The following is a 111,128-nucleotide window of genomic DNA, read 5'->3' as shown; positions in this document are numbered from 1 at the left end:
GGGTGGAGCCGCGGGTGCCCGGGAAGGTGGCCGTGCCGTCGTGGCTGTTCGGCGTGAACTCGCCACTGTCGAGCTTGGTGACACCGGCGTGGGTGACGACCTTGTACGAGAAGCCGGCGGGCAGCGCGACCAGCCCGTCCGGGTCGTCGATCAGGGGGCCGTACCCCGTCCTGCTGCCGAGCGCCTGGGAGGAGCGGGCCTCGTGCTCCCGCTCCGCGCCCGCCGGGGCGGCGTCCGCGTTCTCGTCCGCGTAGGCGTACGCGCTGGCGGTGGCGAGGACCCCGGCGGTACCGACGAGGGTGAGTCCCGCGGCTGAGGTCTTGGAGAAGTCTCTACGGGTGATGGGCACGTTCATCTCCTGGGGGTGCGCGGTCGGACGGCCGAGGTGACCCGAGCCCGGGCTACGGTTCCCCTCATCCGCGAACGGCGGGTGAACGGGACACCATCAACGCATGCTGTCTCATCGGCCGTGGGGGCGGGCTCCCACCCGTTCCCGCTCGCGCGCCGCGGCCACCAGCGCCGCCATCACCCGCACGTCGTGGCCCATCTCCGGATGCCACTGCACTCCCAGCACCCACCGCTCGTCCGTCAGCTCCACCGCCTCCACCGTTCCGTCGCCGGCGTACGCCGACACGATGAGGCCCTCGCCCAGCCGGTCCACGGCCTGGTGGTGCGAGGACGGTACGTCCGACTCCTCCGGTACGAGGGTCCCGTACCGCGTCCCGGGCACCGGCTTCACGGGGTGCTCGCCGAACACGCCGAGGGCCGCGGCCGTATGGCCGTCCAGATGCTGGACGAGCGTGCCGCCGAGGGCGATGTTGAGCAGCTGCATCCCCCGGCAGATCGCCAGCAGCGGTGTGCCGGACGCCAACGCGGCCTCGATCAGGGCCAGTTCCCACTCGTCCCGCTCCCTCGCGGGCGGGCCGGTACGGGGGTCGGGCTCGGCCCCGTACCGTACGGGCTCCACGTCCGGACCACCCGCGATCACCACCCCGTCGAGCCGGGCGACCACCGAGGCGGCGGTGGCCGCCCGGTCCGGGGGGAGCATGACGGCCACGCCGCCCGCGCGCTGGACGAGCCGGGGATACCCCATGGGCAGCAGTGCCGCGGGCAGATCCCAGACACCCCACTTGGCCGACGTCTCCAGATAGGTGCTGACGCCGATGAGCGGCTTCACTGAACGTTCCTCCGATGTCGTGCTGTGCTGTGGCGCTGTTCCGCGGTGTGTTCCGTCGGACGGGATCCCCCGCGATCCCCTTCGGCGGGAGTCTCAGTCCCGTTCCAGTTCGGCCTCGGCCGCCGCGAGCGCGGCGAACTCCTCCTCGGGCGCCGCGGCGACCAGCCGGTGCCGACTGTAGAAGGCGAAGTAGGCGAGTGCCACGACATAGACGCCGAGCGCGATGAACGCGGCGTCCTTGTCCACCAGGAACGTCGCCACCAGCGCCGACAGGGCCAGCACGAACGCCGCGCCGGAGGTCAGCGTGCCGCCCGGTGTCCGGTAGGGCCGGTGCAGACCGGGCTCGCGGCGGCGCAGCACCAGATGGGAGAGGGCCATCAGAGCGTAGGAGATGGTGGCGCCGAAGACCGCGACGTTCAGCATCCGCCCGCCGTTGCCGCTGCCCGCGGCGAGGGCGAAGCCGATCGCGCCCGGGATCAGCAGGCCGAGGTACGGCGCCTTGCGGCTGCTCGTCAGCGAGAGGAAACGGGGCAGATAACCGGCCCGGGAGAGCGCGAACAGCTGCCGGGATCCCGCGTAGATGAGGGAGAAGAACGACGCGACGAGACCGGCGAGGCCCGCGTAGTTCACGAACCGGCTGAGCGCCGTCGGATCGCCGTCGCCCTGGAGCGCGACGACCAGCGGGTTGCCCGCTTCCTGGATCGCGGCGGAGCCGCGCGCGCCGGTGGCCGCGAAGAACGTGATCAGGGCGAGCAGGGCGAGGATGCCCATGGAGATCGACAGCGCCCTCGGCATCGAGCGCACCGGGTCCTTGGCCTCCTCGGCGGCCAGCGGCACACCCTCGACGCCCAGGAAGAACCACATGCCGAACGGGAACGCGGCCCAGATGCCCAGCAGACCGTACGGCAGCCAGGAGTTGGAGCCGAAGGCGTCCTCCTGGACGGGGATGTCGTTGAGGTTGGCGCTGTCGAAGTCGGTGAAGGCCCCCACGGCGAAGATCAGCAGCGCGGCGACGGCGATGCCCGTCACGACCAGACTGAAGCGCAGCGCCTCGCCGACTCCCCACAGATGGATGCCGATGAAGAGGGCGAAGCAGACGAGATAGACCGGCCAGCCCGCGTCGAGGCCGAAGAGATTCAGCGACTCGACGTAGTCACCGATGAAGATGGAGATCGCGGCCGGCGCCAGGATGTACTCGATGAGGATGGCCGTGCCGGTCAGGAAGCCGCCCCAGGTGCCGAGCGCGCGGCGGGCGAAGCCGTAACCGCCGCCCGCGGTGGGCAGGATGGCGGACAGCTCGGCGAGCGAGAAGACGAGACAGGCGTACATCACGCCCATCAGGAGGGTCGCGATGGCGAGTCCGCCGAAGCCGCCCTCGGAGAGTCCGATGTTCCAGCCCGAGAAGTCCCCGGAGACGACGTAGGCGACGCCGAGGCCGGTCAGCAGCAGCCAGCCGGCGCTGCCGCGCCTGAGGGTGCGCCGTCGCAGATAGGCCGCGTCGGCGGCGGAGCCGGCCGGTACGGAGGTCTCGGCCGCCGAGGATTCGGCCGCGGGGCGGGCCGGACGTGACGGATCGGCTGGTGGGATACGGGAGTCCGTGCCTTCGGCCATGAGCCGCTCCTGCCTCGGGGTCCTGCCTCGGGTCAAAGGTGTGAGGCCATACCATTGCGGCCCCGATGCCCCGACGCAAGCCCTCTGCGTAAAGCTGCTGTAACGGCCCTGCGGCGGAAGCGGCCGGGGGCCGTGCGGTCCATCCCCCTCGCTACCCGCTCTCAGGTCAGAAAACCCCGCAGCAGGGCCGCCGTCCCGCCGCAGTGCTCACGCATCACCTCGCGCGCCGACCCCGCGTCGCCGTCCAGGACCGCCTCCACCAGCGCGGTGTGCTGCCGCTGCGAGTGCTCCAAGTTCCGTACCAGCAGCGGAATGCAGTCCAGCAGCTCGTTCACCGTCGCGCGGACGGAGGCGTAGCTCTCGGTCAGCCGCGCGGAGCCGGACAGCTCCGCGAGCGTCAGATGCAGCAGGGTGTCGCGGCGGCGGTACTCGGCCAGCGGGGCGTCGTGCGTGCCCGCGAGCGCCGTACGCAGCCGGGCCGCGCCGTCCTCGTCGAGTCCCCGCGCCGCGCACAGCTCGGCGGCGCCGACCTCCAGCACCTCGCGGAAGCGCAGCACGTCCTCGATGTCGACCCCGGAGACCCGGCGGCGCAGCTCCTCCTCGGCCCCCTGCGGCGGGGTGTCGGGCCGGCGCAGGACGAACGTCCCGCCGTAGCGCCCGCGCCGGCTCTCCACCAGACCCTCGTCGGCCAGCACCTTCAGCACCTCGCGCAGCGTGACCCGGCTGATCCGCAGCCGCTCCGCCAGGTCCCGCTCCGCGGGCAGCCGTTCACCGCCGGCGACCAGACCGAGGCGCAGCACCTGCATGATCTGCTCCAGCGCCTCCTCGAACCCGTTGCCCGCGCGTACGGGGCGCAGGACGGGCGTCAGCCGGTCCGCCGGCTCACTCCTCCTCGCCGCATCCCTCTCCGCCACGTCGCCGTTTCCCCTTCCCAACCAAAGGTCTCACCGAATACCTTAAGGTCCCCGGCTGGCCTATGGAGGAGTTGCCCCGTGGCAGACCGCACCCCCCCACTCTCCGTCGAGGAGCTGCGCGCCCTTGTGGCGGGCGGCGAGATCGACACCGTCGTCCTGGCCTTCCCCGACATGCAGGGCAGACTCCAGGGCAAGCGGTTCGCCGCTCCGTTCTTCCTCGAAGAGGTACTGGAACACGGCACCGAGGGCTGCAACTACCTGCTCGCCGTCGACGTCGAGCTCAACACCGTCGACGGCTACGCGATGGCGTCCTGGGACCGCGGCTACGGCGACTTCGCCATGCACCCCGACCTGGCGACACTGCGCCGCGTCCCCTGGAACGAGGGCACGGCGATGCTCATCGCCGACCTCGCCTGGAACGACGGCTCACCGGTCGTCGCGGCGCCCCGCCAGATCCTGCGCCGGCAGCTGGAGCGGCTGGCCGGGCGCGGCTACACCGCGCACGTCGGCACCGAACTCGAGTTCATCGTGTTCAAGGACACCTTCGAGCAGGCCTGGGACAGCGGCTACCGCGGGCTCACCCCCGCCAACCAGTACAACATCGACTACTCCGTCCTCGGCACCGGCCGTATCGAGCCGCTGCTGCGCCGGATCCGCAACGACATGACCGCCGCCGGACTGACCGTCGAGTCCGCCAAGGGCGAGTGCAATCCGGGCCAGCACGAGATCGTCTTCCGTTACGACGAGGCCCTGCTCACCTGCGACCAGCACGCCATCTACAAGACCGGCGCCAAGGAGATCGCCTCGCAGGAGGGGGTCTCGCTCACGTTCATGGCCAAGTACAACGAACGCGAGGGCAACTCCTGCCACATCCATCTCTCGCTCCAGTCCGCCGACGAGCCCGGCACGAACGTCATGGCCGGCGACGACGCCCACGGCATGTCGCCCGTGATGCGCCACTTCCTCGCGGGCCAGCTCGCCGCGCTGCGCGACTTCTCCCTGCTGTACGCGCCGAACATCAACTCCTACAAACGCTTCGCGCCCGGCTCCTTCGCCCCCACGGCCGTCGCGTGGGGCGCCGACAACCGCACCTGCGCCCTGAGGGTCGTCGGCCACGGCCGCTCCACCCGCTTCGAGAACCGGCTGCCAGGCGGCGACGTCAACCCGCACCTGGCCGTGGCCGGACTGGTCGCCGCGGGCCTCCACGGCATCGAGCAGCAGCTCGAACTCCCCGAGCCGTGCACCGGGAACGCGTACACCTCCGGGTACGAGCAGGTCCCCACCACCCTGCGCGAGGCCGCCGAGCTCTGGGAGCACAGCCCCATCGCCAAGGCCGCCTTCGGGGACGAGGTCGTCGCCCACTACCTCAATCTGGCCCGTGTCGAACTGGCCGCCTACGACGCCGCCGTGACCGACTGGGAGCTCCGCCGCTCCTTCGAACGCATGTGAGGAGACGACCCGTGCCCGACCAGCCGCCCCACGCCCACCAGATCCTCGACCCGGCGACCGAGGAGGTCATCGCCACCGTCCCGGCGACCGGCGTCGCCGACGTCGACGCGGCGGTCGTACGGGCCGCCGCCGCCCAGCGCGGATGGGCCGGAGCCGCCCCCGCCGACCGCGCGCGCCTGCTGCGCCGGTTCGCCGCCGTGGTCGACGGCCACCTCGAGGAACTCGCCCGGCTGGAGGTCCGGGAGGCCGGCCACACCCTCGGCAACGCGCGCTGGGAGGCGGGCAACGTCCGCGATCTCCTCGACTACGCCGCCGGGGGAGTGGAGCGTCTGACGGGACGTCAGATCCCGGTCGCCGGCGGGCTCGACATCACCCTTCTCGAACCGCTCGGCGTCGTCGGCGTCATCGCGCCCTGGAACTTCCCGATGCCCATCGCCGCCTGGGCCGCCGCACCCGCTCTGGCGGCGGGCAACGCCGTACTCCTCAAGCCGGCCGAGACCACCCCGCTGACCGCGCTGCGCCTGGCCGAACTCGCCCTGGAGGCGGGCCTGCCGGAGCAGCTGTTCCAGGTCCTGCCGGGCGCGGGGGACGTCGCGGGCCGGGCGCTGGTCGAGCACCCGGGCGTCGCGAAGATCGTCTTCACCGGCTCGACCCGGGTCGGCAAGGAGATCATGGCAAGCGGCGCGCGGCTCGTGAAGCGCGTGACCCTCGAACTCGGCGGCAAGAGCCCCAACATCGTCTTCGCGGACGCCGATGTCGAGCGGGCGGCGGCGCAGGCGCCCATGGCCTTCCTGGACAACGCCGGACAGGACTGCTGCGCCCGCACCCGCATCCTCGTCCAGCGCACCGCGTACGACCGGTTCCTCGAACTCCTCGCCCCCGCCGTGCGGTCCGTCGTCGTCGGCGACCCGTCGGACGAGAAGACCCAGATGGGCCCGCTGATCTCGCGCACCCAGCTGGAGCGGGTACGCGGTTACGTCCCCGAGGACCGGGCGGCCCTGCGGGGCAGCGCGCCCGACGGGCCCGGCTTCTGGTTCCCGCCGACCGTCCTCACCGACGTACCCGCCGACGACCCCGCCCTCACCGAGGAGATCTTCGGCCCCGTCGCCGTCGTGATCCCGTTCGACGACGAGGAGGACGCGATCCGCCTCGCCAACGACACCGAGTACGGGCTCTCCGGCTCCCTCTGGACCCGCGACATCGGCCGCGCGCTGCGCGTCTCGCGCGCCGTCGCCGCCGGCAACCTGTCCGTCAACTCCCACAGCAGTGTGCGGTACTCGACACCCTTCGGCGGCTACAAACAGTCCGGCGTCGGCCGGGAGCTGGGCCCCGACGCCCTCACCGCGTTCACCGAGACCAAGAACATCTTCATCAGTACGGAGGCCTGACCCATGCCCGACGAGACCAACCGCAGCGCCGAGGCGCCCGTCTGCCGCCGACTGGTCGGCCGCACCGCCGTCGTCACCGGCGCGGGCAGCGGCATCGGTCTGGCCACCGCGCGCCGGCTCGCCTCCGAAGGCGCGCACGTCGTCTGCGGCGACATCGACGCCCCCGCGGGCAAGGCGGTCGCCGACGAGGTGGGCGGCATCTTCGTACAGGTCGACGTCACCGACGCGGAAGCGGTCGACGCCCTCTTCAAGAAGGCGTTCGACACCTACGGCAGCGTGGACGTCGCGTTCAACAACGCGGGCATCTCGCCACCCGAGGACGACTCCATCCTCACCACCGGCATCGACGCCTGGCGCCGGGTCCAAGAGGTCAACCTCACCTCCGTGTACCTGTGCTGCAAGGCCGTCATCCCCTACATGCGGCAGCAGCGGCGCGGATCGATCATCAACACCGCGTCGTTCGTGGCGACCATGGGAGCGGCCACCAGCCAGATCTCGTACACCGCCTCCAAAGGAGGTGTGCTCGCCATGTCGCGCGAGCTGGGCGTGCAGTTCGCCCGGGAGGGCATCCGGGTCAACGCGCTCTGCCCGGGGCCGGTCAACACCCCTTTGCTGCGCGAGCTGTTCGCGAGCGACCCCGAGCGGGCGGCACGGCGGCTGGTGCACATCCCGGGCGGGAGGTTCGCCGAGGCGGAGGAGATCGCGGCGGCGGTGGCGTTCCTGGCGAGCGACGACGCGTCGTTCGTCAACGCCACGGATTTCATGGTCGACGGCGGCATCGGCGGGGCGTACGTGACGCCCCTGTAGGCCCCCTGCGGGGTGCGCCGGGCACGCCCTAAGGTGGCGGGATGAGCATGACGACGCCGCCCGGCTGGTACGCGGACCACGGCGTGCCCGGCACGGAGCGCTGGTGGGACGGGACCGGCTGGACCGCGCACACCCGGCCGCTCGGCGGGGCCGCCGCTCCCGCCCCGTACCAGCAGGGTCACCAACCGCCGTACCAGCAGCCGCGGACGATGCCCCTCACGCCCAGCGGCCCCACGGGCGGCGGCCCGGGCGGTCGTGGCCGGCTCGTCGCCGCCGTGGCCGCCGGGCTCGTGCTCGTCGTCGCGATCGTCGCCGGCGTCACGCTGCTCGGCGACGACGGGACGAAGGCCGAGCCCGTGTCCGCCGAGAGCGATGACGAACCCGCGCCCGGGCCGACAGGCGGCGGCGAGAGCCCCACCCCCACCCCCGAGGAGAGCGCCGACCCCGACGTCCTCGTCGACCAGCTCAACGGCATCACACTGCCCATCCCCGACGACTGGGAGAAGTCGGACAGCCTCGTGGACCGCTCGGTCACCATGACGACCGTGGACGACTACGAGTGCCCCGGGCAGACCAACCGGTACTGCCACTACGCCAGGGTCATGTCCTTCACCGCCACCCAGACCGACGCGGACAGCCCCGAGGCCCTCGCCAAGGAGGACATCCAGGACGCCTCCGACGCCCTGTACGACGAGGACTCCATCGGCAACGCCCCCTACGGCAACGTCACCTCGCACACCGTCGTGAAGTCCGAGGCCGTCTCCGTCACCGGACGCCCCGGCTATCTGGTGCGCTGGAAGGTCACGACCGGCAAGGGAGCGGGGGGTTACGTCCAGTCGCTGGCCTTCCCCTCCGCCATCGGCGCCGGATCACTCGTCATCGTCCGCTTCGCCTTCGACGCGGGCCCCAAGGCCCCGCCCGTCGGCGGGATGGACACGATCACCAAGGGCATCCGCACGATCGGGGACGGCACGGGCGGCGTCGGCAGCTCCATCGGCCCGTCCTGAGCCCTCGCGGACGCCTCAGAGGTACGTACGCCCCTCGCCCCGGTACGTCGGCACCGTCGCCGTCACCCGGTCGCCCTCGATCAGTCGCAGCTCGTCGAAGCGCTCGCACAGCTCCCCGGCCTTGGCGTGCCGGAACCACACCCGGTCGCCGATCAGCAGGTCGTCGGCGGCCGAGCCCAGCAGCGGGGTCTGCACCTCGCCCGCGCCCTCCTGGGCGTCGTACCGCAAACCCTCCGGCAGATACGGCTCCGGCAGCCGGTCCCGGCCGGGCGCGCCGGACGCCGGATAGCCGCCGCCGAGCACCGTCACCACACCGACAGCCGGCCTGCGCACCACCGGCTGCGCGAAGAGCGCGGCCGGACGGCCCCTGAACGAGGTGTAGTTGTCGAACAGCCTCGGCACGTACAGGCCCGACCCGGCGGCGATCTCCGTCACCGAGTCCTCGGCCGCCGTGTGCTGCACACTGCCCGTGCCGCCGCCGTTGACGAACTCCAGCTCCGGCGCCACCAGCCGCACCGCCCGCACCACGGCCCGCCGCCGCTCGGCCAGCTCCTTGCGCGCCGCGGACTGCATCAGCCGCACCGCGCGCGAGCGCAGCGGCCGGCCCACGACCGCGTCACCGACACCGGCGACATGACCCTCGTACGCCATCAGCCCCACCAGCCGGAAACCGGGCCTGCGGGCGATCGACCTGGCCAGCTCCGCCAGTTGCCCCGGCTCCCGCAGAGGTGAGCGCCGGGCCCCGATCCTGACCCGGCCGCCGAGGAGACGGAGCGCCGTGTCCAGCTCCAGACAGACCCTGATCTCCTCGGTGCCACCCGCCCGGGAGAGGTCCACGAGGTCGAGCTGCGCCGGATCGTCGATCATCACGGTCACGGCCGCGGCCAGCTTCGGATCGGCCGCGAGCTCGGCGAACGCGCCCCGGTCGACGGACGGATAGGCGAGCAGCACGTCCTCGAAACCGGCGCGCGCCAGCCACAGCGACTCCGCCAGCGTGAACGACATGATGCCCGCGAAGCCGTCGCGCGCTAGGACCCGCTCCAACAGCGCCCGGCACCGCACCGATTTGCTGGCCACCCGGATCGGTTTGCCTCCCGCCCTGCGGACGAGATCGTCCGCGTTGGCGTCGAAGGCCTCAAGGTCGACCACGGCGAGCGGGGCGTCCAGATGTGCGGTGGCCCGGTCGAACCGGGCCCGGTCGGCGGCGCGGGGAGTCATCTTCCGAGCTTGCCAGACGGGCTTACCCGACGGTAGGGGGATGTTCTGGTCAGATCCGCCCCCGACCTGCGGACCTGTTCCCGCGCGGTGCTCCCCAGCCCGTAGAGTGACGCCCACGCGGCGACGAACGGGCCTGCCCCGTCCGGCGATCCGCGGTGGACAAGGCCGTGATCACAGGGGGGCGGATGAGTACCGAAGCGCGGCGCGCGCCCTTGCCGCCCCGCCCCGCCGGCCCACCGCCACCGTCGGGACCCCCGCTCGCCCGGCCCGTCGCGGGCCGCGACGAACCCACCGGTTCCGACCGCGCCGACACATCCCGCGCCGATACGTCCCGCGCGGAGAACCCCGGCACCGGAACGCCGCCGCCCGTACCGGCGAGGCCCGCTTTCCCCGCCCCCGCCGCACCACCGCCACCGTCGGGGCCCCCGGCCCCGCGATCCGCCGCGAGCCCCGGCACCAGGCCCCCCGAAGCGCCGGGCGCGACGCCCGCCGGGGCAACCGGAACACCCGGCAGGTCCTCCGGCGGGAAGCCCGGCATACCCCCGCGCCCGGCCGGACCGCCCCCGCAGCGCCCCTCGGCGGAACGCCCGCCCGCACCCCGCCCGTCGGCCCGGCGAACGGCCCCCCGGACCACCCTGCCGCCCGACGACGACACGGCCCGGCTGCGCCCCGTACCCCCGGCCCCGCCCACAGGCGCCCTCCCGCCCCGCCCCGGTCGGCCCCCCGCGACACCACCCCCCTCGGCGTCGGCCTTCGCCCCCGCGGGCACGTCCACCCCGCTCCCGCCACCGCCCCCCGGCTACCGGATCTCGCCGGACACCCCGCGCCGTCCGGCCGCGCCGCCCGCACCGTCCCACCGCAGGCCCGTCGACCTCACCCGCCCCCCGGCCGCCCGTCGGCCGCTCCCGCCGCCGCCCTACCGCTGGCCGGTCGAGCCACCCCTGCCCCCCGCCGACAGCACCGCCCCACTGCGTCCCGTACCGGCCCGCCGCCCCGCCAGGACGGCCACCGCGATCGCCTGCGTCGTCCTCGGACTCGGTCTGATCGGCGGCGCCGTCACCGGCAGCTGGCTGACCGGCGACTCGTCCGCCGATCCCGCCACCGCCGCCGGCTACGCACCTCTCCGTACGCTCTGGCACAGCACCCCCGTCGACACCTTCTTCCCGCGCGTCCTCAAGGGCCCCGGCGCGGGGCCCGGCGGCGCGGACCGGACCTGGACCAGGGTCGCCGTGGCACCCGACGGCGGCTGTACCAGGGCCCTCGATCCGCTCCTCGTCAAGGCGCTGCGCCCGGTGGGCTGCGAGCGGGTCCTGCGGGCGACCTATGTGGACGCCACCCAGAGCACCCTCACCACCGTCGGCATGGTCTTCACGGAGGCCGAGCCGGCCGGCATGGAGGCGCTGGACACCCGGTTCACCGACGAGAAGCTCGGCGAGCGCGGCGACCTGATGCCCCGCACCTATCCGGTGAAGGGCACGGTGGCGGCGGGCTTCGGGGACGGGCAGCGCGGGAGCTGGACGGTCAACGTCCTCACCGAGGCCCCCGTCGTCGTGTACGCCGTCTCCGGCTTCGCCGACGGCCGGGCCGTCCCCGACCCGCAGCCCGTCGCCAGGGCGACCGCCGACGGCGCGAAGACGGCGGCGGCGCAGGCGGGGCTCGGCCACGACGCCAAGGGCATTGCCGACCGGGTCGAGCGCGGTCTGCGGACGACAGCGAGCAAGGCGACGGAGCTCCCCGAATGACGAAGCCACCGACACCGGCGACCGGACCGGCTCCCGCGACAGGACCGGCTCCGACCGCACGACCGGTTCCGACGGCACGACCGGCTCCCGGAGCGCGTCCGCCGCGACTGTTCCGATCCTGCCGCCACCCTCTCGCGGTCACCCTCGCCGCCGCGTCCTTCGTGCTCGCCGTCCCGGCCGCACCCGCCCACGCGGACGTCATACGGGCCCAGCAGTGGGCCCTCGAAGCCATGCACACGGACGACGCCTGGCGCACCACCAAGGGCGAGGGCATCACCGTGGCCGTGCTCGACACCGGCGTCGACCCCACCCACCCCGACCTCGCCGGACAGGTGCTGACCGGCAAGGACCTCATCGGCTTCGGCGCGGGGAGCGGCGACCGGGCCTGGGCCCGCCACGGCACGGCCATGGCGGGCATCATCGCGGGCCGCGGACACGGCCCCGGCCGTGAGGAGGGCGTCCTCGGGATCGCCCCGGAGGCGAAGATCCTGCCGGTCCGCGTGATCCTCGAAGGCACCGACCCGGACCGGGCCAAGGCCCGCAAGTCACGCGGCGGTTCACTCGCCGACGGCATCCGCTGGGCCGCCGACAACGGCGCCGACGTCATCAATCTCTCCCTCGGCGACGACAGCGAGTCGGCCCACCCGGAGCCGGCCGAGGACGCCGCCGTCCAGTACGCGCTCTCCAAGGGCGCCGCGGTCGTCGCCTCGGCGGGCAACGGTGGCGAGAAGGGCGACCGCGTCTCGTACCCGGCCGCCTACCCCGGCGTCATCGCCGTGACGGCGGTCGACCGCTACGGCACCCACGCCGCGTTCTCCACCCGCCGCTGGTACGCCACCGTCAGCGCCCCCGGTGTCGACGTCGTCATAGCGGACCCCGACCGGCGCTACTACGAAGGCTGGGGCACCAGCGCCGCCGCCGCCTTCGTCTCCGGCGCCGTCGCCCTCGTACGCGCGGCCCACCCCGAGCTCGAACCCGCCCAGATCAAGAAGCTCCTCGCCGACACCGCCCGGGACGCGCCGGACAACGGCCGCGACGACTCCACCGGTTACGGCATCGTCGACCCGGCAGCGGCGATCGAGGCGGCCGGCAGGGCGACCACCACGAGCGCCGACTCGAAGAGCGGGGCGGCCGGCTACACGAAGCGGTACTTCGGCCGGGGCCCCGACAACGCCTCGGAGGAGTCCGAGCCCGCCGCCTGGCTCGCCCCGCTCGCGGGCGGCCTCGGTGCCCTGCTGCTGGCGGGCGCGGTGGTCCTCTGGCGCGGCGGACCGATCAGCGGGCTGCGCCGGCCGCGCTGACGGCGGCCCGTGCCGCCTCCTCCACCAGGGCGATACCCGCCTCCTTCGTGGGATGACCGCCCGACAGGACGGCGACGAGGAGGTCGCGGCCCCCGGCGGTGACCCGGCCGACCGAGTTGACGACCCACAGCCCGGTGGCGCTCAGCGGCATCCAGCCGTTCTTCAGCGCCGGCGCGCCGCCCGCCGCCGAGACGCCCCACGCCTGGTCCGGCACCACCCGGGTCATCAGCCCCGCCACCAAGGCGCGTGAGCGCTCCGAGAGCGGTGTCGTGTTTCCGCCGAACACGGCCTCCAGCAGCGCCAGTTGATCCGTCGCGGTCGTACGGGTGAGACCCCAGGACTCCGCCGCCGCCGACTCGCGCAGCCCGAGGCGCCGATGGGCCGCGTCCAGCCCGGCCGGGCCGCCGACCACCTTCAACAGCCCGGTGGCGGCGTCGTTGTCGCTGCGCACGATCATGTCGGCGGCCGACGCGTGCTCGTGGGGCGCCGGCTCGCGGCCCGTGTCCTGCGCGCGCAGCAGCAGCGCGGCGAGAATGCCGAGCTTGACCACACTGGCGGTCGGATGGGTGGGACCCGGGGCGTGGCGGTAGGCCATGGTCGGGCCACCGGTCGTCCCCCGGACGGCGACGTCGTAGGTGACATGCGGGTCGGTGGTGCCGACGAGCGGTTCGCCAGGAGCGCGCACAGATCCCCCCTCGGTCCGCCGAGGATTCTGCCGGGTGCCCGCGCCGGGCGTCGAGAGCGCGCCCACTAGGCTCGACGCGTGGCTCTCAAGAACATTCCCGATTCCGGTTTCTCCGACGACGACGGCACCGCCGACCCCGTCCTCACGGAGGCACTCGCCGCCTGGTCCGGCGACCGGACCGCGGAGCCACGCGTGCTCGCCGCCCTCAGGGGCGCCCGCCTGCTCGTCCCCGTCGTCGCCGTCCTCGGCGGGACCGAGACGGACGAGAACGGGCTGCGGCGCGAGAAGAACAGTGACATGGCCGTCCCCACCCTCCGGGCCGGCGGCCGGCGCGCGCTGCCCGCCTTCACCTCGACGGCCTCGCTGGCCCGCTGGGACCCGGCGGCGCGTCCCGTCGCCGTACCCCTGCACCAGGCGCTGAGCGCGGCCGCGCACGAGAAGGCGGACACCGTCGTCATCGACCTGGCGGGGCCCGTGCCCTACGAACTGGCCGGGCCGGCCCTGTTCGCGCTCGCCGAGGGCCGCACCAGCACCGACCCGCTCGACGATCCGGCCGTCGTCACCGCGGTCCGGGAGGTGGCCGCCGCCGAGCCCTCCGTACTGAGGGCCCATCTCGGCCCCGGCGAGGCCGACGGCACCCTCGCCCTCGTCCTGCTGCCCGGCGCCGCCCCGGCGGACGCGGTCCGCCGTGTCGCCTCCGCGCTCGCGGCGCACGACGTGCTGAGGGCCCGCCTGGTGCGCGGTCTCGACCTGGCACTGCTGCCGGCCGCCGCCTCACCTCCGGGCGAGCCCCTCTTCGTACGCGAGGTTCCGCGCGCTCAGCCGTAGACCGGTCCCGTGTACTTCTCGCCCGGGCCCTGGCCCGGCTCGTCCGGGACCAGCGACGCCTCGCGGAACGCCAGCTGGAGCGATTTGAGCCCGTCCCGCAGCGGCGCCGCGTGGAAGGAGCTGATCTCCGTCGCGCTCGCGTCCATCAGCCCCGCCAGCGCGTGCACCAGCTTGCGCGCCTCGTCCAGGTCCTTGTGCTCCCCGCCGTCCTCGGTGAGACCGAGCTTCACCGCCGCCGCGCTCATCAGATTGACGGCGACGGTCACGATCACCTCGACGGCCGGTACCTCCGCGATGTCGCGGGTCATCTCGTCGTAGCTCGCGGGCGACGGAGACTGGGGTGTGTCGGTCATCGGGGCATCATCTCTCTGGGGGTGCGGAAGGCCCTCAGCGTAGTTGACGGGGGGCGCGCGGCGCCGGGGAGCCGGTCCCCGTCCGGGCCCGCCCCGCACCGGCCGGTGAGCATTCGTGCCAAGTGCTGATATCCTGTAGTTGACCGGTCGGCCACGTGTGCCGACCCACAAGTGGAGGCTCCGTTCTCCCACCTGGCCGCCCTCACGGGTGGCGGGTCACCGGTCAGGTGGTCACCATCGTTCCGTACGGACGATGGAACCACCCGATTCGCCCCGCGGTTTCGACGCGGCGGTGTTCCGGTATTCATGGAGCTCCCGCCTGTGTCCCGTCCGGGGCATTTTTCGTTTCCCCCCACGGTTGGTCTGAGTAAACAGACGTTACGTGGCTGTCTGCCAGGCAGTCGCGTGGTGCTACCGAGGAGGATCCATCAGCGCTGAGCCCCGCATTAACGACCGGATTCGTGTTCCCGAGGTCCGCCTTGTCGGCCCCAGCGGCGAGCAGGTCGGCATCGTGCCGCTTGCGAAGGCCCTGGAGCTCGCGCAGGAGTACGACCTGGACCTGGTCGAGGTCGCGGCGACCGCCCGTCCGCCCGTGTGCAAGCTCATGGATTACGGGAAGTTCAAGTACGAGTCGGCCATGAAGGCCCGTGAGGCGCGCAAGAACCAGGCGCACACGGTCATCAAGGAGATGAAGCTCCGGCCGAAGATCGACCCGCACGACTACGACACCAAGAAGGGTCACGTCGTCCGGTTCCTCAAGCAGGGTGACAAGGTCAAGATCACGATCATGTTCCGTGGTCGTGAGCAGTCCCGCCCCGAACTGGGCTTCAGGCTGCTCCAGCGTCTCGCCTCGGATGTCGAGGAGCTCGGCTTCATCGAGTCGAACCCGAAGCAGGACGGCCGGAACATGATCATGGTTCTGGGCCCGCACAAGAAGAAGACCGAAGCCATGGCCGAGGCCCGCGAGGCCCAGGCGGCCCGCAAGGCGGAGCGCCAGGGTTACGCGTCCGACGACCACGTGGACGAGTCTCCGGACGCCGCGAAGGCCCGTGCGGAGGCCAACGCCGAGGCTCCGGCCGAGTCGTCGTCCGACGCGTGACAACAGGGGCCGCCGGCCAGGCGACCCGGAGTCCCGCCCGGATTCCATTCACAGCAATCTGACGCTCCCGCCCGCCGGTTCCCGCCGGCGGGGAGTGCCACTGATGAGGAGAACGGCGTTATGCCGAAGAACAAGACGCACAGCGGTGCGAAGAAGCGCTTTCGCGTGACCGGCTCCGGCAAGATCCTTCGCCAGCGTGCGGGCCGTCGCCACTACCTGGAGCACAAGCCGTCCACCCTGACGCGCCGTCTCGCCGGCACGGTGGAGCTGGCCCCGGGTGACGCAGCGAAGGCCAAGAAGCTTCTCGGCCTGTAGGCACGGGCCCCGCCGAGGCGCGGGGTCCGGGCCGCATACCGACCACGCCGTTCTCGGGTCACGTCAACGCCAGTGACCCAGCTACAAGGAGTTAACAAGTGGCACGCGTCAAGCGGGCAGTCAATGCCCACAAGAAGCGCCGGGCGATTCTCGAGCAGGCCAAGGGTTACCGCGGCCAGCGTTCGCGCCTGTACCGCAAGGCCAAGGAGCAGGTAACCCACTCCCTGGTCTACAACTACAACGACCGCAAGAAGCGCAAGGGCGACTTCCGTCGGCTGTGGATCCAGCGGATCAACGCCGCCGCCCGCCAGAACGGGATGACGTACAACCGCCTCATCCAGGGTCTCAACGCCGCCAACATCGAGGTGGACCGCAAGATCCTGGCCGAGCTCGCGGTCAACGACGCCCCCGCGTTCGCCGCGCTCGTCGAGGTCGCCCAGAAGGCCCTCCCGAGCGACGTCAACGCCCCGAAGGCCGCCGCCTGATCCTCGACGGATCACGGAGCAGAGCACTTCCCCGCCGGACCCGCAGGCACACCGCCTGCGGGTCCGGCGCGTTCCACCCCCGTACCCGGACCACGTACGCCCCCCGCCAGCCACGCGCGCGTACGTCCGCAACCGAAGCGAGCCGCCGCACATGGGCACCCCCGAGCTGATCTCTCCGCGTTCCCCGCGTGTCACCGCCGCCCGGCGGCTGGCCAGACGCGCCTTCCGGGGCAAGGAACGCCGGTTCATCGCCGAGGGCCCCCAGGCCGTACGTGAAGCGGCCGGGCACCGGGGGGACGACGGCGTCCCGACCCTGATCGAGCTGTTCACCACGGTCGAGGCCGCCGAGCGGTACGCCGACATCGTCGAGGCCGCCCGCGCCGCCGGGGCCCGGGTGCACCTCGCCGACCCGGCCGTCCTCGCCGACGTCTCCCAGACCGTCACCCCGCAGGGGCTGCTCGGCGTCTGCCGTTTCCTGGACTCGCCGTTCGAGGCCGTCCTGCGGGTGCGCCCCCGGCTCGTCGCCGTCCTCGCGCACGTACGCGACCCCGGCAACGCGGGCACCGTGCTGCGCTGCGCCGACGCCGCGGGCGCCGACGCCGTCGTCCTCACCGACGCGTCCGTCGACCTCTACAACCCCAAGTCGGTCCGGGCGTCGGTCGGTTCGCTCTTCCATCTGCCGGTCGCCGTCGGCGTCCCCGTCGAGGAGGCCGTGGCGGGCCTGCGGGGCGCGGGCGTACGGATTCTGGCCGCCGACGGGGCGGGCGAGGACGACCTGGACGACGAGCTCGACGCGGGGACCATGGGCGGTCCGACCGCCTGGATCTTCGGCAACGAGGCATGGGGGCTGCCGGCCGGGACGAGGGCGCTGGCGGACGCCGTCGTACGGGTCCCGATCCACGGCAGGGCCGAGAGTCTGAACCTGGCGACGGCCGCGGCCGTATGTCTCTACGCCTCGGCCCGGGCACAACGTGTCCGCACTGTGAGCTGAGGGGGTCCGCGCAGTCACCTTGAGCGATGAGAGCGAGTAGGGTGACCGGAAACTCGGGGGCCCACTGTGCTCTTCGGAAGAGGTGGGATGCGGGCATGACGGTCGGGGCGAGCGGGTCGGCCATCACACGGGGACCCGTCAGGCCTGGTCCCGGCGGCACCGGCCCCCCGGGCCTCGGCCGGGACACCGCACGGGGCGTCGGCAAGGGCGGGGCCCTCGGCCGGGAGCCCGGTGAGGACCCCGGCCACGACCTCTCCCAGGACTTCGGGATCGATCCCGACGACCTCCCCGACGGTCTCGTCGTCGCCGACGAGACGGGCCGCGTGATCTGCTTCAACGCCGCCGCCGCCCGGATCACCGCCGTCGTCGCCGCCGAGGCCGTCGGCAGCCCGCTGGAGCGGGCCCTGCCCCTCGAAGACCTCGAAGGCCGCCGCTGGTGGGCCCTCACCGATCCGTACGGCGGTCTCCTCACCCGCTACGGCCAGCCCGAGCGCAATCTGCTGCTGCCCGGCGGCCGCGAGGTCCTGGTCTCCGCCCGCTACGTCCGCGAGTACCCGCAGGGGCCCGTCCGCAGGCTCGTCGTCACCATCCGCGGCACCGAGGCCCGCCGCCGTACCGAACGCAGCCATGCCGAGCTGATCGCGACCGTCGCCCACGAGCTGCGCTCCCCGCTCACCTCGGTGAAGGGGTTCACCGCGACGCTGCTCGCCAAGTGGGAACGGTTCACCGACGACCAGAAGCGGCTGATGCTGGAGACCGTCGACGCCGACGCGAACCGTGTCACCCGGCTCATCGCCGAACTGCTCGACATCTCGCGCATCGACTCCGGACGGCTGGAGGTGCGCCGCCAGCCGGTCGACATCGCCACCGCCGTCGGCCGCCACATCCAGTCCATCACCGCCTCGGGACAGTCCCCCGAGCGGTTCCTCGTCCGTATCCAGCAGCCGCTGCCCGCGCTGTGGGCGGATCCCGACAAGATCGACCAGATACTCGGCAATCTGCTGGAAAACGCGGTGCGCCACGGCGCGGGAACCGTCACCATCGAGGTGGCACCCGCCCAGGTCAAACATGTCGAGTACGAGCACGCCGAACACGCGAACGCGGAGCACACCCACGCCGACGGCGGCGCGAAAGGAACAGCGGTCACCGTGAGCGACGAAGGCGCCGGCATCCCCGAGGAGTCGATGAGCCGCGTCTTCACCCGCTTCTGGCGGGGGAGCAAGCGCGGGGGCACGGGCCTGGGCCTCTACATCGTCAAGGGCATCGTCGAGGCCCACGGCGGGACGATCACCGTCGGCCGGGGGCCCGGCGGCGGTGCCCAGTTCCGATTTATCCTGCCCGTCGGCGCCCCGGCCTACCTGGTCTGACGCCCACGGGCCTGTTCACTCCGTACGGCCTTTAGACTCGACCCTTGGCACCTTTGCGTCCTCGGGCAAATCGAGCGGGGTCGTTTTCGCCTGGGCCCTGTCCGGTCGGTCTCCGCGGGCCGATCCGCGAAGGCCGACCGGTCGGGACCCAGCTATCCGGAAGTACGGGAAGAGATGTCGGCACCCAACAAGTCGTACGACCCAGTCGAGGTCGAGGCGCTGAAACCGGAAGAGATCGAGCGCATGCGGGACGAGGCGCTCGCCGCCTTCGCCGCCGCGGGCGACCTCGACGCGCTCGCTCACGCGAAGACGGCGCACGCCGGTGGTACCTCGCCCCTGTCGCTCGCCAACCGTGAGATCGGGGCGCTGCCCCCGCAGGCCAAGGCCGAGGCGGGCAAGCGCGTCGGCCAGGCCCGCGCCGCCGTGAACAAGGCCCTCGCCGCCCGGCAGGTGGAGCTGGAGGCCGAGCGTGACGCGCGGGTGCTGGTCGAGGAGGCGGTGGACGTCACGCTGCCGTACGACCGCGTCCCGGCCGGCGCCCGGCACCCCCTCACCACGCTGATGGAGCGCATCGCCGACATCTTCACGGCCATGGGCTACGCGGTGGCGGACGGTCCCGAGGTCGAGGCGGAGTGGTACAACTTCGACGCCCTGAACTTCGTGCCCGACCACCCGGCGCGCCAGATGCAGGACACCTTCTTCGTCCAGGACCGGGACGGCACGGCCGGCGACGAGTCCGGGGTGGTGCTGCGTACGCACACCTCGCCGGTCCAGGCCCGGGCGATGCTCGACCGCGAGCCGCCCGTCTATGTCATCTGCCCGGGGCGCGTCTACCGCACGGACGAACTGGACGCCACCCACACCCCGGTCTTCCACCAGGTCGAACTGCTCGCCGTGGACGAGGGCCTCACCATGGCCGACCTCAAGGGCACCCTCGACCACATGGTCCAGGAGCTCTTCGGCGGCGAGGGCATGAAGACCCGGCTGCGGCCGAACTTCTTCCCCTTCACCGAGCCGTCCGCCGAGATGGACATGGTCTGCTACGTCTGCCGCGGCGAGTCCGTCGGCAACCCGGACCGGCCCTGCCGCACCTGTGGCAGCGAGGGCTGGATCGAGCTGGGCGGCTGCGGCATGGTCAACCCGAAGGTGCTCGTCGCCTGCGGTGTGGACCCCGAGAAGTACAGCGGATTCGCCTTCGGGTTCGGCATCGAGCGGATGCTGATGTTCCGCCACAACGTCGAAGACATGCGAGACATGGTCGAGGGTGACGTCCGGTTCACCCGGCCGTTCGGGATGGAGATCTGATGCGCGTCCCGCTTTCCTGGCTGCGGGAGTACGTGGACCTGCCGGCCACCGAGACCGGCCGCGACGTGCAGGCCAAGCTCGTCCCCGCCGGTCTCGAGGTCGAGACGGTCGAGCAGCTCGGCGCCGGCCTCAAGGGCCCGCTCGTCGTGGGCAAGGTCCTCACCGTCGAGGAGCTGACGGAGTTCAAGAAGCCCATCCGCTTCTGCACGCTCGACGTCGGCGACGCCAACGGCACGGGCGAGCCGCAGGAAGTCATCTGCGGCGCGCGGAACTTCGCCGTCGGCGACAAGGTCGTCGTCGTCCTGCCCGGCGCCGTGCTGGCCGGCGGGTTCGAGATCTCCGCCCGTAAGACGTACGGCCGTACCTCGCACGGCATGATCTGCTCCAGCGAGGAGCTGGGCATGGGTGACGACGGCAGCGGCGGCATCGTCGTCCTGCCGCCGGAGTACGAGGTGGGCACCGACGCGATCGAGCTGCTCCAGCTCGTCGACGAGGTCCTCGACATCGCCGTCACACCCGACCGCGGCTACTGCCTGTCGATGCGCGGCATCGCCCGCGAGACCGCCATCGCGTACGGGCTGCCGCTGAGCGACCCGGCGCTGCTCGACGTACCCGCCCCGAACTCCTACGGCCACCGCGTGGAGATCGCCGACGCCGTCGGCTGCGACCACTTCACCGCCCGTACGGTCACCGGCCTCGACCCCGAGGCGCGCTCGCCGATCTGGCTCAGGCGCAGGCTCCAGAAGGCCGGGATGCGGCCGATCTCGCTGGCCGTCGACATCACCAACTACGTGATGCTGGAGATCGGCCAGCCGCTGCACGCGTACGACCGCCACCGGGTGGAGGGCGCGATCGGCGTCCGCCGTGCCGAGCAGGGTGAGGCACTGACCACGCTCGACGGTGTCAAGCGCGTCCTGGACGCGGCCGATCTCGTCATCACCGACGACCGGGGTCCCATCGGACTCGCCGGCGTGATGGGCGGCGCCGACACCGAGATCGCCGACGGCGAGATCGCGCCGAGCCCGCTCTCCTCGTCCGCTGCCGAGCGCGCGGCGCGCGGCACCACCGAGGTCGTCATCGAGGCGGCGCACTTCGACCCGATCTCGATCGCCCGCACCGCGCGCCGGCACAAGCTGGCCTCCGAGGCGTCCAAGCGCTTCGAGCGCGGTGTCGACCCGCACGCCGCGTCGGCGGCGGCGCAGCGGACCGTCGATCTGCTGGTGCTGCTCGCGGGCGGCTCGGCGGAGGCCGGGGTCACCGAGGTCGTCGCGCCGTCCGGGCCGCACACCATCACGATGGCCGCCGACCACCCCGACCGGGTGGCGGGTCTCGCGTACGGCAGGGAGACCGTCGTACGCAGGCTCCAGCAGGTCGGCTGCGACGTGCGGGGACAGGACGAGCTGATCGTCACCGTCCCGAGCTGGCGCCCCGACCTGCGCGAGATCAACGACCTCGCCGAGGAGGTCATCCGGCTGGAGGGGTACGAGAACCTGCCCTCCACGCTGCCCCGGCCGCCGGCCGGGCGCGGGCTCACCGAGACACAGCGGCTCCACCGCAGGGCCGGCCGCGCGCTGGCCGGCGCGGGCTATGTCGAGGTGCTGAACTACCCGTTCATCGGTACGGCGCAGCTCGACCAGCTCGGACTGGACGCCGACGACGACCGTCGCCGTACGGTCGACCTCGTCAACCCGCTCGTCGACACCGAGCCCGCCATGCGCACGACCCTGCTGCCGGGTCTCTTCGGCGCGCTGCGCCGTAACGACGGCCGTGGCTCGCACGATCTGGCGCTGTACGAGTCGGGCCTGGTCTTCCGGCCCACGGGCGAGGAGAAGGTACCGGCCAGACTGCCCGTCGACCGGCGCCCCACGGACGAGCAGCTCGCGTCGCTCGACGCCGCGCTGCCCCGGCAGCCGCGCCATGTGGCCGTGGTGCTCGCCGGTGCGCGCGAGCAGGGCGGCTGGTGGGGCGCGGGCCGTCCCGGCGACTGGGCCGACGCGGTCGAGGCGGCCCGTACGGTCGCGGCCGAGGCGGGCGTGGAGCTGACGGTGGAGTCCGCGCAGTACGCGCCGTGGCACCCGGGCCGCTGCGCGGCGCTGTACGCCACGGTGGACGGCGAGCGGACCCTGGTCGGCCACGCCGGTGAGGTGCACCCGCGCGTCATCAAGGCATACAACCTGCCGGAGCGCACGTGCGCCATGGAGCTCGAACTGGATCTGGTGGAGCGGGCGGGCACCGGCCCGCTGCGGGCACCGCGGATCTCGACCTTCCCGGTCGCCACGCAGGACGTGGCGCTGGTCGTCGCCGAGGACGTGCCGGCCGCCGAGGTGGAGCGGGCGCTCCGCGAGGGCGCGGGTGAACTGCTCGAATCCCTCCGACTGTTCGACGTGTTCACCGGTGAGCAGCTGGGCGAGGGGCGCAAGTCCCTGGCGTACGCGCTCCGGTTCCGCGCCGCCGACCGGACGCTGACCGTGGACGAGGCGTCCGCCGCGCGCGACACGGCGGTCGCGCTGGCCGCCGAGCGCACGGGGGCGGTGCTGCGGGGAGCGTGAGCCCGTACGGCGCCTGAACTCGTACGGCGGGTGAACCCGTACGGCTGATGGCGGCTGACCGGCCTTGACGGCTGAACGACCGAGGGGCGTGTCCGGATTCAGGTCCGGACACGCCCCGTTCTTCGGTGAGGTGGGACTCTCGCGGATACCGGCGCAGGCCGGGGGGACGAACACTGCGCCGATCCGCCTCGCAACCGCTGTCGCGGCCGGTGGGCCGTCCGCCCCGCCGCGGAGTAGGGCAGGTTGGCGGGGCGGACGACACGGGGTGGGCCGCCGAACCGCACGAGGGGGAGTGCGGCGGCCCGGCCGCTCCTTGCGAGGCGACCAGTCAACAGCCGCGGTCGCCCGGCAGGGCAGGGCGCACAACGGCCTGATCCGGGCATTAGGTTCACACCCCGTGCGATGTCCCACTCCATTACGCTGTCTGCCCTAGTCTCCGGAGGGGCAGATGCAGCCCAACACCCTGCTGGACGCCCTGATCGACGAGGCGGGCATGTCCCACGCCGGGTTCGCCGCCCGGGTCAACAAGGCCGGACAGGAGTGCGGGCTGGGCCTGCGGTACGAACACACGTCCGTGCTGCGGTGGTTGAGGGGACAGCGGCCACGTGGCCAGGTGCCCGAGCTGATCTGTCAGGTGCTGGGTGAGCGCGTCGGACGTACCCTCACGCTCGACGACATCGGCCTGGGCATGGCCCCCGGGACGCCCGGCCGCGACGCCACGCTCTCGGTCTTCGTGGAGCGGGCCACCGCGCTGTGGCGCTCCGACCAGCAGCGGCGCGGCCATGTGGTGGGCGCGCCCGCCGTGACCGGTACGCATGCCGTGATGCCGGTCTGGGAGTGGGAGAACCCGCCGAAGGACGCCGATGTCTCGCGCACCGGCCCGAGCCGCGTCGGCCCGGCCGACATCGAACTGCTGCGGACGGCCAGGGCGCACTACGAGCTGATGTACCGCAGGGCGGGCGGTCTCGCGACCCACGGGCGGATCGTGGGCTTCCTCAACTCCGAGACCGCGCCCCTGCTGCGCGGCGGCTACAGCGACGCCACGGGCCGTCAACTGCACCGTGCGACGGGCGGTCTGGTGGCGGTGGCCGGTATCTGCGCGTACGACTCCGACGCCCAGGGGCTCGCTCAGCGCTACTTCCACCAGGCGCTGCGGCTCGCGAAGGCCAGCGGGGACGCGGGCCTGGGGGCGTACGCCGTCGCGCTGCTGGTCAACCAGTCCCTGTTCATGGGGGAGTACCGGCAGGCGGTGGCCTTCGCCGAGGCGGCGCTGCGGACGGCGGGACCGGAGATCACCCCGGCGCTGGCCGCCGATCTGTACGCGATGCAGGCCAAGTCGTACGCTCTGCTCGGCGACGGGAGCGCGGCGCGGGCGTGCATCGGGCGCGCGGAGTCGGAGGCGGGCCGGATCACTCCGGGGCAGGAGCCGGAGGAGACCGGCTATGTCGAGCCGGGGCTGGTCAACGTGAAGGTGGCCGAGGCCCTGCTGAGCCTCGGCGAGCTGACGGCCGCGCGGACGCACGCCGCCGAGGCGGTGGGTGCGCCGGCGCACGACCGGGGGCGGGTGCACCGGCTCGCGATGCTCAGCCAGATCGAGTTGCGGCAGGGCGAGCCGGACCGGGCGGCCCGTACGGCGCGCGAGATGGCCGAGCGCGCCGGGGGAATGGAGTCGCTGCGGCTCAGGGACCGGATGGACCTGGTGCGGCTGGGACTGATGGAGAGCGGCTCCGCGGACGCGACGGAAGCGGCCGGATTCATCGCACGAGCCCTGCGCGTTCCCCTGTGAGGAGGCCGCTGCTGCGATATTGCCAACCCCCAACCGGAAGGTGGCATTACCGTGCAGTGGGCGAACTTAAGCGAACAGACTGTGTATGAGAATCGCTGGTTCCAGGTCAATCTGGCGGATGTCGAACTCCCCGACGGCCGGCATCTGGACCACTTCCTCATCCGGCTCCGTCCGGTGGCCGTGGCGACGGCCGTCAACGAGGCCGACGAGGTGCTGATGCTGTGGAGGCACCGCTTCATCACCGACAGCTGGGGCTGGGAACTCGCGGCGGGCGTCGTCGAGGACGGCGAGTCCGTCGAGCGGGCGGCGGCCCGGGAGATGGAGGAGGAGACGGGATGGCGGCCGGGCCCCCTCCGTCCGCTGCTCACGGTGGAGCCCTCCAACGGACTGACCGACGCCCGGCACCATCTCTACTGGTCGGACTCGGCGACGTACATCGGCCACCCCCAGGACGACTTCGAGTCCTCGCGCCGGGCGTGGGTACCGCTCACGCTCGTGCCCGACATGATCGCGCGCGGCGAGGTGCCGGCCGCCAACATGGCGGCCGGACTGCTGATGCTCCATCATCTGCGCCTCGGAGGCGGCGGCCCGCGGCCGCCGGAGGCCGGGCCCGGAGCCTGACGACCGGTTTCCGCCGCGGGTCGACCGGCGGCCGGGTCGGCCGAGGGGCAGACAGGCCGACGGCCGCAGTGGCTGACAGCCGGGTCCGCTGATGCCCGCGGGCCCGGTGGCGGGGTGGCTCAGCCGTACGGGTAGAAGCCCGAGCCCGACTTACGGCCGAGGCGCCCCGCGTCCACCATGCGCTGAAGCAGCGGGGGAGCGGCGTACAGCGGCTCCTTGTACTCGGCGTACATCGAGTCGGCGACCGACGCCACGGTGTCCAGACCGATCAGATCGGCGAGCTTGAGCGGGCCCATCGGGTGCGCGCAGCCCATCTCCATGCCGTTGTCGATGTCCTCACGGCTCGCGATGCCGGACTCGAACATCCGGATCGCCGAGAGGAGATACGGGATGAGAAGCGCGTTCACCACGAAACCGGACCGGTCCTGGGCGCGGATCGCGTGCTTGCCCAGCACGTCCTGGACGACGGACTCGGCGCGCTTGACCGTGTCGTCGGACGTCGTCAGCGCCGGGATTAGCTCGACCAGCTGCTGGACCGGCGCCGGGTTGAAGAAGTGTATGCCGATCACCTGGTCGGGACGCGACGTCGCGACGGCCAGCTTGACCAGCGGTATGGAGGAGGTGTTGGAGGCCAGGATCGCGTCCGTGCGCGTCACGACCTGGTCCAGGACCTGGAAGATCTCGGTCTTGACCTGCTCGTTCTCGACGACCGCCTCGATCACCAGATCGCGGTCGGCGAACGCGCCGAGATCCGTGGTGAAGCTGAGCCTGCCGAGCGTCGCGTCGCGCTCCTCCTCGCTGATCTTGCCGCGCTCGGCGGCCTTCGAGAGGGAGTTGTGGAGGCGGGTACGCCCTATCTCCAGCGCCTCGCCGGTGGTCTCGGCGACCATCACCCCGAGCCCGCTGCGGGCGCACACCTCCGCGATGCCTGCGCCCATCTGGCCGCAGCCCACCACTCCGACGCGTTCGATGTCGGTCACACCGTGCCCTTTCGCTGGTCCCTGTCCTGCCGGGCCCCGTGTGATTCCGGTGCCCGCCCCGGCCCCCGACGTTACTCCGCGCAGGTGTGTGCAGGGCGGGCCGGGGCGGGCATGCTGTGCGGCAACGTCCGACCGAGACAACCGACGAGGGGTCAGTAGATGCGGCAAATCGGCAGAAGAGGCTTTGTGACGGCGACGGCCGGCGCGCTCACGTCGCTGGCGGTGGCGGGCGACGCGGTCGCCGCGGCAGGGCCGACCGGAGCGGCGAGCCGCGGAACGGGAGCGGCGGCGGGCGCGGAGGGCGCCGCCGTACCCGATGGCCGGCACAGCACGCGCACGGAATTCCGTGGGATGTGGCTCGCCACGGTCGTCAACCGCGACTGGCCGTCGAAGCCCGGCCTCCCGGCGGCCGAGCAGCGCGCCGAACTCCTGAGGTTCCTGGACACCGCCGTCGACCGGAAGCTGAACGCCGTCGTCTTCCAGGTACGGCCGACCGCCGACGCCCTGTGGCCGTCGCCGTTCGAGCCGTGGGCCGAGTGTCTGACCGGCGTACAGGGCAAGGACCCGGGCTGGGACCCGCTGGGTACGGCCGTGAAGGAGGCCCACAAGCGCGGCCTGGAACTGCACGCCTGGTTCAACCCGTACCGCGTGGCCAACCACACTGACCCGTCCCGGCTCATCCCGAGCCACCCGGCCCGCAAGCACCCGGAGTGGATCCTTCCGTACGGCGGGAAGCTCTACTACAACCCGGGCATCCCGGAGGTCAGGAAGTTCGTCCAGGACGCGATGCTCGACGCCGTACGGCGCTACGACATCGACGCCGTGCACTGGGACGACTACTTCTATCCGTACCCGGTCGCGGGACAGGTCTTCGAGGACGACGCCCAGTACGCGAAGTACGGCGCCGCCTTCCCGGACAAGGCCTCCTGGCGGCGCGACAACACGGACCGGCTGGTGCGCGAGACGGCGGCCCGGATCAAGAAGATCAAGAAGGACGTCGCCTTCGGTATCAGCCCGTTCGGGGTGTGGCGCAACATCGCCACCGACCCGACCGGCTCCGACACCAGGGCCGGTGTGCAGACGTACGACGACCTGTACGCCGACACCCGGAAGTGGGTCAAGGAGGGCTGGATCGACTACATCACCCCCCAGGTCTACTGGAACATCGGCTTCGCCGCGGCCGACTACGCGAAGCTCGTGCCCTGGTGGAGCGAGGTGGTCAGGGGCACGGGCGTCGACCTCTACATCGGCGAGGCCCTCTACAAGGCGGGCGACCCCGCCCAGCCCGCGCCGTGGCAGGACGTGGCGGAGGTCTCCCGCCATCTGACGTTCGCGAAGCAGTACCGCGAGGTCCGGGGACACTGCTACTTCTCCGCGCTGGAGTGCGTCAACGACAAGAACGGCGCGTTCGCGAGGGCGGTGGCCGACCACTACACGTCACGGGTGCGCCCGCCGCGGCAGGGCTGACGGGCGAACACCGGACCGTCGGCGCCGGGCCGACGAAGGTCCGGCCAACGCGCCCTAGGCGCGGGCGCGTTGGGTGATCGCGATGCACAGCAGTACGGCGACGGCCGCCAGCGGCGCGGCCGTCGCCGGACGCTCCCCGAGCAGCAGCACCGCCCAGACCAGGGTCAGCAGCGGCTGGGCGAGCTGGAGCTGGCTGGCCCTCTCGATCCCGATCGAGGCCATGCCCCGGTACCAGACATAGAGGCCGAAGAAGGTCGACCCCGCCGCCACCCACACGAGGCCCGTCACGCCCTGTGCCGTCAGCCGTACCGGCTCGAAGGACAGGGACACGGCCGCGACCAGCAGATTGAGCGGCAGACAGGCGACCAGCGCCCAGTCGATCACCTGCCAGCCGGGCATCAGCCGCGCCAGTCTCCCGCCCTCCGTGTAGCCCGCCGCACAGACCAGCAGCGCGCCGAACAGATACAGATCACCGGCCGAGACCGCCCCGCCGCTCTGCTGGAGGGTGAAGGCGATCACCACGGCCGCGCCCGCGACGGCCGCGCCCCAGAACGTGGCCGAGGGGCGCCTGCCCGTACGCAGGGCCGAGAGCGCGGCGGTGCTCAGCGGCAGCAGCCCCACCACGACGGCGGCGTGCGCGGTGGTCGAGGTCCGCAGCGCCAGCGTCGTCAGCATCGGGAAGCCGACCACCACACCGGAGGCCACCACGGCGAGCGCTCCCCAGTGCCGCCGCTCCGGGACGGGCACGCGGAGCGCCAGCAGGAAGCAGCCCGCGGTCAGGGCGGCAAGCACGCCGCGTATCGCGACCAGGGACCAGGGGCCGAAGCTCTCCAGCCCCCAGACGGTCGCCGGGAAGGTGAGGGAGAAGGCGAGGACGCCCGCCGCCGCGAGAAGTGTGCCGCCGGTGACCGCTACCGGCACCGGACGAGTAGCGCTATCCTGTGCTGTCATGCAAGAGCGTAGCAGTGTGGCCGAGTTGGCAAAATCTCTGCGAGAAGAGGTCAACCGCTACTCGGCGGGTGGAAAGCTGCCGTCCAGCCGGGAGCTGGTTGAGCGGTACCGGGTCTCGCCGGTGACCGTCTCCCGGGCGCTCGCCCAGCTCTCCGCCGAGGGGCTGGTCGTCACTCGCCCCGGCGCCGGGTCCTTCCGCGCGCCCGCCCGCCCCGGCACACCCCGGCCCGGTGACACCTCCTGGCAGGAGGTCGCGCTCAGCGCCGACGCCACCAGCGAACTCGTCCCGCGCAGCGTCGACTCCTCCGCCGTGCTGAGCACCCTCGCGGTGCCCCCGCCCGGAGTGATCGAGTTCAACGGCGGCTATCTGCACTCCTCCCTCCAGCCCGAACAGGCCATGGCCGCCGCCCTGGCCCGCGCCGGCCGTCGCCCCGGCGCCTGGAGCCGTCCGCCCACCGACGGACTGCCCGAACTCCGCCAGTGGTTCGCCCGCGACATCGGCGACGCCTGGACCTCCGCCGAACTCCTCGTCACCTCAGGCGGCCAGAGCGCCCTGACCACCGCGCTGCGCGCCCTCGCCCCGCCCGGTGCGCCCGTCCTCGTCGAATCACCCACCTACCCCGGCATGCTCGCCATCGCCCGGGCCGCCGGACTGCGGCCCGTCCCGGTCCCCCTGGACCGCGACGGCGTACGCCCCGAACTCCTCGCCGCCGCCTTCCGGGCCACCGGCGCACGCGTCTTCGTCTGCCAGCCCCTCTTCCAGAACCCCACCGGAGCGGTCCTCTCCGCGGCGCGCCGGCCCGAGGTGCTGCGGATCGCCCGGGAGGTGGGCGCCTTCGTCGTCGAGGACGACTTCGTGCGCCTCCTCGCCCACGAGGACGCCGGGCCGCTGCCCCGTACGCTCGCCGCCGACGACCACGACGGAGTCGTCGTCCACGTCTGCTCCCTCACGAAGGCGACCTCGCCCAGCTTCCGCGTCGGCGTGCTCGCCGCCCGGGGCCCGGTGCTCGAACGCCTGCGCGCCATCCATGTCGTCGACTGCTTCTTCGTCGCCCGCCCCCTCCAGGAGGCCGCACTCGAACTCGTCGGCTCACCCGCCTGGAACCGCCATCTGCGCTTTCTCGCGGGGGAGTTGCGCGACCGCAGGAACACCCTGGCCGGCGCCGTCGGCCGGCAGCTGCCCGAACTCGCCCTGCCGCACATCCCCTCCGGCGGCTACCACCTGTGGCTGCGCCTGCCCGACGGCACCGACGAGCAGGCCCTCGTCTCCGCCGCCCTGCGCGCGGGCGTCGCCGTCACCCCCGGCCGCCCGTACTTCTGCGCGGAACCCTCCGCCGCCCATCTGCGGCTCGGCTACGCGGCCGTCGCGGGACCCCAGGAGATCGCCGAGGGCGTGCGGCGGCTCCGTACCGCCTGTGACGAGGTGCTGGGCTGACCCCCCGCCTCGATCGTGGCATCCGCCACTGACAACGCCGCCGCCACCTGGCAGCCTTCCGCCATGAGTGAGACGACGACCTCCGCCGCGTACGAGATCTCGACCGACCCCGCGCGCCTCGACGCGGACCGGATCCACCGCTGGCTGTCCACGGACGCGTACTGGGCGCTCGGCCGTGAGCGCGACGTCCAGGACAGGGCGATCGCGGGGTCGCTCAACTTCGGTGTCTACGACAGGGTCTCGGGCGAACAGGTCGCGTACGCCCGTGTCGTCACCGACCACGCCACCTTCGCCTGGCTCTGCGACGTGTACGTCGACCCGGTCGCCCGCGGGAAGGGCGTCGGCACCGAACTGGTCGCCGCCGCACGCGACCGACTCGCCCCCCTCGGACTGCGGCGCATGATGCTGGCCACGGAGGACGCCCACGGCGTCTACGAGAAGGTGGGGTTCAAGTCGCTCGAAAACCCCCTCATGTGGATGACTCTGGACCTTCGGGACCCCTCTTGACCTGTGCCACTTTCGGGATCACGATCCCGGCATGAGTGTTCGGGTCACGTTGGTCGCCGCCGCGCGCAGCTCAGCCCCACTTGCCGAACGATTCGACGACGACCGTCCTCTCGACCAGGCCGGCTGGCACGAGGTGCAGCTCGTCGCGCACTCGCTCGTGCCACTGGCCGCCGCCGAGCTGCGCTACTGCTCGCCCACCGCGCGCAGCCGCGCCACCGGTGAGGCCCTCGGCTACGCGCCCCTGGTCCAGCCGGCCCTCCGGGACTGCGACATGGGCCGCTGGCGCGGCTGCACCTTCGCGGACGTGGCCGCGCGTGAACCCGCCGCCGTGGACGCCTGGCTCGCCGACCCCCGCTCGGCCCCCCACGGCGGCGAACCGCTGCTCACGTTCATCTCCCGCATAGGCGGCTGGCTGGACACGCGCCCCGCCGACGACATCGGTGCCATCGTGGCGGTCGCCGAACCGGCGGTCATCAGGGCGGCCCTCGTCTACGCCCTGCACGCCCCCGCGCCGACCTTCTGGAACGTGGACGTCCGCCCGCTGTCCACCATCACCCTCATGGGATCCCCCGGCCGCTGGAGCCTGCGTCTCGACGCCCGCGTCTGACCGCTCGGCGGAGAGCCGTGTCCGTATCTGTGGGTCATACGGCCCTGTGGTCATGGCACACGGCTCCTCGGCTCAGGAGACTGGAGGTGTGGGTGGGGAGAACCGCCCACGCACCGAGCGCAGAGCAGAAGGACCAGGTGATGACGATGGCCGACGACCTCTCCGTGGCAGCGGGCGTGACCGTGCCGGACACGAAGCTCGCGCGGGAGGCGACCGAGCTCGTGGGCGACACGGTGAGCGAGCTGATCTACGACCACTCGCGCCGCGTCTACTTCTTCGGCAGCCTCCAGGGGCGCAACCGGGACTTCGGCTTCGACCCCGAACTCCTCTACATCGGCGCCATGTTCCACGACCTGGGCCTCGGTGAGCCCTTCCACGGCAGCGGGCGGCGCTTCGAGGTGGACAGCGCCGACGAGGCACGCCGCTTCCTCCGGGCGCACCAGGTGCCCGAGGACAGCGTCCGCCGGGTGTGGACCGCGATCGCCCTGCACACGACGCCGGGGGTCCCCGAGTTCATGGAGCCGGAGGTGGCGCTGGTGACCGCGGGCGTCGAGTACGACGTGCTCGGCATCGGGTACCACGACATCAGCGAGGACGACCGCGCCGCCGTGGTCGCGCTGCACCCGCGCCCCGGCTTCAAGCAGCGCATCCTCGGCGCGTTCACCGACGGCGTCCGCGACAAGCCGGAGACCACCTTCGGCAACGTCAAGGCCGATGTCCTCGCGCACTACGTGCCCGGCTTCGAGCGCGGCGACTTCGTCCGGACGATCCTGGACTCGCAGTGGCCCGAGTGACCGTGGCCGTGGTGGCGTTCGACGGGGTGCAGCTCCTCGACGTCACGGGCCCGGCCGAGGTGTTCACCACGGCCAACATGTTCGGCGCCGACTACGACGTACGGATCGTCTCCCCGGACGGTACGGACGTACGTACGTCCTCGGGCGTACGCGTCGGCGTCGACGGCGGACCGGACACGCTGCCCGCCCGGCCGCACACGGTGGTGGTGCCCGGCCGGAGCGACTGGCGGCGCGCCGTCGCCGACCGGGCGCTCGTCTCCCTCGTCGAAGAACTGCTGGGACGCTCACGCCGGATCACCTCCGTCTGCGCCGGCGCGTTCGTACTGGCCGAGACGGGCGCCCTCGACGGGCGGCGCGCCGCGACGCACTGGAGGCTGGCGCCGCAGCTCGCCACCGCGTATCCGCGGGTCCGCGTCGAGGCGGACCCGGTCTTCGTGCGGGACGGCGGGATCGTCACGTCCGCCGGTGTCACCGCCGGGATCGACCTCGCGCTCTCCCTGGTGGAGGAGGACCACGGCGCGGGGGTGGCGCGCGAGGTCGCCCGCGAACTGGTGACCCGCCGCGACGAGCCGGCGGGCGGTCTCGTGACCAAGTCCTTTGTTCGCTCCGGTGATCAGTGTTGTTGTCATGCCCGCAGCCTTCGGCAGCGCCGGGCCGTCAACCAGACGTCGGGTTTTCCTGGGACCGGCGGTACCAGGAACCGGCGCCGCCGGAGGAGCACACTGGTGGACATGGCGGACAAGGAATTCGGACGGGCGGTACGGCGGTGGCGCGACCGGGTCCCGCCGGAGACCGCCGGGCTCTCCACCGGCGGCCACCGGCGCGCGCCGGGACTGCGCCGCGAGGAGCTGGCGATGCTGGCCGGCATCTCCGCCGACTACATCACCCGCCTCGAACAGGGCCGCGCCGCCAACCCCTCGACACAGGTCGTCGAGTCCCTGGCCAGAGCCCTGCGGCTGTCGGCGACGGAACGCGAGCATCTGTTCCGGCTGGCCGGGCTGGCGCCGCCGGGACCCAGGACCGTACCCGCCTACCTCACCCCGAGCGTCCAGCGTCTGCTGGACAGACTCGCCGGGACACCCGTCGCCGTGTACGACGCGTCCTGGACGCTGCTCACGGCCAACCCGCCGTACGCCGCGCTGATGGGCGACCCGTCCGACCGGCGCGGCGGCGCGCGCAACGGTGTGTGGCGGCACTTCCTCGGCCCCGGCACGCGCGCCCGGCACACGCCCGAGTCCCTGCGCGTCTTCGAGACCGCGCTCGTCTCCGACCTGCGCGCCGCCGCCGGCCGCTATCCGGCCGACCGGCGGCTACGCGGGCTGGTCGCCGAACTGCGCGCGGGCAGCGACCGGTTCGCCGAGCTGTGGGACTCCGGGACCGTCGGGCAGCACGAGGCGGCGCGCAAGACCATCGACCATCCGCAGGTGGGAGCCCTGACGCTGGACTGCGACGTACTCACCGTCGCCGGGAGCGACCTGCGCATCATGATCTACACGGCCGAGCCCGGCACGGAGGACGCCGAACGCCTCGCGCTGCTCACCGTCCTCGGCACCCAGACGCTCGTCGGGTGAGCGCGAGAGGGCCGGGATCAGCCCCGCTCCCGCTCCACCGGAAGCCACAGCTCGGCGTCCGCCTCCGCCGTGCCCGGGGACATACGGGTGCGCAGGATCTCCGGGCCGGGGCGGCTGCGGTACGGGTTGGACGGGAACCACTGCGTGAAGACGTCCCGCCACAGCTCCTGGATGGCCTCCGGCGCCGGTCCGGAGGTGGTGAAGACCGCCCAGGTGCCGGCCGGGACACGCAGAACGGTGGTGCCTTCCGGGGCCCCGGCCGATGTGATCACCCCGTGGTAGTAGTCGAGTCCGGTGCCTTCGGCGCGGCCCGGGTCCAGGTCGTCGCAGACCGCGAGGATGCCCCCGGGCTCCTGGTCGGACAGCTTCTCCAGGGCCTCCACGATCCGGGGGTCGGCCCCGCGGACGAAGTCGATGATCGCCTGGTTCGGTCCCGCGTGCACCAACGGCACCCGGGCCTTGAGGCCGACCACGCTGAAGTCCTGCCTGTCCACCACTCGATAGCGCATGCTGCTGTTCCCTTCGACGGTGAGGCGGAAGGACAACCGGGGCTGGGACACGAGCGCCGCGCCGGTACGGCGGGCCTCGGCCGGCCCGACACCGTGCATGGCGCGGAACGCCCGCGCGAACGCCTCGCCGGAGCCGTAGCCGTAGCGCACCGCGATCTCCAGCAGGGACCGGCGCCCCGCCAGCACCTCCGCGCCCGCGACCGTGAGCCGACGCCGCCGTAGGTACTCCGACAGCGGCATGCCCGCCAGCGCGGAGAACATCCGGCGCAGGTGGTACTCCGACGTGGCCGCGATCCTCGCCAGCTCGGCCGTCTCGACCCGCTGGTCGAGACGGTCCTCAAGGTGCTCCAGGCTCCGGTTGAGACGCTCCAGCACTCCGGTCTCCTTCCTCTTTCGCACGCACCACGCTAGGAGCCGGGCACCCGGTCCGACCCGACATCCTGTGCCCGATCGGGTCGGGTACGCCGTCCCGCGGGTCCTTCCCGTCCACGGCCGCACCGGTGTGCGGCGCCGGTGGTTGACCTTGTCGCGACGGCAGGGTCTCTACTGGGACCACACCCACCCGAGGAGAGGAACCACGACCATGTCCCCCGAGCGGAATCTGGCCGTCATGCGCACCGCCTACAGGACGCTCCAGAGCGGTGACCTCGACGCGTGCGCCGAGCTCGTGACGGAGGACTTCATCGCCAACCTCCCCGGCCTCCCCGACCCGTTGCACGGCCGGGAGGTCTGGAGGCTCGGGACGCAGGCCATGCTCGAAGCCTTCCCCGACCTGCGGATCCGGGTCGAGGACATGTTCGGCGCCGACGACAAGGTGACGGTCCGCGTCCACTTCCGGGGCACCCACCGGGGCACGTTCCAGGGGATCGAGCCGACGGGACGGACGGTGGACTACCGCAGCATCGAGATCTACCGCCTGGAGGGCGGGAGGATCGCCGAGGAGTGGGTCGCTCCGGACATGACGACCCTGATGCGGCAGATCTCGTCCGGCACGGACGGCTGAGCGCGGGCCCCTCATCCGCTCCCGGCGCTCGCGTCCGCGGCCTCGTCCGGGTGCAGGGCGTCGAGGATCAGGGCCAGGCCGAAGGGGAACTCGTCACCGTAGGCGTAGCCGGGCTTGAGAGCGTGTTCCACGGCGAGTTCGGTGAGGTGCGGGTAGGCGTCCGAGGCCATGTCGCCGAGGATGTTCCCCGCGACCTCGTCCAGCTCCTCCGAGCTGTTGAACGGCAGGCTCACCTCCTGGATCACGAAGCCGTACAGATAGCTGTCGATCAGCGACACGGCGTGCGCGGCCATCGGGACGGAGAATCCTCCCGCGCGCAACGCGCCGATGACCGCGTCGTGGTGGCCGAGGGTCGCCGGGCCGGGCCGGGTGCGCGAGTCCATCAGACCGACGGCCCACGGGTGGCGCAGCAGAACGGCGCGGGCGGACTCCGCGCGGCGGCGCATGGCGCTCTTCCAGTCCGTGCCGCGCGGCGGCAGCTCGATCTCGCCGAACACCGCGTCCACCATGCCGTCGAGGATGTCCTCCCTCCCCGCGACATGGTGATAAAGCGACATCGCCTCGACGCCCAGCGGCTCCGCGACGGCCCGCATGGTGAGCGCGGCCGAGCCCTTCTCGTCCGCGACCGCCACCGCCGTGCGGATCACACGCTCGCGGCTGAGCGGCGTACGCGCCGTGGCCTTGCGCCCACCCCCGCCGCCGCCCCTGCTTCCCTCGGGCATCCGCCCTCCTCCTCGCTCCTCTTGACCGCCTTACGGCATAAGGCTAACTTGCCTTACAACATAAGGTTCGCCATCCCGCCGGAGGGGCTGCGTCATGGGCACGGAGAAAGCGAAGAAGGTCTGCGTCGTCGGGGCTTCGGGGAAGCTCGGGCAGTACATGGTTCGCCACGCGCTGGACCGCGGTTACGAGGTGGTCGGCGTCTGCCGCGAGCGCAGCGTGCCGAAACTGGCCGCCTTCGAGGGCCGGATGACCGTCGTCCCCGGTGCCACCAACGACCCGGAGGTGATACGGCGGGCGGTCGCCGGGTGCGACGGGGTGCTGACGGTGCTGGTGCCCTGGGGCGTCCAGCAGTACTCGTCCGGCACGGCGCAGGCGGTGCTCGACCACGCGCGGCCGGGCGCGCGCCTGGTCTTCTCCTGCGGCTGGCACATCACCCGCGACGGCAAGGACACGTACTCGCGGATGTTCCGGGCGGCGCTCGGAGCCGCGGCCGTGCTGGGCAAGCTGGTCCGCTTCGCCGAGATCGACGACCAGGTGGAAGCGTGCCGCCGGGTGTTCGCCAGCGACACCGCGTGGACCGTGGTGCGCGGCAGCACCCTGAAGGAGGGCGAGAGCGAGGGCCTGCCGGTCTGGAGCCGGCATGTGGGCGACCCCGTCCTGGCCAGCAATCTGACGCGTCGTGTGGACTACGCGCTGTTCATGGTGGAGGCGCTGACCGACGACACCCTGATCAGGGAGGCCCCGGCGATCGTCGGCTGCCGCACCCCGAGCGCCCTGGCCCACGCGGGCGGCCCCAACGACAAGGCGTAGGTCCCCTCTTCGGGGCCTGCGGGGGTCGGGACCGGTCGTGGCCGCGGCGACCGGCGGCGACCCGGGGCGGTTCCGTCACCCCGGTGGCGCGGCGCGGGGCGGTTCCGTCAGCCCAGCGACGCGGTGGCCGTACGCAGCTCGTCCAGGGCCGACAGGACGTACCCCGCGAGTTCGTCCTGCGCGCCCCGGTCGGCGTCGGACCACTCGACGTATCCCCGTTTGAAGGCGAGGACGCCCAACTCGCCCGCGAGGGCGGCGATCGGATCCGGTACGCCGCGGGCGACGAGAGCCGATGTCATCGCGGCCGCGAGGCTGACGCTCTTGAGGGCGTCACGCTCCTGGAGCTCGGTGCTCGCGGCGACGGCCGCCTTCAGACGAGGGGCGATCTCCCGGTTCATCGGCCCCATCGCGCTGGACGCGCGCTCAAGGCCGGCCGCGACCGCTCCGAGCGGACCGACGCCGGCGGGCGCTTCGGCGATCCCCTCCGTGAGCAGCCGGCTCAGCGTCTCCTGTCCGGCCACCAGCAGCTCGCGCTTGTCCGGGAAGTACCGGAAGAACGTGCTCTTGGTGACCCCCGCGCGCTCGGCGATCTGCGCGACCGTCGTCGCGTCGTACCCCTGCTCCGTGAACAGGTCGACGGCGGCCATGACAAGCCGTTCGCGCGCCCCTGGTTCCCACCGACCCATAGCCGCATCATACGTGATGGGACTCTTGTCCCATCACCCTGCTACGCTGATGGGACAAGAGTCCCATCACTTGCGGGAGAGCTCCATGCATGTCTTCGTCACCGGCGGCACCGGTCTGATCGGCTCCGCCGTCGTCGCCGAACTCCTCGGCAACGGCCACACCGTCCTCGCCCTCGCCCGCTCCGACGCCTCCGCACTGGCCGCCAAGGCGGCCGGCGCCGAGCCGCTCCGGGGAGGTCTCGCCGATCTCGACACCCTTCGCGCCGGCGCCGCCCGGTCCGACGGGGTGATCCATCTGGCGTTCGCCAACGACTTCAGCAGCGCCGACGCCCTCGTGAAGGCGGTCGACGAGGAGACCGCCGCCCTCGCGGCCCTCGGAGAGGAACTGGCGGGCAGCGAGCGCCCGTTCGTCACCGCCTCGGGTACGCCCCACGCGCCGGGCCGCGCCTCCGTCGAGTCCGACCCGGTGTCGACGGACGGGCCCGTGGGAGGTCGCGGTCGCGCCGTTACGGCGACGCTCGGCCTGGCCTCGCGCGGGGTCCGGAGCGCGGCCGTACGGCTGCCGCGCACGGTGCACCACCGGGGCGCGGGCGGGTTCGCCGGTCTGCTGGCCGGGATCGCACGCGGGTCCGGAGTCTCCGGTTATCCGGGCGACGGCGAGCAGCGCTGGCCGGCCGTGCACGCGCTCGACGCGGCGGTCCTCTTCCGGCTCGCCCTGGAGCGGGCCCCGGCAGGCACCGCCTGGCACGCGGTGGACGACGAGGGGGACAGGGTGCGCGACATCGCCCTGGTCATAGGACGACGGCTGGGCCTGCCGGTCCGGTCGGTGCCGGCCGAGACGTACGGCCCTCTCGCCTCGATCTTCTCGATCGACCAGCCCTCGTCCAGCGCCCACACCCGTGAGGCCCTCGGCTGGCGGCCGAAGCACCCCCGCCTCCTGGAGGACCTGGAGAACATCCAGCCCTGACCCGGGGACCGGTTCGGCTAGAAGAGGCCGGTCCGCATGTGTGCGAGAGGTTCTCCAGGATCTCGCGCAGCCATGGGCGACGGACGGCGGGCAGGCGGACCAGGGTGTGCGCGAACACCCCCGCGTCGACCCGGAAGTGGCCGTGAGGGTGCGACAGGGGCGGGTCGATGCCGCGCGCCGCCGCCTCGTCCGGGCGGATCCGGTCCCAGGTCCGCCAGGGCGGCCCCGTGGGCTCCGGTTCCACGGCGAAGGTGCCCGGTTCCATGAGCACCGGGAGCTGGATCCCGTTCCCGTACTTCTGATGGGCGTGGGCCGGCAGGGCGACCTGGGAGAGCGGGGCGGTCAGCTCGGCGCCGCACCCCGTACACACGAAAACGAACAGATGTCCTCCGCGACCGAGACGGAGGCATCGTCCCAGCCCGGCGACGGCACGCCAACGTGTTTTCGGCGCCGGCCCGGCCCGCCCGTCGGCGCGTCACCGACCCGCCGACGTGCGCACGGTCCCTGCCGTTGTCCTGTACGCCGGGACACGGACGAGGGGACCGCGGGACGGCGTCATCTGGACTTCGGCCACGGAAGGCCACACCATCACGGCGAGGCGCGAGGAGGCGCCGTGCACCCCCCTGACCATTGCATAAAGCTGCGGAGCTACGTATAGTCATGCCATCGGCTAGGAGGGTTTCGATGGCAGTACGTGCAGCGGTGGCGGGAGCCAGTGGATACGCCGGGGGAGAAGTGCTCCGCCTGCTCCTCGGGCACCCCGGCGTCGAGATCGGCGCTCTCACCGGGAACTCTAACGCCGGGCAGCGTCTCGGCACGCTCCAGCCCCACCTCGGTCCGCTGGCCGAACGGGTCCTGGAGCCGACCCGTCCCGACGTGCTCGCCGGGCACGACGTAGTCTTCCTCGCGCTGCCGCACGGGCAGTCCGCCGCTGTCGCCGAGCAGTTGGGCGACGACGTCCTCGTCGTCGACATGGGCGCGGACTTCCGGCTCAAGGACGCCGGCGACTGGGAGACGTTCTACGGCTCCGCCCATGCCGGCACCTGGCCCTACGGCCTCCCCGAACTGCCGGGCAGCCGCGCCGCGTTGGAGGGGTCCAGACGCGTCGCGGTGCCCGGCTGCTATCCGACGGCCGTCTCGCTCGCGCTCTTCCCGGCGTACGGCGCCGGCCTGGTCGAGCCCGAGGCCGTCATCACCGCCGCCACCGGCACCTCCGGCGCGGGCAAGGCAGTCAAGCCGCATCTGCTCGGCTCCGAGGTCATGGGCTCCATGAGCCCGTACGGCGTCGGCGGCGGCCACCGGCACACCCCCGAGATGATCCAGAATCTCAGCGCCGTGGCGGGCGAGCGGGTCGGCGTCTCCTTCACCCCCACCCTCGCCCCCATGCCGCGCGGCATCCTCGCCACCTGCTCCGCCAAGGCGCGTCCGGACGTCAGCGCGGCGGACGTACGCGGCGCGTACGAGAAGGCGTTCGCCGACGAGCCGTTCGTCCAGCTCCTGCCCGAGGGCCAGTGGCCGGCGACCGCGTCCGTGTACGGCTCCAACGCCGTTCAGGTCCAGGTCGCCCTCGACGAGAACGCCCGGCGCCTCATCGCCATCAGCGCCATCGACAATCTCACCAAGGGCACGGCCGGCGGCGCGATCCAGAGCATGAACATCGCCCTCGGCCTGCCCGAGGAGACCGGACTGCCCGCCACCGGCGTCGCACCATGAGCCCGACTCCGTACCGCAACGCCACGAGCGACAGCACTGACAGCACCGACAGCACCGACACCACCGACAGCACCACCCGGCCGAAGAAGGAGATGCAGTGAGCGTCACCGCAGCAGGCGGCTTCACGGCGGCGGGCATCGCCGCCGGGATCAAGGACAGCGGCGCCCCGGACCTGGCCCTCGTGGTCAACACCGGGCCGCGCCGCGCCGCCGCAGGCGTCTTCACCTCCAACCGGGTCAAGGCCGCCCCCGTCCTCTGGTCGGAACAGGTCGTCAAGGGCGGGCAGATCTCCGCCGTCGTCCTCAACTCCGGTGGCGCCAACGCCTGTACGGGTCCCCAGGGATTCCAGAACACCCACGCCACGGCGGAGAAGGTCGCCGAGGCACTGAACGTGGCCGACCCCGACGCGCACAGCTCCGGCGAGATCGCCGTCGCCTCGACCGGGCTCATCGGTATCCACCTCCCGATGGACAAGCTCCTGCCCGGAATCGAGAAGGCCGCGGCCGAACTCTCCCCGCACGGCGGCGAGAAGGCCGCCATCGCCATCAAGACCACCGACAGCGTGCACAAGACGGCCGTGGCGGGCGGCGACGGCTGGACCGTCGGCGGCATGGCCAAGGGCGCCGGCATGCTCGCGCCCGGACTCGCCACGATGCTCGTCGTGCTCACCACCGACGCCGACGTCGAGGGCCCCGCTCTCGACTCGGCCCTGCGCGCCGCCACCCGTACCACCTTCGACCGGGTCGACTCCGACGGCTGCATGTCCACCAACGACACCGTGCTGCTGCTCGCCTCCGGCGCCTCCCGGGTGACGCCCGGGTACGAGGAGTTCGCGGAGGCCGTCCGTACGGTCTGCGACGATCTCGGCCGTCAGCTCATCGGCGACGCCGAGGGCGCCAGCAAGGACATCCGTATCGAGGTGATCAACGCGGCCACCGAGGACGACGCCGTCGAGGTGGGCCGCTCGGTCGCCCGCAACAACCTCCTCAAGTGCGCGCTGCACGGCGAGGACCCCAACTGGGGCCGGGTGCTCTCCGCGATCGGCACGACCTCCGCCGCCTTCGACCCCGACCGGCTGGCTGTCGCCATCAACGACATCTGGGTCTGCCGCGACGGCTCCGTCGGCGAGGACCGCGACCTCGTCGACATGCGCTTCCGGGAGGTCCGGATCACCGCCGACCTCGCCGCCGGCACCGAGTCGGCCGTCATCTGGACCAACGACCTCACGGCCGACTACGTCCACGAGAACAGCGCGTACAGCTCATGACCGCGCGCAAGCACACCGCGCTGCCCAAGGCGCAGATCCTCATCGAGGCGCTGCCCTGGCTGACCCGCCACAACGGCAAGATCGTCGTGATCAAGTTCGGCGGCAACGCCATGGTCGACGAGGATCTCAAGGCCGCCTTCGCCCAGGACGTCGTCTTCCTGCGCCAGGCAGGTCTCCGGCCGGTCGTCGTGCACGGCGGCGGCCCCCAGATCAGCGCACAGCTCGACCGGCACGGGCTGGTCAGCGAGTTCAAGGCCGGGCTGCGCGTCACGACGCCCGAGGCGATGGACGTCGTACGGATGGTGCTCGCCGGCCAGGTGCAGCGTGAGCTCGTCGGACTGCTCAACCAGCACGGTCCGCTCGCCGTCGGTATGACGGGCGAGGACGCGCACACCATCTCCGCCACCCGGCACCGGCCGCTCATCGACGGCGAGCCGGTCGACATCGGCCGTGTCGGCGAGATCACCGCGATCGACCCGGGCGCCATCGTCGCGCTGCTCGCCGACGGCCGTATCCCGGTCATCTCGTCGATCGCGCGCAGCGCCGACGACGGGCACATCTACAACGTCAACGCGGACACCGCCGCCGCCGCGCTCGCCGCGGCCCTCGGCGCCGAGACGCTGATGGTCCTCACCGATGTCGAGGGCCTCTACGAGGACTGGCCGAACAACGACGACGTGATCAGCAGGCTTACGGCGACCGAGCTGGAGAAGCTGCTTCCCGAGCTGTCCAGCGGCATGGTGCCGAAGATGGAGGGCTGTCTGTTCGCCGTCCGCAACGGGGTCAACACCGCCCGCGTGCTCGACGGCCGCGTCCAGCACTCGATCCTGCTGGAGATCTTCACCGACTCCGGCATCGGCACGATGGTCGTCCCCGACGGCCGGGAGCGCGGAACCGCGCGGACGGCGATGACCACGACGAGCGGGACGACCGCACCGACCGCACCGACCGCGGTGGGAGAAACGACCGAAGGGGGAGCAGCATGACCGACGACAGCAACCAGGAGCTGACGCGGCGCTGGCAGCAGGTGATGGCCGACAACTACGGCACCCCCAAGCTCTCCCTCGTACGCGGCGCCGGAGCCACCGTCTGGGACGCCGACGGCAACGCCTACACCGACTTCGTCGGCGGCATCGCCGTGAACGCCCTCGGCCACGCCCACCCCGCCGTCGTCGACGCGGTCACCCGACAGATCTCCGCCCTCGGCCATGTGTCGAACCTGTACGTCGCCGGCCCGCCGGTCGCCCTCGCGGAACGGCTCGTCGCTCTCGCCGACCGCCCCGGCCGAGTCTTCTTCTGCAACTCCGGCGCCGAGGCGAACGAAGCCGCGTTCAAGATCGGCCGGCTGACCGGCCGGCCCCACATGGTGGCCACCGACGGCGGCTTCCACGGCCGCACGATGGGCGCGCTCGCGCTCACCGGACAGCCGTCGAAGCGGCAGCCGTTCCTCCCGCTGCCCGGCGACGTCACACACGTTCCGTACGGAGACGCCGACGCGCTCAGGGCGGCCGTCACCGAGGAGACCGCGCTGCTGGTCGTCGAGCCGATCCAGGGGGAGAACGGCGTCGTCGTACCGCCCCGGGGCTATCTCGAGGCGGCCAGGGAGATCACCCGGGCCACCGGCACCCTGCTGGTGCTCGACGAGGTCCAGACGGGGATCGGACGGACCGGGCACTGGTTCGAGTACCAGGCCCACCAGAGCGTCGAGCCCGATGTCGTCACGCTCGCCAAGGGCCTCGGCGGCGGTCTGCCGATCGGCGCCACGCTCGCCTTCGGCCCGGCGGCGGACCTGCTCAAGCCCGGCCAGCACGGTACGACCTTCGGCGGCAACCCGGTCGCCTGCGCCGCCGGACTCGCCGTGCTGGACACGCTCGGCGCGGACGGCGCGCTCGACACGGTGAAGCGGCTGGGGGAGAAGCTGCGGGACGGAATCGAGGCGCTCGGGCACCCGCTGGTCTCTCATGTCCGTGGCGCGGGGCTGCTGCTGGGTATCGTGCTCACCGAGCCACTCGCGCCACAGGTGCAACAGGCGGCTCAGGATGCCGGTCTTCTGGTGAACGCGCCAGTCCCCGATGCCGTACGGCTGATGCCGCCGCTGATCATCGGCGACGACGAGGTGGAAACGTTCCTCCGGGCCCTGCCCGGCATCCTCGACACCGTCCACGCGACCCACGGGGACGGACGATCCGGGGAATGAGACGACGATGACCGAGGCGCAGGCACCACCAGAGCACAACGGCACCCACACGGACGGCGCGGACGGAACGGGCGGCGCGGGCGGCACGGCGGGGGCCGACGGCACGGCCGGTGCCGGCGGAGCGGCCGGGGACACGGAAGGGGCCGAGCAGCACATCGGCCCGTCCGTACCCCAGACCCGCACCGCGCGCCACCGCCGGATCGTGGACATCCTCAACCGGCAGCCCGTCCGCAGCCAGAGCCAGCTCGCGAAGCTCCTCGCCGACGACGGTCTGAACGTCACCCAGGCGACGCTCTCGCGCGACCTGGACGAGCTGGGCGCCGTGAAGATCCGCAACACCGGCGGTGAGCTGATCTACGCGGTCCCCAGCGAGGGCGGCTACCGCACCCCGCACGCGCCGCTCGGCGAGTCGGCGAAGGAGGAGCGGATGCGGCGGCTCTCCGGCGAACTGCTCATCTCCGCCGAGGCCTCCGCGAACCTCGTGGTGCTCCGTACGCCGCCGGGCGCCGCCCAGTTCCTCGCCTCGGCCATCGACCAGGCCGAACTGCGCCCCATCCTCGGCACCATCGCCGGCGACGACACGCTGCTGCTGATCAGCCGCGACCCGGCGGGCGGGCAGGCGCTCGCGGACCATCTGCTGCGGCTGGCCCAGAAGGACGGCTGAGCACCCGCGGGCGGGTGGCGCCGGTTCAGTACCTCGTGATCGCCGTACGGCCCGAAGCCGTGCCCACCGCGATGTGCGGGGAGCGCGCGGGGTCGGCCCATGCCAGGACGCGGCTCATGGCCCCGGCCGGTACGGAGACACAACCGGCCGTCGCCCCCTTGCCGTTGACATGCAGGAAGATGCCGGCGCCCCGGCCGCGCACGGGCCGGTCGTAGTTGAAGCCGATGACCAGAGCGTGGGCGTACTGGGCGCCGTACGCGGTCAGCCGCTCCGCCTCCGCCGCACGGCAGTCGGCCGGCAGCCCCTCGACCCAGCGGTTGTACGCGCGCGAGTCGTTGTCCTGGCACCACCAGGACCGTTCGGTCACCGGGCGGTAGGCGAAACGGGTCCCGGCCGGGGCGGGCCGGATGCCGAAGGCGTACGGCAGGTCGTACAGCCCCGTCGGTGTGGTCGAGGTGCCCTGCACGCGCTCGGTGCCCCCGACCAGCCCGCCGGCCCCGAACCGCGCGTCGGCCGATCCCGCCGCCACCCAGTGCTTCCCGCGCCGGTCCCACCAGGTGAGCCGCCCCGTGGTCGCGCCGGTGGTGGCGGCCTCGGCGGTGATGAGCTGGCTGCCGCCGCCGGTGTCCGCCATCCGCTCGGGCAGCGGTACGGAGGTGTCGGCGAGGGCCGCACGGCCCGACGGGGCGGCCCCGGCCGCGACGGGACCCGCCCCGACGGTGGCGACGACGGCGAGCAGGACCGAGCCGAGCGTGAGAAGGGTGCGCATGCTCGGACCGTACGCCCGCCGCCGGATGACGGCCTCTCAGCTCGCGGCCGGGCTACGCCGAACGGGGCGCGGCGGCCTCTGCGGGCCCGTCCGTGCGCGCGGGCAGCGGCAGCGGCAGGGCGGGCAGCCCGTCCAGGCTCACCCCCACGTACTCCTTCTTCTCGCAGTACGCCGCGAACTCCTCGTCCGTCTTCCTGGCGAAGTGCTCCGCGTGCTGCGTGCGCTCCTGCCGGTAGTCCATGAAGGGGACGGCGAAGCCGCACGAGTCGCTGATCCGTACCGCGCCGACCAGGATGATCGCCCGCGCGCTCGGCCCGTCCGCGTCGGCGAACCGCCCGATGTACTGCGCCCAGCGCGGGTCGTCCCGGAAGATCGGCTCCCCGCGCCCGTGGACCCGCAGGATCTTCGGCGGTCCGTCGAACGCGCACCACATCAGGGTGATGCGGCCGTTCTCCCGCAGATGGGCGATGGTCTCGGCGCCGCTGCCGCCGAAGTCGAGATAGGCGAGCGTCGACTCGTCCAGTACGACGAGGGTGCCGGAGCGGCCCTTGGGGGAGACGTTGACGTGACCGTCGTCGGCGAGCGGGGCCGTTGCGGTGAAGAAGAGGGGCTGTTCCTCGATGAACGTACGTATGCGGCCGTCGATTCGTTCGTAGTGCTTTCCCATGGCATTTATTGTCGGCGCCGACTGTCGCGCGCGTCGAGTCGTGACCGAGGACGGGATGGGCCGGGACGCATGACGAAGAAGAGACCGACGCACGAGGTGGCCGTCCGACGGGTCTACGAGGCGCCGGGGCCCGACGACGGGACCCGGGTGCTCGTCGACCGGCTCTGGCCGCGCGGGCTGGCCAAGGCCGAGGCCTCGTTCGACGACTGGCTGAAGGACGCGGCCCCCTCGGCGGAGCTGCGGAAGTGGTACGGGCACGACCCGGGGAAGTACGAGGAGTTCGCCGACCGGTACCGCGTGGAGCTGGCGGAATCCGGCTCGGCCGCCGCCGGGGCGCTGGAACGGCTCCGGGAGCTGGCCGCCGACGGCACCCTCACGCTGCTCACCGCCACGAAGGACCTGGAGCACAGCCATCCCCTGGTGCTGGCGGCGGAGATCACGGAGAGCGCCGGAGGGGCCAGTCGCGGCCCACATTGACAAAACATACGGAGGACTGCATAGTTATACCCATCAGCGTATGCACCGTAAGGAGAAACCCGTGACCGAGCGCGTCGTACTCGCCTACTCGGGAGGCCTGGACACCTCCGTCGCCATCGGCTGGATCGCCGAGGAGACGGGCGCCGAGGTCATCGCCGTCGCCGTGGACGTCGGTCAGGGCGGCGAGGACCTGGACGTCATCCGCAAGCGCGCGCTCGCCTGCGGTGCGGTCGAGGCCGAGGTCGCGGACGCCAAGGACGAGTTCGCCGAGGGGTACTGCCTCCCGGCGATCAAGGCCAACGCGCTGTACATGGACCGGTACCCGCTCGTCTCGGCGCTCTCCCGGCCGACGATCGTCAAGCACCTCGTCGCCGCGGCCAAGAAGCACGGCGCCGACACCGTCGCCCACGGCTGCACCGGCAAGGGCAACGACCAGGTCCGTTTCGAGGCCGGCATCGTCGCCCTCGCCCCCGAGCTGAAGTGCATCGCCCCGGTCCGCGACTACGCGATGACCCGTGACAAGGCGATCGCGTTCTGCGAGGAGAAGAACCTCCCGATCGCGACCACCAAGAAATCCCCGTACTCCATCGACCAGAACGTTTTCGGACGGGCCGTCGAGACGGGCTTCCTGGAGGACATCTGGAACAGCCCGATCGAGGACATCTACGAGTACACCTCCAACCCGGCGGAGCCCCGCGAGGCCGACGAGGTCGTCATCTCCTTCAAGGCCGGCGTCCCGGTCGCCATCGACGGCAAGCCGGTCTCCGTCCTCCAGGCGATCCAGCAGCTCAACGAGCGGGCCGGCGGCCAGGGCATCGGCCGGATCGACATGGTCGAGGACCGGCTCGTGGGCATCAAGTCCCGCGAGGTGTACGAGGCCCCGGGCGCGATCGCGCTGATCACCGCCCACCAGGAGCTGGAGAACGTCACCGTCGAGCGTGAGCTGGCGCGGTACAAGCGGCAGGTCGAGCAGCGGTGGGGCGAGATGGTCTACGACGGCCTGTGGTTCTCCCCGCTCAAGCGCGCCCTGGACGGCTTCATCAACGAGGCCAACCAGCACGTCACCGGCGACATCCGGATGACCCTGCACGGCGGCCGGGCCGTCGTCACCGGCCGGCGCTCGGAGGAGTCGCTGTACGACTTCAACCTGGCGACGTACGACTCGGGCGACACCTTCGACCAGTCCAAGGCACAGGGCTTCATCGAGCTGTTCGGCCTCTCCGCGAAGATCGCCGCGAAGCGCGACCTGGCGTAGTTCGTCTTCCCCGCCCCTTGCCGAAAGTCCTCGATCGCCGGACGGGCTCATCCCGAGCCCGTCCGGCGATCGGGGTCCGGGGTCCGGGGCGGAGCCCGGCCCTCCCTACCGCACACCCACGACCGCACTCCAAGGAGCTCCCGCAGTGAGCAGCAACACCGGTGACGTCCGGCTCTGGGGCGGCCGTTTCGCCGACGGTCCCGCCGAGGCCCTGGCCAAGCTCTCCGCGTCCGTGCACTTCGACTGGCGCCTCGCGCCGTACGACATCGCGGGCTCCCGCGCGCACGCGCGCGTGCTCAGCAAGGCCGGTCTCCTCGACGAGGAGGAGCTGGACCGGATGCTCGCGGGGCTCGACCGGCTGGAGGCGGCCGTCGCCGACGGCTCCTTCACCGGGACCATCGCCGACGAGGACGTCCACACCGCGCTCGAACGCGGCCTGCTCGAACAGCTCGGCCCGGACCTCGGCGGCAAGCTGCGCGCCGGCCGGTCCCGCAACGACCAGGTCGCCACCCTCTTCAAGATGTATCTCCGCGACCACGCGCGGATCATCGGCGGGCTGCTCGCCGAGCTCCAGGACGCGCTGGTCGGCCTCGCCGAGGCGCACCCGGACGTCGCGATGCCGGGCCGTACGCATCTTCAGCACGCCCAGCCGGTGCTCTTCGCCCACCATGTGCTGGCGCATGTGCAGTCCCTGTCGCGGGACGCGGAGCGGCTGCGGCAGTGGGACGAGCGGACGGCGGTCTCCCCGTACGGATCGGGCGCGCTGGCCGGGTCGTCGCTGGGGCTCGACCCGGAGGCGGTCGCCGCGGACCTCGGCTTCGAGCACGGCTCGGTCGCCAACTCGATCGACGGCACGGCCTCGCGGGACTTCGTCGCCGAGTTCGCCTTCATCACCGCGATGATCGGGGTCAATCTCTCGCGGATCGCCGAAGAGGTGATCATCTGGAACACGAAGGAGTTCTCCTTCGTCACGCTGCACGACGCCTTCTCCACCGGCTCGTCGATCATGCCGCAGAAGAAGAACCCGGACATCGCCGAGCTGGCGCGTGGCAAGTCGGGCCGGCTCATCGGCAATCTGACGGGGCTGATGGCCACGCTCAAGGCGCTGCCGCTCGCGTACAACCGCGATCTTCAGGAGGACAAGGAGCCGGTCTTCGACTCCTGCGACCAGCTGGAGGTCCTGCTCCCCGCGTTCACCGGCATGATGGCGACGCTCACCGTCAACCGGGAGCGGATGGCGGAGCTGGCCCCGGCCGGTTTCTCGCTCGCCACCGACATCGCCGAGTGGCTGGTACGGCAGGGTGTGCCGTTCCGCGTCGCGCACGAGGTCGCGGGTGAGTGCGTCAAGACGTGCGAGAAGGAGGGGATCGAGCTGGACGAGCTGACCGACGAGCAGTTCGCCTCGATCTCGGAGCATCTGACTCCGGAGGTCCGTACGGTTCTCGACGTCTCCGGCGCGCTGGCGTCGCGCGACGGGCGCGGCGGTACGGCGCCCTCGGCGGTCGCGGTCCAGCTCGCCGAGGTGAAGACCGACCTGGCGATCCAGCACGCGTGGGCGACGGCGAAGAGGTGACCGCGCATTCCGCACGGTCGCCGGACGGGCTCGGGTCGGGCCCGTCCGGCTTCCCGGTCGCGCGGCCGGATCAGCCCAGGGTGGAGATCGCCTGGTTGAACGTCTTCGACGGCCGCATCACGGCCTCGGCCTTGGCCGGGTCGGGCTGGTAGTAGCCGCCGATGTCGGCCGGCGAGCCCTGCACGGCGAGGAGTTCCTCGACGATCGTGCCCTCCTGCTCGGTCAGCGTCTTGGCGAGAGCCGCGAACGAGGAGGCGAGCTCGGCGTCCTCGGTCTGCCTGGCCAGCTCCTGCGCCCAGTAGAGGGCGAGATAGAAGTGGCTGCCGCGGTTGTCGATCCCGCCGACCTTGCGGCTGGGCGACTTGTTCTCGCTCAGGAACGAGCCGGTGGCGCGGTCGAGCGTGTCGGCCAGCACCTGGGCGCGCGCGTTGCCCGTGGTCGTCGCGAGGTGCTCGAAGCTGACGGCCAGTGCGAGGAACTCGCCCAGGCTGTCCCAGCGCAGGTAGTTCTCCTTGACGAGCTGCTGTACGTGCTTCGGCGCCGAGCCGCCCGCGCCCGTCTCGAAGAGCCCGCCGCCGTTGATGAGCGGCACGACCGAGAGCATCTTGGCGCTCGTACCGAGCTCCAGGATCGGGAAGAGGTCGGTCAGATAGTCACGCAGGACATTGCCGGTGACCGAGATGGTGTCCTCACCGCGCCGGATGCGCTCCAGCGAGAACGCGATCGCCTCGACGGGCTTCATGATCTCGATGCTGAGGCCCTCGGTGTCGTGCTCGGGCAGGTACGCGTTGACCTTGGCGATCAGGTTGGCGTCGTGCGCGCGGCCCTCGTCCAGCCAGAACACGGCCGGGTTGCCGGTGGCGCGGGCGCGGCCGACGGCGAGCTTGACCCAGTCCCGGATCGGCACGTCCTTGGTCTGGCACATCCGGAAGACGTCGCCGGCGCTGACCGTCTGCTCCAGTACGGCGTCGCCCGCCGTGTCCACGACGCGCACCGTGCCGGTGGCCGGGATCTCGAAGGTCTTGTCGTGGCTGCCGTACTCCTCGGCCGCCTGCGCCATCAGACCGACGTTGGGCACCGAACCCATGGTGGAGGGGTCGTAGGCGCCGTTGGCGCGGCAGTCGTCGATGACGACCTGGTAGATGCCCGCGTAGCTGCTGTCGGGGATGACGGCGAGCGTGTCGGCCTCGGCGCCGTCCGGGCCCCACATATGGCCGGAGGTGCGGATCATGGCCGGCATCGACGCGTCGACGATGACATCGCTCGGCACGTGCAGGTTGGTGATGCCCTTGTCGGAGTCGACCATCGCGAGAGCGGGGCCCTCCGCCAGCTCGGCGGTGAAGGACTCGGCGATCTTCGATCCGCCGGGCAGCGACTCCAGGCCCTTGAGGATGCCGCCGAGACCGTCGTTGGGGCTCAGACCGGCCTCGGCGAGCGCGTGACCGTGCTCCGCGAACGTCTTGGGGAAGAAGGCGCGCACGGTGTGGCCGAAGACGATCGGGTCGGAGACCTTCATCATCGTGGCCTTGAGGTGCACCGAGAAGAGCACGTCCTCGGCCTTGGCGCGGGCGATCTGCGCGGTGAGGAACTCACGCAGCGCGGCGACGCGCATCGCGGACACGTCCACGACCTCGCCGGCCAGCACGGGTACCGACTCACGCAGGACGGTGGTGTTCCCGTCGTCGCCCACCAGCTCGATCCGCAGCGAGCCGTCCTCGGTCATCACGGCGGACTTCTCGGTGGAGCGGAAGTCGTCGGCGTCCATGTGCGCGACGTTGGTCTTCGAGCCGGCCGTCCAGGCGCCCATCCGGTGCGGGTGCGCCTTGGCGTAGTTCTTCACCGAGGCGGGGGCGCGGCGGTCCGAGTTGCCCTCGCGCAGCACCGGGTTCACCGCGCTGCCCTTGACCTTGTCGTAGCGCGCCCGTACGTCCTTGTCCTCGTCGGACCTCGGGTCGTCCGGGTAGTCGGGGAGCGCGTAACCCTGCTGCTGGAGCTCGGCGATCGCGGCCTTCAGCTGCGGGATCGACGCCGAGATGTTCGGCAGCTTGATGATGTTGGCCGCGGGAGTCTTGGCCAGGGCGCCGAGCTCCGCCAGGGCGTCGTCGATCCGCTGTCCCGGTTCGAGACGGTCGGCGAAACCGGCGATGATCCGCCCCGCCAGGGAGATGTCACGGCGCTCCACCGTGACCCCGGCCGTCGAGGCATAGGCCTCGACCACAGGCAGGAATGAGTAGGTGGCCAAGGCCGGGGCCTCGTCGGTGTGCGTGTAGATGATGGTCGAGTCTGTCACCGGGTGCTCCGCTCCACGTCTGCAACATTGCTCGACATCAAGATATCCCGTGGCGGGACCCTCCCTGACAGTGCCCTGCCATGAGTGAGACATGAATGTCTCATTTGGGTTATGGTTGTCTCATGACAGTCGATCGTGACCAGGTGCTGCGCACCGCCGCAGCCCTCCTCACCCGCAAGGCCACCGCCACCATGGACGAGGTCGCGCGGGCCTCCGGCATCGGCCGGGCCACCCTGCACCGGCACTTCGCCGGGCGGGACGCCCTGGTCAAAGCGTTGGAGGAGCTGGGTATCCGGGAGTTCGAGGCGGCGCTCGACACGGCGCGTACGGACGAGGGGTCCGCGAGCGACGCGCTCCGCAGGCTCATCGCCGAGGTCGAGCCGTCCGCCGGGCTCCTCGCCTTCCTCGTCACCGAGAACCAGCTCTTCGAGGGCGATGTGAACGAGGGCTGGGACCGGCTCGACGCCCGGGTCTCCGCGCTCTTCCGGCGCGGACAGGAAGGGGGCGAGTTCCGGATCGACCTGCCGCCCGCCTGGCTCACCGAGGCCTTCTACGGGCTCGTCGGCACCGCCGCCTGGGCCGTCCAGGACGGACGGGTGGCCGCGAAGGACTTCCAGTACATGATCGCCGAGCTGCTGCTCGGCGGAGCGCGACGGAGTGTGGAGTGATGACCGGCACCGGCCTGGTGGCGAGGACGACGACGGATCCGACGCACCGCCCGGGGCGCTGGCTGGCCCTGTCCGTACTCGTCCTGGCGGTACTTCTGGTGGCGGTCGACGCCACGGTGCTCGGCCTCGCCACACCGTTCCTGAGCGAGGACCTCAAGCCGTCCGGCACGCAACTGCTCTGGATCGGCGACATCTACTCGTTCGTCATCGCGGGACTGCTCGTCTCCATGGGCAGCCTCGGCGACCGGATCGGGCGCAAGAAACTGCTGCTGACAGGAGCCGTGGCCTTCGGCGCCGTCTCCGTGCTCAACGCCTACGCGACCAGCCCGGAGATGATGATCGTCGCGCGGGCGCTGCTGGGCGTCGCCGGCGCGACGCTGATGCCGGCCACCCTCGCCCTGATCCGCAACATCTTCCACGACCCCCGGGAGCGCAGCGTCGCCATCGGCGTCTGGGGCGCCGCGGCGTCGGCGGGCGCGGCCGTGGGTCCGGTGGTCGGCGGATTCCTGCTGGAGCACTTCTGGTGGGGCTCGGTCTTCCTGATCAATCTGCCCGTGATGGCGGTCCTCGTCGTCGTCGGCGTGAGGCTCCTCCCGGAGTCGAAGAACCCGGCGCCGGGTCCCTGGGACCTGGCGGGCGTGGTCCTGTCCCTCGTCGGGATCGTCGGCGTCGTGTACGCGGTGAAGGAGGCCGCGGCGTACGGGCCGCGCTGGGACGTCGCTGCGGCGGCGGTGATCGGCGGCCTGGCGCTCGTCGGCTTCGTCCGCAGACAGCTGAGCATCCGCCACCCGCTGCTGGACATGCGGCTGTTCAGGAACCGGGGCTTCTCCGGAGCCGTACTGGCCGACCTGCTGACCATCTTCGGTCTGTCGGGGCTGATCTTCTTCCTCTCGCAGTATCTGCAACTCGTCCAGGGACGGGGGCCGTTGGAGGCGGGCCTGGCCGAACTGCCCGCGGCCGTGGGCGCCGTGACGGCGGGCCTGCTCGCGGGCCGGGCGGCCCGGCGCTTCTCCGTACGGTCCGTGGTCGCCGGCGGCCTCGCCGGTGTGGGCCTCGCGACCGCGGCACTCGTCGGTCTGACCGAGAACACCGGCTACCCGCTGCTCGGCGGGGTGCTGCTCGTCGTCGGCGTGGGCGCGGGATTCTCCTTCACGGTGACGGCCGACGTGATCCTCTCCAGCGTCCCCAGGGAACAGGCGGGCGCGGCGTCGGCGGTCTCGGAGACGGCGTACGAACTGGGCGCCGCGCTCGGCATCGCCCTCCTCGGCTCGATCGTCACAGGCGTCTACCGGGGCTTCCCCACGCCGGACGCCGTACCGGCGGAGACGGCGTCGGCGGCGCACGAGTCCCTGGGCGGCGCGATCGATTCGGCGACCACGGTCCCGGCCCACCAGGCGACGGAGCTGGTCACGGCGGCCCAGGACGCGTTCGTCCACGGCCTGAGCATCGCGGCGGGAACGGGGGCGGCGATCCTCCTGACGGCCTCGGCGGCGGCGTGGTTCCTGCTGCGCGGCTCCAAGCTGGAGGACGACACGCTGGAGGACGACACGGAGGAATCGGCGGACGCGGTGGAACGGGTCGGCTGAGGGGGCGCCGTACGCCCTGGCCGGTCGCCGCCGCCTGCGAGCGCACACCGGGTGCCGGCCGCCCTGCCCGCGGGGGGGCACCGTGTCCGCGGTGCCGCGCGGGGCGACGGGGGCCGGAACGTACGAACTGACGAAGGGCCGTTCAGCCGAGCGGCCCTTCGGCTGAGCGCGTGCCCGGCCGACGCACAGCGGCCCGACGGGGGACCGGACAGTCGGTCAGGCGGCCTTCGCCTTGGTGGCGTACATGTCCACGTACTCCTGCCCGCCGAGCCGCATGACCTCCGTCATCACGGAGTCGGTCACCGCCCGCAGCACATAGCGGTCACGGTCCATGCCGTCGTACCGCGAGAACTCCATCGGCGCGCCGAAGCGGACGGTCACCCTGCTCGGCCGCGGCATGCCCGCGCCGTTCGGCTGGATCTTGTCCGTCCCGATCATCGCGAAGGGGACGACGGGCGCGCCGGTCATCAGCGTGAGCCGCGCGATGCCCGTACGGCCCCGGTACAGCCGGCCGTCGGGGGAGCGCGTCCCCTCCGGGTAGATGCCGAACATATGACCGTCCTCCAGCACCCGCCGGCCGGTCATCAGCGCCGCGACACCGCCGTGTCCGCCGTCGCGGTCCACCGGGATCATGCCGCAGCCGGTGAAGAACCAGGCCATCATCCGGCCCTTGATCCCCTTACCGGTGACGTACTCGTCCTTGCCGATGAAGAAGACCTGACGGCTCCCGCAGACCAGCGGCAGGATCATCGAGTCGATGAAGGTCAGGTGGTTGCCGGCGAGGATCACCGGACCGGTCCCCGGGATGTTCTCGGCGCCCTCCACCCGCGGCCGGAACATCAGACGCAAGATCGGTCCGAGCACTGCCTTGACGAGCGCAAAGCGGGACAACGGGGTCCTCCGGTTGGTGAGCGGTCGTTGCGAGCCGACTAACTCGTCGCAGGTGAGTACGGTACTCGCGGGTCGGCCCCCCGCGCACATCGAGCCCGGCGACCGGACGCGCGCCGTTGACACGAGTTTCCGGTGTGTTCGCGCGCGGTCTGCCCGCCGTAGACGGCGACTCCCTACGATCAAGCCCTTGCTTGACAGGTGCGGGACAGCACATGGACATCACATGAAGGAGCGTTCATGACACAGGGTGCGCAGAACATCCCGGGACGTAGGACCGTGCTCGGAGCGGCGGTGCTCGGCTCGGCCGCACTCGGTCTCTCCGCCGGTACCGCCGGCGCGGCGCAAGGGGCGCAGGGCGGCTCTCACGGCGGGCACCGTCCGCCGCAGAAGAGACTGCCCGTGCCCACGATCGTCGGACACCGCGGTGCCAGCGGCTACCGCCCCGAGCACACGCTCGGTTCGTACCAGCTCGCGCTCGACCTCGGCGCGCACGTGATCGAGCAGGACCTCGTGCCCACCAAGGACGGGCACCTCGTCTGCCGTCACGAGAACGACATCACGGGCACCACGGACGTCGCCGACCACCCGGAGTTCGCCGGGCGCAAGACCACCAAGAGCGTCGACGGCGTCAGCCTCACCGGCTGGTTCACCGAGGACTTCACGCTCGCCGAGCTGAAGACGCTGCGCGCCAAGGAGCGCATCCCGCAGTCCCGTCCGCACAGCACCCTCTACAACGGCCGCTGGGAGATCCCCACCTTCGAGGAGGTGCTGCGCTGGGCCGACGAGGAGGGGCGCCGCCGGGGCGAGCCCGTATGGCTGTACGTCGAGACGAAGCACCCCACCTACTTCCGGGGCATCGGCCTCGGCCTGGAGGAGCGGCTCGCGAAGCTGCTGCGCCGCTACGGCCGGGACCGCCGTGACTCGCCGCTCTTCCTCCAGTCGTTCGAGCCCACCAGCATGCAGCGCATGGCCAAGCTCGTCTCGACGCCGCGCGTCGTGCTGTTCGACGCCGCGAACACGCAGCCGTGGGACTTCAAGCAGTCGGGCGACCCGCGTTTCGTGGCCGACCTGATCACGCCCAAGGGGCTGAAGTGGATCGCGTCCTTCGCGCAGGGCATCGGCCCGTGGGTGGACCTGATCATTCCGCGGGACACGGCCGGCAAGCTGGGCAAGCCGACCACGCTGGTGCGTGACGCCCACGACAAGGGCCTGATCCTGCACCCGTACACGATGCGGAACGAGAACAGCTTCCTGCCGGCCGACTTCCGGGTCGGTACGGACCCCAACGCGTACGGCGACGCCTTCGGGGCCTTCAAGGTCTACTTCGAGCAGGGCATCGACGGCATCTTCACCGACAACCCCGACACGGGGCTGCTGGCCGCCGCCGACTTCAACAGGAACTGACCTCGGGAATCGAGGACAGGGGCCGACGCGGAGAGTTACCGCCGAGCCCGATGGTGTGCCCCGGCCGGATGTGTCCGGCCGGGGCACAACCACGCGCCGTGGACGCCGAGTTGGGCGTGAGAGGCCAGAACGTACACCTCGCCCCCATCCCGCCGCGACGGCTGGGAAGTTACTGTCCGGCGGCCCCACCACCCTGCAAAACGCAGGAGAGTTGGGTATCTCACAGGTGGGTTTAGGGTCAGCGCGTTCCCGATGCCTGTGATGCCTGGGCAGAATGCTCATCACAGAGGTTGTAGCTCCTGAACTCCGGGGAAAGGAGCGGTAGACAACCGGCGGCAGCAGGTGAGCGGGAGGCATGCACACATGGGCATGAGCGTGACCATCTCAGCAGCGAGTGCACAGGACGCGGAACACATCCTCAAGCTTCAGTACCTGTGTTACCAGAGCGAGGCGGAGCTCTACGGTGACTACACCATCGAACCGTTGACCCAGACCCTTGACGACCTCAAGGAAGAGATCGCCCGCGGTCACGCGCTCGTGGCCAAGCTCGGCGGCGAAGTCGTGGCCTCCGTGCGGGGCGAGGTCGACGCCGCGGGCACGGCCAGGATCGGCAAGCTCATCGTCCACCCGAGGATGCGGCACCACGGTCTCGGCGGCCGGCTGCTCGACGCCATCGAGGGAAGCTTCGCCGGCGACGAGGCCGCCAAGCGCTTCCAGCTCTTCACCGGGCACCGCAGCGAGGGCAATCTGCGGCTGTACCGGAGCAAGGGGTACGCGCCGGTGGCCAGCGAGCCGACCGGTCCCGGTCTCACGCTCGTGACGCTGGAGAAGGAAGCGGCCACCGGAGCCTTCGCCGCCAGCGCCTGACGTACGGCGGCCGACCGCTCAACCCCGTCGGGACCTGCGCAGCCACAGCATCCCCGTGACCGGCAGCAGCACGGGAATGAAGAGATACCCCCAGCCGAACCCGGACCAGACCGTCGCGTCGGGGAAGGCCGAGGGGTCGACGATCGTCCAGGTCCCGACGGTGAGCACGCCGACGAGTTCGCCCGCGCAGCAGACCAGTGCCACCTTCCGCGCCGTCTCGCCGCCGCGTACCAGCGTGTAGGTGATGAACACGTACACGGCGGCCGCGACGCCCGAGAGCGTGTAGGCCAGCGGTGCCCGGTCGAACTTGGTGGAGATCTCGAAGGCGGTCCGCGACGCCGCGCCGACCGACATCACCCCGTACAGCCAGACGAGTAGCAGCCCGGGCCCCTGGACCAGTCTGGTCCGCCCCGCCGGCCGCTCGTCGGTGCCCACTCCGGCACCGGTCCCGGTCACCACGGTCAGCCTCCCCAGATGTCGTACAGACGCACTTCGAGTACGGCGAGGACGACGGCGCCCGCCGAGACCGTCGCCGAACCCCAGCGGGTCCGCTCGGCCAGGGACAGGAATCCGGCGGCCGGTACGGCCGCGAACGCGCCGATCAGATACGAGACGAAGATCACCGAGCTGTCCGCCGGCTCCTCGCCACGCGCCAACTGGACGATGCCGACCACCAGTTGGACGAACGCCAGCACCGTGACCGCCGCCATGCCCATGAAATGCCAGTCCTTGGTGGGCTGGTCGCGGTACGCGGCGTATCCGCACCAGGCGGCGAGGAGGAGGGCGGCCACGGAGACCGCGACCGTCAGGGCGACAAGCATGCCGTCGAGAGTATTACGGCCCGAGAAGCCCGGCGCTGTCGCCCCTGGCGGGCGGGTCGCGGAAGACCGTGGTCTTGGCCACAGCCCACAACGGTCCGGAGCCGGTCTCCACTCGTGCGTCGACGGTGGTCGACCCGCGTCCGTGCAGGTCAGAGAGGTGACGTCGACGGTCGACGGGACCGCGAGCGGCGTCCGGTATCCGGACAGGCGGCCGGAGCCCGGATATACGTCTGCTTTACTTACCGACATGACCACGACGAACAGCCGCACCCTTGCGACCGAGGCGACCATGACGCCCGGTGTTCGTTGTCTGTGTCGAATGTGCGCCCGCTGAGGGCCCCTGCCTGAGCCTCGCGCCCCGAAGCGAGAGCCGACAGACCGCGACGCCACGGCCCCGGTTGTGTCCGTACCTCCCGTACGTCACGCACCCGGACCACGTGCGCCCCTCGGCAGCGCCGCACGGCCACCCACCGCGGCACCCGTGAACGGCCCCGCGCCGCCGCGAGCCGCCGTGCCGTGTCGCGCCGCGTCCTGTCGGACCGCTCCGGACTCCCCCTGCCCCGCCCGGCCGTCGCGCCGCGCACCCGACAGTGACGGAATCGCCAGTGATCACCACTACAGGCCTGACCAAGGTCTACCGGTCCGGCCGGTCGCACGGCCCTGAGATCACCGCTCTCGACGGCGTCGACCTGCGCGTACGCGAGGGCGAGGTCTTCGGAGTCGTCGGCCGCAGCGGCGCCGGGAAGTCCTCGCTCATCCGCTGCGTCAACCTCCTCGAACGGCCCACCGCCGGCACCGTGAGCGTCGACGGAACCGATCTGACCGCGCTCGCCGGGCGCGGCCGACGGGCGGGCAGGGAGCTGCGGCGCGCGCGGAGCTCGATCGGCATGGTCTTCCAGCACTTCAACCTGCTCTCGTCGCGCACCGTCCAGGACAACATCGAACTGCCGCTGGAGATCCTCGGCCACTCCGCGCGGAATCGATCCCTCAGGGCGCTGGAACTGCTCGAACTCGTCGGTCTCGCCGACAAGGCCAAGGCCTACCCGGCCCAGCTCTCCGGCGGTCAGAAGCAGCGCGTCGGCATCGCGCGCGCCCTGGCCGGCAGCCCGAAGGTGCTGCTCTCGGACGAGGCGACGAGCGCGCTCGACCCCGAGACCACCCGCTCGATCCTGGGACTGCTGCGCGACATCAACCGGCAGCTCGGCCTCACCATCCTGCTGATCACGCACGAGATGGAGGTCGTCAAGACGATCTGCGACTCGGCCGCGCTCATGGAGAAGGGGCGGATCACCGAGTCCGGCACGGTCGGCGAACTGCTCGCCACCCCCGGCTCACGGCTCGCGCGCGAGCTGTTCCCCGTCGGCGGCGAGGGGACCGGACCCGGCGGCACGGTCATCGACGTCACCTTCCACGGCGAGAGCGCCACCCAGCCGGTCATCTCCCAGCTGTCCCGCACCTACAACATCGACATATCGATTCTCGGCGCGGCCATGGACACCGTCGGGGGCCGCCAGATCGGCCGGATGCGCATCGAACTCCCGGGCGGCTTCGAGGAGAACGTCGTCCCCATGGGCTTCCTGCGCGAACAGGGACTCCAGGTCGAGGTCGTGAAGCCGGCCGAGGACGCCACCGCGCCGACCGCCGCGCTCACGGAAGACGCCGCGCCCGCCCGGAAAGCCGGGCCCGCCGAAGAAGCCGCGCTCACCAAGGACGGTGCCAAGTGACCTGGTCCGAAATGCAGCCCCTGCTCAGCCAGGGAACCCTCGACACCCTCTACATGGTGCTCTGGTCGGCGCTGGTCACCGTCGTCGGCGGACTGCCGCTGGGAGTCCTGCTCGTCCTCACCGACAAGGGCGGACTGCTCCAGAACACCCCCGTCAACAAGGTAGTCGGCGTGATCGTGAACATCGGCCGCTCGCTGCCGTTCATCATCCTGCTGATCGCGCTGATCCCCTTCACGACCTTCGTCGTCGGCACCTTCATCGGCCCCACGGCCATGATCGTGCCGCTCGCCATCGGCGCCATCCCGTTCTTCGCCCGGCTCGTCGAGACGGCGATACGGGAGGTCGACCACGGCCTGGTCGAAGCCGTCCAGGCCATGGGCGGCTCCATCCCCACCATCGTCCGCAAGGTGCTCCTGCCCCAGGCCCTGCCCTCGATCGTCTCCGGCACGACCACCACCGTCATCGCCCTCATCGGCTACTCCGCCATGGCCGGCGCGGTCGGCGGTGAGGGGCTCGGCTCCAAGGCCGTCACCTACGGATTCCAGCGCTTCGAGAACGGTTTCATGATCGCCACCGTCGTCGTGCTGATCCTGATCGTCACCGTGATCCAGCTGATCGGCGACCTCGCCGTACGGCTGCTGACCCGCCGGACCCGCACGGCCTGAACCGGCCCCCGCGCCCCCACAGATGTCCCACCGGCCCGCACTCCTTGTCCGGGCCCGAATCACCGAACACCGGAAAGAGGCACTCTTCGTGCGTACTCACCTCAAGATCGCGGCCGCCGCGGCCACCACCGCCCTCGCCGTCGGCCTCGCCGCCTGCGGCACCTCGTCCGACCCCGCCGAGAAGACGGCGGAAGGCGCCAAGGCCGACGAGTCCAAGCCCCTGCTCGTCGCGGCGTCCCCGACACCGCACGCCGACATCCTGAACTTCATCAAGGACGAACTGGCCCCGGACGCCGGACTCAAGCTCGACGTCAAGGAGTTCACGGACTACGTCCTGCCGAACACCGCCACCGAGAGCGGCGAGGTCGACGCCAACTACTTCCAGAACAAGCCCTACCTCGACGACTTCAACAAGAAGAACGACACCCACATCGTCCCCGTCGTCAATGTCCACCTGGAACCGCTCGCCCTCTACTCCAAGACGGTCAAGGACCTCAGCGGCCTCAAGCCCGGGCAGACGGTGGCGATCCCGAACGACACCGTCAACGAGGGCCGCGCCCTGAAACTCCTCGCCGACAACGACGTGATCACGCTCGCGGACGGCGTCGAGGGCAACGGCACCCTGGCCGACATCGAGGACGACAAGGGCCTGAAGTTCAAGGAGCTGGAGGCCGCCACCCTGCCCCGTGCCCTGAACGACGTCGACTCCGCCGTCATCAACGGCAACTACGCCATCGAGGCCGACCTCAACCCGGCCGTGGACTCCCTGGCCCTGGAGAAGACCGAGGACAACCCGTACGCCAACTTCCTCGCCGTCAAGGAGGGCAACGAGAAGGACCCGCGCGTGCTCAAGCTCGCGAAGCTCCTCAACTCGCCCCAGGTGAAGAAGTACATCGAGGACACCTACAAGAACGGCGCAGTCCTGCCCGCCTTCGGTCCGCCCGCGTAACCCCGCGCCCACTCCGGCGGGAGCCCCGTACACCCCGGCCGTGTGCGGGGCTCCCCCGATGCTGCATGCTGTGCATTTACGACGGACTGAGGCATGGAGCTGCGCATGACTACCACCTTTCCGGACGTCTCCATCAGCACCGAGCGGCTGGTGCTGCGCCCGTTCGAGGACGCGGACATCCCGGCGCACATCGAGATGATGAACGACGAACCGGTCATCGCGTGGACGTCGGCTCCCTGTCCGTACAGCCCCCGGGACGCCGAGGAGTGGGTGCGCGCGATCGCCCCCGCGGAACGCACCGAGGGGCGCGGACTGGTCCTCGCCGTCACCGAGTTCCTCACCCAGCGCCTCGTCGGCCTCGCGCGCCTCCAGAACACCAACTGGCGCACCCGCGCGACCGAGATCTCCTACATCACCGCGCCCTGGGCGCGTGGCGAGGGGTACGCCACCGAATCGGTGCTCGCCGTCGCGCAGTGGCTCTTCCGCGACCAGACCTTCGAACGCATCGAGTTGCGCACCGCCGCCGACAACACGGCGGCCCAGCAGGTCGCGCAGAAGGCCGGCTGCATCAGCGAGGGTGTCCTGCGCAACGCCTGGATAGCGCGCACGCAGACGGAGTCCGGCGGCTGGATCGACATCCGTACGGACCTCATCGTCTGGAGCCTGCTGCCCGAGGACCTCGAAGGCGTGGCCGATCAGATGGCGGACGCGGGCGGCTACGGCTCCTTCACCGACTGGAACTGAATCAACCCGTCGTCCCCCCTCGCCATGACCGTCCTGCCAGGCCCCCCGGGGGACCGCGCGACGGCCGGCGGGTACCCTCACACGCACCGCCCCGGTGCGGACCCCACACACGACGACCGAACCGCCACGGCTCCGGCCTGCGGAAAAACGACCTGACGACCTCTGGGGAGACTGACGACGATGGCCGACCGCGTCACGGTGATCGGCTGGGACGGCTCGCCCCTCGCGCCCGCGGCCACGTCCGCCCTCGCCGCCGCCACACTGGTGGCCGGAGCCGCCCACCATCTCGCCCTGCCGGAGATCCCGCCGGACGCCGAACGCGTCCGGCTCGGCAGCGTCGATCTCGCGGCCCGCAGGATCGCCGGACACCGCGGCAGCGCCGTCGTGCTCGCCGACGGCGACCCGGGCTTCTTCGGTGTCGTGCGCACCCTGCGCGCACCCGAGCACGGCCTCGAGGTCGAGGTCGTACCCGCGGTCTCCGCCGTGGCCACGGCCTTCGCCCGCGCCGGGATGCCCTGGGACGACGCGCAGGTGGTCGTGGCCCAGCAGCGCACGCTCCGGCGTGCCGTCAATGTGTGCCGGGCGCATACCAAAGTCGCCGTCCTCACCTCCCCGGGCGCCGGGCCCGCCGAACTCGCCCTGCTGCTCCAGGGAGTTCACCGCACCTTCGTCATCTGCGAGGAGCTGGGCACCGAACGGGAACAGGTCACCGTCCTGACCTCGGACAAGGCGGCCGACCATGTCTGGCGCGACCCGAACGTGGTGATCGTCGTCGGCGGCATCGGCACCGCGCCCGTCCGCACCAGCGGCTGGATCGCGGCCCACGACGCCGAGTTCCCGCCCGCCGTACGGGGCTGGGCACTGCCCTCCGAGGAGTACGGCATCGACCTCGACGAGGGCGAGTCGACCTGGCTGCGCGCGGCCCAACTCGCCAGGCTCGGCGCCCGTACCGGCGATCTGGTCTGGGACATCGGCTCCGGCAGCGGCGCGCTCGCCGCCGAGGCGGGGCGCTTCGGCGCGGCCGTGATCGCCGTCGACGCGGAACCCGGGGCGTGCGCCAGCACGGCCGCCGCAGCCCGGCGCGCCGGCGTACAACTGGAAGTCGTGGAGGGCCGGGCGCCCCACGTCCTGGAGAACCTGCCCGAGCCCGACGTCGTACGCATCGGCGGCGGGGGAGTGGACGTCGTCGTCGCCTGCGCCGACCGCAGGCCCGCGCGCATCGTCACCCACGCGGCGACGCGGGACGAGGCGGAGGCCGTCTGCACGGCCCTGCGCGAGGGCGGCTACACCGTGGAGTGCGTCCTCCTCCAGTCCGTCGACATGGACACCGGGGCCTGGTCGGAGCGCGAACGCTCGGTGGTTTTCCTGGTCTCGGGGACGCGGCCGGACCGCTCCCCCTGACCCCGTTGTCGGAGGCGCGAGGTAGGCTGACCGATCGTTGTACCGCAGCCGGTCGTTCGTCGCTTCGTTCGTCAATGTCCGGAAAAGGGGGGTGTTTTGGCCCCTCATGTGGTACGGCTGCACCGGGGGTCGCGCAACGTGGCGCAGCCCACAGACGGCCGCCGCAGATCTCCGTGTGTCGGCCGCGGACGGCCGCGAGAATACGTGAGGGCCGCGGCTCGATTCGTGCCGCGCGGCGCCCACGCTCGTTGTCACTGACGGGCGCCGGAAGCGCCGCCGAATCGGGCGCCCCGGTCGAAGGGCCGAAGGAGCACAACCAATGGGCGAGGGGTACGCATGACTGACACCGGCCAGATCCCGGACAAGGGACAGCCGGAGAACGCAGGCATGGTGGAGCAGCCGGGCGACCCCGCCGCCGGCTCCTACGCCTACCTGGGCCCCTCCGAGAGTGCTCCCGAGGACGACGACCTTCTGCTGATGCCGAGTTCACAGGGCGCGTGGGGCGATCCGCTGCCCGTGCCGCCGGCGGAGCCGGTCGCGCCGGTCCCTCACGCCATGCCGGCGTCCGTGCCCGAGCCGCAGCCCGTCGCGGTCGGGCAGGGCGTGCGGCAGGTGGGCCAGGCGGAGTTCGCGCAGCCGCCCATGGCCTACTCCGAGCCCGGGGCGGGTCACTCCGACTCGCTCGGGCACGGTCAACTGTCGTACGGGGCCCCTCCGGAGTTCCCGCAGGTGCCCGCCCCCGAGAGCCCGTCCCTGTACCCCGCCCCGGATCTGGCCCGGATGCCCGAGCCGGTCGCCGAGCCCGCTCAGCCCGTGGCGCAGCAGGCGGAGTTCGCGGTGGCGCCGGAGGCGTACGCGCCGGCGGAGGCCCTCGCGGAGGCTCCCGTGCCGGAGGCCGTGGCGGAACCCGCACCGGAACCCGTCCAGGAGCCCGCGCCGGAGCCGGCCCAGGAAGCCGTGCGGGAAGCGCCCCAGGCGGCTCCCGAGGCGCCGGAGCAGGCGTCGGCGCCCGCTCCCGTGACCGAGCCGCCCGGCGCGCACGAAGCCGGTGGCCGCGACTCGGGCTCCGTGGACCTCGGGGCCGTACGGGCCGCGACCGCCACCGCCGCCCCCACTCCGCCGCCCGCGCGCCGACCCCTGCACATGGGCCCGCCCATTCCCGACTCCACGGGTGGCGTGGTGCGTTCGCTCGCCGACCGGGGACCCAGGACCACTCCGTCGACCCCGGTTCGGGCACGGGCCCAGGGCCCGCAGACCACGGGCCCCGAGTATCTGGACGTCCCGCGCGAGGAGGCGGGCGCGCTGCCGGGACCGCAGCTCGGCGCGATCCCCGCGCAGGGCGCGGACCCGTGGGGCGCGCCGCCGCCCCAGTCGCAGACTCCGGTGGCGGAGGCCGCGGAGGTCGCCGTCGCCGTGGCCGACGTGGTCGCCGAAGTGGCCCCCGAACCACCGGTGGTGGCGGAGGAGGCGGTTCCCGAGCCCGCCGCGGAAACGGTCGTGCAGGATTCCGTACCGGAGTTCGCCCCGGAGCCGGTCCCGGAGCCGGTGGCCGAGCAGCCCGAGGCGGAGCCGACTCCCGCGCCGGTGGCGGAGGAACCCGTTCCGGTCGTGGCGGTGGTCGAGGAGACCCCGGTCGTCGAGCCGGTCGAGGCCGAGGAGAAGCGCGAGCCGATAGCGCTGCCCGGTGCGGCCTCTGTGGAGCCCGCGCCGGCCGAGCCGTCACCGGTCGCCGAGACGGGACCCGAGCCCGAATCCGTACAGCCAGAGCCCGTACATCCGGAACTCGTACAGCCCGAGCTCGTACAGCCTGCGCCCGTGCCGGCGGAGCCGGAGCCGGAGCCCGTACCGGTCGCGGTGGTCGTGGAGCAGCCCGAGGCGGCGCCGGCGCCCGAGCCGTCGCCCACGCCCGAGCCGATCGCCGAAGCCGAGCCCCTCCCCGCCCCCGAGCCCGCCCCGGCCCCCGAGCCCGCGCCCGTTATCGACGCCGCGCCCGAGCCGCTCCCGGCCGTCGCCGACGAAGCGTCGCCTCCCGCCCCCGGCTACGACGACGCCGAGCGCGAGGCCGTCCTGCGCGTCATGCGCGAACGCCGCGACATCCGCAACGGCTTCCGCTCCGACCCGATCCCGCACGAGGTGCTGCTGCGCGTCCTGGAGGCCGCGCACACGGCCCCCAGCGTCGGCCACTCGCAGCCCTGGGACTTCGTGGTCATCCGGTCCGCCGAGACCCGCCAGACGATGCACGAACTGGCGCAGCGCCAGCGCGACGCGTTCGCCAAGTCGCTCCCCAAGGGCCGGGCCAAGCAGTTCAAGGAACTGAAGATCGAGGCCATCCTCGACACCCCCGTGAACATCGTCGTCACGGCCGACCCCACCCGCGGCGGCCGGCACACCCTCGGCCGCCACACGCAGCCGCAGATGGCGCCGTACTCCTCCGCCCTCGCCGTCGAGAACCTGTGGCTGGCCGCCCGCGCCGAGGGGCTCGGCGTCGGCTGGGTCAGCTTCTTCGACGAGCGCGAGATGGTGCGCGCGCTCGGCCTCCCCGAGCACCTGGACGTCGTGGCGTATCTCTGCGTCGGGTACGTCGACGAGTTCCCCGAGGAGCCCGAACTGACACAGGCGGGCTGGTCCAAGCGCCGCCCGCTCTCCTGGGTCGTCCACGAGGAGACGTACGGCCGCCGGGCCCTGCCCGGAGAGGAGCCGCACGACCTCCTGAAGGAGACCATCGCCGGTATCCGCCCGCTCGACGCCAAGGCGCTCGGTGAGGCGTGGGAGCGGCAGAAGCGGATGACCAAGCCCGCGGGGGCGCTCGGGATGCTGGAGATCATCTCCGCGCAGCTCAGCGGTCTCTCCCGGATGTGCCCGCCGCCGATCCCGGAGCCCGCGGCCGTCGCGGTCTTCGCCGGCGACCACGGTGTGCACGCGCAGGGCGTCACCCACTGGCCCCAGGAGGTGACGGCGCAGATGGTCGCCAACTTCCTCGGCGGCGGGGCGGTCTGCAACGCCTTCGCCAATCAGGTCGGCGCGGAGGTCTGTGTCATCGACGTGGGTGTCGCGGGCGAACTGCCCGCCACCCCCGGCCTGTTGCCGCGCAAGGTCCGCGCGGGCACGGCCGACTTCACCACCGGTCCCGCGCTGACCCGCGAAGAGGTGCTGGCCGCGATCGACGTGGGCATCGAGACCGCCCGCGACCTGGTGGCGGCGGGCAACAAGGGCCTGCTCACCGGCGAGATGGGCATCGCGAACACCACGGCGTGCGCGGCGCTCATCTCGGTCTACACGGACCTGGACCCGTCCGAGGTCACCGGGCGGGGCACGGGCATCAACGACGAGATGCACGCGCGCAAGATCGACGTCGTCCGGCGCGGACTCGAATTCCACCGCCCCGACCCGGCCGACCCCATCGGGGTCCTCGCGGCCTTCGGCGGCCTGGAGCAGGCCGCGCTCGTCGGCTTCCTGCTGGGCGGCGCCTCGCTGCGTACGCCGGTGATCCTCGACGGCGTGAGCGCCGGAGCCGCCGCCCTCGTCGCACGCGCCATCGCCCCCGAGGCACTGGCAGCCTGCATCGCGGGCCACCGCAGCGCCGAACCGGGCCATGTGGCGGCACTCAACAAGCTGGGCCTGCGCCCCCTGGTCGACCTGGACCTCCGCCTCGGCGAGGGCACGGGCGCGCTGCTGGCACTGCCCGTGGTGCAGAGCGCGGCGCGAGCGATGCACGAGGTGGCGACGTTCGACTCGGCGGGAGTGACGGAGAAGTAACCGCGACCCCGGCCCCGAACCCAGCCCGCCCGGCGTTCGGGGGCACGGCCGAAGGCCGGGCGGGGTCCGGGGCGGAGCCACGGTCGCGCGGTGGCGCGGGCAGGGGAAGGGCCTCCTCCGTCGCCTCCACACGCCCCGCACTAAACTGACCCCACCCCACCAGCACCTTTCCCCGCCCCCAGAGGAGCCCGCCGCGCCATGCCCGAGCAGCCCGCCTACCCCGTAGGCCTCCGTCTCGCCGGGCGGCGCGTCGTCGTCGTCGGAGGCGGGCAGGTCGCCCAGCGCCGGCTGCCGGCCCTCATCGCGACCGGCGCGGACATCGTGCTCGTGTCACCGTCCGCGACCCCCTCCGTGGAAGCCATGGCCGACGCCGGCGAGCTCCGCTGGGAGCGCCGCCCGTACGCCGACGGCGACCTGGGCGACGCCTGGTACGTCCTGGTCGCCTCCAGCGACCCCGAGGCCAACTCCCGCGCCTCCGCCGAGGCCGAGCGGAACAGGACCTGGTGCGTACGGAGCGACGACGCCGAGGCCGCCACCGCCTGGACCCCGGCCACCGGCCGCAGCGAAGGCGTCACCGTCGCCGTCCTGACCGGGCGCGACCCCCGGCGCTCCGCGGCCGTGCGTGACGCCGTCGTCGAGGGCCTGCGCGACGGCACCCTCGTCGCACCCCGCCACCGCACCAGGACCCCCGGCGTCGCCCTCGTCGGCGGCGGCCCCGGCGACCCGGAGCTGATCACCGTCCGCGGCCGGCGACTCCTCGCCGAGGCCGACGTCGTCATCGCCGACCGCCTCGGCCCCCGCGACCTCCTCGACGAACTCCCGCCGCACGTCGAGGTGATCGACGCCGCCAAGATCCCCTACGGCCGCTACATGGCCCAGGAGGCGATCAACAACGCGCTGATCGAGCACGCCAAGGCGGGCAAGGCGGTCGTACGGCTCAAGGGCGGCGACCCCTTCGTCTTCGGCCGCGGCATGGAGGAGGCGCAGGCGCTCGCCGAGGCCGGCATCGCCTGCACCGTCGTCCCCGGCATCTCCAGCTCCATCAGCGTCCCCGGCGCGGTGGGCATCCCCGTCACGCACCGGGGCGTGGCGCACGAGTTCACGGTCGTCAGCGGCCATGTCGCCCCCGAGGACCCGCGCTCCCTGGTCGACTGGCCGGCACTGGCCCGGCTGCGCGGCACGCTCGTCCTGCTGATGGCGGTCGACAAGATCGGCGCGATCGCCCTGACGCTCATCGCCCACGGCCGGTCGCCCGCCACCCCCGTGGCGCTGATCCAGGAAGGCACCACGGCGGCTCAGCGGCGGGTCGACGCCACCCTGGAGACGGCCGCCGAAGCCGTCCGTACTCAGGACGTACGGCCCCCGGCCGTCATCGTCGTCGGCGACGTGGTCGCGCTCGGCCCCGGAGGCGGCGACGGGACCGGCCATGGCTGAGATCGTCACCGTCGAAGCGGCCCCCGACGGCTCCGCCGACCCCCGTCTCGCCGACTACACCGACCTCACGGACGTCGAACTCCGCCGCCGCCGCGAGCCCGCCGAGGGCCTGTTCATCGCCGAGGGCGAGAAGGTCATCCGCCGTGCCGTGGCGGCCGGTTACGAGATGCGGTCGATGCTCCTGACGGCCAAGTGGACCGAGGTCATGCGCGACGTCATCGAGGACAGCACCGCGCCCGTCTACGAGGTCGCCCCCGACCTCGCCGAACGCGTCACCGGCTACCACGTCCACCGCGGCGCCCTCGCCGCCATGCACCGCAGACCCCTGCCGCCGCCCGCCGGCCTGCTGCGTACGGCCCGCCGCGCCGCCGTCTTCGAGGACATGGTCGACCACGCCAACCTCGGCGCCGCCTTCCGTAACGCCGCCGCGCTCGGCGTCGACGCCGTCCTGCTCACCCCACGGTGCGCCGACCCGCTCTACCGCCGTGCCGTGAAGGTCTCGATGGGAGCGGTCCTCCAGGTCCCCTGGACCCGGCTGGAATCCTGGCCGGGCGACGCCGGCCTGCTGCGCGAGGCGGGATTCGTCACCGCCGCCCTCTGTCTGGACGAGAGGTCGATCACCCTCGACGAGCTCGCCGACCGCCGCGACGAGCGGCTCGCGCTCCTCTTCGGTACGGAGGGCGACGGACTGACCGCCGGCGCCCTCGCCGCGGCCGACCTGCGGGTGAGCATCCCGATGGACGCCGGGGTCGACTCCCTCAACGTCGCCGCCACCTCGGCCGTCGCCTTCTACATGACACGCCCACGGGGCTGATCCGGCTCGAAGTGTCCGGCTCGGAGCACTTCCTACAACTGCTGCGCCGCCGCGATCCCCAGCGCGACGATCAGCGTCACCACCACGAAGACGATCAGCCGCTGGCGCAGCAGCCGCGGATTGGCCGGTCTGCGTCCGCCCCGTCCGCCCGACGTCGTACGCGCCCCGGGCCTGCTGCCCGGACGGCCGCCGGTCCGTGAGCCGGTACGGGGCGAGCCCTCACGGGGCCGCGGGGCACGCCCGCCGCCCGTGCGCGGCGCCGGACCACGCCCGCCGGGCGTCCGGGACTCGTGCCCGTTCGCCGCACGCCCCTGGGTGGACCGGTCCGTACGGTCCAGCCGCTCCGCCCGCTCGGCGCGTCCCGGCATCCTCGCCGTGCGCTCCGGGATCCGGCCCGTCGGCACGTCGTGCCCGTTGCGCTCCCGCTGTACGGGCGGCCGTCCGTCCGGCAGCCCCTGTGCCTCCCGCGCCGCGATCTCCTTCAGCCGCATCGACAGCTGGAGCGTGCTCGGCCGCTCCTCGGGATCCTTGGCCAGGCACGCCCGCACCAGCGGCGCGAGGGCGTCCGGGACCCCGTACAGCTGGGCCTCCTCGTGCACCACCCGGTAGAGCATGACCTCCGAACTGCCGTGCCCGAAGGGCGAGTCGGCGGTCGCGGCATAGGCCAGCGTGGCGCCGAGCGCGAAGACGTCGGTCGCCGGGGTCACCGCCGCGCCGCGCACCTGCTCGGGCGCCAGGAAGCCCGGCGACCCCACCGCCGTACCGACGTGGGTGAGCGTGCTCGCGCCGGTCGCCCAGGCGATCCCGAAGTCGATGATGCGCGGGCCCTTGGGGGAGAGCAGGATGTTCGACGGCTTCAGATCGCGGTGGACCACCCCGGCCTCGTGCACCGCCAGCAGCCCCTCGGAGAGCGAGGCTCCCACGGAGGCGACCTCGGCGGCGGACAGCGGCCCGTCCTCGGCGACCTTGTCGTGCAGGGAGGGCCCCGGGACGTACTGGGTGGCGAACCACGGCCGGTCCGCGTCGAGATCGGCGGCCACCAGCCGGGCCGTACAGCCCCCGCGGATACGGCGGGCCGCCGAGACCTCGCGGGCGAACCGCGAGCGGAACTCCTGGTCCTCGGCGAGATCGGGCCTGATCACCTTCAGGGCGACCCGCTGCCCACGCCGGTCGGACCCCAGATAGACGACACCCATGCCGCCCTGGCCCAGCCGCCGGTGAAGCCTGAACGAACCGACGACACGCGGGTCCTCGCGCCGGAGCCGCATCATCGCCATGTCCATCCCCGCTGCCCGGTCGTCCGTGTGACGTGGCACAGCTTACGTACCCGCGCCCCGGGGCGCTCATAGGCCGCGCCCTCACGGACGGATCGATTGTCAGTGCCGGGTGAGAAACTTGAAAGGTGGTCAGGAGACCGTGGATCCAAGGTCTTCGGGCCCGTGCGAGATCTCAAAGGTCCGTCGCAGAAGGGGGATTGGATCAATGAAGGGCGACCGCGTGGAGATAGTGGTGGACGCGGGTGACACGACGCGTACGTACGAAGTCGTGGCAAGTCGGGCAGGCCGCCGGGTGGAGACGGCGGTGCGTCGAGGAGTGGTGGAAGTGAGTGAAGTCACCCGCAACGGTTCGGTGGTGCGGACGGCGCGATTCATGGCCACGCGCGTGCTCGCTCTGGTGGAGCAGCCGGTCCCCAGGGAGGACCTCTCGGAGCGTCCCCTCAGGGAAGACCCCAAGGCCTAGCGCCCCCTCTCCACCCAGGGGAGTACGCGGCGGGGGTACCGGTCATCCTCCGGGAGGCCCGCCAATCGGTACGCGGGCATGACGACCCAGGCACGGCGCCTACCTAATGTTGTTGTCAAGCGGCGAGTGCAGCACTCGTCCCCCGAGGTCAGACACTCGCCGCTGCCAGAATCGACGGGAGAAGGACCATGGCCGACACGGCATCGCGAGCGATGACCCGCACACAGGGACGCGGGGCGTTCGACGCGTTCGGCGGGCGGAGTTCCGGTCCGCGCCACCCCCTGGTGGCCACCGCCATGGTCCTTCCTCTCGCGGCCCTGCTGGTCGTCGTCTTCGGCGGCTGGGACGCAGTGGTCACACAAGCGTCGTCCGTGGGCGTGATGCTGGGGCGCTGAGCGGCGCCCCAGGTTCGGGAGAGCGGCCCGAACCGTAGACATCCGGCCAACAACCCCGTGGGGACGGGGGTGCGGCGGACGGCAGCGTTTGGCCGGTCAGCTGGGGAGCTGACCGGCCATCGCGCTGTCCGGACCCGTTTCGGACCGTCCGACGGGACCTGCCGTGGGCCGGCCCCGCGCGTAAGCTCCCGGCTGGAACACAACGCATCGGGGGACGGACACCACCGTGAGCTCATCCGCGACCGGCGCCAAGGGCACGGCCGCCTCCGTCGTGCGCGCGCTCACCGCCACCGCCCGGCACGCAGCCCACCCCGACCACGGAAACCCGCCCCCGGGGTCGGCCGCGGTACCTCCTCGCCCCTGCCGCGCCTGCGGACGCGACGAGACCGTCCTGGCCGACCGCCCGGACGCCACGGTCGTACGGCACGGCTCCGCCGTCGCCAAGGCCCACGCGCCCGCCACCGACCTCGCGGGACACCGCGCCAGGCTCGCCCTCGCGGCCCATCCGCTGCTCGCCGGCATCCTGCTGCCACCGCTCCCCGCAGCCACCCCGCACGTCGCTGGCCGGCCCGTCACCGCCTGGCCCTACGGCGCCCCCGTCGACCCGGACCGCCCCGACGACGCGCCCTGGGAGCAGGCGGCGACCCTGCTGGCCCGGCTGCACGCCGTGGATCCCGTCGCCCTCGCCCCGTTGGACGTCCCGCCCACGCGCGGCCCCCTCAAGGCCGCCCAGGCCCTCTCCCGGATGCGGGCGGTCCGACGTCACCCGGCCGCCGGCGACGTGGAGCGCGCCTGGGCCGGTCTGCCCGCCTGGGCCAGGGGCGAGGCCCCCGCCCCCGAAGGCGGGTCGCTCTGCCACGGGGACCTGCATCTGGGCCAGCTCGTACGGCACCCCGTACCGGACGGCCCCTGGCTGCTGATCGACGTGGACGACCTCGGACTCGGCGACGCCGCCTGGGACTTGGCCCGCCCGGCCGCCTGGTACGCGGCGGGACTGCTGGCCCCCGACGAGTGGCGGCGCTTCCTCGGCGCCTACCGGTCGGCGGGCGGCTGCGCCGTACCGCCCGACGGCGACCCCTGGCCCCGGCTCGACATCCCCGCCCGCGTCCTCACCGTCCAGACCGCCGCCCTGGCCCTCGCCAAGTCGACCGAGGAGGGCCGTGACCTGGACGAGGTGGAGGAGACGATGATCGAGACCTGTGCCCGAATTGCCACACTCCCTGGGGAGTTGGCGGCCGGGCCCTCGTCGTAAGGTGAACGGACCGTCGCCGGGAGGCATTCCGGCGATGCCGACCGAACGGCGAGGAGCTGAGCCGATCAATGCAGTGCCCCAAGTGTCACGCAGCGATGCACACCTACAACCGCAACGGTGTCCAGATAGAGCAGTGCAGCGGGTGCCGTGGGATCTTCCTCGACTACGGCGAGCTGGAGTCCCTCACCCGTCTTGAGGCGCAGTGGGGACAGCAGGCCCCGCCGCCGCCCGCGGCGCCCGGTGGCTACCCCGCCCAGGGGGCGCCGGCTCCGGCGTGGGGCGCGCCGCACGGCGGCCACCACGGTGGCCACGGCGGGCACCACCGTCAGAAGGGCTTCGGCCGGATGCTCTTCTCGTCCTGAACCAGCGGCAGGCACGACGAAGCCCCCGGCCGGGAAGGCCGGGGGCTTCGGGCTGTGCGCGATACTGGGATTGAACCAGTGACCTCTTCCGTGTCAGGGAAGCGCTCTCCCGCTGAGCTAATCGCGCAGGGTGACCCTGCGTGTACTGCGTGCGCGATACTGGGATTGAACCAGTGACCTCTTCCGTGTCAGGGAAGCGCTCTCCCGCTGAGCTAATCGCGCGGGAATCCAGCCGGATCCAGTGGACGATACTGGGATTGAACCAGTGACCTCTTCCGTGTCAGGGAAGCGCTCTCCCGCTGAGCTAATCGTCCTTGGAGGTGGAGACGGGATTTGAACCCGTGTAGACGGCTTTGCAGGCCGTTGCCTCGCCTCTCGGCCACTCCACCAGGAGTTCGGGGGCGGGAAGGGATCCCCCGTTTCGAGCGGACGACCAGGTTCGAACTGGCGACCTCAACCTTGGCAAGGTTGCGCTCTACCAACTGAGCTACGTCCGCGTGCCGTTTCCCGGTCCCTCCTGCGCGGCCCGGCGACGTGGTGAACTCTAGCGGATTACGGGGCGAGTACAAAAACGCGTTTGTGCAGCGTGCTGCCGTACGTTCACGCTGCGGTACCCGCACGACGCCGTCGCGCACACGTTCGCGGTCACTCCGGTGGGCCGTCCTAGACTCAGGATCGTGCACGACCTCCCTCCGCTGGCCCGATTCGGTGATCTCGTGGCCACCGATCTGCGCGATGTCACCCGAGACCCGGAAGCCCTGGACTCCACCGGCTTCTGGGCCGTCGCCATGGACTTCGAGGGCCGTCTGACCTGCGCCCGGTTCGGAGACGTACGCCGCGAACCGGTTCCGGCGCCCGTCCCCGGACAGTGGCTGGGGCCCGCGCCGGGCGACTGGACGTCCTCGCTCGACCGGGCCGCGTACGTCTCCGGCGTACGGCGCGTCCGCGAACTCATCGCGGCGGGCGAGGTCTATCAGGCCAATCTCTGCCGGGTCATGACGGCGCCTCTGCCCGACCCGGCCGCGGCCGACGTCGACGCGCTGACCGCTCTCCTCGCGCGCGGCAACCCCGCCCCGTACGCCGGCACCGTCCGGCTCCCCGCGCACGGCGTGGAGATCGCCACGGCCTCCCCCGAGCTCTATCTCCGGCGCACCGGCCGCACCCTGGAGTCGGGCCCCATCAAGGGCACCGGCCGTACCGAGGCCGATCTGCTGGAGAAGGACCACGCCGAGAACGTGATGATCGTGGACCTCGTCCGGAACGACCTGGGCCGTGTCTGTGCCACCGGATCGGTGACCGTGCCCGCCCTCTGCGCCGTCGAGCCCCACCCGGGCCTCGTCCATCTCGTCTCCACGGTGCGCGGCGAACTTGCCGAGGGCGCGGGTTGGCCGGAACTGCTCGCCGCGACCTTCCCGCCCGGGTCGGTCACCGGCGCGCCGAAATCCAGCGCTTTGAAGATCATCGAGGAGCTGGAGACAGCCCCGCGCGGACCCTACTGCGGCGCCGTCGGCTGGGTGGACGCGGACCGCGCCACGGCCGAACTCGCCGTCGGTATACGGACGTTCTGGGTGGAGCGCCATCCGCCTCTGGGGCCCGTCGTGCGCTTCGGCACCGGCGCGGGTATCACCTGGGGATCGGACCCCGAACGCGAATGGCGGGAGACAGAGCTCAAGGCTTCGCGGCTGCTGGCGGTAGCGTCGAAGGTGTACGAGGCGACGGGAAGGACCGGCTAGATGATGATCTGGGTCAACGGCGGACTGCGGGCGGCCGACGCCGCGCAGGTGTCCGTGCTCGACCACGGGCTGACGGTGGGCGACGGAATCTTCGAGACGGTGAAGTCCGTCCAGGGCCGGCCCTTCGCACTCACCCGGCATCTGGACCGGCTGACCCGCTCGGCCCGTGGCCTCGGGCTGCCCGATCCGGACCACGACGAGGTGCGTGCGGCGTGCGCCGCCGTCCTGGAGGCCAATCCGGTTCCCATGGGCCGCATGCGCATCACGTACACCGGCGGTCTCTCCCCGCTCGGCTCCGACCGCGGCGACACCGGCCCGACGCTGGTCGTGGCGGTCGGCGAGACGACGCGCCGCCCGGACACCACCGCGGTGATCACCGTTCCCTGGACGCGCAACGAACGCGGCGCGGTGACCGGGCTCAAGACCACGTCGTACGCCGAGAACGTCGTGGCCCTCGCGCGGGCCCGGGAACAGGACGCCTCCGAGGCCCTGTTCGCCAACACCGTGGGGGACCTCTGCGAGGGCACGGGCTCCAACGTCTTCGTCGTACTGGACGGGGAACTGCACACACCACCCGTCTCCTCGGGCTGTCTGGCCGGTATCACCCGGGCGCTGACGGTGGAGTGGTGCGGGGCGCACGAGACGCGGATGCCGTTCGACGTGCTCGACCGCGCCGACGAGATCTTCGTGACGTCGTCCCTGCGCGACGTACAGGCCGTCCACCGCCTCGACGGCCGCGCACTGCCCGGTGCCCCCGGCCCGGTCACCGCCAAGGCCGTGCGCGTCTTCGACGAGCGCGCGGCGGGCGACCTCGATCCGTAAAACCTGATGACGTGTGCCCGCGAGATGGGTACAACTCCCCTGATGACCACGACTCTGCGGCCGACCGGGCCGCTTCAGCAGACCGACGACGGTATGAAGTCACGCGCCTACGAGGTGTGTGACAACAGCCGCCCCGTGGGCGTGATCGAACTCGGCATGGACGGTGCCTTCGGCACCCCCGCGGGGGTGCTGCGCCACCTGCGGATCGACGAGGCCGACCGGCGCCGCGGCCGGGGCACGATCGCCGCGCTGGCCGCCGAGGAGGTGCTGCGCGGCTGGGGCTGCGGCCAGGTGGTCGCCTCTGTCCCGGCCGACGCCGACGGCGCGCTGCCGCTGCTGGAGACCCTCGGCTACACCGAGCGCAGCAGGAACATGCTCAAGGAGCTGGCCGAGGAGCCCCCGGCGCTGCGGCCCGGTCTCAGTGGCAGGCCGATGGACGAGACGGAGTACGAGGTCTGGGAGGCGAGGTCGCTCGTGGGCTTCGCGCAGAGCTGGATGGACCGGGGTCTGCCGGCGGACCAGGCCCGCGCCAAGGCGGAGTCGGGCCGCCTGGAGAATCTCTCTCAGGGCCTCGCCACCCCCGCCACCTGGATCGACGTCCTGGTCCACGACGGGGAGGCGGTCGGCGACGTCTGGGTGGGCAGCAGGGAGGTCGCACCGGGGGAGTCCGCCGCGTACGTGTACGGCGTGGAGGTGCCGGACGACCTGCGCGGGAAGGGCTACGGCCGCGCGCTGATGCTGCACGCCGAGGGGATCGCCCACCGCGCGGGCCGGAGCGGGCTCGGCCTGCACGTCTTCGCGGGCAACACCCCGGCGATCGGTCTCTACGAGTCCCTCGGGTACGCCACCACGCACCGCAACGTCTTCAAACCGCTGGTCTGAGCCCGGCCCGGAGGCGGGCGCAGCCCGGGTTTGGTGTCATCCCCCGGCGAGCAGCCGGTCCGCGATCTCCTCGATGCGCTCGCGCAGCCCCTCCTGGCTCTTTCCGCCGTCGAGCCGCTCGCCGTCGATGACGTACGTGGGCGTGCCGGTCACGCCGATCGCCTTGCCCTCGGCCTGGTCGGCGTCGACGATCAGGGTGTGCCGGCCGTCGATCAGCGCGGTGTCGAACTCCTCCTCGTCCAGGCGCAGTTCACGGGCGACCTCGACCAGCAGCGGCTCGCCCCGGGCGGCCAGTTCCTCGTGGCGGGCGAGGACGGCCTCGGCGTAGGGCCAGCCCTGGCCCTGCTCCAACGCCTCCTCGGCGGCCTGGGCGGCGGCGAACGCGTGCCGGTGCTTCTCCAGGGGGAAGTGCCGCAGCCGGATGTCCAGCCGGTCGCCGTAGCGCGCCCGCAGCGCGCGCAGGTCCGCGAGGGCGCTCTGGCAGTCGACGCACGCGAGCTCGCACCAGACGTCGAGCACGACGGGGCCGTCGGTTCGGGAGTCACTCATGCGACCAGTCTTCCAGGTCCCGGTGCCCGCCACCGACCGGGACCTGGGGAGGAGGCGGACCCCGGAGATCTCCCTGAGGTCAGTGCGCACCGTGGCCCGTACCCCGCCGGGGGGTGCAGGATGGAAGGGTCGACATGTCGGCGTACGCCGGCATGTGCGACAGGAGCCGACCACGACCGACGACGGCGCGCACGCCTGGAGGACCGGATGATTGCCGAGACCATTTGTTCCGCGGTGTCCGCTGCCGGCCTCGGCATCGCGGCCATCACCGCCTACCGCAGGCGTTTCCTCACGGCGACGAGGATCGCGGCCTACTCGCTGGTGCCGGTCGCGCTCGTGATGACCGGGGTGGTCCAGTGGCTCGCCGACAAGGCGTTCAGCCCGACCGCCTGGGTGGGTGTCGGACTCCTCGGAATCTCCTGGCTGCTCTTCATGACGACACGGATGGTGGAGCGGCGCGCCGGAGCCGGGAGCCGTAAGGAACGCAAGGCGGCCAAGGCGGCGCGGCGCGAGGCGGTCGCGCCAGCGGCCTCCGCGCCCTCGCTCGGCGCGTCCACGGCCCCCGCGGCGCAGCCTCGGCCGGCCAGGGCGAAGAAGTCCGGCGGCGCAGACGCCGGGGACGACTTCAGCGATGTCGAGGCCATCCTCAAGAAGCACGGCATCTGACCGCAAAGCCCTCCGGGGGGCCCGGCTGTCTCAGGGGTTGGACGTTTACCGGGAATCTGGCGAACTCGCCTCACCGGGACGCGTGTTGGTTGTTCGGCCGCGCCGCGCCTGCGTCATGATCACCCCGCGATGCTCGATACCTCACGGGGCCAGGCCCCCGCACCCACCGAAGAGCCGCGCGGTTGTCTCTTCGCGCTCTCCCAGCCGCCGTTGATGATCTTTCTGACGGTGATCGGCACCCTGCTTCTGATGGCGGCGATCCATGATCTGTTCCTGCTGTGACGGTCAGCCGGCCGCTTCCCTGCGGCGCGCGCGGTACGCGGCCACATGCAGCCTGTTGCCGCAGGTACGGCTGGAGCAGTAACGGCGGGACCGGTTGCGCGACAGGTCGACGAAGGCGTGCCCGCAGTCCGGCGCCTCGCAGCGCCGAAGCCGCTCCTGTTCGCCCGCCACCACGATGAACGCCAGCGCCATCCCGCAGTCGGCGGCCAGATGGTCGGCCATCGACGCGTCCGGCGCGAAGTAGTGCACATGCCAGTCGTAGCCGTCGTGGTCGGTCAGCTGCGGGGTCGTCCCCGCCGCGGCCACCAGCTCGTTCAGCAGCCGGGAGACCTCGCGGGGACCGGCGGCGGCGAAGACCTCGGCGAAGCGCGTACGCACGTCCTGTACGGCCCGCAGATCGCGGGGGCCGAGGTCGCCGACGCCGCTCATCCGATGGGCCCGCGCGAAGCCGTACAGCGCGTCGACATCGGCGAGCCCGTCCGTGCCGTCGGCCTCGGGGAGGGTGTTCACGAGACTGACGACGGTCTCAAGGGCATTGCGGGTGTCGTGGGGGACCTGCACGATTCGCTCCCTGGCCTGCTGCGGGCCGGTGCCCGCCGGGTTCCGCAGATCCTAGGCGGTGACCCGGCGGGGGCGGGAGCGCGGCGACGCCGCCGCCGCGGTGGGTTCCGCGGTGGCGGCGTCGTTCGCCCGTATGAGGTTGTCCGCGCGGCGCCGTCTCCCCGAGTCGGACGGCGCCGTGCAGCTGTCGGCCTGGCTCAGCTCTCGGCCAGGATGTGAGACAACTCTGTGTCGAGGTCGAAGTGGCGATGCTCGGTACCGGGTGGCACCGCGGCGTCGGTTCGCTTGAGGAAGGATTCCAGGGCTCGCGCCGGGGCCTCCAGCAGGGCTTCTCCTTCGGGGGAGCTGAGCGCGATGCAGACGACTCCCTGGCCCTGGCTGCGGGAGGGCCAGACTCGGACGTCGCCGGTGCCGGTGGGCCGGTGCAGCCCCTCGGCGAGAAGGTCGCGGGCGAACACCCACTCGACCGTCTCCTCGGCTCCGGTGTGGAAGGTGGCGTGCACGGCATAGGGATCGGCCGTGTCATACCGCAGGCCCGCGGGTACAGGCAGTGAGGACTCGCTCGATACAACGAGGCGCAGGTGCAGCTCGCAGCTGACCGTGGTGTTCATAAGCGCCAGGGCCTTTCGCTCAGTGTGCGCTCGGGGATTCGCACGTCGGCGCAATCGACATGCCACCTACGGTGCCGTTGTAAACCCCTCTGTCTGTTTTGTGATCCTTCAGGTAGCTCGTACAGCGGTGCCTAACTTCGACTTATGCCGCCATTCCGGTGACGAGTCGGCTTCGGGTAGGTTGGGGGTCATGCATGCGGAGAGTGACGAGCGGGGGGATGTCGTCGAACGGACGACAGGGAAATCCGCGGGGGAATTGACCGAAGAGCCACCCGAGCGACAGCTCGGGTCACGCGCTCCCGGCTTTATCAAGAGTTCGAAGACGCTCCATATGAGCTGGCAGGTCGGCGTATTCGTGGTCGGCCTCGTGGTGGTCGGCGTGGGTGTGGTGCTGCTGCCGCTGCCCGGTCCCGGCTGGCTCATCATCTTCGGCGGTATGGCGATCTGGGCGACCGAATTCGTCTGGGCACAACTGGTGCTCCGCTGGACGCGGCGCAAGGTCACCGAGGCGGCGCAGAAAGCACTCGATCCGAAGGTGCGCCGGCGCAACATCGTCCTGACGACCACCGGTCTGGTGATCATGGCGGTACTGGCCGGCATTTATCTGTGGAAGTTCGGATTCGCCATGCCCTGGGAGATCGACCAGTGAGCGCGGAAGCGGTCCGGCCCAGGCACTGACATGGGGTAATGTTTGCCCTGCGTCCGGGCGATTAGCTCAGTGGGAGAGCGCTTCGTTCACACCGAAGAGGTCACTGGTTCGAAACCAGTATCGCCCACCCGGAATCGATGCCCCGGAGACTTCACCGTCTCCGGGGCATCGGTCGTTCCGCAGGCGATTCCGGCCCGTCGCTCCGTCGCCGCGGGGGCCTCAGCGCATCCGGCCCAGCGTCCGGCGGAGGCGTCTGGCGTCGTGCAGGCGCCGTTCGTAGGTCGCCCCCAGCGCCAGGAGGAGCAGCCCGGCGAGCGCGGGCGGCAGCCAGCGGGGCAGGGAGTCGACGACCTGGACCACGTACGGCGCGAGCTCGTGCAGCGTGTCCAGGGCGAGCACGGCCCCGCCGAGGACCAGCGGCGCCCGCAGCCCCAGCCGGGCGCCGACGAGCGTGACCGCGAGCGCGGCGACCCCGAGCGCCAGCGGGCGGACCCAGTGGGTGTCGCCCCAGGCGGCGGCGAGGCTCGGCAGGAGCGTCGCGGCGAGGCCGGGGCCGTACGCCGTCCAGGACGACGCCTCCGGGGCGCGGCGACGCCGCAGGACGCCCACGACGAGCGCGGGGACGGTCACCGGCAGGGTGTACGCCTCCGGGGTCGAGACGTCGGAGGCGTACAGCCGCACCCAGGTGGCCAGGACGAACAGCACCGTCGCGAGATGTCCGGCCGCCGGGCGGCGGTCCGGGCGCAGCGCGGTGCCCGCGGCGATGACCGCGCAGAGGGCGAGCACGAGGGCCGTGGTCCCCGGCCGGCCGGCGGCGAGCACCACCGCGAGGAGACCCGCCCCGGCCGAGGTCAGCTCGATCGGCAGGGACACGGGGTGGTGGCGCAGGCGCGCGCCGAGCGGCGCGACGGCCGCGGGCACGGCGAGGACGGCAAGGGCGATGTGCGCGCGCGGCAGTCCGGCGGACGCGCAGAACGCGCACAGCAGCGCGGTGGCCGTCGCGACGGAGAGGCAGCCGAGGAGCGCCTGGAAGGCCCGGGCGGAGAAGGCGGCGTGGGCGGCGCCGGCGCCGGTGCCGGCTTCGGACGCGGCGGGGTTCAGGGCCACCGCGCCTCCGCCGAGCAGGGCCAGCAGCACGCCGAGGGTGATCAGCGTCGTCGTCTCGTCGGCCAGGGCCAGCAGCGCGACACTCCCCGCACCGGCCAGTGCGCAGATCATGGCCGTCGCCGGGAGAACCGGCGGCGCGGCCGGGTGCGGCCGACGGAGCGCGACGGGCAGGCGTGTGTACACCGCCAGCGTCAACGCGCCCGCCGTCAGGGCGAGATGCGTCGTCACGGCCGCGGCGTACCCGAAGTCCAGCGCGGCGGGAAGCACCAGCCCCGCGGCCCAGCCGAGCGCCGTCGCACCACCGAGCGCGGCGGGCCGCGCGGACTCGGGAAGACGGCGGTGGGCGGCGGCGAGGAGCGCGGCGGCGATCAGCAGCACCAGCGGCGCCGTGGTCAAGGCCGGCCACCCCGGATCCGTCCCGAGCGCCTGCCGGGCGCCGCCGGGCGCGCCCGACCAGATGGCCTCGGCCCGCGAGGCCGGGCCGAGCAGTGCCAGGGCCGCCGGGGGCAGCGCCCACAGGGCGGCGCCCGCCACGACGGCTCCGGCGGCGGCACCGAGCCCCCGCACCGCCGCGCGGGGCAGGGGAGACCGTACGGCCGTCAACAGGGCCGCGCCGCACAGCAGATACCCGACGACGGCCCAGCCCAGGGGCAGGGACGGTCGCGGCACACCGCCGGTCGCGGCGATCGCCGACAGACTGGCCACCAGACCGCCGGCGAAGGCGACGTCCGGGACCCGCACGGCCACCAGAAGACCCAGACCGGCTCCCGCGAGGAGCAGCGCACCGGGCGGGACCGCGTCCGGCGGGGAGCCGGCGCTCAGCGAGAGCGCGACCGCGGTCAAAAGAGCCCAGCCGCCGGTCACCCAGGCGGTGACACCCGCGATCGACCTGGCCGGCGTGGGCCCGGTCCAGAGCACGAGCGCAGCGTCGGCGGCGGCGGTCGCCAGCAGCGCCCAGGCGAGGGTGAGTTGACCCGCCCCGGTGGCCAGGGCCCAGAGCGGCAGGGGGAGTTGGGCGGTGAGGACCGCGGCGGGCAGCGGCGTACGCAGCCGGTCGACGAGGAGTCCGTACGTGGCCCAGAGCGCGGCCAGCACGGCGCAGACGGCGGCCGAGTAGCCAAGCGGATCCGCGTCGGGCAGCGCGACCCGGTACAGGGCGTAGGCGTCGAGGACCGTCAGGACCAGAGCCAGCGCGCCGACGGCCTCCGCGGTCGAGACCAGGGAGCGGCGCAGCAGGAGGACCGGGGCGCCGAGCGCGGCCACGGTGACGGTGCCCAGCACGAGGGACCGGCCGCCGATCCCCATGGCGCCCCAGCTGACCACGGTGAACGCGATCGCCGCGACGGTCAGCAGCACACCGCCCAGCGCGAGCAGGGCGTTCTGCACGCTCGGCGGGGACGTCTCGGGCGCCCGGGCGGCGGGACCTGCCCGGGGAGTGGGCGGCACCGGTGGTGCCACCGCTGTCAGCAGCGTCAGCAGATAGGACCTGCGGGCGAGCAACTGGGCTCTGCGCGCCTCGATTCGGGCCAGCTCGCGATCGAGGACCGCGAGCTCCTCGGCCGGTCGGGGAAGGTTCACCATGGCCTGGAGTGTGGCCTCGGCCACAGCACGGGTCATCGGCTCCCGTACTCAGATACGCCTCTGAGTACGGCTGGTGGGCGCACACTTGACCCATGGACCGGCATCGCTACCGCTTCCGCAGCGTCTGGGATCTCGACGCCGCCCCGGACACCGTCTTCGCCGTGCTGGAACGGGCGGGTGAGTACACGGACTGGTGGCCCCAGGTCCGGGAGGTGACCCCCGTCGACGAGCGCGGTGGGACCGCCCGGTTCCGGTCCCTGATCCCGTACGACCTCGTCGTCCGCGCCCAAGAGAGCCGGAGGGACCCGCGCGCCCGCGTCCTGGAGATCGCGATGACGGGCGATCTCGAAGGGTGGGCCCGCTGGACGCTGAGCGCCAGGGGCGAGGGCACCCGCGCCCTGTACGAACAGGAGGTCGTGGTCAACAAGCCGCTGCTGCGGCGCTTCGCCGTGGTGGGACGGCCCTTCTTCCTCGCCAACCACGCGCTGATGATGCGGGCGGGGCGGCGGGGGCTTCGGAAGGTGCTCGCGGGCTCCCATACCGTTTGAACGAAACCCGCCGAGACCTGTATGGTTCAGTCCGTTCCCGGGCGATTAGCTCAGTGGGAGAGCGCTTCGTTCACACCGAAGAGGTCACTGGTTCGAACCCAGTATCGCCCACCATAAGAAGTTCATTGGAACCCGGTACCTTCCAGGGGCCGCCCACCAGGGCGGCCCCTGTTAGTTGCAGGCCAGCGCCCTTCCCCGGCTGGGGAGGGGCGCTTTGGCGTTTGGGGGTAGGCAGGATGGCCCGGAGGCTAGCCGTGGCCTCTGGCCGCCCTGTGGCGGCTTGGTGCTGGCTCTGGGCAGCGTGCAGGATGCCGAACGGCTCCTTGAGCCTGTGGCTCACCTGGATGTCACCGTTCAAGTCCTCGTCGATGTAGAGGGCCTCGAAGAGAGCTTGGTTCAGTTGACGGCGCTGCTGCTCGTTGCAGCGGCGGTACAGCGCTTGCGGATCTTGGAGCAGTTGCAAGCATGTCTCGACGATCTCGGCTGCTGTACTGAGGTCTTCGTCGACGTCATCGAGCCGAGCCGTAAGACGATCCCGCTGTTGGGTGATCTCCCGCAGCTTGGCCTTGATCTTGGCCTGGGGCAGGCTGTTGTCAGCGGCCAGGTCGATGAGGTTGCTCTCCTTGGTGTCGAGCGCACGGAGCTGTTTCGTGAGCTGGACTTGGAGGAGCTTGGTCGTGGACTGCTGTTCATCGATCATGGCGGCCAGCTCGGCGCGCATGGTCGCGATGAACTCCGGTGTGAAGCGAACCGTGGCGTAGTGGTTCTCGACGGCTTCCTCGACCTGTTCGATCGGGGCGTATGGCAGCTCGCAAATGTGATCGAAGCGGCCATTGCAGAAGAAGTACCGGTAGACGTTGCCATGCCGGTTGGTGGCGTGCTGCACGATCATGCGGCGCCGGTCGCCACGGAGGCGATGGCAGGAGCCGCAGAACAGCGAGCCTTTCAGTTCGTGGTGATGTACGCGCCGTCTCTCGCGAGCGATGTTCCGAGAGCTGGCCACCATCTGGACGTGGTCGAAGAGGTCTTGAGCGACCAGGGGCGTATGACGACCCTGGTATTTCTCGTCGTCGTGGGTGATCCAGCCGCAGTAGTAGTCATCACGTAGGACGACGTACAGGCGATTGGTGGAGATCCCGCGCTCCTCGGGATACCGCGCGTCGCGCGGCATGCGTAGTCCTTGGTCGTACAGCTCCTGAGCTACTTCTTCCACGGTGTACTCGCCCGTGGCATACAGCTCGAACGCCAGCCGGATGAACGGGCCGCGTACTGGGTCGATGGCGACCGTTCTCACCCGGCGACCGTCAACGATCTCGACTGTGTTCAGGTACCCGACAGGGGTGCGGGTGATCGTGCCGCCGTTCTTGGCCTTCTGACCCATCTTGTACTTGACGTCCTCGGCGCTCTGGCTGGAGGCGTACTCGTTGATCACGGCCAACATGCCGTGGAGCATCCGGCCAGTCGGGGTGTCGTCGATGTTCTTCTCGACGGCTGAGATCAGTCTGACGCCGAGCTTCTCCAGAGTGGCGACCATGGACGCGTCGTCCAGTCGGTTCCTGGCGAAGCGGCTGAGCATGTAGACGATCACGTAGCGAACGTTGGGGTGCTCGCGCAGGTAAGCGATCATCTCCTGGAACTCTTTGCGCTCGTCGATGGTGCGAGCACTGCGTCCGGGGTCGACGAACTCGGCGGCCTTGGAGGATCCCAGTTCGCGCCCCCGTTCCTCAACCTTCTCGCGCTGCGCAGGGATTGATACACCTTCAGGGGGCGAGCGCTGCACGACGTGCCAGCGAAAGGCTGCTGCTTCGGCTGTCGCCAGGCCGCCCGTCGTCCCGTTGGAGTTCTGGCAAGACGAACGGATGCGCGAAGCACTCGCCAGTTGGCATATGGGACGGGTGTTCTATGCCTATCGCACGCACCCGTGGAACGGTCGCGTTGTGTCTCAGGAAGCCATGGCTACGTGGCTCGACCTCAACCAGGCGCAGCTCAGCCGGATTGAGAGCGGCAAGTCGCCGCAAGATCTGTCCAAGCTCATGAGGTGGGCGCATAGCCTGAAAATCCCGGCAGACCTACTGTGGTTCAAGCTGCCTGAAGCCAGGCAGGTCACCGCTACCGCGGTTGCTGCTCGGCCACCCGCTGAACCGCCAGCACCGAAGCCCGAGGCTTCTCAGGCTGGCGGCTTGCTGCCGGTCGTGATCAACGGCCGGGCGGTACTCGTGCCGGTAGACGCCGAGACCATCGCAGCGAGCGGGTTGAGCAGCTTCACCGGTCACTTGGCGGACGAGTCCGCACGAGCCACAGAGCAGGACCCCATGAGCCCCTTGAATCGCCGAGACCTCTTCAGAGGCGGGATCGCTGCTATAGCGTTGCCCGGTCTCGGACTGGACGAGCTACAGCACGTTGCCCATGCCCTTGATGACGCTCACCGCTACCTTGACGGCCCGGTCGTCGACTACTTCCGCCGCGTACTCGAAAAGGCCAAGTGCGACGATGGTGCGCTTGGCCCGAAGAAGACGATGCCGGTCATGCTCGCTCTGCTCGATGCCATTGAGAGCCAAGCGCGCGAGGTGAAGCCGCACGTACGCCGTGAACTCCTGGCCGTTGGCGCGGACGGGGCAGAGTTCGCGGGCTGGCTGTACCGGGACATCCAGCAGCCGCAGGCCGCAGTGTTCTGGTACGACCGTGCGATGGAGTGGGCGCAGGAGGCTGACAACGCCGCCATGCAGGGGTACGTGCTGCTCAAGAAGTCGCAGATGGCTTACGACGAGCGGGACGCACTGCGCATGCTGACGCTCGCCCAGGCGGCAGGCCATGATCGGTGGCACCTGCCGGCGCGAGTGCGAGCCGAGGTCACACAGCAGGAGGCGCTCGGCCGCGCAATGCTTGGCGATCCGCTTGACGTCGTGCGCGGCCAGTTGGCCGACGCGGAGACGCTACTGACCAACGCTCCCGAGGACACGCCCGATGCCCTTGGGGTGTACTTCACCGGGCATACCCGACTGGTGCGAGACGCCATTACCTACACCGAGGCCGGTAAGCCGAGTCTCGCGGCCGACCTGTTCAGCGATGTACTCAACACAGGAGCGCTGTCCCACCGCGACACCGGATTCTTCAACGCACGACGCGCTGCGGCATTGGCGCTCAGTGGAGAGCCGGACGAAGCCGCGAAGGTCGGCAGGGCATCGGCCGCTGTAGCGCACGAGGTGAAGTCGGTGCGCACCGTGCGTGTCCTCGGCGAGGTCTTGCCGACCCTTGATCACTGGCGTAGCCGGCCCGCCGTCCGAGAATTCCGCGAGGCGCTTACACCCCAGCAGTGATCCAGTCCGTCACGGTGCGGATGACGAACGCTTGATACTCCTGGCTCTTCGGGTTCAGGTACTGCGGGTCGTCGTGAACGGCAAAGCCGTGCTGTGAACCCTCGACGGGTACGAGCTGTACAGGCGCGGTGAAGCTTGCCACCGCATCCCGGGACGACTCGAACGGCACCAGCGTGTCAGCTGTGCCGTGCACGATCAGGGTGGGGGCCTGTACTTCCCCAAGCGCCTCATGGGGCTTGAGCCAGAAGACCTCGTTCAGCATCGGGCGGCCATGGCGCAGCGTCGGTGTGAACTGGACCGCGCCACGGTCACTCAGCTCAGTCGCGGCCTCCTCGCTGATGACGTCGTCAGTCCAATACGGGCGGCTGTCGATCGTCCGCCGCTTGTAGTTGAGCTGCGGGTTGAACAGAACCAGGCGCGTGATCTCATCGGGGCGCTTCGCGGCGTAGTAGGCACACAGGCCACCGCCGAAGCTGGCTCCAAGAAGGACGACGTCCATGGCACCGGTCGCCTTCCTGAGATAGGCGACCATGACGCGGATGTCGTTGAGGATCATGGAGAGCGTGAGCTCCTCCTGCTTGCCCTCACTCTCACCGTGGGCGCGCAGGTCGAAGCGCAAACTGGCAACGCCCGCCCCTGCAAGACCAGTTGCGAGTCGCCCGAAGAAGCCGCCTTCTTCGCGGCTGACGCCGCCACCATGCACCAGGAGCACGGCTCGTGTAGCGGGCTCCTGGGGGCGTTCGAGGGTGCCAGCCAAGTGCAGGCCGTCAAGGGTGCGTACCGTCACGGTCTCCATCGCCATGTGGGCAAGGGTAGTGATCCGGGCGTACGGCTGACAGGGCGCAACTGCATCATGAGACGTGCGTCGGCGTGGCCTTCTCCAGGGCTACGAGCCGACTGGCTTCACGGTCACGAGCACCGGCTTGGAACCGTAGTTCTCGAAGTGCATGACGAGCCGGTAATGAGCGTCGTCAAGTGGGGTTTGTGACTCGCTCCAAGCTAAATCGCCTTCGACCGTAAGCGTGTACGCCACGTCAAAACGCGGCTGCGGTTCATTTCTGCGTACGCGCCCAAGGTTGAGGCGCTTAAAACCTCCTGCGGGTACGGCCAGGTGGTACGTACCGTGCCCCGTGGAATCGCTCGGAAAGTCGTTGCCGACACGGGGGAGTTTGTCTTACAATGTCGAAATGGGCTTGAGGCAACAGGATGTTATGCAGCACTTCACCTCGCTTGAGCGTGGTGCGTGGACGGTCGTTTGCGACAGCTGGCACGATGATGACGCCAACGGTGGTATCTATTGTGCCTTTGCGCTGCCCTCGAAACGAGAGCGCATCCTGAGTGATCCGGGCTGGGACATCTCGAAGGGTGACTTCGGCCCCGGTTTCTCGCAGCACCATGAGAACGGTAAGCCGGTAGCGACCTACTTCCAAGATGGGGCCCCGGACGGCATCGAGCCGTTGGTTCTGCTCCGTGACTACCACGGGGTAGTGCCATCGACGCTTGAGCTGACTCAACATTTCCGGCTGTACCACAACCTCTACTGGGACGATTTGACGTCTCAGTTCATGCAGCCGCATGACGACGGTACCTCGTCGGTTGCAGTCAAAATCACCGGCAAGAAGGTCGAGGTACGGACAAAACTTCTGCGGCAGTTCCAGGCTGCACGGCAACTCGATCTCATTCTCTACATCGACTCAGTCAGGTACGGGACAGAGGGCGCTGCTGTGCCCGATGACGCTGAGTGGACAACTGATGACTTGCGTGCCGGCCTGTACTCGGGTGACGGCATCATGGGTCGTGACTTCACTCGCTACCTGGCCACTCGAGTAGTGTCGTCGCCGCCTGTCGAGAAAAGTGGCATCTGGCCATACGAGGAAGAGGACACCTACTTCCCCGAGTTCATCATCGGGACCGATGATGATGGTGACGAGGTCCGCTATACATGCAACCCGGAAGCCCTGGCGAACTACTTCGGGGCCAACCCGGACGCGCCTCACTACCTGACGCCGGTCTTCTTCCGTCGGGAAGTCTTGCAGAAGTACTACGACAAGCCCGAGCTTTACGAAGTATCTGATGGTCGTCTTCGTTGTGCTTTCTTGTGGGGTGTCCAAATCGACAACAGCGCCGAAGAGCATGTGATGGTATTTCTTGGCGACCTGGGTCGTGACCTGCCACGCCAGGAGCGTGATTATTGGCGGAGCTTCAACGTTCCGGCAGATGGTCGCCCCAGTGAAACGCTTATCCGTCGAGCCTTCTTCGCTCAGTTTACTGAGCCAACGGCGGAAGACCTGCTCGTGAGGTCTAGCTACGTGACGTTTGGGCGTGCATGGAGCGAGCGTTACGGCTGGGATTTCTTCCGCAAGCCCGAGGAGGCAGACGCTGGACTTTTGCAGCGTCTTCGTCTTCCTCTGAACGACTCCCAAGCTGAGTTCGAGTCAAGCATCCGAATCATGACCCAGCTCTTCGTTGACGCGATCAATGAAAAGCAGGTGCAGGCACAGCTGCCAGACAAGATCGAGAACGAGAAGGGGATCTCAAAGCTCGAACGTTGGCTGAAGCTGGCCGGGTACCCGCACGCTGAGCGTGACGTCCAGTTTCTCCGTAACCTGCAAGAGGTTAGGTCCAAGGCTACGGCGCACCGGAAGAGCAGGGAATACGAGAAGATGCTCACGAAGGTGTTCGGCGACCTCCGAGGACCAGCCGCCGTTAAGGCTCTCTTCGTGTCCGCGCTGGCGATGCTGACTGGTCTTAATGAGTGGCTTGCTGTGGAGGAAGCGGAGTCGACGGAATAACGTCCAGATGGACACGCTCAACGTAAAGAGAGCCTGGCCACCCCTAGGGTGGCCAGGCTCCGACACTAGATTGGAGAGCATCTGTGAATAATCATCTTGACCGTGAGATCGAGCGCGTAAATCAGCACACCCGTGCCATGCTTGACGAATACGTGGCGTGGGGCGGCAAGAGGACCATCGGTGAGGTCCAATTTGGTGCTTACGACGACCTGATTGACTTCCTCAATTTCCGCATGGAAACCGCCGAGAGTTGCCTGATGCTCATCGAGAACGGCAAGATTGCCGACTCCCTTGGTCTCAGTCGGTCGCTCTTGGAACATTACCTACTGTTCATGCTGATGTGCCGTGGTCGGAAGCTCATCAAGATCCAGGACCTATCAGCATTGACGGAAGGGCAGTTTAAAGCTCGTCTCAAAGAGGAACAGGAGAAGCTCCGCGACCTGCATCAAGAAAACAAGGCGCAACATCGTGTTGAAGTAAGGCGTGCTCCGCGGGTTAGTAGGCGCATCATGCACGTTTACGAAGGGCTTAGGAGCGCGGAGGACCCGGAGCTCATCATTCCCGTTCACTACTTTCAGTTCCAACAGTTTCGGCCTGAGCAGATGCGCCTGGATGAGGGCGACTACTTTGAGTACTACGAGCGTGAGCCGGAGACGAAGAAAATCCTGAAGGGGCATCGCGAAGAAGCGGCGCTGAATTACAAGTTCTATCTGTCGTATGACGGGCTGCTGGAGTGCCTGGAGCTGAACGGTCTCATCGACGAGGCCGTGATCGCGCGCATCGAAGCGCACTACACGTTCCTAGGTAAATTCCTGCACCCGACACATAACGCAGCGCGCGATCTGCACGATCGGAACAACTGGTACGGAAATCGGACTGGTATCGGCATCGAGCACCCGTATTCCAAGGTCTCAGTGCTGTTGGCCTCGCTGTACGTTTGCTATCTCGTTGGTGGACTTCTCGATGAGATCGCTGGCCTGATCGAGAGCGCACCTTCTAAATACATTAGCCGCGCTGGGACTGAAGAGCTGCGCTTGCTAACTGGGGACGTTCCCGAAAAGTTCCCCTACTTCTGGTTCCTGTTCAATGATCCGCCACTGTGGGACCGCTTCAACTACTGCGTCCACCATGCTACGGATGAAGAGCTCCAGGAATGGGGCGGGTACGCTGGAGTCCCCAAAGAGCGGGTGCCGTTCGATCAGTACATCTACAGCCACCTAGAGCGTGCTGTCAGCGGGGCCGGAAATGTGCGGTGCGGTGAGTACCGGCCGCCGATCATCACGTGATCGCTGGCTTGGATGAGCTAGCAGCAGCGTCGGCATATTGAAGAACCGCTTTACAGGCGAATCCTGGCAGCGTATATGTATATGCATGATCGATATCGCTGCTCAGGATGCCCTCGAACTGCCCGTAGACGAACTGGCATTGCATGTCCTCGAAGACATAGTGCGAAGCAACACGTGGAACTCGTATAACTATTGCTTGAGCTACACTCGGGACGAGAACTATCGGGCCCCCGGTGCGGCAAACGCCGTTGCTGAGGCCGTGCAGTGGTTGTGGGCACAGGGCATGCTTGCAAGCGAGCCGGGCAACACAAGTGCACATGCTCTGTTCGTGACGCGCCGCGGGCATGAGGCGATGAAGCAAGGCATTGCCACCGTCCGCAGCATCAATCGTCTGCAAGGGAACTTGCACCCGGTGATTGAAGCCAAGGCTCGGCGTCAGTTCCTCCTTGGCGAGTATGAGAACGCCATCTTCGTATCGATGAAGGCCGTCGAGGTTCGTGTGCGGCAGTTGGCTGGCTTCGGCGATGACGTGTTCGGTACCGACCTCATGACGAAGGCTTTTCGACAGGGTGGGCCGCTCGCCGACCCTGCCGCTCCTGCCGGCGAAGTCGTCGGGACCATGATGCTCTTCCAGGGTGCGTACGCCGTGCTACGCAACCCTTCCGGCCACCGTGAAGTGTCGTTCGACGACGTCACCGAGGCGTCCGAGGCCGTCATGACTGCCAGCCTGCTCATGCGGATGCTCGACAAGATCGAGCGTAGGTTGACCACGTGACCGAGGTTCGCTCCGCAGCAGCAGCCTTCCGTGAGGCGATCATTGAGTGCCCGGACACGGGTCTCATATCTCTGAGGGACTTCCCCAACGGCTCGTGTGGGGACGCGTCACCGTTGCTCGGCCAGTTCCTCCAGGAGCAGGGGCACGGCGAGTGGATCTACGTGTCGGGGTGCCGCGAAGGCGACTACCACTCGCATGCTTGGCTGGAGCAGGAGAGTTGGCTTCTGGACATCACGGCCGATCAGTTCCCTGATGTCGCTGAGCCTGTAGTTCTGACCCAGGACCGGACGTGGCATAGCCAGTTTCTGCATCGCCCAATGAAGCGTCTCCCGGCTCGTATTGACGTGTGGGATGAGTACACGACGCAGAACCTCACCGAGGCGTACGGGAAGATCATGGCCGTGTATGAGCGGCAGTAGGAAACCTGCTCGACAGCCTCACTCGGGCACTGGCATGGTGACGCCCATGGACATGGAGCAGCGGTTGAACGCCAAGCTGGCCCCCGAGTCGGTGGCCGCCACTCTGATGCGCGCCGGGTGCTTCCTTTCTGCCTACGAGCTCATAAAGCCTCAGATCATCGACAGCGTTCATGACTTCTTCTGGTGTGGCTTCAAAGGCGGTGCACACGTCTACAACGAGGATCAGTACGCCAGGAACGTGCTTTGGCTGGGTGCAAACAAGTACCTTGCTTCGTGTGCCTGGCTCGTCAAGATGGACGCGTTGACTGACGAGCAGGTCGCCACGCTTGCCGAGATTCGGACCCATCGCAATGAAGTGGCGCACGAGTTGCCGAAGTTGCTCGTGGACCCTGATTTTGAAGTGCGGACCGAACTCCTGGCTGAGGCTGTTGAGATCGTCAGACGTCTTGGCGTCTTCTGGGGATCGATCGAGGCTGACACGAACCCCGTTTTTGATGACCGAGAAATCGACTACGAAGGCATTAAGTCAGGCTCCTGTCTCCTGATGGAGTATCTGGCCGCGATGGTAGGCGTAGCAGAACGGAAGGAGCCTGACCGCCATGGTGGCGATCAGGCTCCCGTTCAGTAGCTGCGATACTAAAGCCTCTTAAGGCTCGGTCTGCTCCTTTCCGCGCCGTCCGCTCTAGCTACGGCTCGGGCTGGAAGGCGCTTCGCCTGATGTCTCCGTCGCCGTTGCAGTCTGGCCAAGTATCCCCGCGATGGCTGACCGACGTTCCTGGAGTCGTTTCTCCTCGGCGTCGAGTTCGGCCATGGCTTTCTGTCGGACTGTTTTGTCCTCAAGCGTTTTTGCAACCCAGCCTTCGAGCGCTTCCACGCCAACGTCGTTGACGCTCTGCTCCGTTATGCCGCGCAGTCCTTCTATCTGTTCTCGCAGAACTGGATCAATGCGCACGGCGAACACCACTGGCTTGCGTTCTTCCTCGACCGCTAGCTCCTGTGCTTGCATGTCTGGTGCTTGTTCTTCCATTCAAACCTCCTTCCGGTTACTGGTTGGCAAGGAGCATTTATAGCTCGTGGAGCTGAAAGATAGGTTGGTAGGTGCAGATTGGCGCCACCGATCATGTGAAAGGTGGGGCCAATCTGGAGGTTCGGAGCTGTCAAGGGCGGTCGTGCGGATCGCGCATCCGCACGCCGCGCTTGTGTAGGCGCAGACGTACTGTCTCCGGATCGACCTTCAGTCGGTCGGCAATACGGGCGGTCGACATGCGCTGATGGATGTAGAGGTGCTCGGCCTGATCCATATCCGCATCGGTGAGCCGACGCCAGCGAGGTGTGATGCTGTTGCGCTTCAGGATGGCACTCACTGTCTGACGCTTGATGCCGAAGCGCTCAGCAAGCTGGTAGGCAGTAGCTCCTGCCTCGTATGCCTCGACCAACTCCGCAATCTGGGCGTCCTTGAGGCGCTTCGTAACACGGCGCACTGGCTTCGGCTCACGCTTGATTGGCGGAGCCTCAGGCCCCGGCAGACTCCCAAGTAGGTTTTGCAGGGCTTGCAGCGTGTACCTCGTGTTCCGGTGAGGCCCACCGTCCCCCACCGGGAGAGGCCGGTCCGTCGATGACGGACCGGCCTCGCTGTTGTCGGGCCCGCCCCGGCCGCCGTGTCGGCGTACGGGTGAACGGTCAGGCCACGACCGGCATTTGAGGCCGCATCGGCCATGTGGGGTCGCTCGACACCCGTGGGCCGCCGCGCGTGAACCACTCCTGCCGGCCGCGTGACTGGGCCGCGTGCCAGCCCGCCTGCCGGGCGTGCAGCTGGGCCGCGGTGAGCTGCTGTGTCGTGGTGGCGAACCGGCGCCCGAGCGAGCGGACCACCTCCAGCGCCGCCGCCGCGTCGGCCGCGGCGTCGTGCGAGCCGTCCAGCACCACCCCGTACAGGGAGCAGAGATCGATCAGCCGCCGCCGGCCCTTGCGGACGGGATCGAGATGCCGGTCGAGCACACTCGGGTCCAGTACGCACAGAGGGGCGTTCTCCAGATAGCGGGCCAGTGAGGAGCTGCGGTGGCGCCGCATCTCGCGGTCGAGCAGCGTCAGGCCGAAGGGCGCGTTCATCACCACCAGCGGCCGGCCCGCCATGCAGTGCTCGGCCAGACCGCGCCCGACCTCCTCGATCACCGGCGCCGGCCAGCGGCCCGAGCGCTGGACCAGCGCGTCGGTGAGGCCGTGCACCTCGGTCGCCCCGGGCGGCACCGGTATCCCCGGATTGACCAGCCAGCGGGTGACCCGGGCGCGGGCGCCCGATATGTCCTGGACGACGAGGGCGGCCGAGACGATCCGGTCCTCCTCGGCGTCGGTACCTGTCGTTTCGATGTCGAATGCGGCCAGGGGGCCCTCGTACCAGTGCGTCATCCCCGAACTCCTCGCACACGCTTGGCAGATGGCATCCGGCCGACCGCCCGAATCGGTGATACCCGCACCCTTTGCGCCGTACGCCGGAGATGGCGGCACAATTCATCCGTTTAGCGAGTGGCCCCTCCGGCTCGGTACGATTCCCGTCGCGTACGGAAACGAGCCTGCGCGCCCCGTGAGTCAGGAGAGACCGGTGTCAGATGTCCGCGTGACCATCGAACGCGATTCCGAGCGGGAAGAGCGCGTGGTGACGACGGGCACTACGGCGGCCGACCTCTTCCCCGGTGAGCGCACCGTGATCGCCGCCCGCGTCGGCGGCGAGCTCAAGGACCTCTCCTACGAGGTCGCGGACGGCGAGAGCGTCGAGCCGGTGGAGATCTCGTCCGAGGACGGCCTGAACATCCTGCGCCACTCCACCGCGCATGTCATGGCGCAGGCGGTGCAGGAGCTCTTCCCCGAGGCCAAGCTGGGTATCGGTCCGCCGATCAAGGACGGCTTCTACTACGACTTCGACGTCGCCGAGCCCTTCACCCCCGACGACATCAAGGCCGTCGAGAAGAAGATGCAGGAGATCCAGAAGCGCGGCCAGCGGTTCTCCCGGCGGGTCACCACCGACGAGGACGCCCGGGTCGAGCTGGCGGACGAGCCGTACAAGATCGAGCTGATCGGGCTCAAGGGCAAGGCCGCCGACGCCGCCGAGGGCGCCTCGGCCGAGGTCGGCGCGGGTGAGCTGACCATCTACGACAACCTCGACGCCAAGACCGGCGAGCTGTGCTGGAAGGACCTCTGCCGGGGTCCGCACCTGCCCACCACCCGTAACATCCCGGCCTTCAAGCTGATGCGCTCCGCCGCCGCCTACTGGCGCGGCAGCGAGAAGAACCCGCAGCTCCAGCGGATCTACGGCACCGCCTGGCCGTCCAAGGAGGAGCTCAAGGCCCACCTCGACTTCCTCGCCGAGGCCGAGCGCCGCGACCACCGCAGGCTGGGCAGTGAGCTGGACCTGTTCTCCTTCCCCGACGAGCTGGGCTCGGGGCTCGCGGTCTTCCACCCCAAGGGCGGGGTGATCCGCAAGGAGATGGAGCAGTACTCGCGCCACCGCCACGAGGTGTCCGGGTACGAGTTCGTCAACACCCCGCACATCTCGAAGAAGAAGCTCTTCGAGACCTCGGGACATCTGCCGCACTACGCGGACGGCATGTTCCCGCCCATGGAGTTCGACGGCCAGGACTACTACCTCAAGGCCATGAACTGCCCGATGCACAACCTGATTTTCAAGGCGCGCGGCCGGTCCTACCGCGAACTGCCCCTGCGCCTGTTCGAGTTCGGCACGGTCTACCGGTACGAGAAGTCCGGCGTCGTGCACGGTCTCACCCGCTCCCGCGGCTTCACCCAGGACGACGCGCACATCTACTGCACCAAGGAGGAGATGCCGCAGGAGCTGGACTCCCTGCTCACCTTCGTGCTGGAGCTGCTGCGCGACTACGGCCTCTCGGAGTTCGAGCTGGAGCTGTCCACCCGCGACCCCGAGTCGGACAAGTTCATGGGTGAGGACGAGGAGTGGGAGGAGGCCACGGCCGCGCTCCAGCAGGCCGCCGACAAGCAGGGCCTGCCGCTGGTCCCCGACCCGGGCGGCGCCGCGTACTACGGGCCCAAGATCTCCGTACAGGCCAAGGACGCCATCGGCCGGTCCTGGCAGATGTCGACCATCCAGGTCGACTTCCAGCAGCCGAAGCGGTTCGAGCTGGAGTACACCGCGTCCGACGGCACCAAGCAGCAGCCGGTCATGATCCACCGGGCGCTGTTCGGCTCGATCGAGCGGTTCTTCGCCGTGCTCCTCGAACACTACGCGGGCGCGTTCCCGGCCTGGCTGGCCCCCATCCAGGCGGTCGGCATCCCGATCGGCGACGCGCACGTGCCCTACCTCCAGGAGTTCGCCGCGCGGGCGAGGGCCGAGGGGCTGCGGGTCGAGGTCGACGCGTCGGCGGACCGGATGCAGAAGAAGATCCGCAACCACCAGAAGGCCAAGACACCGTTCATGATCATCGCCGGTGACGAGGACGTCGCCAACGGCGCGGTGTCCTTCCGCTACCGGGACGGTACGCAGAAGAACGGCATCCCGGCCGACGAGGCGCTCGCCGAGCTGCTGGACGTCGTGGAGCGCCGCGTACAGGTCTGAGACTCCCCGGCCGCTCCGCCGCAGCTTCAGGTCCGCGACGGCCTCCGGGAGGCGTCAGCTTCCCGGAGGCCGTTCCACGCCCGCTCCCCGGTCTCCCTCGTCGCCTCCCTCCGCCGTCCTCGCGCGGTCCTCCCGGTCGAAGACCTGGATGAGCCACGAGGAGAACGAACCGGTCACCGCGCCCAGCAGCGCCAGACCGCAGACCATCAGAAAGACCGCGAACAGCCGGCCGAGCGGTGTCACCGGTGTGACATCGCCGTACCCGACCGTGGTGATCGCCGAGCAGGCCCACCACACCGAGTCCCCGAAGGTCCGGATGGTGGCTCCCGGGGCGCCGCGCTCCTGCTGGTAGACCGCCAGCGAGGCGGCGAGGCTGAGCAGGAAGGCCGTCACCCCCGCGTACGACATCACCCGCCCGTACAGGCTCAGCCGCGGCCGGTCGCGGCGGCGCTGGAGCGTCACGTATGTGCTCACGATCCGCACCGGGCGCAGCAGGGGCAGCAGCAGGACGACCGTGTCGAGCCAGTGCGTCGTCACGAAGCGCGCGCCCCGGCCGCTCAGCACCAGACGGACCGCGTAGTCGACCGCGAACAGTGCCCAGATCGCGAGGAGGACCCCGAGCGCGACATCGCCCGGGAGAGGGTCGTGCCTGTGGTTCAGCACCAGGACCGCGTAACAGGCGAGGAAGAGCGGCGAGGCGATGAGCAGGGGCAGTTCGAGGCGCCGCTCCCACGCGCGCAGGCGGTTCGCCCGGTTCCGGACATGCATCGCGCCAGCATGGCCGGGGTGTGTACGGGGCGGGCCCGGCGACACGCGCCGGCGGGCCGAAGTCATATGCTGCACAGCATGACGAGTGAGCCGGAGCAGCAGATCGGAGTGGGCACCCCGGACGCGTTCCAGCGCCTGTGGACGCCCCACCGGATGGCCTACATCCAGGGTGAGAACAAGCCCACCAGTCCGAACGCGGGCGACGGCTGCCCCTTCTGCTCGATCCCGCTCAAGTCCGACGAGGACGGCCTCGTCGTCGCGCGCGGCGAGTCGGTGTACGCGGTGCTGAACCTGTATCCGTACAACGGCGGCCATCTCCTGGTCGTGCCGTTCAGGCACGTCGCCGACTACACGGAGCTGGACGGCGCCGAGACCGCCGAACTGGCCGAGTTCACCAAGCAGGCGATGACCGCGCTGCGGACGGCCTCCGGGGCGCACGGCTTCAACATCGGGATGAACCAGGGAACAGTCGCGGGGGCCGGTATCGCCGCCCATCTGCACCAGCACGTCGTGCCGCGCTGGGGCGGCGACGCCAACTTCATGCCGGTCGTCGCCCGTACCCGGGTGCTGCCCCAACTCCTGGCCGACACCCGGGTGATGCTCGCCGACGCCTGGCCGAAGGCGGCCTCGTAGCCCTCCCTCGCTACGCGTCGTACACGTCGGCCTTCTTCGGTGACGGGTCCTGGACCGCGCCGCTGAGGGAGGAGGAGCGGCTGCCGAAGCGCGCGGTGTCCACGCCGTTCTCCTCCAGGACGCGCAGGGCCGCCGTGTGCGCCACCCGCAGCACGGGCGTGGCCGCGCGCATCGCGTCGTCGGCCATGAAGCGGTGGCGCCACGGCTTGTCCGCCCAGGCGTGCCGCAGACCGAACGGCTCGGGCAGGACGAGCTTGCCGCCGAGGAAGTCGAGGATCGGCGGGTACCAGGTGAACGGCGCGCGGACCGCGAGCCGCACCGCCTCCTTCGCCTCCACCAGCGGCAGACTGCGGGTCGTGGTCTCCCAGAACCGGACCGTCTTGGCCACGGTGACCGTCTTCGGCGACGGCTTCGAGAAGAAGAGCGGGTTCACCGGCCCCAGCGCGTGACCCGTCACCTCGATACGCAGGGTCTCGTGCAGGACCGTCACCGTGATCATCATCGTGATGATCAACTGGCCGTCCCACAGCACGAACTGCACGCCCAGATAGTGCCGGTCACCCGCGCCGAACTGCTGGTGGTTGCAGATGCGCTGTATCTCGTGCGGCTTGACCTGGTAGGCCTCGACGTCCTGGCCCTCGGGCCTGCTGACCGAACCGGCGTTCTCGCCGACCGGCCGGACGATCCAGTGCTTCACCTCGGGCTTGGGGAAACCACCCGAGTTGAGCGGGCCGCGCTCCAGCATCTTCAGCTGGTCGTGCATCGCCCGTATCACGTCGTAGCTGCGGAACTGGTGGATCTCCTTGGTGGGGTCCTTGGGGACCAGATCCTCGGCGAGCTGCCAGCTGCCCCACCGGGTGCCCATGCCCAGTATCCCCTTGGGCCCCGCGTAGAAGACCGCGTTGGAACGCTGCTCCGCCGTCAGCTTCTCCAGGCTGTGCCGCAGTTCCTCCCGCGCGGTCTCGTCGGGATGTCCGGGCACCGCCTCGGGCACCTTGGCGCCCACGCCGCCGCCCGACAGGAGATCGCTCCACCGGGCGCGCAGGTCCTTCGCCGTCGTCTCGCAGATCCGCTTGGCCACCACCCACCCGATGACGGGTGCGATGATCACGCCGCGCAGATACCAGCCGAGGAAACCCGTGAACGGCAGCGCGACCAGGAAGACCACGGCCAGCGCGGCGGCGCCGAGCAGCAGCGCGCCGCCGATCGCGCCGGCCTTCTTGTCCTTCGACCCGGCCAGCGTCCTGCGCAGCTGGAAGACACCGATCCACAGCAGCGTCCCCGGCAGGAACAGCAGACCGAAGACGACCGCCACCACCGTGAGCCGGGTGTCGCGCTCCTTACGGATGCGGGTCGCCGCCAGACAGTGCTCGACCACCGACTGCGGTTCCGTGCCGAACGACTGGATGAGCGCGCCACGGCCGCCACCCAGCATCCGCGTCTGCACCGCGCGCGAGAACGCCTCACCCAGATTCGGCTCGAAGAGCGACACCTTGCCCTTCTTCACCGTCGACTTGTGCCACTCGCTGTCGGCCTCGAGGATCTGCTCGATGGAGCTGTCGCGGTACGCCGCCGAGGCCAGGGCATGCGTCGCCGCCGTCTGCCCCGCCGACCCCTGGAGCGGAACCTGAGCTCCCGGAGAGAAATCGAATCCGTCCTGCGCCACTGTCCGCCCCCATCGCCGCGAGCATCCGCTGCTGCGCCCTGTTCCCAACTACCGTGCCCCGCACACCTGCTGAGCTGGGGCGCACCACAGCGTAACCCGGGGCACACACTCCGCGTCAGGGAGAAACCCGCCGCGTCCCCCGTGGCTCCCGCGCCCCGCGCGCCGCTCAGGCCACCACCTCGGCGGCGGCGCTCTCCCGGATACGGTCGGCCACCTGGGCCGGCATCGCCTCGTGCCGGGCGTACGCGCGGCTGAACCGGCCCGTGCCGTGCGAGACCGAGCGCAGATCGATCGCGTAACGGCCGATCTCGATCTCCGGCACCTCGGCCTGGACGACCGTCCGCCCCGCCCCGGCCCGATCGGTGCCGACCACCCGGCCGCGCCGTCCCGACAGATCGCTCATCACGGGGCCCACGTACTCGTCGGGCACCACCACCTCCACGGAGGCCACCGGCTCCAGCAGTTCGATACGCGCCCGGGCCGACGCGTCGCGCAGCGCCAGCGCGCCGGCCGTCTGGAAAGCGCCGTCCGAGGAGTCCACCGAGTGCGACTTCCCGTCGACCAGCGTCACCCGCACGTCGACCAGCGGATGCCCGGCGGCGACACCGCGCGCCGCCTGCGCCCGTACGCCCTTCTCCACGGCCGGGACGAACTGCCGGGGCACCGCGCCCCCCACGACCCTGTCGACGAACTCGACGCCGGAGCCGGCGGGCAGCGGATCGACCTCGATCTCGCAGATCGCGAACTGGCCGTGGCCGCCGGACTGTTTGACGAGCCGGCCGCGCCCCGTCGCCCGCTCGCCGAAGGTCTCCCGCAGCGGCACCTTGTGCGGTACGACGTCGACCTGGACGCCGTACCGGTCGCGCAGCCGCTCCAGGGCCACGTCCACGTGCGCCTCGCCGAGACACCACAGGACGACCTGGCCGGTGGCCGGGTTCTGCTCCAGGCGCATCGTCGGATCCTCGGCGGCCAGCCGCGCGAGGCCCTGCGACAGCCTGTCCTCGTCCGACGTGCTGTGCGCCCGCACGGCGAGCGGAAGCAGCGGGTCGGGCATCGTCCACGGCCGCATCAGGAGCGGGTCGTCCCGGGCGGAGAGCGTGTCCCCGGTCTCGGCGTGCGACAGCTTCGCCACACACGCCAGATCGCCCGCGACGCAGCTGCCGAGGACCCGCTGCCGCTTGCCGAAGGGCGCGGAGAGCGCGCCGATCCGCTCGTCCACGTCGTGGTCCTCGTGCCCGCGGTCGGCGAGCCCGTGCCCGGAGACGTGCACCGTCTCGTCGGGCCGCAGGGTGCCGGAGAAGACCCGGACCAGGGAGAGCCGCCCCACGTACGGGTCGGACGCCGTCTTGACCACCTCGGCGACCAGCGGGCCGTCCGGGTCGCAGCCGGGCCGCGGGCGGGCGGAGCCGCGCGGGGTGGTCACCTCGGGCGCCGGGCGCTCCAGCGGGGTGGGGAAGCCCCGGGCGATCAGTTCGAGCAGCTCGACCGTGCCGAGGCCTTGGCGCGCCCCGTCGGCGGCCGGGGCCGCCGCGAGGACGGGATGGAAGACACCGCGGGCGACGGCCTTCTCCAGATCGTCGACGAGCGTCTTCTCGTCGATCTCACCGCCGCCCAGATAGCGCTCCATCAGGGTCTCGTCCTCGCTCTCGGCGATGATCCCCTCGATCAGCCGGTCCCGCGCCCCGTCGATGAGCGGCAGCCGCCCGGGGTCGGGCGCCAGCACCTCGCGGGAGCCCGACGAGTAGTCGTATGTCTGCCGCGTGAGCAGTCCGGTGAGCCCGGTGACCGGCGCGTGCCCGTCGGGGCCCGGCGCGCCGTACACGGGGAGATACAGGGGCAGGACGGCGTCGGGGTCGTCGCCGCCGAAGATCCCGCCGCAGACGTCCGTCAGCTCGTCGAAGCCCGTGCGGGCGGTCTCCAGATGCGTCACGACGATCGCGCGCGGCATACCGACGGCGGCGCACTCCTCCCACATCGCGCGGGTGGCGCCCGCGACGGCCTCCGCCTCCTGGGCGGCCGAGACGACGAAGAGGGCCGCGTCCGCCGCGCGCAGACCGGCCCTCAGCTCCCCGACGAAATCCGCGTAGCCGGGGGTGTCCAGCAGATTGATCTTGCACCCTCCCCACTCCAGGGGGACGAGGGAGAGCTGTACGGAACGTTGCTGCCGGTGCTCGATCTCGTCGTAGTCCGAGACGGTGCCGCCGTCCTCCACACGGCCCGCCCGCGTGAGAGCCCCGGCGCTCAGCGCCAGGGCCTCGACCAGAGTCGTCTTGCCGGATCCGCTGTGGCCGACCAGCGCCACGTTCCGTACGGAGGAGGGCCGGTCGGCCGTTGCCGCCCTGCCGGCGGCCCCGGGATGTCCGTTGGCCTTGTCGCCCATGATCATGCCTCCCGATCGATCGCACGGTGAGGAGTCGGCGCGGGCGGTGGGGGCCGCGCGTGGCAGCTCCTGCGATGCCCACGGTGGTCCTTCGAGCTTTCCACTCGCGTCGGCCCGCGTCCATACGTCGGTCACCGCGCCGGGTGCGCACCCCGCCCCGTCCGGCGCGGGCGCGCGTTCCGGTCGAGGTGGGCGCCCCGGCGGTGGAGGCCCGCGGTCCTGGCTACGATGGGCCAGCCGGTGGCCGTTGGGGCCGCCTGCCCAACGACCGTCGGGAAGGCCATGCTGAACAAGTACGCGCGTGCATTCTTTACGCGTGTCCTCACCCCGTTCGCCGCGTTTCTGCTCCGCCGGGGGGTGAGTCCCGACGCTGTGACGCTGATCGGCACCGTGGGAGTGACGGCGGGAGCGCTGATCTTCTACCCCCGGGGAGAGTTCTTCTGGGGCACGATCGTCATCACGCTCTTCGTCTTCTCCGACCTCGTCGACGGCAACATGGCGCGGCAGGCCGGGATCTCCAGCCGGTGGGGGGCCTTCCTCGACTCCACGCTCGACCGGGTCGCCGACGGCGCCGTCTTCGGCGGCTTCGCGCTCTGGTACGCGGGGACGGGCGACAACAACGTGCTCTGCGCCGTGGCCATCTTCTGTCTGACGAGCGGCCAGGTCGTCTCGTACACAAAGGCGCGCGGCGAGTCCATAGGGCTGCCGGTGGCGGTCAACGGGCTCATCGAGCGCGCCGAGCGTCTTGTCATCTCGCTGGTGGCCGCCGGTCTCGCGGGAATGCACAAGTTCGGGGTGCCCGGTATCGACATCCTGCTGCCGATCGCGCTGTGGGTGGTGGCCGCCGGAAGTCTGGTGACGCTCGGTCAGCGTGTGGTGACCGTACGGCGTGAGTCCGCCGAGGCGGACGCGGCCAGGGCGAGCGGACCCGCTTCATGAGCGGCGGGCGGGACCGGATCGTCGACGCCCTCTACGGGCTCGGCTGGAGCACCGTCAAGACGCTCCCCGAACCGGCGGCCGTCGCCCTCGGCAGGACCGTCGCGGACACCGTCTGGAGGCGGCGCGGCCCGAACGTGCTGCGGCTCGAGTCGAATCTGGCCCGCGTGGTGCCGGACGCGGGTCCCGAGCGCCTGGCCGAACTGTCCAAGGCCGGTATGCGCTCGTACACGCGGTACTGGATGGAGTCGTTCCGGCTGCCCGTCTGGAGCGCGGAGCGGGTGCGGGACAGCGTCGAGGTCAAGGACTTCCACCTCCTGACGGAGGGTCTGGACAGCGGGCGGGGCGTCGTGTTGGCCCTGCCGCACATGGCCAACTGGGATCTGGCCGGGGCCTATCTGACCCGGGGGCTGGGCGTTCCTTTCACCACCGTGGTGGAACGGCTCAAGCCCGAGTCGCTCTTCGACCGTTTCGTCGAATACCGCGAGAGCCTCGGTATGGAGGTGCTGCCGCACACCGGGGGCACCGCCTTCGGGACGCTCGCCCGACGGCTGCGCTCCGGCGGCCTGGTCTGTCTGGTCGCCGACCGCGACCTGTCCGCGTCCGGCGTCGAGGTGACGTTCTTCGGCGAGAAGACCCGGATGCCGGCCGGGCCCGCGCTGCTCGCGCAGCAGACCGGGGCGCTGCTGCTGCCGGCGTCGCTCCACTTCGACGGGCCGAAACTCATGCGGGGACGGGTGTATCCGGCCGTCGAGGTGCCGGCGACAGGTAAACGGGCCGAGAAGTCGTCTGTGATGACACAGGCCGTCGCGGACAAGTTCGCCGTCGGCATCGCCGAGCACCCGGAGGACTGGCACATGCTGCAACGTCTCTGGCTCGCCGACCTCGACCCCCGTCCCGGCACGACCGAGGGGGCCGGCGGAGGCGCCGAGAAGGTCGGTGGGACCGGGTGAAGATCGGCATCGTCTGCCCGTACTCCTGGGACGTGCCCGGCGGAGTGCAGTTCCACATCAGGGATCTCGCGGATCATCTGATCCGGCTCGGCCACGAGGTCTCGGTGCTCGCGCCCGCCGACGAGGAGACGCCCCTGCCGCCGTTCGTGGTCTCCGCGGGCCGGGCCGTGCCCGTGCCGTACAACGGCTCCGTCGCCCGGCTGAGCTTCGGCTTCCTGGCCGCCGCCCGGGTACGGCGCTGGCTGCACGACGGCACCTTCGACGTCATCCACATCCACGAACCCACCGCGCCCTCGCTCGGGCTGCTCGCCTGCTGGGCGGCGCAGGGACCCATCGTCGCCACGTTCCACACGTCGAACCCGCGCTCGCGCGTGATGCTCGCCGCGTATCCGATCCTCCAGCCGGCGCTGGAGAAGATAAGCGCACGGATCGCGGTCAGCGAGTACGCCCGGCGCACCCTCGTCGAGCATCTGGGCGGCGACGCCGTCGTCATCCCCAACGGGGTCGATGTCGACTTCTTCGCCAGGGCCGGGGTCAACCCCGACTGGCAGGGCCGCACGCTCGGCTTCGTCGGACGCATCGACGAGCCGCGCAAGGGCCTGCCGGTGCTGATGAAGGCCCTGCCGAGGATTCTCGAGGCGTTCCCCGACACGAGGCTCCTCGTCGCCGGGCGCGGCGACGAGAAGGAGGCGGTGGAGTCACTCCCCGAGGAGATGCGCGACAGCGTCGAATTCCTCGGCATGGTGAGCGACGAGGACAAGGCGCGGCTGCTGCGCAGTGTGGATCTGTACGTGGCGCCCAACACCGGGGGAGAGAGCTTCGGCATCATCCTGGTCGAGGCGCTGTCGGCGGGCGCGGCGGTGCTGGCGAGCGACCTGGACGCGTTCGCGCAGGTCCTCGACCAGGGCACGGCGGGCGAGCTGTTCGCCAACGAGGACGCGGACGCGCTGGCGGAGTCGGCCATACGGCTGCTGGGCGACCAGCGGCGCCGTAAGGAGCTGGGCGAGCGCGGCAGCGCGCACGTGCGGCGCTTCGACTGGTCGACGGTGGGCGCGGACATCCTCGCCGTCTACGAGACGGTGACCGACGGGGCCGCGTCGGTGGCCACCGACGAACGCGTGGGCCTGCGCGCCCGCTTCGGCCTGGCGGTCCGCGACTGACACGCCCTTCCAAGGAGGGCGCTCCGGCCGGGCCCACGGGTCCGGCCGGCCGCCGCCGGAACGGGGACGGTACGGGGTGGCGTAAGGGCCCCCGGCCACCAGTAGCCTGCCATGCGTGACCGAAACCCTGATCTGGATCCTTGTCGCGCTCGTGGCGATCGGCCTCTATCTCAGCTGGACCGCCGGCCGCCTCGACCGACTCCACTCGCGGATCGACGCGTCACGGGCCTCCCTCGACGCCCAGCTGCTGCGCCGTGCCTCGGTCGCGCAGGAGCTGGCCACCGCCGGTCTCCTCGATCCCGCGGCCTCGATCGTGCTCTACCAGGGCGCGCACGCCGCGCGCCAGGCCGAGGACGACCAGCGTGAAGTGGCCGAGAGCGAGCTGAGCGAGGCACTGCGGGCCGTCTTCGGAGAGGTCGCGCAGGTCGAGGCGGTACGGGAGGCCCCGGGCGGGGACGAGGCCGCGGACGAGCTGGCCGCCGCCGTACGCCTCGTCCCGATGACCCGGCGGTTCCACAACGACTCCGTACGCGCGGCCCGCGCCCTGCGCAGGCACCGTACGGTCCGCCTGTTCCGGCTCGCCGGGCACGCGCCCTTCCCGCTCGCCTTCGAGATGGACGACGAGCCACCGGTGGCCCTGGCCAACCGCCCCGCCTGAGGCCCGGCCCCCCGAGCAGGCCGGATTCCCGGTGGAGCCGCCACGAGAACGATCCACAGGCCTTCCATTGGCCCTTGCTGTGGACTGGTCCGGAGAGGTTTCCTCACCTCATCAACCGCATCAGCAACAGTCACAGTGAGGTCGTTCCGTGTCCAGCACGCTTATCCCCAGCAGCCAGACCCCCGAGACCGGCACCGCCCGCGTGAAGCGCGGCATGGCCGAGCAGCTCAAGGGCGGCGTGATCATGGATGTGGTCACGCCGGACCAGGCGAAGATCGCCGAGGACGCCGGAGCGGTCGCCGTGATGGCGCTGGAGCGTGTACCCGCCGACATCCGTAAGGACGGCGGCGTCGCGCGGATGTCCGACCCCGACATGATCGAGGGCATCATCGAGGCCGTCTCGATCCCGGTGATGGCCAAGTCCCGCATCGGCCACTTCGTGGAGGCCCAGGTCCTCCAGTCCCTCGGCGTCGACTACATCGACGAGTCCGAGGTCCTGACCCCGGCCGACGAGGTCAACCACTCGGACAAGTGGGCCTTCACCACGCCGTTCGTCTGCGGCGCCACCAACCTGGGCGAGGCCCTGCGCCGTATCGCCGAGGGCGCGGCCATGATCCGCTCCAAGGGCGAGGCCGGCACCGGCAACGTCGTCGAGGCCGTCCGTCATCTGCGCCAGATCAAGAACGAGATCGCCCGGCTGCGCGGCTACGACAACAACGAGCTGTACGCCGCCGCGAAGGAGCTCCGCGCCCCGTACGAGATCGTCAAGGAGGTCGCCGAGCTGGGCAAGCTGCCCGTCGTGCTCTTCTCCGCGGGCGGAGTGGCCACCCCGGCGGACGCCGCGCTGATGCGCCAGCTCGGCGCCGAGGGCGTCTTCGTCGGCTCCGGCATCTTCAAGTCCGGCGACCCCGCCAAGCGCGCCGCCGCCATCGTCAAGGCCACCACCTTCCACGACGACCCCAAGGTCGTCGCGGACGCCTCCCGCAACCTCGGCGAGGCCATGGTCGGCATCAACATCGACACCCTGCCCGCGTCCGAGCACTACGCCAACCGTGGCTGGTGACCAGGGCGCCGCGCGCTCACCGCTGATCGGCGTCCTGTCGCTCCAGGGCGACGTACGGGAGCATCTGGCCGCCCTGGCGGCGGCCGGCGCCGCGCCCACGACCGTACGGCGGCCGGACGAACTGGCCGCCGTCGAGGGCCTGGTGATCCCCGGCGGCGAGTCGACGACCATGTCCAAACTGGCCGTCCTCTTCGGGATGCTGGAGCCGCTGCGCGAGCGCGTACGCGCCGGGATGCCCGTCTACGGCACCTGCGCCGGACTGATCCTGCTCGCCGAGAAGATCCTCGACCCGCGCTCCGGACAGGAGACCGTCGGGGGCATCGACATGATCGTCCGCAGGAACGCCTTCGGCCGGCAGAACGAGTCCTTCGAGGCGGCCGTCGAGGTCGCGGGTGTGGGACCGGGCCCCGTGGACGGTGTCTTCATCAGGGCGCCCTGGGTCGAGTCGGTGGGCGCCGGCGTGGAGGTGCTGGCCGAGCACGGCGGGCATGTCGTCGCCGTACGGCAGGGCAACGCCCTCGCGACGTCGTTCCACCCCGAACTCACCGGCGACCACCGTCTGCACGGCTTCTTCACGCAGATGGTGCGCTCCGCGCGGTGAGGGGATCCCGGTAGGATCTCTGCCGAACGGAGCAGGATTGGTTACGCGAAGGAGACAGGCAGATGTCCGGCCACTCTAAATGGGCTACGACGAAGCACAAGAAGGCCGTGATCGATGCCAAGCGCGGCAAGCTCTTCGCGAAGCTGATCAAGAACATCGAGGTCGCGGCCCGTACCGGGGGCGCCGACGTCGACGGCAATCCGACCCTCTTCGACGCCATCCAGAAGGCGAAGAAGAGCTCGGTGCCGAACAAGAACATCGACTCGGCCGTCAAGCGCGGCGCCGGCCTGGAGGCCGGTGGCGCCGACTACGAGACGATCATGTACGAGGGCTACGGACCCAACGGTGTCGCCGTGCTCATCGAGTGCCTGACCGACAACCGCAACCGTGCCGCGTCCGACGTCCGCGTCGCGATGACCCGCAACGGCGGCTCGATGGCCGACCCCGGCTCCGTGTCCTACCTGTTCCACCGCAAGGGTGTCGTGATCGTCCCCAAGGGCGAGCTGGGCGAGGACGACGTCCTCGGCGCCGTTCTCGACGCGGGCGCCGAGGAGGTCAACGACCTGGGCGAGTCCTTCGAGGTGCTCAGCGAGGCCACCGACCTGGTCGAGGTCCGCACCGCGCTCCAGCAGGCCGGCATCGACTACGACTCCGCCGACACCAACTTCGTGCCGACCATGCAGGTCGAGCTGGACGAGGACGGCGCGCGGAAGATCTTCAAGCTGATCGACGCGCTGGAGGACAGCGACGACGTGCAGAACGTCTTCGCCAACTTCGACGTCTCGGACGAGGTCATGGAGAAGGTCGACGCCTGACGTCCGGCGGCGGACACGAGCCGTCGCAGGCGTCAACCCGGCTGTACGCGGCGGGCCGACGGGGACACACCTCCCGTCGGCCCGCCGCGTTGTCGGCGGCGACCGATACTGTGCTGATCAGGGGTTCTGACTCACCGGCAGAACGTGTGATCGAGCGGGACCGAGAGTGTGAGGGGGAGGGGCGCGATGCGGGTACTGGGCGTGGACCCCGGACTGACGCGGTGCGGTGTCGGCGTCGTCGAGGGCGTCGCGGGACGCACGTTGACGATGCTCGGCGTCGGTGTGGTGCGCACACCCGCCGACGCGGACCTCGGATCGCGCCTCGTCGCCATCGAGCGGGGAATGGAAGCGTGGCTGGACGAGCACCGGCCCGAACTGGTCGCCGTGGAGCGGGTGTTCAGCCAGCACAATGTCCGTACGGTGATGGGGACGGCCCAGGCCAGCGCCGTCGCCATGCTCTGCGCCGCCCGCCGCGGCATCCCCGTCGCCCTGCACACCCCCAGTGAGGTCAAGGCCGCCGTCACGGGCAGCGGGCGCGCCGACAAGGCACAGGTCGGTGCCATGGTGACCCGGCTGTTGAGGCTGGACGCCCCGCCGAAACCGGCCGACGCCGCCGACGCCCTCGCCCTCGCCATCTGCCACATCTGGCGCGCCCCCGCCGTCAGCCGTCTCCAGCAGGCGCACGCCGCGGCGAAGGCGTCCCGCCCCGCCGGCCACGTACCCGTACGGAAGGTTCCCCGATGATCGCCTTCGTCAGCGGCCCGGTGGCCGCCCTCGCCCCGACCTCCGCGGTGATCGAGGTCGGCGGTGTCGGCATGGTGGTCCAGTGCACCCCGGCCACCCTCGCCGGACTGCGGCTCGGTGAGGAGGCGAGGATCGCCACGTCGCTGGTCGTCCGGGAGGACTCGCTCACGCTGTACGGCTTCGCCGACGACGACGAGCGCCAGACGTTCGAGCTGCTCCAGACCGCCAGTGGCGTCGGTCCCCGGCTGGCCCAGGCGATGCTCGCGGTGCACGCGCCCGACACCCTGCGTGTCGCCGTCGCCACGGGCGACGAGAAGACGCTGACGGCCGTCCCGGGCATCGGCAAGAAGGGCGCGCAGAAGCTGCTGCTGGAGCTGAAGGACCGGCTCGGCGAGCCCCTCGGCGCCCCCATCGGCAGACAGGGGATCGGCGCCACGGTCCCCACCGCCTGGAACGATCAGCTGCACTCGGCGCTGATCGGTCTCGGTTACGCGACGAGGGAGGCCGACGAGGCGGTCGCCCTGGTCGCCCCCCAGGCGGAGGCCGCGATCGAGGCGGGCGAGGCCCCCGCCGTACCGCGACTTCTGCGGGCGGCGCTCCAGTCGCTGAACCGCACACGCTGACCCGGCCACGCCGGCGCCCGCGGGCAGGACGGGCCCGCGACCGCCGCCGGGCCCGCGCCGGAGCCGAACTCCACGGGAGCGTCCAGGGACGTCCCGATTCCATGAGGTGAGCCACAGTGAACTGGGACGACAGCAGCAAGGCGACGCCGGGAGGCGGCCCTCCGCCGACGGACGCGGCCGACGGGCCCGACCGGCTCGTCGCCGCGTCCGCCGACGGCGAGGACCAGGCGGTCGAGGCGGCGCTGCGGCCCAAGTCGCTCCACGAGTTCGTCGGGCAGGAGCGCGTACGGGAACAGCTCGACCTCGTCCTGAAGGCGGCCCTCGCCCGGGGCGCCACCGCCGACCACGTCCTGCTGTCGGGCGCGCCCGGCCTCGGCAAGACCACCCTCTCCATGATCATCGCGGCCGAGATGGGCGCCCCGATCCGCATCACCTCGGGCCCCGCCATCCAGCACGCGGGCGACCTCGCCGCGATCCTCTCCTCCCTCCAGGAGGGCGAGGTCCTCTTCCTCGACGAGATCCACCGGATGTCCCGGCCCGCCGAGGAGATGCTCTACATGGCCATGGAGGACTTCCGCGTCGACGTCATCGTCGGCAAGGGCCCCGGCGCCACCGCCATCCCGCTGGAGCTGCCGCCCTTCACCCTGGTCGGCGCCACCACCAGGGCGGGCCTGCTGCCGCCCCCGCTGCGCGACCGGTTCGGCTTCACCGCGCAGATGGAGTTCTACGAGCCCGCCGAGCTGGAACGGGTCATCCACCGCTCCGCCCACCTCCTCGACCTGGAGATCGACGCGGACGGCGCCGCCGAGATCGCCGGGCGCTCCCGGGGCACGCCCCGTATCGCCAACCGTCTGCTGCGCCGGGTGCGCGACTACGCGCAGGTCAAGGCCGAGGGATACATCAACCGGGACATCGCCTCCGTCGCCCTGCGGGTGTACGAGGTCGACGAACGGGGCCTGGACCGGCTCGACCGGGCGGTGCTCCAGGCCCTGCTCAAGCTCTTCGGCGGCGGCCCGGTCGGCCTGTCGACCCTCGCCGTCGCGGTGGGGGAGGAGCGCGAGACGGTCGAGGAGGTCGCCGAGCCCTTCCTCGTACGGGAGGGGCTGCTCGCGCGTACTCCCCGTGGCCGGGTGGCGACGCCCGCCGCATGGGCGCATCTGGGGCTGACCCCACCCCCGCGGAGCCCAGGCGCAAGCGGACAACCGGGGCTGTTCGGGGCGTGAGCGCACGGGCACTCGCCCCGGCAGGAACCCCGGTGCCATGCTGGGCGTTGTTCCATTGATGCGGACTCGCTTAGACTCCGCCGATGCCGCCCGTAACGGTCGGCAACCGCCCCCCGTATATCAGGCCGCTCGACAGCGCGGTCGTGCGAAGGAAGTTCCCTCCCGTGAGTCTCGTGACCCTCCTCCCCTTCATCGTGCTCATCGGGGCCATGTTCCTGATGACCCGGTCCGCCAAGAAGAAGCAGCAGGCGGCTGTGCAGATGCGCAATGAGATGCAGCCCGGCACAGGTGTCCGGACGATCGGGGGCATGTACGCCACCGTCAAGGAAGTTCACGAGGACACGGTCCTCCTGGAGGTCGCGCCGGCCGTCCACGCCGTGTACGCGAAGAACGCCATTGGCGCCGTCCTGACGGACGACGAGTACAACCGCATCGTCCACGGCGACGAGGAGGAGTTCGAGGTCGACGGCCACGTCGTGCCCGACGACGCCTCCTCGCTGGTGGACGACGACGTCTCGAAGATCGACCTGGGCAAGAAGGACAGCCCGGAAGACGCCGAGGCCGAGGCCGCCGTCGACGCGACCAAGGTCGATGTCGACGCCGAGAAGGAGTCGGTCGAGCCCAAGGACGGCAAGGCCGACGGCGAGAGCGGCGCGAAGTAGTCCCGTCCGGTCCCGCACCGCGCCCCCGGGCGCACCGCGGTCCCCGGACGACGTCGGCATTCGCGTGGGCACGTCCCCACAACACTTCGTTGCCGCTCCGTCGCTCACCCGGCGTGGGGCGGTTGGACAGGGAGAAACGAAAAGGTGGCAGCACCTCAGAAGGGCCGAAGGCAGACGGGGGCCCCGGGAAAGCCGGGGCGCACCCTGATCCTGTTCCTGATCGCGATGATCGCCCTCGTCGGCGGGATGTTCGGGGCCGGTGAGCTCACACCGCGCCTCGGTATCGACCTCGCCGGCGGCACGACCATCACGCTCAAGGCCAAGAGCTCGCCCGGTCAGGCGAACGCGGTCAACGAGACCAACATGAACACCGCGGTCGGCATCATCGAGCGTCGTGTCAACGGTCTCGGCGTTCAGGAGGCCGAGGTTCAGACCCAGGGATCCGACAACATCATTGTCAACATCCCCAAGGGCACGAACTCGCAGCAGGCTCGTGAGCAGGTCGGCACCACCGCTCAGCTGTACTTCCGGCCGGTCCTGACCCTCGGACCGGGCGACCCCGCCGCGCAGCAGCCGCCGCCGGACGCGAACCCGTCCCCGAGTGCCGGTTCCAGCGAGAGCCCGAGCCCTTCCGGGAGCGAGAAGCCGAAGGAGACCGCCTCCCCTTCGGGTGACAGCGACCCCAGTCCCTCGGAGACGACCCAGGGCCGCCCCCTGACGGACGATCT

107 protein-coding genes, 7 tRNA genes and 3 pseudogenes (2 of these 117 cut by a window edge) are annotated in these 111,128 nt (G+C 70.9%); 79 read left to right on the top strand and 38 right to left on the bottom strand.

Translation table 11 applies throughout. The features are described from left to right. The 4 genes from ACFWU9_RS10155 to ACFWU9_RS10140 all read right to left on the bottom strand — a co-directional run. Positions 1–349: the 5' portion of an alkaline phosphatase PhoX gene (locus tag ACFWU9_RS10155; protein WP_384316248.1), read on the bottom strand. It extends 1,118 nt beyond the left edge of the window; 349 of the gene's 1,467 nt are visible here — the first part of the coding sequence; it begins with the start codon at positions 347–349; the stop codon falls past the left edge of the window. Between the two features lie 111 nt (positions 350–460). Continuing rightward, positions 461–1,177, bottom strand: a complete 717-nt coding sequence (locus ACFWU9_RS10150; RefSeq protein WP_384316246.1) for a gamma-glutamyl-gamma-aminobutyrate hydrolase family protein — start codon at positions 1,175–1,177, stop codon at positions 461–463. Between the two features lie 93 nt (positions 1,178–1,270). Further along, positions 1,271–2,788, bottom strand: a complete 1,518-nt coding sequence (eat, locus tag ACFWU9_RS10145; RefSeq protein WP_384316244.1) for an ethanolamine permease — start codon at positions 2,786–2,788, stop codon at positions 1,271–1,273. Positions 2,789–2,949: 161 nt separating this feature from the next. Beyond that, a complete protein-coding gene (locus ACFWU9_RS10140; RefSeq protein ID WP_384316242.1) occupies positions 2,950–3,702 on the bottom strand; it encodes a FadR/GntR family transcriptional regulator in 753 nt (250 codons plus the stop codon). Positions 3,703–3,780: 78 nt separating this feature from the next. Between ACFWU9_RS10140 and ACFWU9_RS10135 the strand changes: the two genes are divergently transcribed. The 4 genes from ACFWU9_RS10135 to ACFWU9_RS10120 are packed head-to-tail and all read left to right on the top strand — an operon-like array spanning position 3,781 to position 8,353. Further along, a complete protein-coding gene (locus tag ACFWU9_RS10135) occupies positions 3,781–5,151 on the top strand; it encodes a glutamine synthetase family protein (protein WP_384316240.1) in 1,371 nt (456 codons plus the stop codon). Between the two features lie 11 nt (positions 5,152–5,162). After that, the gene (locus ACFWU9_RS10130; RefSeq protein WP_384316238.1) at positions 5,163–6,539 is read left to right on the top strand and encodes an aldehyde dehydrogenase family protein; all 1,377 of its coding nucleotides are present in this window, start codon (positions 5,163–5,165) and stop codon (positions 6,537–6,539) included. A gap of 3 nt (positions 6,540–6,542) precedes the next feature. After that, a complete protein-coding gene (locus tag ACFWU9_RS10125; RefSeq protein WP_384316236.1) occupies positions 6,543–7,346 on the top strand; it encodes a 3-oxoacyl-ACP reductase in 804 nt (267 codons plus the stop codon). 41 nt (positions 7,347–7,387) lie between these two features. After that, positions 7,388–8,353, top strand: coding sequence for a DUF2510 domain-containing protein (locus ACFWU9_RS10120; protein ID WP_384316234.1), 966 nt, complete (start codon positions 7,388–7,390; stop codon positions 8,351–8,353). Positions 8,354–8,368: 15 nt separating this feature from the next. Here the strand turns inward: ACFWU9_RS10120 and ACFWU9_RS10115 are convergent, their stop codons facing one another. Beyond that, entirely contained in the window at positions 8,369–9,571 is a 1,203-nt protein-coding gene (locus tag ACFWU9_RS10115; protein WP_384316232.1) for an amino acid deaminase/aldolase, read from the bottom strand. 185 nt (positions 9,572–9,756) lie between these two features. Between ACFWU9_RS10115 and ACFWU9_RS10110 the strand changes: the two genes are divergently transcribed. After that, a complete protein-coding gene (locus ACFWU9_RS10110) occupies positions 9,757–11,313 on the top strand; it encodes a hypothetical protein (protein ID WP_384316230.1) in 1,557 nt (518 codons plus the stop codon). Beyond that, positions 11,310–12,614 (top strand): type VII secretion-associated serine protease mycosin, encoded by a 1,305-nt coding sequence (gene mycP / locus ACFWU9_RS10105; RefSeq protein ID WP_384316228.1) that lies wholly within the window; start codon positions 11,310–11,312, stop codon positions 12,612–12,614. The genes ACFWU9_RS10110 and mycP overlap by 4 nt, the downstream gene beginning before the upstream one ends. Here mycP and ACFWU9_RS10100 read toward each other — a convergent pair. Further along, a complete protein-coding gene (locus tag ACFWU9_RS10100) occupies positions 12,589–13,299 on the bottom strand; it encodes a serine hydrolase (protein ID WP_384316226.1) in 711 nt (236 codons plus the stop codon). The two genes, mycP and ACFWU9_RS10100, sit on opposite strands and share 26 nt — an antisense overlap. 78 nt (positions 13,300–13,377) lie before the next feature. Between ACFWU9_RS10100 and ACFWU9_RS10095 the strand changes: the two genes are divergently transcribed. Further along, positions 13,378–14,127: an SseB family protein gene (locus tag ACFWU9_RS10095; RefSeq protein ID WP_384316224.1), complete on the top strand. Its 750-nt coding sequence runs from the start codon at positions 13,378–13,380 to the stop codon at positions 14,125–14,127. Here ACFWU9_RS10095 and ACFWU9_RS10090 read toward each other — a convergent pair. Then, positions 14,118–14,480: a DUF1844 domain-containing protein gene (locus tag ACFWU9_RS10090; protein ID WP_384316222.1), complete on the bottom strand. Its 363-nt coding sequence runs from the start codon at positions 14,478–14,480 to the stop codon at positions 14,118–14,120. The genes ACFWU9_RS10095 and ACFWU9_RS10090 overlap by 10 nt on opposite strands. Positions 14,481–14,862: 382 nt before the next feature. On the opposite strand from ACFWU9_RS10090, the gene infC reads away from it, so the two are divergent. The 9 genes from infC to ACFWU9_RS10045 all read left to right on the top strand — a co-directional run bounded on the left by infC (position 14,863) and on the right by ACFWU9_RS10045 (position 24,998). Beyond that, a complete protein-coding gene (gene infC, locus ACFWU9_RS10085) occupies positions 14,863–15,579 on the top strand; it encodes a translation initiation factor IF-3 (RefSeq protein ID WP_384316220.1) in 717 nt (238 codons plus the stop codon). Positions 15,580–15,699: 120 nt separating this feature from the next. Continuing rightward, entirely contained in the window at positions 15,700–15,894 is a 195-nt protein-coding gene (rpmI, locus tag ACFWU9_RS10080) for a 50S ribosomal protein L35 (RefSeq protein ID WP_078078233.1), read from the top strand. 98 nt (positions 15,895–15,992) lie between these two features. Beyond that, positions 15,993–16,379 (top strand): 50S ribosomal protein L20, encoded by a 387-nt coding sequence (gene rplT, locus ACFWU9_RS10075; RefSeq protein WP_384316216.1) that lies wholly within the window; start codon positions 15,993–15,995, stop codon positions 16,377–16,379. Between the two features lie 151 nt (positions 16,380–16,530). Next, positions 16,531–17,370, top strand: coding sequence for a TrmH family RNA methyltransferase (locus ACFWU9_RS10070; RefSeq protein WP_384316214.1), 840 nt, complete (start codon positions 16,531–16,533; stop codon positions 17,368–17,370). 95 nt (positions 17,371–17,465) lie between these two features. Further along, positions 17,466–18,737 carry an ATP-binding protein gene (locus ACFWU9_RS10065; RefSeq protein ID WP_384316212.1) on the top strand — a complete coding sequence of 424 codons (1,272 nt, stop codon included), beginning with the start codon at positions 17,466–17,468 and terminating at the stop codon, positions 18,735–18,737. Positions 18,738–18,911: 174 nt separating this feature from the next. After that, on the top strand, positions 18,912–20,042 hold the full coding sequence (gene pheS, locus ACFWU9_RS10060) for a phenylalanine--tRNA ligase subunit alpha (protein WP_384316210.1): 1,131 nt from the start codon (positions 18,912–18,914) through the stop codon (positions 20,040–20,042). Continuing rightward, positions 20,042–22,591 carry a phenylalanine--tRNA ligase subunit beta gene (gene pheT / locus ACFWU9_RS10055; RefSeq protein WP_384316208.1) on the top strand — a complete coding sequence of 850 codons (2,550 nt, stop codon included), beginning with the start codon at positions 20,042–20,044 and terminating at the stop codon, positions 22,589–22,591. Before pheS ends, pheT begins: the two co-directional genes overlap by 1 nt. A 448-nt stretch (positions 22,592–23,039) precedes the next feature. Then, entirely contained in the window at positions 23,040–24,377 is a 1,338-nt protein-coding gene (locus ACFWU9_RS10050; protein ID WP_384316206.1) for a tetratricopeptide repeat protein, read from the top strand. A gap of 51 nt (positions 24,378–24,428) precedes the next feature. After that, positions 24,429–24,998 carry an NUDIX hydrolase gene (locus tag ACFWU9_RS10045; protein WP_384316204.1) on the top strand — a complete coding sequence of 190 codons (570 nt, stop codon included), beginning with the start codon at positions 24,429–24,431 and terminating at the stop codon, positions 24,996–24,998. A 119-nt stretch (positions 24,999–25,117) separates the two neighbouring features. On the opposite strand, the gene ACFWU9_RS10040 is transcribed toward ACFWU9_RS10045, so the two are convergent. After that, on the bottom strand, positions 25,118–25,978 hold the full coding sequence (locus ACFWU9_RS10040) for a 3-hydroxybutyryl-CoA dehydrogenase (RefSeq protein WP_384316203.1): 861 nt from the start codon (positions 25,976–25,978) through the stop codon (positions 25,118–25,120). Between the two features lie 159 nt (positions 25,979–26,137). On the opposite strand from ACFWU9_RS10040, the gene ACFWU9_RS10035 reads away from it, so the two are divergent. Further along, on the top strand, positions 26,138–27,445 hold the full coding sequence (locus tag ACFWU9_RS10035; protein ID WP_384316201.1) for a glycoside hydrolase family 10 protein: 1,308 nt from the start codon (positions 26,138–26,140) through the stop codon (positions 27,443–27,445). A 54-nt stretch (positions 27,446–27,499) separates the two neighbouring features. Here ACFWU9_RS10035 and ACFWU9_RS10030 read toward each other — a convergent pair whose 3' ends face one another. Beyond that, entirely contained in the window at positions 27,500–28,396 is an 897-nt protein-coding gene (locus ACFWU9_RS10030) for a DMT family transporter (protein WP_384316199.1), read from the bottom strand. Between ACFWU9_RS10030 and ACFWU9_RS10025 the strand changes: the two genes are divergently transcribed. From ACFWU9_RS10025 to ACFWU9_RS10005, 5 genes and pseudogenes are all read left to right on the top strand, one after another. Beyond that, positions 28,395–29,831: a PLP-dependent aminotransferase family protein gene (locus ACFWU9_RS10025; protein ID WP_384316197.1), complete on the top strand. Its 1,437-nt coding sequence runs from the start codon at positions 28,395–28,397 to the stop codon at positions 29,829–29,831. The genes ACFWU9_RS10030 and ACFWU9_RS10025 overlap by 2 nt on opposite strands. A gap of 63 nt (positions 29,832–29,894) precedes the next feature. Beyond that, positions 29,895–30,338, top strand: a complete 444-nt coding sequence (locus ACFWU9_RS10020; RefSeq protein WP_384316195.1) for a GNAT family N-acetyltransferase — start codon at positions 29,895–29,897, stop codon at positions 30,336–30,338. A 31-nt stretch (positions 30,339–30,369) separates the two neighbouring features. Further along, complete coding sequence (locus ACFWU9_RS10015; protein WP_384316194.1) at positions 30,370–30,945, top strand: histidine phosphatase family protein; 576 nt, start codon at positions 30,370–30,372, stop codon at positions 30,943–30,945. 146 nt (positions 30,946–31,091) lie between these two features. Next, a complete protein-coding gene (locus ACFWU9_RS10010; protein WP_384316320.1) occupies positions 31,092–31,739 on the top strand; it encodes an HD domain-containing protein in 648 nt (215 codons plus the stop codon). Then, positions 31,727–32,188 (top strand): annotated as a pseudogene (locus ACFWU9_RS10005) (DJ-1/PfpI family protein); the annotation flags it as partial. The gene ACFWU9_RS10010 and the pseudogene ACFWU9_RS10005, both read left to right, overlap by 13 nt. A gap of 102 nt (positions 32,189–32,290) precedes the next feature. Here ACFWU9_RS10005 and ACFWU9_RS10000 read toward each other — a convergent pair. Continuing rightward, a pseudogene (locus ACFWU9_RS10000) lies at positions 32,291–32,368 on the bottom strand (short-chain dehydrogenase); the annotation flags it as partial. Between the two features lie 102 nt (positions 32,369–32,470). On the opposite strand from ACFWU9_RS10000, the gene ACFWU9_RS09995 reads away from it, so the two are divergent. Further along, positions 32,471–33,310 carry a helix-turn-helix transcriptional regulator gene (locus ACFWU9_RS09995; RefSeq protein ID WP_384316318.1) on the top strand — a complete coding sequence of 280 codons (840 nt, stop codon included), beginning with the start codon at positions 32,471–32,473 and terminating at the stop codon, positions 33,308–33,310. A gap of 17 nt (positions 33,311–33,327) precedes the next feature. Here ACFWU9_RS09995 and ACFWU9_RS09990 read toward each other — a convergent pair whose 3' ends face one another. Further along, a complete protein-coding gene (locus tag ACFWU9_RS09990; RefSeq protein WP_384316193.1) occupies positions 33,328–34,194 on the bottom strand; it encodes a GyrI-like domain-containing protein in 867 nt (288 codons plus the stop codon). 208 nt (positions 34,195–34,402) lie between these two features. On the opposite strand from ACFWU9_RS09990, the gene ACFWU9_RS09985 reads away from it, so the two are divergent. After that, the gene (locus ACFWU9_RS09985; RefSeq protein WP_384316191.1) at positions 34,403–34,822 is read left to right on the top strand and encodes an ester cyclase; all 420 of its coding nucleotides are present in this window, start codon (positions 34,403–34,405) and stop codon (positions 34,820–34,822) included. A gap of 11 nt (positions 34,823–34,833) precedes the next feature. Here the strand turns inward: ACFWU9_RS09985 and ACFWU9_RS09980 are convergent, their stop codons facing one another. Continuing rightward, positions 34,834–35,544 carry a TetR/AcrR family transcriptional regulator gene (locus ACFWU9_RS09980; RefSeq protein ID WP_384316189.1) on the bottom strand — a complete coding sequence of 237 codons (711 nt, stop codon included), beginning with the start codon at positions 35,542–35,544 and terminating at the stop codon, positions 34,834–34,836. 94 nt (positions 35,545–35,638) lie between these two features. On the opposite strand from ACFWU9_RS09980, the gene ACFWU9_RS09975 reads away from it, so the two are divergent. Further along, positions 35,639–36,355 carry an NAD(P)-dependent oxidoreductase gene (locus ACFWU9_RS09975; RefSeq protein WP_384316187.1) on the top strand — a complete coding sequence of 239 codons (717 nt, stop codon included), beginning with the start codon at positions 35,639–35,641 and terminating at the stop codon, positions 36,353–36,355. A gap of 107 nt (positions 36,356–36,462) precedes the next feature. Here the strand turns inward: ACFWU9_RS09975 and ACFWU9_RS09970 are convergent, their stop codons facing one another. Then, positions 36,463–37,041, bottom strand: coding sequence for a TetR/AcrR family transcriptional regulator (locus tag ACFWU9_RS09970; protein WP_384316185.1), 579 nt, complete (start codon positions 37,039–37,041; stop codon positions 36,463–36,465). Positions 37,042–37,126: 85 nt separating this feature from the next. Between ACFWU9_RS09970 and ACFWU9_RS09965 the strand changes: the two genes are divergently transcribed. Beyond that, on the top strand, positions 37,127–38,008 hold the full coding sequence (locus tag ACFWU9_RS09965) for an SDR family oxidoreductase (RefSeq protein WP_384316183.1): 882 nt from the start codon (positions 37,127–37,129) through the stop codon (positions 38,006–38,008). 154 nt (positions 38,009–38,162) lie between these two features. Here the strand turns inward: ACFWU9_RS09965 and ACFWU9_RS09960 are convergent. Further along, positions 38,163–38,390 (bottom strand): annotated as a pseudogene (locus ACFWU9_RS09960) (hypothetical protein); the annotation flags it as partial. Positions 38,391–38,692: 302 nt separating this feature from the next. Between ACFWU9_RS09960 and argC the strand changes: the two are divergent. The 5 genes from argC (at position 38,693) to ACFWU9_RS09935 (ending at position 43,849) form a co-directional block, all read left to right on the top strand. Beyond that, complete coding sequence (gene argC / locus ACFWU9_RS09955) at positions 38,693–39,721, top strand: N-acetyl-gamma-glutamyl-phosphate reductase (RefSeq protein ID WP_384316181.1); 1,029 nt, start codon at positions 38,693–38,695, stop codon at positions 39,719–39,721. Between the two features lie 97 nt (positions 39,722–39,818). Then, positions 39,819–40,988: a bifunctional glutamate N-acetyltransferase/amino-acid acetyltransferase ArgJ gene (gene argJ / locus ACFWU9_RS09950; RefSeq protein ID WP_384316179.1), complete on the top strand. Its 1,170-nt coding sequence runs from the start codon at positions 39,819–39,821 to the stop codon at positions 40,986–40,988. Continuing rightward, positions 40,985–41,974, top strand: coding sequence for an acetylglutamate kinase (argB, locus tag ACFWU9_RS09945; RefSeq protein ID WP_384316177.1), 990 nt, complete (start codon positions 40,985–40,987; stop codon positions 41,972–41,974). Before argJ ends, argB begins: the two co-directional genes overlap by 4 nt. Next, positions 41,971–43,185 carry an acetylornithine transaminase gene (locus ACFWU9_RS09940; RefSeq protein WP_384316175.1) on the top strand — a complete coding sequence of 405 codons (1,215 nt, stop codon included), beginning with the start codon at positions 41,971–41,973 and terminating at the stop codon, positions 43,183–43,185. Before argB ends, ACFWU9_RS09940 begins: the two co-directional genes overlap by 4 nt. 7 nt (positions 43,186–43,192) lie before the next feature. Beyond that, positions 43,193–43,849: an arginine repressor gene (locus tag ACFWU9_RS09935; RefSeq protein WP_384316173.1), complete on the top strand. Its 657-nt coding sequence runs from the start codon at positions 43,193–43,195 to the stop codon at positions 43,847–43,849. A 25-nt stretch (positions 43,850–43,874) separates the two neighbouring features. On the opposite strand, the gene ACFWU9_RS09930 is transcribed toward ACFWU9_RS09935, so the two are convergent. Both ACFWU9_RS09930 and ACFWU9_RS09925 read right to left on the bottom strand, forming a co-directional pair. Next, complete coding sequence (locus ACFWU9_RS09930; protein WP_384316171.1) at positions 43,875–44,618, bottom strand: L,D-transpeptidase; 744 nt, start codon at positions 44,616–44,618, stop codon at positions 43,875–43,877. A 52-nt stretch (positions 44,619–44,670) separates the two neighbouring features. Beyond that, the gene (locus ACFWU9_RS09925; protein ID WP_384316169.1) at positions 44,671–45,285 is read right to left on the bottom strand and encodes a pyridoxamine 5'-phosphate oxidase family protein; all 615 of its coding nucleotides are present in this window, start codon (positions 45,283–45,285) and stop codon (positions 44,671–44,673) included. 69 nt (positions 45,286–45,354) lie between these two features. On the opposite strand from ACFWU9_RS09925, the gene ACFWU9_RS09920 reads away from it, so the two are divergent. The 3 genes from ACFWU9_RS09920 to argH all read left to right on the top strand — a co-directional run bounded on the left by ACFWU9_RS09920 (position 45,355) and on the right by argH (position 48,590). Beyond that, complete coding sequence (locus ACFWU9_RS09920) at positions 45,355–45,762, top strand: DUF488 domain-containing protein (protein WP_384316167.1); 408 nt, start codon at positions 45,355–45,357, stop codon at positions 45,760–45,762. Positions 45,763–45,823: 61 nt separating this feature from the next. After that, positions 45,824–47,017 (top strand): argininosuccinate synthase, encoded by a 1,194-nt coding sequence (locus tag ACFWU9_RS09915; protein WP_384316165.1) that lies wholly within the window; start codon positions 45,824–45,826, stop codon positions 47,015–47,017. Positions 47,018–47,162: 145 nt separating this feature from the next. Further along, complete coding sequence (gene argH, locus ACFWU9_RS09910; RefSeq protein ID WP_384316163.1) at positions 47,163–48,590, top strand: argininosuccinate lyase; 1,428 nt, start codon at positions 47,163–47,165, stop codon at positions 48,588–48,590. Between the two features lie 70 nt (positions 48,591–48,660). Here the strand turns inward: argH and ACFWU9_RS09905 are convergent, their stop codons facing one another. Next, positions 48,661–50,880 carry an NADP-dependent isocitrate dehydrogenase gene (locus tag ACFWU9_RS09905; RefSeq protein WP_384316161.1) on the bottom strand — a complete coding sequence of 740 codons (2,220 nt, stop codon included), beginning with the start codon at positions 50,878–50,880 and terminating at the stop codon, positions 48,661–48,663. Positions 50,881–51,002: 122 nt separating this feature from the next. On the opposite strand from ACFWU9_RS09905, the gene ACFWU9_RS09900 reads away from it, so the two are divergent. Then, on the top strand, positions 51,003–51,548 hold the full coding sequence (locus ACFWU9_RS09900; protein ID WP_384316159.1) for a TetR/AcrR family transcriptional regulator: 546 nt from the start codon (positions 51,003–51,005) through the stop codon (positions 51,546–51,548). Then, positions 51,548–53,134, top strand: a complete 1,587-nt coding sequence (locus tag ACFWU9_RS09895; protein ID WP_384316157.1) for an MFS transporter — start codon at positions 51,548–51,550, stop codon at positions 53,132–53,134. Before ACFWU9_RS09900 ends, ACFWU9_RS09895 begins: the two co-directional genes overlap by 1 nt. A gap of 216 nt (positions 53,135–53,350) precedes the next feature. Here the strand turns inward: ACFWU9_RS09895 and ACFWU9_RS09890 are convergent, their stop codons facing one another. Next, positions 53,351–54,115, bottom strand: a complete 765-nt coding sequence (locus ACFWU9_RS09890; RefSeq protein ID WP_384316316.1) for a lysophospholipid acyltransferase family protein — start codon at positions 54,113–54,115, stop codon at positions 53,351–53,353. A gap of 147 nt (positions 54,116–54,262) precedes the next feature. Here ACFWU9_RS09890 and ACFWU9_RS09885 point away from each other — a divergent pair, with 147 nt between their 5' ends. Both ACFWU9_RS09885 and ACFWU9_RS09880 read left to right on the top strand, forming a co-directional pair. After that, positions 54,263–55,429, top strand: coding sequence for a glycerophosphodiester phosphodiesterase (locus ACFWU9_RS09885; RefSeq protein WP_384316155.1), 1,167 nt, complete (start codon positions 54,263–54,265; stop codon positions 55,427–55,429). Positions 55,430–55,792: 363 nt separating this feature from the next. Beyond that, complete coding sequence (locus tag ACFWU9_RS09880; RefSeq protein WP_384316153.1) at positions 55,793–56,296, top strand: GNAT family N-acetyltransferase; 504 nt, start codon at positions 55,793–55,795, stop codon at positions 56,294–56,296. An 18-nt stretch (positions 56,297–56,314) separates the two neighbouring features. On the opposite strand, the gene ACFWU9_RS09875 is transcribed toward ACFWU9_RS09880, so the two are convergent. Further along, the gene (locus tag ACFWU9_RS09875; protein ID WP_384316151.1) at positions 56,315–56,752 is read right to left on the bottom strand and encodes a hypothetical protein; all 438 of its coding nucleotides are present in this window, start codon (positions 56,750–56,752) and stop codon (positions 56,315–56,317) included. 5 nt (positions 56,753–56,757) lie between these two features. Further along, on the bottom strand, positions 56,758–57,117 hold the full coding sequence (locus ACFWU9_RS09870) for a hypothetical protein (RefSeq protein WP_384316149.1): 360 nt from the start codon (positions 57,115–57,117) through the stop codon (positions 56,758–56,760). A gap of 605 nt (positions 57,118–57,722) precedes the next feature. Between ACFWU9_RS09870 and ACFWU9_RS09865 the strand changes: the two genes are divergently transcribed. The 8 genes from ACFWU9_RS09865 (at position 57,723) to ACFWU9_RS09830 (ending at position 68,604) form a co-directional block, all read left to right on the top strand. Continuing rightward, on the top strand, positions 57,723–58,841 hold the full coding sequence (locus tag ACFWU9_RS09865) for a methionine ABC transporter ATP-binding protein (protein ID WP_384316147.1): 1,119 nt from the start codon (positions 57,723–57,725) through the stop codon (positions 58,839–58,841). Next, entirely contained in the window at positions 58,838–59,506 is a 669-nt protein-coding gene (locus ACFWU9_RS09860; protein ID WP_384316145.1) for a methionine ABC transporter permease, read from the top strand. The genes ACFWU9_RS09865 and ACFWU9_RS09860 overlap by 4 nt, the downstream gene beginning before the upstream one ends. 88 nt (positions 59,507–59,594) lie before the next feature. Further along, positions 59,595–60,455 (top strand): MetQ/NlpA family ABC transporter substrate-binding protein, encoded by an 861-nt coding sequence (locus ACFWU9_RS09855; RefSeq protein ID WP_384316144.1) that lies wholly within the window; start codon positions 59,595–59,597, stop codon positions 60,453–60,455. Between the two features lie 105 nt (positions 60,456–60,560). Further along, positions 60,561–61,199, top strand: coding sequence for a GNAT family N-acetyltransferase (locus tag ACFWU9_RS09850; protein WP_384316142.1), 639 nt, complete (start codon positions 60,561–60,563; stop codon positions 61,197–61,199). A 180-nt stretch (positions 61,200–61,379) separates the two neighbouring features. Continuing rightward, positions 61,380–62,600, top strand: a complete 1,221-nt coding sequence (gene cbiE, locus ACFWU9_RS09845) for a precorrin-6y C5,15-methyltransferase (decarboxylating) subunit CbiE (protein WP_384316141.1) — start codon at positions 61,380–61,382, stop codon at positions 62,598–62,600. A 336-nt stretch (positions 62,601–62,936) separates the two neighbouring features. Beyond that, the gene (gene cobT / locus ACFWU9_RS09840) at positions 62,937–66,356 is read left to right on the top strand and encodes a nicotinate-nucleotide--dimethylbenzimidazole phosphoribosyltransferase (RefSeq protein ID WP_384316139.1); all 3,420 of its coding nucleotides are present in this window, start codon (positions 62,937–62,939) and stop codon (positions 66,354–66,356) included. 198 nt (positions 66,357–66,554) lie between these two features. Beyond that, positions 66,555–67,790 (top strand): uroporphyrinogen-III C-methyltransferase, encoded by a 1,236-nt coding sequence (cobA, locus tag ACFWU9_RS09835; RefSeq protein ID WP_384316137.1) that lies wholly within the window; start codon positions 66,555–66,557, stop codon positions 67,788–67,790. Beyond that, on the top strand, positions 67,783–68,604 hold the full coding sequence (locus tag ACFWU9_RS09830) for a TrmH family RNA methyltransferase (RefSeq protein ID WP_384316136.1): 822 nt from the start codon (positions 67,783–67,785) through the stop codon (positions 68,602–68,604). The genes cobA and ACFWU9_RS09830 overlap by 8 nt, the downstream gene beginning before the upstream one ends. Positions 68,605–68,636: 32 nt before the next feature. On the opposite strand, the gene ACFWU9_RS09825 is transcribed toward ACFWU9_RS09830, so the two are convergent. Further along, a complete protein-coding gene (locus tag ACFWU9_RS09825; RefSeq protein ID WP_384316314.1) occupies positions 68,637–69,881 on the bottom strand; it encodes a protein kinase in 1,245 nt (414 codons plus the stop codon). Positions 69,882–70,086: 205 nt separating this feature from the next. Between ACFWU9_RS09825 and ACFWU9_RS09820 the strand changes: the two genes are divergently transcribed. The 4 genes from ACFWU9_RS09820 (at position 70,087) to ACFWU9_RS09805 (ending at position 72,353) form a co-directional block, all read left to right on the top strand. After that, on the top strand, positions 70,087–70,344 hold the full coding sequence (locus ACFWU9_RS09820; RefSeq protein ID WP_329389828.1) for a hypothetical protein: 258 nt from the start codon (positions 70,087–70,089) through the stop codon (positions 70,342–70,344). A 188-nt stretch (positions 70,345–70,532) separates the two neighbouring features. After that, the gene (locus tag ACFWU9_RS09815) at positions 70,533–70,739 is read left to right on the top strand and encodes a hypothetical protein (protein ID WP_384316134.1); all 207 of its coding nucleotides are present in this window, start codon (positions 70,533–70,535) and stop codon (positions 70,737–70,739) included. Positions 70,740–70,965: 226 nt separating this feature from the next. Next, positions 70,966–71,991: a phosphotransferase family protein gene (locus ACFWU9_RS09810; protein WP_384316132.1), complete on the top strand. Its 1,026-nt coding sequence runs from the start codon at positions 70,966–70,968 to the stop codon at positions 71,989–71,991. A 68-nt stretch (positions 71,992–72,059) separates the two neighbouring features. Continuing rightward, positions 72,060–72,353: a zf-TFIIB domain-containing protein gene (locus tag ACFWU9_RS09805; protein WP_384316130.1), complete on the top strand. Its 294-nt coding sequence runs from the start codon at positions 72,060–72,062 to the stop codon at positions 72,351–72,353. Between the two features lie 55 nt (positions 72,354–72,408). Here the strand turns inward: ACFWU9_RS09805 and ACFWU9_RS09800 are convergent. The 5 genes from ACFWU9_RS09800 to ACFWU9_RS09780 form a co-directional block, all read right to left on the bottom strand. After that, positions 72,409–72,480, bottom strand: a tRNA-Val gene (locus tag ACFWU9_RS09800). Between the two features lie 23 nt (positions 72,481–72,503). Continuing rightward, a tRNA-Val gene (locus tag ACFWU9_RS09795) sits at positions 72,504–72,575 on the bottom strand. Between the two features lie 20 nt (positions 72,576–72,595). Next, positions 72,596–72,667 (bottom strand) — tRNA-Val (locus ACFWU9_RS09790). A 1-nt stretch (position 72,668) separates the two neighbouring features. Next, positions 72,669–72,742 (bottom strand) — tRNA-Cys (locus ACFWU9_RS09785). Between the two features lie 35 nt (positions 72,743–72,777). After that, positions 72,778–72,850 (bottom strand) — tRNA-Gly (locus ACFWU9_RS09780). A 180-nt stretch (positions 72,851–73,030) separates the two neighbouring features. Between ACFWU9_RS09780 and ACFWU9_RS09775 the strand changes: the two genes are divergently transcribed. The 3 genes from ACFWU9_RS09775 to ACFWU9_RS09765 are packed head-to-tail and all read left to right on the top strand — an operon-like array spanning position 73,031 to position 75,790. Further along, a complete protein-coding gene (locus tag ACFWU9_RS09775) occupies positions 73,031–74,086 on the top strand; it encodes a chorismate-binding protein (RefSeq protein WP_384316128.1) in 1,056 nt (351 codons plus the stop codon). Then, positions 74,087–74,908, top strand: a complete 822-nt coding sequence (locus ACFWU9_RS09770; protein WP_384316126.1) for an aminotransferase class IV — start codon at positions 74,087–74,089, stop codon at positions 74,906–74,908. Positions 74,909–74,950: 42 nt separating this feature from the next. Beyond that, positions 74,951–75,790 carry a GNAT family N-acetyltransferase gene (locus ACFWU9_RS09765; protein ID WP_384316124.1) on the top strand — a complete coding sequence of 280 codons (840 nt, stop codon included), beginning with the start codon at positions 74,951–74,953 and terminating at the stop codon, positions 75,788–75,790. A gap of 36 nt (positions 75,791–75,826) precedes the next feature. On the opposite strand, the gene ACFWU9_RS09760 is transcribed toward ACFWU9_RS09765, so the two are convergent. Beyond that, complete coding sequence (locus ACFWU9_RS09760) at positions 75,827–76,339, bottom strand: DsbA family protein (protein ID WP_384316122.1); 513 nt, start codon at positions 76,337–76,339, stop codon at positions 75,827–75,829. A 207-nt stretch (positions 76,340–76,546) separates the two neighbouring features. Here ACFWU9_RS09760 and ACFWU9_RS09755 point away from each other — a divergent pair, with 207 nt between their 5' ends. Together ACFWU9_RS09755 and ACFWU9_RS09750 are read left to right on the top strand one after the other, a co-directional pair. Then, complete coding sequence (locus tag ACFWU9_RS09755; RefSeq protein WP_384316120.1) at positions 76,547–77,005, top strand: hypothetical protein; 459 nt, start codon at positions 76,547–76,549, stop codon at positions 77,003–77,005. A gap of 129 nt (positions 77,006–77,134) precedes the next feature. Further along, on the top strand, positions 77,135–77,287 hold the full coding sequence (locus tag ACFWU9_RS09750; protein ID WP_384316118.1) for a hypothetical protein: 153 nt from the start codon (positions 77,135–77,137) through the stop codon (positions 77,285–77,287). Between the two features lie 3 nt (positions 77,288–77,290). Here the strand turns inward: ACFWU9_RS09750 and ACFWU9_RS09745 are convergent, their stop codons facing one another. Continuing rightward, positions 77,291–77,848, bottom strand: a complete 558-nt coding sequence (locus ACFWU9_RS09745; protein ID WP_384316116.1) for a CGNR zinc finger domain-containing protein — start codon at positions 77,846–77,848, stop codon at positions 77,291–77,293. Positions 77,849–78,045: 197 nt separating this feature from the next. Next, the gene (locus tag ACFWU9_RS09740) at positions 78,046–78,459 is read right to left on the bottom strand and encodes an SsgA family sporulation/cell division regulator (RefSeq protein WP_023542925.1); all 414 of its coding nucleotides are present in this window, start codon (positions 78,457–78,459) and stop codon (positions 78,046–78,048) included. A gap of 190 nt (positions 78,460–78,649) precedes the next feature. On the opposite strand from ACFWU9_RS09740, the gene ACFWU9_RS09735 reads away from it, so the two are divergent. Both ACFWU9_RS09735 and ACFWU9_RS09730 read left to right on the top strand, forming a co-directional pair. Further along, positions 78,650–79,108, top strand: a complete 459-nt coding sequence (locus ACFWU9_RS09735) for a TIGR02611 family protein (protein ID WP_384316114.1) — start codon at positions 78,650–78,652, stop codon at positions 79,106–79,108. 55 nt (positions 79,109–79,163) lie between these two features. Next, a tRNA-Val gene (locus ACFWU9_RS09730) sits at positions 79,164–79,235 on the top strand. Positions 79,236–79,327: 92 nt separating this feature from the next. On the opposite strand, the gene ACFWU9_RS09725 is transcribed toward ACFWU9_RS09730, so the two are convergent. Continuing rightward, positions 79,328–81,832 (bottom strand): SCO7613 C-terminal domain-containing membrane protein, encoded by a 2,505-nt coding sequence (locus tag ACFWU9_RS09725; RefSeq protein ID WP_384316112.1) that lies wholly within the window; start codon positions 81,830–81,832, stop codon positions 79,328–79,330. A 56-nt stretch (positions 81,833–81,888) separates the two neighbouring features. On the opposite strand from ACFWU9_RS09725, the gene ACFWU9_RS09720 reads away from it, so the two are divergent. Both ACFWU9_RS09720 and ACFWU9_RS09715 read left to right on the top strand, forming a co-directional pair. After that, positions 81,889–82,344: an SRPBCC family protein gene (locus tag ACFWU9_RS09720; protein WP_384316110.1), complete on the top strand. Its 456-nt coding sequence runs from the start codon at positions 81,889–81,891 to the stop codon at positions 82,342–82,344. Positions 82,345–82,383: 39 nt separating this feature from the next. Beyond that, positions 82,384–82,458: transfer RNA gene (locus tag ACFWU9_RS09715), tRNA-Val, on the top strand. Here ACFWU9_RS09715 and ACFWU9_RS09710 read toward each other — a convergent pair. After that, positions 82,415–84,124 carry a recombinase family protein gene (locus ACFWU9_RS09710; RefSeq protein ID WP_384316312.1) on the bottom strand — a complete coding sequence of 570 codons (1,710 nt, stop codon included), beginning with the start codon at positions 84,122–84,124 and terminating at the stop codon, positions 82,415–82,417. The two genes, ACFWU9_RS09715 and ACFWU9_RS09710, sit on opposite strands and share 44 nt — an antisense overlap. A 79-nt stretch (positions 84,125–84,203) precedes the next feature. On the opposite strand from ACFWU9_RS09710, the gene ACFWU9_RS09705 reads away from it, so the two are divergent. Next, positions 84,204–85,661: an XRE family transcriptional regulator gene (locus ACFWU9_RS09705; protein WP_384316108.1), complete on the top strand. Its 1,458-nt coding sequence runs from the start codon at positions 84,204–84,206 to the stop codon at positions 85,659–85,661. On the opposite strand, the gene ACFWU9_RS09700 is transcribed toward ACFWU9_RS09705, so the two are convergent. Continuing rightward, on the bottom strand, positions 85,645–86,463 hold the full coding sequence (locus ACFWU9_RS09700) for an alpha/beta hydrolase (RefSeq protein WP_384316106.1): 819 nt from the start codon (positions 86,461–86,463) through the stop codon (positions 85,645–85,647). The two genes, ACFWU9_RS09705 and ACFWU9_RS09700, sit on opposite strands and share 17 nt — an antisense overlap. A 328-nt stretch (positions 86,464–86,791) precedes the next feature. Here ACFWU9_RS09700 and ACFWU9_RS09695 point away from each other — a divergent pair, with 328 nt between their 5' ends. The 5 genes from ACFWU9_RS09695 to ACFWU9_RS09675 all read left to right on the top strand — a co-directional run bounded on the left by ACFWU9_RS09695 (position 86,792) and on the right by ACFWU9_RS09675 (position 91,561). Continuing rightward, positions 86,792–88,453 carry a hypothetical protein gene (locus ACFWU9_RS09695; protein WP_384316104.1) on the top strand — a complete coding sequence of 554 codons (1,662 nt, stop codon included), beginning with the start codon at positions 86,792–86,794 and terminating at the stop codon, positions 88,451–88,453. An 83-nt stretch (positions 88,454–88,536) separates the two neighbouring features. Further along, positions 88,537–89,739 (top strand): hypothetical protein, encoded by a 1,203-nt coding sequence (locus ACFWU9_RS09690; RefSeq protein ID WP_384316102.1) that lies wholly within the window; start codon positions 88,537–88,539, stop codon positions 89,737–89,739. Between the two features lie 85 nt (positions 89,740–89,824). Continuing rightward, the gene (locus ACFWU9_RS09685; RefSeq protein ID WP_384316100.1) at positions 89,825–90,514 is read left to right on the top strand and encodes a TIGR02391 family protein; all 690 of its coding nucleotides are present in this window, start codon (positions 89,825–89,827) and stop codon (positions 90,512–90,514) included. Beyond that, positions 90,511–90,933: a hypothetical protein gene (locus ACFWU9_RS09680; RefSeq protein ID WP_384316098.1), complete on the top strand. Its 423-nt coding sequence runs from the start codon at positions 90,511–90,513 to the stop codon at positions 90,931–90,933. The genes ACFWU9_RS09685 and ACFWU9_RS09680 overlap by 4 nt, the downstream gene beginning before the upstream one ends. A gap of 46 nt (positions 90,934–90,979) precedes the next feature. Further along, positions 90,980–91,561, top strand: coding sequence for a hypothetical protein (locus ACFWU9_RS09675; RefSeq protein WP_384316096.1), 582 nt, complete (start codon positions 90,980–90,982; stop codon positions 91,559–91,561). Between the two features lie 54 nt (positions 91,562–91,615). Here ACFWU9_RS09675 and ACFWU9_RS09670 read toward each other — a convergent pair whose 3' ends face one another. From ACFWU9_RS09670 to ACFWU9_RS09660, 3 genes are all read right to left on the bottom strand, one after another. After that, the gene (locus ACFWU9_RS09670) at positions 91,616–91,960 is read right to left on the bottom strand and encodes a hypothetical protein (RefSeq protein WP_384316094.1); all 345 of its coding nucleotides are present in this window, start codon (positions 91,958–91,960) and stop codon (positions 91,616–91,618) included. 130 nt (positions 91,961–92,090) lie between these two features. Further along, positions 92,091–92,369, bottom strand: a complete 279-nt coding sequence (locus tag ACFWU9_RS09665) for a hypothetical protein (protein WP_384316092.1) — start codon at positions 92,367–92,369, stop codon at positions 92,091–92,093. 244 nt (positions 92,370–92,613) lie between these two features. Continuing rightward, the gene (locus tag ACFWU9_RS09660; protein ID WP_384316090.1) at positions 92,614–93,339 is read right to left on the bottom strand and encodes an exonuclease domain-containing protein; all 726 of its coding nucleotides are present in this window, start codon (positions 93,337–93,339) and stop codon (positions 92,614–92,616) included. 193 nt (positions 93,340–93,532) lie between these two features. On the opposite strand from ACFWU9_RS09660, the gene thrS reads away from it, so the two are divergent. Next, entirely contained in the window at positions 93,533–95,515 is a 1,983-nt protein-coding gene (gene thrS, locus ACFWU9_RS09655) for a threonine--tRNA ligase (RefSeq protein WP_384316088.1), read from the top strand. A 54-nt stretch (positions 95,516–95,569) separates the two neighbouring features. On the opposite strand, the gene ACFWU9_RS09650 is transcribed toward thrS, so the two are convergent. After that, on the bottom strand, positions 95,570–96,283 hold the full coding sequence (locus tag ACFWU9_RS09650; protein WP_384316086.1) for a potassium channel family protein: 714 nt from the start codon (positions 96,281–96,283) through the stop codon (positions 95,570–95,572). Between the two features lie 66 nt (positions 96,284–96,349). Between ACFWU9_RS09650 and ACFWU9_RS09645 the strand changes: the two genes are divergently transcribed. After that, the gene (locus ACFWU9_RS09645) at positions 96,350–96,916 is read left to right on the top strand and encodes an HIT family protein (protein WP_384316084.1); all 567 of its coding nucleotides are present in this window, start codon (positions 96,350–96,352) and stop codon (positions 96,914–96,916) included. A gap of 10 nt (positions 96,917–96,926) precedes the next feature. Here the strand turns inward: ACFWU9_RS09645 and ACFWU9_RS09640 are convergent, their stop codons facing one another. Together ACFWU9_RS09640 and ACFWU9_RS09635 are read right to left on the bottom strand one after the other, a co-directional pair. Then, positions 96,927–98,582: a hypothetical protein gene (locus ACFWU9_RS09640; protein ID WP_384316082.1), complete on the bottom strand. Its 1,656-nt coding sequence runs from the start codon at positions 98,580–98,582 to the stop codon at positions 96,927–96,929. 166 nt (positions 98,583–98,748) lie between these two features. Next, positions 98,749–100,962: an elongation factor G-like protein EF-G2 gene (locus tag ACFWU9_RS09635; RefSeq protein ID WP_384316080.1), complete on the bottom strand. Its 2,214-nt coding sequence runs from the start codon at positions 100,960–100,962 to the stop codon at positions 98,749–98,751. A gap of 228 nt (positions 100,963–101,190) precedes the next feature. On the opposite strand from ACFWU9_RS09635, the gene pgsA reads away from it, so the two are divergent. The 12 genes from pgsA to secD form a co-directional block, all read left to right on the top strand. Beyond that, complete coding sequence (gene pgsA, locus ACFWU9_RS09630) at positions 101,191–101,901, top strand: phosphatidylinositol phosphate synthase (protein WP_384316078.1); 711 nt, start codon at positions 101,191–101,193, stop codon at positions 101,899–101,901. Continuing rightward, complete coding sequence (locus ACFWU9_RS09625) at positions 101,898–102,851, top strand: phosphatidylinositol mannoside acyltransferase (protein ID WP_384316076.1); 954 nt, start codon at positions 101,898–101,900, stop codon at positions 102,849–102,851. The genes pgsA and ACFWU9_RS09625 overlap by 4 nt, the downstream gene beginning before the upstream one ends. After that, complete coding sequence (locus ACFWU9_RS09620) at positions 102,848–104,011, top strand: glycosyltransferase family 4 protein (RefSeq protein ID WP_384316074.1); 1,164 nt, start codon at positions 102,848–102,850, stop codon at positions 104,009–104,011. Before ACFWU9_RS09625 ends, ACFWU9_RS09620 begins: the two co-directional genes overlap by 4 nt. Before the next feature lie 115 nt (positions 104,012–104,126). Further along, positions 104,127–104,669, top strand: a complete 543-nt coding sequence (locus tag ACFWU9_RS09615) for a hypothetical protein (RefSeq protein WP_384316072.1) — start codon at positions 104,127–104,129, stop codon at positions 104,667–104,669. 148 nt (positions 104,670–104,817) lie between these two features. After that, positions 104,818–105,732 (top strand): pyridoxal 5'-phosphate synthase lyase subunit PdxS, encoded by a 915-nt coding sequence (pdxS, locus tag ACFWU9_RS09610; RefSeq protein WP_384316070.1) that lies wholly within the window; start codon positions 104,818–104,820, stop codon positions 105,730–105,732. Beyond that, on the top strand, positions 105,722–106,333 hold the full coding sequence (pdxT, locus tag ACFWU9_RS09605; protein ID WP_384316068.1) for a pyridoxal 5'-phosphate synthase glutaminase subunit PdxT: 612 nt from the start codon (positions 105,722–105,724) through the stop codon (positions 106,331–106,333). The genes pdxS and pdxT overlap by 11 nt, the downstream gene beginning before the upstream one ends. Before the next feature lie 62 nt (positions 106,334–106,395). After that, positions 106,396–107,148, top strand: coding sequence for a YebC/PmpR family DNA-binding transcriptional regulator (locus ACFWU9_RS09600; RefSeq protein WP_329389879.1), 753 nt, complete (start codon positions 106,396–106,398; stop codon positions 107,146–107,148). A 186-nt stretch (positions 107,149–107,334) separates the two neighbouring features. After that, on the top strand, positions 107,335–107,892 hold the full coding sequence (ruvC, locus tag ACFWU9_RS09595) for a crossover junction endodeoxyribonuclease RuvC (RefSeq protein WP_384316066.1): 558 nt from the start codon (positions 107,335–107,337) through the stop codon (positions 107,890–107,892). After that, positions 107,889–108,515 (top strand): Holliday junction branch migration protein RuvA, encoded by a 627-nt coding sequence (ruvA, locus tag ACFWU9_RS09590; protein WP_384316064.1) that lies wholly within the window; start codon positions 107,889–107,891, stop codon positions 108,513–108,515. Before ruvC ends, ruvA begins: the two co-directional genes overlap by 4 nt. A 116-nt stretch (positions 108,516–108,631) precedes the next feature. Continuing rightward, the gene (gene ruvB, locus ACFWU9_RS09585) at positions 108,632–109,738 is read left to right on the top strand and encodes a Holliday junction branch migration DNA helicase RuvB (RefSeq protein ID WP_384316062.1); all 1,107 of its coding nucleotides are present in this window, start codon (positions 108,632–108,634) and stop codon (positions 109,736–109,738) included. A gap of 164 nt (positions 109,739–109,902) precedes the next feature. Beyond that, positions 109,903–110,400 (top strand): preprotein translocase subunit YajC, encoded by a 498-nt coding sequence (gene yajC / locus ACFWU9_RS09580; protein WP_384316060.1) that lies wholly within the window; start codon positions 109,903–109,905, stop codon positions 110,398–110,400. Between the two features lie 144 nt (positions 110,401–110,544). After that, positions 110,545–111,128 carry the start of a protein translocase subunit SecD gene (gene secD / locus ACFWU9_RS09575; RefSeq protein ID WP_384316058.1) on the top strand. 1,195 nt of this gene lie beyond the right edge of the window, so the window shows 584 of its 1,779 coding nt (coding positions 1–584); the start codon lies at positions 110,545–110,547; the stop codon falls past the right edge of the window.

Origin of the sequence: Streptomyces sp. NPDC058653 (genome assembly GCF_042716895.1) — a bacterium.
Classification (GTDB): Bacteria; Actinomycetota; Actinomycetes; order Streptomycetales; family Streptomycetaceae; genus Streptomyces.
The sequence above is the reverse complement of the archived record's forward strand: the minus strand, read 5'-3'. Positions and strand labels throughout refer to the sequence as shown.

Excerpts from the sequence above, each read along its gene's own strand:
- eat (WP_384316244.1), bottom strand. The coding sequence starts at position 2,788 with ATGGCCGAAGGCACGGACTCCCGTATCCCACCAGCCGATCCGTCACGT.
- ACFWU9_RS10125 (WP_384316236.1), top strand. The coding sequence starts at position 6,543 with ATGCCCGACGAGACCAACCGCAGCGCCGAGGCGCCCGTCTGCCGCCGA.
- ACFWU9_RS10120 (WP_384316234.1), top strand. The coding sequence starts at position 7,388 with ATGAGCATGACGACGCCGCCCGGCTGGTACGCGGACCACGGCGTGCCC.
- ACFWU9_RS10115 (WP_384316232.1), bottom strand. The coding sequence starts at position 9,571 with ATGACTCCCCGCGCCGCCGACCGGGCCCGGTTCGACCGGGCCACCGCA.
- ACFWU9_RS10110 (WP_384316230.1), top strand. The coding sequence starts at position 9,757 with ATGAGTACCGAAGCGCGGCGCGCGCCCTTGCCGCCCCGCCCCGCCGGC.
- mycP (WP_384316228.1), top strand. The coding sequence starts at position 11,310 with ATGACGAAGCCACCGACACCGGCGACCGGACCGGCTCCCGCGACAGGA.
- ACFWU9_RS10090 (WP_384316222.1), bottom strand. The coding sequence starts at position 14,480 with ATGACCGACACACCCCAGTCTCCGTCGCCCGCGAGCTACGACGAGATG.
- rpmI (WP_078078233.1), top strand. The coding sequence starts at position 15,700 with ATGCCGAAGAACAAGACGCACAGCGGTGCGAAGAAGCGCTTTCGCGTG.
- ACFWU9_RS10070 (WP_384316214.1), top strand. The coding sequence starts at position 16,531 with ATGGGCACCCCCGAGCTGATCTCTCCGCGTTCCCCGCGTGTCACCGCC.
- ACFWU9_RS10065 (WP_384316212.1), top strand. The coding sequence starts at position 17,466 with ATGACGGTCGGGGCGAGCGGGTCGGCCATCACACGGGGACCCGTCAGG.
- pheS (WP_384316210.1), top strand. The coding sequence starts at position 18,912 with ATGTCGGCACCCAACAAGTCGTACGACCCAGTCGAGGTCGAGGCGCTG.
- pheT (WP_384316208.1), top strand. The coding sequence starts at position 20,042 with ATGCGCGTCCCGCTTTCCTGGCTGCGGGAGTACGTGGACCTGCCGGCC.
- ACFWU9_RS10050 (WP_384316206.1), top strand. The coding sequence starts at position 23,040 with ATGCAGCCCAACACCCTGCTGGACGCCCTGATCGACGAGGCGGGCATG.
- ACFWU9_RS10035 (WP_384316201.1), top strand. The coding sequence starts at position 26,138 with ATGCGGCAAATCGGCAGAAGAGGCTTTGTGACGGCGACGGCCGGCGCG.
- ACFWU9_RS10025 (WP_384316197.1), top strand. The coding sequence starts at position 28,395 with ATGCAAGAGCGTAGCAGTGTGGCCGAGTTGGCAAAATCTCTGCGAGAA.
- ACFWU9_RS10030 (WP_384316199.1), bottom strand. The coding sequence starts at position 28,396 with ATGACAGCACAGGATAGCGCTACTCGTCCGGTGCCGGTAGCGGTCACC.
- ACFWU9_RS10020 (WP_384316195.1), top strand. The coding sequence starts at position 29,895 with ATGAGTGAGACGACGACCTCCGCCGCGTACGAGATCTCGACCGACCCC.
- ACFWU9_RS10015 (WP_384316194.1), top strand. The coding sequence starts at position 30,370 with ATGAGTGTTCGGGTCACGTTGGTCGCCGCCGCGCGCAGCTCAGCCCCA.
- ACFWU9_RS10010 (WP_384316320.1), top strand. The coding sequence starts at position 31,092 with ATGGCCGACGACCTCTCCGTGGCAGCGGGCGTGACCGTGCCGGACACG.
- ACFWU9_RS09995 (WP_384316318.1), top strand. The coding sequence starts at position 32,471 with ATGGCGGACAAGGAATTCGGACGGGCGGTACGGCGGTGGCGCGACCGG.
- ACFWU9_RS09985 (WP_384316191.1), top strand. The coding sequence starts at position 34,403 with ATGTCCCCCGAGCGGAATCTGGCCGTCATGCGCACCGCCTACAGGACG.
- ACFWU9_RS09980 (WP_384316189.1), bottom strand. The coding sequence starts at position 35,544 with ATGCCCGAGGGAAGCAGGGGCGGCGGCGGGGGTGGGCGCAAGGCCACG.
- ACFWU9_RS09975 (WP_384316187.1), top strand. The coding sequence starts at position 35,639 with ATGGGCACGGAGAAAGCGAAGAAGGTCTGCGTCGTCGGGGCTTCGGGG.
- ACFWU9_RS09970 (WP_384316185.1), bottom strand. The coding sequence starts at position 37,041 with ATGGGTCGGTGGGAACCAGGGGCGCGCGAACGGCTTGTCATGGCCGCC.
- ACFWU9_RS09965 (WP_384316183.1), top strand. The coding sequence starts at position 37,127 with ATGCATGTCTTCGTCACCGGCGGCACCGGTCTGATCGGCTCCGCCGTC.
- argC (WP_384316181.1), top strand. The coding sequence starts at position 38,693 with ATGGCAGTACGTGCAGCGGTGGCGGGAGCCAGTGGATACGCCGGGGGA.
- argB (WP_384316177.1), top strand. The coding sequence starts at position 40,985 with ATGACCGCGCGCAAGCACACCGCGCTGCCCAAGGCGCAGATCCTCATC.
- ACFWU9_RS09940 (WP_384316175.1), top strand. The coding sequence starts at position 41,971 with ATGACCGACGACAGCAACCAGGAGCTGACGCGGCGCTGGCAGCAGGTG.
- ACFWU9_RS09935 (WP_384316173.1), top strand. The coding sequence starts at position 43,193 with ATGACCGAGGCGCAGGCACCACCAGAGCACAACGGCACCCACACGGAC.
- ACFWU9_RS09930 (WP_384316171.1), bottom strand. The coding sequence starts at position 44,618 with ATGCGCACCCTTCTCACGCTCGGCTCGGTCCTGCTCGCCGTCGTCGCC.
- ACFWU9_RS09925 (WP_384316169.1), bottom strand. The coding sequence starts at position 45,285 with ATGGGAAAGCACTACGAACGAATCGACGGCCGCATACGTACGTTCATC.
- ACFWU9_RS09920 (WP_384316167.1), top strand. The coding sequence starts at position 45,355 with ATGACGAAGAAGAGACCGACGCACGAGGTGGCCGTCCGACGGGTCTAC.
- ACFWU9_RS09900 (WP_384316159.1), top strand. The coding sequence starts at position 51,003 with ATGACAGTCGATCGTGACCAGGTGCTGCGCACCGCCGCAGCCCTCCTC.
- ACFWU9_RS09895 (WP_384316157.1), top strand. The coding sequence starts at position 51,548 with ATGACCGGCACCGGCCTGGTGGCGAGGACGACGACGGATCCGACGCAC.
- ACFWU9_RS09890 (WP_384316316.1), bottom strand. The coding sequence starts at position 54,115 with ATGTGCGCGGGGGGCCGACCCGCGAGTACCGTACTCACCTGCGACGAG.
- ACFWU9_RS09885 (WP_384316155.1), top strand. The coding sequence starts at position 54,263 with ATGACACAGGGTGCGCAGAACATCCCGGGACGTAGGACCGTGCTCGGA.
- ACFWU9_RS09880 (WP_384316153.1), top strand. The coding sequence starts at position 55,793 with ATGGGCATGAGCGTGACCATCTCAGCAGCGAGTGCACAGGACGCGGAA.
- ACFWU9_RS09870 (WP_384316149.1), bottom strand. The coding sequence starts at position 57,117 with ATGCTTGTCGCCCTGACGGTCGCGGTCTCCGTGGCCGCCCTCCTCCTC.
- ACFWU9_RS09850 (WP_384316142.1), top strand. The coding sequence starts at position 60,561 with ATGACTACCACCTTTCCGGACGTCTCCATCAGCACCGAGCGGCTGGTG.
- cbiE (WP_384316141.1), top strand. The coding sequence starts at position 61,380 with ATGGCCGACCGCGTCACGGTGATCGGCTGGGACGGCTCGCCCCTCGCG.
- cobT (WP_384316139.1), top strand. The coding sequence starts at position 62,937 with ATGACTGACACCGGCCAGATCCCGGACAAGGGACAGCCGGAGAACGCA.
- cobA (WP_384316137.1), top strand. The coding sequence starts at position 66,555 with ATGCCCGAGCAGCCCGCCTACCCCGTAGGCCTCCGTCTCGCCGGGCGG.
- ACFWU9_RS09830 (WP_384316136.1), top strand. The coding sequence starts at position 67,783 with ATGGCTGAGATCGTCACCGTCGAAGCGGCCCCCGACGGCTCCGCCGAC.
- ACFWU9_RS09825 (WP_384316314.1), bottom strand. The coding sequence starts at position 69,881 with ATGGCGATGATGCGGCTCCGGCGCGAGGACCCGCGTGTCGTCGGTTCG.
- ACFWU9_RS09820 (WP_329389828.1), top strand. The coding sequence starts at position 70,087 with ATGAAGGGCGACCGCGTGGAGATAGTGGTGGACGCGGGTGACACGACG.
- ACFWU9_RS09815 (WP_384316134.1), top strand. The coding sequence starts at position 70,533 with ATGGCCGACACGGCATCGCGAGCGATGACCCGCACACAGGGACGCGGG.
- ACFWU9_RS09805 (WP_384316130.1), top strand. The coding sequence starts at position 72,060 with ATGCAGTGCCCCAAGTGTCACGCAGCGATGCACACCTACAACCGCAAC.
- ACFWU9_RS09770 (WP_384316126.1), top strand. The coding sequence starts at position 74,087 with ATGATGATCTGGGTCAACGGCGGACTGCGGGCGGCCGACGCCGCGCAG.
- ACFWU9_RS09765 (WP_384316124.1), top strand. The coding sequence starts at position 74,951 with ATGACCACGACTCTGCGGCCGACCGGGCCGCTTCAGCAGACCGACGAC.
- ACFWU9_RS09760 (WP_384316122.1), bottom strand. The coding sequence starts at position 76,339 with ATGAGTGACTCCCGAACCGACGGCCCCGTCGTGCTCGACGTCTGGTGC.
- ACFWU9_RS09755 (WP_384316120.1), top strand. The coding sequence starts at position 76,547 with ATGATTGCCGAGACCATTTGTTCCGCGGTGTCCGCTGCCGGCCTCGGC.
- ACFWU9_RS09750 (WP_384316118.1), top strand. The coding sequence starts at position 77,135 with ATGCTCGATACCTCACGGGGCCAGGCCCCCGCACCCACCGAAGAGCCG.
- ACFWU9_RS09740 (WP_023542925.1), bottom strand. The coding sequence starts at position 78,459 with ATGAACACCACGGTCAGCTGCGAGCTGCACCTGCGCCTCGTTGTATCG.
- ACFWU9_RS09735 (WP_384316114.1), top strand. The coding sequence starts at position 78,650 with ATGCATGCGGAGAGTGACGAGCGGGGGGATGTCGTCGAACGGACGACA.
- ACFWU9_RS09725 (WP_384316112.1), bottom strand. The coding sequence starts at position 81,832 with ATGACCCGTGCTGTGGCCGAGGCCACACTCCAGGCCATGGTGAACCTT.
- ACFWU9_RS09720 (WP_384316110.1), top strand. The coding sequence starts at position 81,889 with ATGGACCGGCATCGCTACCGCTTCCGCAGCGTCTGGGATCTCGACGCC.
- ACFWU9_RS09705 (WP_384316108.1), top strand. The coding sequence starts at position 84,204 with ATGCGCGAAGCACTCGCCAGTTGGCATATGGGACGGGTGTTCTATGCC.
- ACFWU9_RS09700 (WP_384316106.1), bottom strand. The coding sequence starts at position 86,463 with ATGGCGATGGAGACCGTGACGGTACGCACCCTTGACGGCCTGCACTTG.
- ACFWU9_RS09685 (WP_384316100.1), top strand. The coding sequence starts at position 89,825 with ATGATCGATATCGCTGCTCAGGATGCCCTCGAACTGCCCGTAGACGAA.
- ACFWU9_RS09675 (WP_384316096.1), top strand. The coding sequence starts at position 90,980 with ATGGACATGGAGCAGCGGTTGAACGCCAAGCTGGCCCCCGAGTCGGTG.
- ACFWU9_RS09670 (WP_384316094.1), bottom strand. The coding sequence starts at position 91,960 with ATGGAAGAACAAGCACCAGACATGCAAGCACAGGAGCTAGCGGTCGAG.
- ACFWU9_RS09660 (WP_384316090.1), bottom strand. The coding sequence starts at position 93,339 with ATGACGCACTGGTACGAGGGCCCCCTGGCCGCATTCGACATCGAAACG.
- ACFWU9_RS09650 (WP_384316086.1), bottom strand. The coding sequence starts at position 96,283 with ATGCATGTCCGGAACCGGGCGAACCGCCTGCGCGCGTGGGAGCGGCGC.
- ACFWU9_RS09645 (WP_384316084.1), top strand. The coding sequence starts at position 96,350 with ATGCTGCACAGCATGACGAGTGAGCCGGAGCAGCAGATCGGAGTGGGC.
- ACFWU9_RS09635 (WP_384316080.1), bottom strand. The coding sequence starts at position 100,962 with ATGGGCGACAAGGCCAACGGACATCCCGGGGCCGCCGGCAGGGCGGCA.
- pgsA (WP_384316078.1), top strand. The coding sequence starts at position 101,191 with ATGGGCCAGCCGGTGGCCGTTGGGGCCGCCTGCCCAACGACCGTCGGG.
- ACFWU9_RS09625 (WP_384316076.1), top strand. The coding sequence starts at position 101,898 with ATGAGCGGCGGGCGGGACCGGATCGTCGACGCCCTCTACGGGCTCGGC.
- ACFWU9_RS09600 (WP_329389879.1), top strand. The coding sequence starts at position 106,396 with ATGTCCGGCCACTCTAAATGGGCTACGACGAAGCACAAGAAGGCCGTG.
- ruvC (WP_384316066.1), top strand. The coding sequence starts at position 107,335 with ATGCGGGTACTGGGCGTGGACCCCGGACTGACGCGGTGCGGTGTCGGC.
- ruvA (WP_384316064.1), top strand. The coding sequence starts at position 107,889 with ATGATCGCCTTCGTCAGCGGCCCGGTGGCCGCCCTCGCCCCGACCTCC.